General features: G+C 63.1%; 97 protein-coding genes and 6 pseudogenes (1 of these 103 running past the window's edge). 72 read left to right on the forward strand and 31 right to left on the reverse strand.

Annotated features, from left to right (window positions below; all coding sequences use genetic code 11):
• The 9 genes and pseudogenes from DFR24_RS19555 to DFR24_RS19595 all read left to right on the forward strand — a co-directional run.
• Positions 1 to 240: pseudogene (locus DFR24_RS19555) on the forward strand (DUF1329 domain-containing protein); the annotation flags it as partial.
• A gap of 200 nt (positions 241 to 440) precedes the next feature.
• On the forward strand, positions 441 to 1,943 hold the full coding sequence (locus tag DFR24_RS19560) for an aromatic/alkene/methane monooxygenase hydroxylase/oxygenase subunit alpha (protein ID WP_133883142.1): 1,503 nt from the start codon (positions 441 to 443) through the stop codon (positions 1,941 to 1,943).
• 102 nt (positions 1,944 to 2,045) lie between these two features.
• Complete coding sequence (locus DFR24_RS19565; protein ID WP_133883143.1) at positions 2,046 to 2,330, forward strand: toluene-4-monooxygenase system B family protein; 285 nt, start codon at positions 2,046 to 2,048, stop codon at positions 2,328 to 2,330.
• Positions 2,331 to 2,342: 12 nt separating this feature from the next.
• Positions 2,343 to 2,675: a Rieske 2Fe-2S domain-containing protein gene (locus DFR24_RS19570; RefSeq protein WP_133883144.1), complete on the forward strand. Its 333-nt coding sequence runs from the start codon at positions 2,343 to 2,345 to the stop codon at positions 2,673 to 2,675.
• A gap of 22 nt (positions 2,676 to 2,697) precedes the next feature.
• On the forward strand, positions 2,698 to 3,021 hold the full coding sequence (locus tag DFR24_RS19575) for an MmoB/DmpM family protein (RefSeq protein ID WP_133883145.1): 324 nt from the start codon (positions 2,698 to 2,700) through the stop codon (positions 3,019 to 3,021).
• Between the two features lie 16 nt (positions 3,022 to 3,037).
• Positions 3,038 to 4,033 carry an aromatic/alkene monooxygenase hydroxylase subunit beta gene (locus DFR24_RS19580; protein WP_133883146.1) on the forward strand — a complete coding sequence of 332 codons (996 nt, stop codon included), beginning with the start codon at positions 3,038 to 3,040 and terminating at the stop codon, positions 4,031 to 4,033.
• Positions 4,034 to 4,634: 601 nt separating this feature from the next.
• Positions 4,635 to 5,552, forward strand: coding sequence for a LysR family transcriptional regulator (locus DFR24_RS19585; protein ID WP_133883147.1), 918 nt, complete (start codon positions 4,635 to 4,637; stop codon positions 5,550 to 5,552).
• 36 nt (positions 5,553 to 5,588) lie between these two features.
• Positions 5,589 to 6,572: a 2Fe-2S iron-sulfur cluster binding domain-containing protein gene (locus DFR24_RS19590; protein WP_133883148.1), complete on the forward strand. Its 984-nt coding sequence runs from the start codon at positions 5,589 to 5,591 to the stop codon at positions 6,570 to 6,572.
• Positions 6,573 to 7,073: 501 nt separating this feature from the next.
• A complete protein-coding gene (locus tag DFR24_RS19595; RefSeq protein WP_162851327.1) occupies positions 7,074 to 9,317 on the forward strand; it encodes a PAS domain S-box protein in 2,244 nt (747 codons plus the stop codon).
• A 156-nt stretch (positions 9,318 to 9,473) separates the two neighbouring features.
• On the opposite strand, the gene DFR24_RS19600 is transcribed toward DFR24_RS19595, so the two are convergent.
• From DFR24_RS19600 to DFR24_RS19610, 3 genes are all read right to left on the reverse strand, one after another.
• Positions 9,474 to 9,920, reverse strand: coding sequence for an Hsp20 family protein (locus DFR24_RS19600; protein WP_133883150.1), 447 nt, complete (start codon positions 9,918 to 9,920; stop codon positions 9,474 to 9,476).
• 315 nt (positions 9,921 to 10,235) lie between these two features.
• Positions 10,236 to 10,814, reverse strand: coding sequence for a hemerythrin domain-containing protein (locus tag DFR24_RS19605; RefSeq protein ID WP_133883151.1), 579 nt, complete (start codon positions 10,812 to 10,814; stop codon positions 10,236 to 10,238).
• Between the two features lie 475 nt (positions 10,815 to 11,289).
• Positions 11,290 to 12,849 carry an alkaline phosphatase gene (locus DFR24_RS19610; RefSeq protein ID WP_133883152.1) on the reverse strand — a complete coding sequence of 520 codons (1,560 nt, stop codon included), beginning with the start codon at positions 12,847 to 12,849 and terminating at the stop codon, positions 11,290 to 11,292.
• 183 nt (positions 12,850 to 13,032) lie between these two features.
• Here DFR24_RS19610 and DFR24_RS19615 point away from each other — a divergent pair, with 183 nt between their 5' ends.
• The 8 genes from DFR24_RS19615 (at position 13,033) to DFR24_RS19655 (ending at position 21,363) form a co-directional block, all read left to right on the forward strand.
• The gene (locus DFR24_RS19615; RefSeq protein WP_133883153.1) at positions 13,033 to 13,434 is read left to right on the forward strand and encodes a YceK/YidQ family lipoprotein; all 402 of its coding nucleotides are present in this window, start codon (positions 13,033 to 13,035) and stop codon (positions 13,432 to 13,434) included.
• Positions 13,431 to 13,730, forward strand: coding sequence for a YceK/YidQ family lipoprotein (locus DFR24_RS19620; RefSeq protein WP_210772406.1), 300 nt, complete (start codon positions 13,431 to 13,433; stop codon positions 13,728 to 13,730). Before DFR24_RS19615 ends, DFR24_RS19620 begins: the two co-directional genes overlap by 4 nt.
• Positions 13,731 to 14,429: 699 nt before the next feature.
• Positions 14,430 to 14,687: a hypothetical protein gene (locus DFR24_RS19625; protein WP_133883154.1), complete on the forward strand. Its 258-nt coding sequence runs from the start codon at positions 14,430 to 14,432 to the stop codon at positions 14,685 to 14,687.
• A gap of 476 nt (positions 14,688 to 15,163) precedes the next feature.
• Entirely contained in the window at positions 15,164 to 15,796 is a 633-nt protein-coding gene (locus tag DFR24_RS19630; RefSeq protein ID WP_133883155.1) for an MEDS domain-containing protein, read from the forward strand.
• On the forward strand, positions 15,783 to 17,339 hold the full coding sequence (locus DFR24_RS19635; protein WP_210772405.1) for a sigma-54 interaction domain-containing protein: 1,557 nt from the start codon (positions 15,783 to 15,785) through the stop codon (positions 17,337 to 17,339). The genes DFR24_RS19630 and DFR24_RS19635 overlap by 14 nt, the downstream gene beginning before the upstream one ends.
• 467 nt (positions 17,340 to 17,806) lie before the next feature.
• Positions 17,807 to 18,109, forward strand: coding sequence for a putative quinol monooxygenase (locus tag DFR24_RS19645; RefSeq protein WP_133883156.1), 303 nt, complete (start codon positions 17,807 to 17,809; stop codon positions 18,107 to 18,109).
• A gap of 32 nt (positions 18,110 to 18,141) precedes the next feature.
• Positions 18,142 to 18,561, forward strand: coding sequence for a GlcG/HbpS family heme-binding protein (locus tag DFR24_RS19650; protein WP_133883157.1), 420 nt, complete (start codon positions 18,142 to 18,144; stop codon positions 18,559 to 18,561).
• 120 nt (positions 18,562 to 18,681) lie between these two features.
• Positions 18,682 to 21,363, forward strand: a complete 2,682-nt coding sequence (locus tag DFR24_RS19655; RefSeq protein WP_133883158.1) for an excinuclease ABC subunit UvrA — start codon at positions 18,682 to 18,684, stop codon at positions 21,361 to 21,363.
• Positions 21,364 to 22,078: 715 nt separating this feature from the next.
• Here DFR24_RS19655 and DFR24_RS19665 read toward each other — a convergent pair.
• From DFR24_RS19665 to DFR24_RS24525, 4 genes are all read right to left on the reverse strand, one after another.
• Positions 22,079 to 23,470, reverse strand: coding sequence for a DUF1329 domain-containing protein (locus DFR24_RS19665; RefSeq protein ID WP_133883159.1), 1,392 nt, complete (start codon positions 23,468 to 23,470; stop codon positions 22,079 to 22,081).
• A 337-nt stretch (positions 23,471 to 23,807) separates the two neighbouring features.
• A complete protein-coding gene (locus DFR24_RS19670) occupies positions 23,808 to 26,513 on the reverse strand; it encodes a LuxR C-terminal-related transcriptional regulator (protein WP_162851328.1) in 2,706 nt (901 codons plus the stop codon).
• Positions 26,514 to 27,109: 596 nt separating this feature from the next.
• Entirely contained in the window at positions 27,110 to 29,236 is a 2,127-nt protein-coding gene (locus tag DFR24_RS19675) for a DUF1302 family protein (RefSeq protein WP_133883161.1), read from the reverse strand.
• A 508-nt stretch (positions 29,237 to 29,744) separates the two neighbouring features.
• Complete coding sequence (locus DFR24_RS24525) at positions 29,745 to 30,035, reverse strand: DUF1330 domain-containing protein (protein WP_162851329.1); 291 nt, start codon at positions 30,033 to 30,035, stop codon at positions 29,745 to 29,747.
• A 127-nt stretch (positions 30,036 to 30,162) separates the two neighbouring features.
• Between DFR24_RS24525 and DFR24_RS19685 the strand changes: the two genes are divergently transcribed.
• Positions 30,163 to 31,056, forward strand: coding sequence for a LysR family transcriptional regulator (locus tag DFR24_RS19685; protein ID WP_162851330.1), 894 nt, complete (start codon positions 30,163 to 30,165; stop codon positions 31,054 to 31,056).
• Positions 31,057 to 31,114: 58 nt separating this feature from the next.
• Here DFR24_RS19685 and DFR24_RS19690 read toward each other — a convergent pair whose 3' ends face one another.
• Positions 31,115 to 32,455, reverse strand: coding sequence for an OmpP1/FadL family transporter (locus DFR24_RS19690; RefSeq protein WP_133883164.1), 1,341 nt, complete (start codon positions 32,453 to 32,455; stop codon positions 31,115 to 31,117).
• 103 nt (positions 32,456 to 32,558) lie between these two features.
• On the opposite strand from DFR24_RS19690, the pseudogene DFR24_RS25395 reads away from it, so the two are divergent.
• Positions 32,559 to 32,984 (forward strand): annotated as a pseudogene (locus DFR24_RS25395) (winged helix-turn-helix transcriptional regulator); the annotation flags it as partial.
• 126 nt (positions 32,985 to 33,110) lie between these two features.
• Here DFR24_RS25395 and DFR24_RS19700 read toward each other — a convergent pair.
• Entirely contained in the window at positions 33,111 to 34,895 is a 1,785-nt protein-coding gene (locus tag DFR24_RS19700; RefSeq protein WP_133883165.1) for a sigma-54-dependent Fis family transcriptional regulator, read from the reverse strand.
• A gap of 240 nt (positions 34,896 to 35,135) precedes the next feature.
• On the opposite strand from DFR24_RS19700, the gene DFR24_RS19705 reads away from it, so the two are divergent.
• The 7 genes from DFR24_RS19705 to hcaB are packed head-to-tail and all read left to right on the forward strand — an operon-like array spanning position 35,136 to position 41,153.
• Positions 35,136 to 36,044 (forward strand): VOC family protein, encoded by a 909-nt coding sequence (locus DFR24_RS19705; RefSeq protein WP_133883166.1) that lies wholly within the window; start codon positions 35,136 to 35,138, stop codon positions 36,042 to 36,044.
• A 31-nt stretch (positions 36,045 to 36,075) separates the two neighbouring features.
• Positions 36,076 to 37,248, forward strand: a complete 1,173-nt coding sequence (locus tag DFR24_RS19710; protein ID WP_162851331.1) for a Rieske 2Fe-2S domain-containing protein — start codon at positions 36,076 to 36,078, stop codon at positions 37,246 to 37,248.
• 12 nt (positions 37,249 to 37,260) lie between these two features.
• Complete coding sequence (locus DFR24_RS19715) at positions 37,261 to 38,604, forward strand: aromatic ring-hydroxylating oxygenase subunit alpha (RefSeq protein WP_133883168.1); 1,344 nt, start codon at positions 37,261 to 37,263, stop codon at positions 38,602 to 38,604.
• Complete coding sequence (locus tag DFR24_RS19720) at positions 38,601 to 39,125, forward strand: aromatic-ring-hydroxylating dioxygenase subunit beta (RefSeq protein WP_133883169.1); 525 nt, start codon at positions 38,601 to 38,603, stop codon at positions 39,123 to 39,125. The genes DFR24_RS19715 and DFR24_RS19720 overlap by 4 nt, the downstream gene beginning before the upstream one ends.
• A complete protein-coding gene (locus tag DFR24_RS19725; protein WP_133883170.1) occupies positions 39,125 to 39,436 on the forward strand; it encodes a non-heme iron oxygenase ferredoxin subunit in 312 nt (103 codons plus the stop codon). The genes DFR24_RS19720 and DFR24_RS19725 overlap by 1 nt, the downstream gene beginning before the upstream one ends.
• Before the next feature lie 20 nt (positions 39,437 to 39,456).
• On the forward strand, positions 39,457 to 40,302 hold the full coding sequence (locus tag DFR24_RS19730; protein ID WP_133883171.1) for an alpha/beta fold hydrolase: 846 nt from the start codon (positions 39,457 to 39,459) through the stop codon (positions 40,300 to 40,302).
• Positions 40,303 to 40,337: 35 nt separating this feature from the next.
• On the forward strand, positions 40,338 to 41,153 hold the full coding sequence (gene hcaB, locus DFR24_RS19735; protein ID WP_133883172.1) for a 3-(cis-5,6-dihydroxycyclohexa-1,3-dien-1-yl)propanoate dehydrogenase: 816 nt from the start codon (positions 40,338 to 40,340) through the stop codon (positions 41,151 to 41,153).
• 267 nt (positions 41,154 to 41,420) lie between these two features.
• On the opposite strand, the gene DFR24_RS19740 is transcribed toward hcaB, so the two are convergent.
• A complete protein-coding gene (locus DFR24_RS19740) occupies positions 41,421 to 42,176 on the reverse strand; it encodes a FadR/GntR family transcriptional regulator (RefSeq protein WP_133883173.1) in 756 nt (251 codons plus the stop codon).
• Between the two features lie 173 nt (positions 42,177 to 42,349).
• On the opposite strand from DFR24_RS19740, the gene DFR24_RS19745 reads away from it, so the two are divergent.
• Genes DFR24_RS19745 through DFR24_RS19755 form a run of 3 tightly spaced genes read left to right on the forward strand, consistent with a single transcriptional unit; the run spans position 42,350 to position 44,954 of the window.
• On the forward strand, positions 42,350 to 42,751 hold the full coding sequence (locus tag DFR24_RS19745; RefSeq protein WP_133883174.1) for a hypothetical protein: 402 nt from the start codon (positions 42,350 to 42,352) through the stop codon (positions 42,749 to 42,751).
• 3 nt (positions 42,752 to 42,754) lie between these two features.
• Positions 42,755 to 43,621, forward strand: a complete 867-nt coding sequence (locus DFR24_RS19750; RefSeq protein WP_133883175.1) for an alpha/beta fold hydrolase — start codon at positions 42,755 to 42,757, stop codon at positions 43,619 to 43,621.
• A gap of 52 nt (positions 43,622 to 43,673) precedes the next feature.
• Positions 43,674 to 44,954 (forward strand): NADH:flavin oxidoreductase/NADH oxidase family protein, encoded by a 1,281-nt coding sequence (locus DFR24_RS19755; RefSeq protein WP_210772404.1) that lies wholly within the window; start codon positions 43,674 to 43,676, stop codon positions 44,952 to 44,954.
• A gap of 272 nt (positions 44,955 to 45,226) precedes the next feature.
• On the opposite strand, the gene DFR24_RS19760 is transcribed toward DFR24_RS19755, so the two are convergent.
• Entirely contained in the window at positions 45,227 to 45,667 is a 441-nt protein-coding gene (locus DFR24_RS19760) for an Hsp20 family protein (RefSeq protein ID WP_133883176.1), read from the reverse strand.
• A gap of 449 nt (positions 45,668 to 46,116) precedes the next feature.
• Between DFR24_RS19760 and DFR24_RS19765 the strand changes: the two genes are divergently transcribed.
• Positions 46,117 to 46,839, forward strand: coding sequence for an energy transducer TonB (locus tag DFR24_RS19765; protein WP_133883177.1), 723 nt, complete (start codon positions 46,117 to 46,119; stop codon positions 46,837 to 46,839).
• 223 nt (positions 46,840 to 47,062) lie between these two features.
• On the opposite strand, the gene DFR24_RS19770 is transcribed toward DFR24_RS19765, so the two are convergent.
• The 3 genes from DFR24_RS19770 to DFR24_RS19780 all read right to left on the reverse strand — a co-directional run bounded on the left by DFR24_RS19770 (position 47,063) and on the right by DFR24_RS19780 (position 49,707).
• Positions 47,063 to 47,497, reverse strand: coding sequence for a DUF5681 domain-containing protein (locus DFR24_RS19770; protein ID WP_133883178.1), 435 nt, complete (start codon positions 47,495 to 47,497; stop codon positions 47,063 to 47,065).
• The gene (locus DFR24_RS19775; protein WP_133883179.1) at positions 47,490 to 48,905 is read right to left on the reverse strand and encodes a DNA modification methylase; all 1,416 of its coding nucleotides are present in this window, start codon (positions 48,903 to 48,905) and stop codon (positions 47,490 to 47,492) included. The genes DFR24_RS19770 and DFR24_RS19775 overlap by 8 nt, the downstream gene beginning before the upstream one ends.
• Positions 48,906 to 49,230: 325 nt before the next feature.
• Positions 49,231 to 49,707, reverse strand: coding sequence for a hypothetical protein (locus DFR24_RS19780; protein WP_133883180.1), 477 nt, complete (start codon positions 49,705 to 49,707; stop codon positions 49,231 to 49,233).
• On the opposite strand from DFR24_RS19780, the gene DFR24_RS19785 reads away from it, so the two are divergent.
• Positions 49,688 to 50,764: a hypothetical protein gene (locus tag DFR24_RS19785; RefSeq protein WP_133883181.1), complete on the forward strand. Its 1,077-nt coding sequence runs from the start codon at positions 49,688 to 49,690 to the stop codon at positions 50,762 to 50,764. The genes DFR24_RS19780 and DFR24_RS19785 overlap by 20 nt on opposite strands.
• 517 nt (positions 50,765 to 51,281) lie before the next feature.
• Here DFR24_RS19785 and DFR24_RS19790 read toward each other — a convergent pair.
• A complete protein-coding gene (locus tag DFR24_RS19790) occupies positions 51,282 to 51,476 on the reverse strand; it encodes a hypothetical protein (protein ID WP_133883182.1) in 195 nt (64 codons plus the stop codon).
• A 175-nt stretch (positions 51,477 to 51,651) separates the two neighbouring features.
• The gene (locus tag DFR24_RS25400) at positions 51,652 to 52,071 is read right to left on the reverse strand and encodes a LysR substrate-binding domain-containing protein (protein ID WP_133883183.1); all 420 of its coding nucleotides are present in this window, start codon (positions 52,069 to 52,071) and stop codon (positions 51,652 to 51,654) included.
• On the opposite strand from DFR24_RS25400, the pseudogene DFR24_RS25505 reads away from it, so the two are divergent.
• The 7 genes and pseudogenes from DFR24_RS25505 to DFR24_RS19830 all read left to right on the forward strand — a co-directional run.
• Positions 52,045 to 52,329, forward strand: a pseudogene (locus tag DFR24_RS25505) (peroxiredoxin-like family protein); the annotation flags it as partial. The gene DFR24_RS25400 and the pseudogene DFR24_RS25505 sit on opposite strands and share 27 nt — an antisense overlap.
• Before the next feature lie 86 nt (positions 52,330 to 52,415).
• Positions 52,416 to 52,946, forward strand: coding sequence for a peroxiredoxin-like family protein (locus DFR24_RS19805; RefSeq protein WP_133883185.1), 531 nt, complete (start codon positions 52,416 to 52,418; stop codon positions 52,944 to 52,946).
• A 405-nt stretch (positions 52,947 to 53,351) separates the two neighbouring features.
• Positions 53,352 to 54,632 (forward strand): OmpP1/FadL family transporter, encoded by a 1,281-nt coding sequence (locus DFR24_RS19810; RefSeq protein ID WP_162851332.1) that lies wholly within the window; start codon positions 53,352 to 53,354, stop codon positions 54,630 to 54,632.
• 76 nt (positions 54,633 to 54,708) lie between these two features.
• Positions 54,709 to 55,290 carry a TetR/AcrR family transcriptional regulator gene (locus DFR24_RS19815; RefSeq protein WP_133883187.1) on the forward strand — a complete coding sequence of 194 codons (582 nt, stop codon included), beginning with the start codon at positions 54,709 to 54,711 and terminating at the stop codon, positions 55,288 to 55,290.
• Between the two features lie 101 nt (positions 55,291 to 55,391).
• Positions 55,392 to 56,108: an SDR family NAD(P)-dependent oxidoreductase gene (locus tag DFR24_RS19820; protein ID WP_133883188.1), complete on the forward strand. Its 717-nt coding sequence runs from the start codon at positions 55,392 to 55,394 to the stop codon at positions 56,106 to 56,108.
• An 11-nt stretch (positions 56,109 to 56,119) separates the two neighbouring features.
• Complete coding sequence (locus tag DFR24_RS19825; protein WP_133883189.1) at positions 56,120 to 56,758, forward strand: glutathione S-transferase family protein; 639 nt, start codon at positions 56,120 to 56,122, stop codon at positions 56,756 to 56,758.
• A 46-nt stretch (positions 56,759 to 56,804) separates the two neighbouring features.
• Complete coding sequence (locus tag DFR24_RS19830; protein WP_133883190.1) at positions 56,805 to 57,437, forward strand: glutathione S-transferase family protein; 633 nt, start codon at positions 56,805 to 56,807, stop codon at positions 57,435 to 57,437.
• Between the two features lie 151 nt (positions 57,438 to 57,588).
• Here DFR24_RS19830 and DFR24_RS19835 read toward each other — a convergent pair whose 3' ends face one another.
• The 4 genes from DFR24_RS19835 to DFR24_RS19850 all read right to left on the reverse strand — a co-directional run bounded on the left by DFR24_RS19835 (position 57,589) and on the right by DFR24_RS19850 (position 61,760).
• Positions 57,589 to 59,739: a hybrid sensor histidine kinase/response regulator gene (locus DFR24_RS19835; protein ID WP_133883191.1), complete on the reverse strand. Its 2,151-nt coding sequence runs from the start codon at positions 59,737 to 59,739 to the stop codon at positions 57,589 to 57,591.
• A gap of 227 nt (positions 59,740 to 59,966) precedes the next feature.
• Positions 59,967 to 60,758 carry a trehalose-6-phosphate synthase gene (locus DFR24_RS19840; protein WP_133883192.1) on the reverse strand — a complete coding sequence of 264 codons (792 nt, stop codon included), beginning with the start codon at positions 60,756 to 60,758 and terminating at the stop codon, positions 59,967 to 59,969.
• 2 nt (positions 60,759 to 60,760) lie between these two features.
• Positions 60,761 to 61,075 carry a hypothetical protein gene (locus DFR24_RS19845; RefSeq protein WP_136249369.1) on the reverse strand — a complete coding sequence of 105 codons (315 nt, stop codon included), beginning with the start codon at positions 61,073 to 61,075 and terminating at the stop codon, positions 60,761 to 60,763.
• Positions 61,062 to 61,760: a pentapeptide repeat-containing protein gene (locus DFR24_RS19850; protein ID WP_211346637.1), complete on the reverse strand. Its 699-nt coding sequence runs from the start codon at positions 61,758 to 61,760 to the stop codon at positions 61,062 to 61,064. Before DFR24_RS19850 ends, DFR24_RS19845 begins: the two co-directional genes overlap by 14 nt.
• A 208-nt stretch (positions 61,761 to 61,968) precedes the next feature.
• On the opposite strand from DFR24_RS19850, the gene DFR24_RS19855 reads away from it, so the two are divergent.
• The 4 genes from DFR24_RS19855 to DFR24_RS19870 all read left to right on the forward strand — a co-directional run bounded on the left by DFR24_RS19855 (position 61,969) and on the right by DFR24_RS19870 (position 66,257).
• Entirely contained in the window at positions 61,969 to 63,540 is a 1,572-nt protein-coding gene (locus DFR24_RS19855) for an ATP-binding protein (RefSeq protein ID WP_162851333.1), read from the forward strand.
• Positions 63,537 to 64,151, forward strand: coding sequence for a response regulator transcription factor (locus tag DFR24_RS19860; RefSeq protein ID WP_133883196.1), 615 nt, complete (start codon positions 63,537 to 63,539; stop codon positions 64,149 to 64,151). Before DFR24_RS19855 ends, DFR24_RS19860 begins: the two co-directional genes overlap by 4 nt.
• 30 nt (positions 64,152 to 64,181) lie before the next feature.
• Positions 64,182 to 65,120 carry a glucokinase gene (locus DFR24_RS19865; protein ID WP_133883197.1) on the forward strand — a complete coding sequence of 313 codons (939 nt, stop codon included), beginning with the start codon at positions 64,182 to 64,184 and terminating at the stop codon, positions 65,118 to 65,120.
• Between the two features lie 117 nt (positions 65,121 to 65,237).
• Positions 65,238 to 66,257 carry a potassium channel family protein gene (locus DFR24_RS19870; protein ID WP_246051728.1) on the forward strand — a complete coding sequence of 340 codons (1,020 nt, stop codon included), beginning with the start codon at positions 65,238 to 65,240 and terminating at the stop codon, positions 66,255 to 66,257.
• Between the two features lie 101 nt (positions 66,258 to 66,358).
• On the opposite strand, the gene DFR24_RS19875 is transcribed toward DFR24_RS19870, so the two are convergent.
• Positions 66,359 to 67,312, reverse strand: coding sequence for a mechanosensitive ion channel family protein (locus DFR24_RS19875; protein WP_133883199.1), 954 nt, complete (start codon positions 67,310 to 67,312; stop codon positions 66,359 to 66,361).
• Positions 67,313 to 67,408: 96 nt separating this feature from the next.
• A complete protein-coding gene (locus DFR24_RS19880) occupies positions 67,409 to 68,710 on the reverse strand; it encodes a penicillin-binding protein activator (protein ID WP_133883200.1) in 1,302 nt (433 codons plus the stop codon).
• A gap of 509 nt (positions 68,711 to 69,219) precedes the next feature.
• Between DFR24_RS19880 and DFR24_RS19885 the strand changes: the two genes are divergently transcribed.
• The 8 genes and pseudogenes from DFR24_RS19885 (at position 69,220) to DFR24_RS25410 (ending at position 81,193) form a co-directional block, all read left to right on the forward strand.
• Entirely contained in the window at positions 69,220 to 71,478 is a 2,259-nt protein-coding gene (locus DFR24_RS19885) for an alpha,alpha-trehalose-phosphate synthase (UDP-forming) (RefSeq protein ID WP_133883201.1), read from the forward strand.
• 130 nt (positions 71,479 to 71,608) lie between these two features.
• On the forward strand, positions 71,609 to 72,868 hold the full coding sequence (locus DFR24_RS19890) for a putative Na+/H+ antiporter (RefSeq protein ID WP_133883202.1): 1,260 nt from the start codon (positions 71,609 to 71,611) through the stop codon (positions 72,866 to 72,868).
• Positions 72,865 to 73,647, forward strand: coding sequence for a trehalose-phosphatase (gene otsB / locus DFR24_RS19895; protein ID WP_133883203.1), 783 nt, complete (start codon positions 72,865 to 72,867; stop codon positions 73,645 to 73,647). The genes DFR24_RS19890 and otsB overlap by 4 nt, the downstream gene beginning before the upstream one ends.
• Positions 73,625 to 75,421: a glycoside hydrolase family 15 protein gene (locus DFR24_RS19900; RefSeq protein WP_133883204.1), complete on the forward strand. Its 1,797-nt coding sequence runs from the start codon at positions 73,625 to 73,627 to the stop codon at positions 75,419 to 75,421. The genes otsB and DFR24_RS19900 overlap by 23 nt, the downstream gene beginning before the upstream one ends.
• A gap of 117 nt (positions 75,422 to 75,538) precedes the next feature.
• A complete protein-coding gene (locus DFR24_RS19905) occupies positions 75,539 to 77,032 on the forward strand; it encodes a TrkH family potassium uptake protein (RefSeq protein WP_133883205.1) in 1,494 nt (497 codons plus the stop codon).
• A gap of 497 nt (positions 77,033 to 77,529) precedes the next feature.
• On the forward strand, positions 77,530 to 78,609 hold the full coding sequence (locus DFR24_RS19910; protein WP_133883206.1) for a glucose 1-dehydrogenase: 1,080 nt from the start codon (positions 77,530 to 77,532) through the stop codon (positions 78,607 to 78,609).
• Positions 78,606 to 80,414 carry a glycoside hydrolase family 15 protein gene (locus DFR24_RS19915; protein WP_133883207.1) on the forward strand — a complete coding sequence of 603 codons (1,809 nt, stop codon included), beginning with the start codon at positions 78,606 to 78,608 and terminating at the stop codon, positions 80,412 to 80,414. Before DFR24_RS19910 ends, DFR24_RS19915 begins: the two co-directional genes overlap by 4 nt.
• 46 nt (positions 80,415 to 80,460) lie before the next feature.
• A pseudogene (locus DFR24_RS25410) lies at positions 80,461 to 81,193 on the forward strand (MauE/DoxX family redox-associated membrane protein).
• A gap of 114 nt (positions 81,194 to 81,307) precedes the next feature.
• On the opposite strand, the gene DFR24_RS19925 reads toward DFR24_RS25410, so the two are convergent.
• Positions 81,308 to 81,829: a hypothetical protein gene (locus tag DFR24_RS19925; protein ID WP_133883208.1), complete on the reverse strand. Its 522-nt coding sequence runs from the start codon at positions 81,827 to 81,829 to the stop codon at positions 81,308 to 81,310.
• A gap of 475 nt (positions 81,830 to 82,304) precedes the next feature.
• Here DFR24_RS19925 and DFR24_RS25020 point away from each other — a divergent pair, with 475 nt between their 5' ends.
• Positions 82,305 to 82,469 carry a hypothetical protein gene (locus DFR24_RS25020; RefSeq protein ID WP_246051730.1) on the forward strand — a complete coding sequence of 55 codons (165 nt, stop codon included), beginning with the start codon at positions 82,305 to 82,307 and terminating at the stop codon, positions 82,467 to 82,469.
• A 6-nt stretch (positions 82,470 to 82,475) separates the two neighbouring features.
• Here the strand turns inward: DFR24_RS25020 and DFR24_RS25415 are convergent.
• Positions 82,476 to 82,667: pseudogene (locus DFR24_RS25415) on the reverse strand (hypothetical protein); the annotation flags it as partial.
• 133 nt (positions 82,668 to 82,800) lie between these two features.
• On the opposite strand from DFR24_RS25415, the gene DFR24_RS19935 reads away from it, so the two are divergent.
• Together DFR24_RS19935 and DFR24_RS19940 are read left to right on the forward strand one after the other, a co-directional pair.
• Positions 82,801 to 83,478 carry a type 1 glutamine amidotransferase domain-containing protein gene (locus DFR24_RS19935; RefSeq protein WP_133883210.1) on the forward strand — a complete coding sequence of 226 codons (678 nt, stop codon included), beginning with the start codon at positions 82,801 to 82,803 and terminating at the stop codon, positions 83,476 to 83,478.
• Positions 83,479 to 83,537: 59 nt separating this feature from the next.
• Positions 83,538 to 84,296, forward strand: a complete 759-nt coding sequence (locus DFR24_RS19940) for an SDR family oxidoreductase (RefSeq protein WP_133883211.1) — start codon at positions 83,538 to 83,540, stop codon at positions 84,294 to 84,296.
• A 242-nt stretch (positions 84,297 to 84,538) separates the two neighbouring features.
• Here DFR24_RS19940 and DFR24_RS19945 read toward each other — a convergent pair whose 3' ends face one another.
• The 3 genes from DFR24_RS19945 to DFR24_RS19955 form a co-directional block, all read right to left on the reverse strand.
• Positions 84,539 to 84,943, reverse strand: a complete 405-nt coding sequence (locus DFR24_RS19945) for an MAPEG family protein (RefSeq protein WP_133883212.1) — start codon at positions 84,941 to 84,943, stop codon at positions 84,539 to 84,541.
• A 621-nt stretch (positions 84,944 to 85,564) separates the two neighbouring features.
• Positions 85,565 to 86,011, reverse strand: a complete 447-nt coding sequence (locus tag DFR24_RS19950) for an Hsp20 family protein (RefSeq protein ID WP_133883213.1) — start codon at positions 86,009 to 86,011, stop codon at positions 85,565 to 85,567.
• A gap of 911 nt (positions 86,012 to 86,922) precedes the next feature.
• Positions 86,923 to 87,531, reverse strand: a complete 609-nt coding sequence (locus DFR24_RS19955; RefSeq protein ID WP_133883214.1) for a hypothetical protein — start codon at positions 87,529 to 87,531, stop codon at positions 86,923 to 86,925.
• A 541-nt stretch (positions 87,532 to 88,072) separates the two neighbouring features.
• Between DFR24_RS19955 and DFR24_RS19960 the strand changes: the two genes are divergently transcribed.
• From DFR24_RS19960 to DFR24_RS19995, 9 genes are all read left to right on the forward strand, one after another.
• A complete protein-coding gene (locus DFR24_RS19960; RefSeq protein ID WP_133883215.1) occupies positions 88,073 to 89,725 on the forward strand; it encodes a flavin-containing monooxygenase in 1,653 nt (550 codons plus the stop codon).
• Positions 89,726 to 89,867: 142 nt separating this feature from the next.
• Positions 89,868 to 90,716, forward strand: a complete 849-nt coding sequence (locus DFR24_RS19965; protein WP_133883216.1) for a TetR/AcrR family transcriptional regulator — start codon at positions 89,868 to 89,870, stop codon at positions 90,714 to 90,716.
• 353 nt (positions 90,717 to 91,069) lie between these two features.
• Entirely contained in the window at positions 91,070 to 92,647 is a 1,578-nt protein-coding gene (locus DFR24_RS19970; RefSeq protein ID WP_133883217.1) for a linalool dehydratase/isomerase domain-containing protein, read from the forward strand.
• A gap of 22 nt (positions 92,648 to 92,669) precedes the next feature.
• Entirely contained in the window at positions 92,670 to 93,188 is a 519-nt protein-coding gene (locus tag DFR24_RS19975) for a hypothetical protein (protein ID WP_133883218.1), read from the forward strand.
• Positions 93,185 to 93,694, forward strand: a complete 510-nt coding sequence (locus tag DFR24_RS19980) for an SCO family protein (RefSeq protein ID WP_133883219.1) — start codon at positions 93,185 to 93,187, stop codon at positions 93,692 to 93,694. Before DFR24_RS19975 ends, DFR24_RS19980 begins: the two co-directional genes overlap by 4 nt.
• Positions 93,695 to 93,755: 61 nt before the next feature.
• Positions 93,756 to 95,177 (forward strand): aldehyde dehydrogenase family protein, encoded by a 1,422-nt coding sequence (locus tag DFR24_RS19985; RefSeq protein ID WP_133883220.1) that lies wholly within the window; start codon positions 93,756 to 93,758, stop codon positions 95,175 to 95,177.
• A gap of 76 nt (positions 95,178 to 95,253) precedes the next feature.
• Complete coding sequence (locus DFR24_RS19990) at positions 95,254 to 96,357, forward strand: NAD(P)-dependent alcohol dehydrogenase (RefSeq protein WP_133883221.1); 1,104 nt, start codon at positions 95,254 to 95,256, stop codon at positions 96,355 to 96,357.
• Between the two features lie 85 nt (positions 96,358 to 96,442).
• Positions 96,443 to 97,438, forward strand: a complete 996-nt coding sequence (locus DFR24_RS24530) for a DUF7064 domain-containing protein (protein ID WP_162851335.1) — start codon at positions 96,443 to 96,445, stop codon at positions 97,436 to 97,438.
• Positions 97,435 to 98,550, forward strand: coding sequence for a phosphotransferase family protein (locus tag DFR24_RS19995; RefSeq protein ID WP_162851336.1), 1,116 nt, complete (start codon positions 97,435 to 97,437; stop codon positions 98,548 to 98,550). The genes DFR24_RS24530 and DFR24_RS19995 overlap by 4 nt, the downstream gene beginning before the upstream one ends.
• A 19-nt stretch (positions 98,551 to 98,569) precedes the next feature.
• Here the strand turns inward: DFR24_RS19995 and DFR24_RS20000 are convergent, their stop codons facing one another.
• Positions 98,570 to 99,244, reverse strand: a complete 675-nt coding sequence (locus DFR24_RS20000; protein WP_133883223.1) for a VOC family protein — start codon at positions 99,242 to 99,244, stop codon at positions 98,570 to 98,572.
• A gap of 199 nt (positions 99,245 to 99,443) precedes the next feature.
• On the opposite strand from DFR24_RS20000, the gene DFR24_RS20005 reads away from it, so the two are divergent.
• From DFR24_RS20005 to DFR24_RS20015, 3 genes are all read left to right on the forward strand, one after another.
• The gene (locus DFR24_RS20005) at positions 99,444 to 100,970 is read left to right on the forward strand and encodes a class I adenylate-forming enzyme family protein (protein WP_133883224.1); all 1,527 of its coding nucleotides are present in this window, start codon (positions 99,444 to 99,446) and stop codon (positions 100,968 to 100,970) included.
• 139 nt (positions 100,971 to 101,109) lie between these two features.
• Positions 101,110 to 101,940, forward strand: coding sequence for a glucose 1-dehydrogenase (locus DFR24_RS20010; RefSeq protein ID WP_133883225.1), 831 nt, complete (start codon positions 101,110 to 101,112; stop codon positions 101,938 to 101,940).
• Between the two features lie 95 nt (positions 101,941 to 102,035).
• Positions 102,036 to 104,183, forward strand: coding sequence for a PQQ-dependent dehydrogenase, methanol/ethanol family (locus DFR24_RS20015; RefSeq protein WP_133883226.1), 2,148 nt, complete (start codon positions 102,036 to 102,038; stop codon positions 104,181 to 104,183).
• Between the two features lie 424 nt (positions 104,184 to 104,607).
• Here the strand turns inward: DFR24_RS20015 and DFR24_RS20025 are convergent, their stop codons facing one another.
• Both DFR24_RS20025 and DFR24_RS20030 read right to left on the reverse strand, forming a co-directional pair.
• Positions 104,608 to 106,809, reverse strand: a complete 2,202-nt coding sequence (locus DFR24_RS20025; RefSeq protein ID WP_210772401.1) for a TonB-dependent siderophore receptor — start codon at positions 106,807 to 106,809, stop codon at positions 104,608 to 104,610.
• 369 nt (positions 106,810 to 107,178) lie between these two features.
• Positions 107,179 to 108,159: a SphA family protein gene (locus tag DFR24_RS20030; RefSeq protein ID WP_133883228.1), complete on the reverse strand. Its 981-nt coding sequence runs from the start codon at positions 108,157 to 108,159 to the stop codon at positions 107,179 to 107,181.
• Between the two features lie 267 nt (positions 108,160 to 108,426).
• Here DFR24_RS20030 and DFR24_RS25200 point away from each other — a divergent pair.
• From DFR24_RS25200 to DFR24_RS20050, 5 genes and pseudogenes are all read left to right on the forward strand, one after another.
• A pseudogene (locus DFR24_RS25200) lies at positions 108,427 to 108,498 on the forward strand (hypothetical protein); the annotation flags it as partial.
• Between the two features lie 63 nt (positions 108,499 to 108,561).
• Positions 108,562 to 109,008 carry a GNAT family N-acetyltransferase gene (locus tag DFR24_RS20035; protein WP_133883515.1) on the forward strand — a complete coding sequence of 149 codons (447 nt, stop codon included), beginning with the start codon at positions 108,562 to 108,564 and terminating at the stop codon, positions 109,006 to 109,008.
• Between the two features lie 702 nt (positions 109,009 to 109,710).
• Positions 109,711 to 110,223: a sigma-70 family RNA polymerase sigma factor gene (locus DFR24_RS20040; RefSeq protein WP_133883229.1), complete on the forward strand. Its 513-nt coding sequence runs from the start codon at positions 109,711 to 109,713 to the stop codon at positions 110,221 to 110,223.
• A 25-nt stretch (positions 110,224 to 110,248) separates the two neighbouring features.
• Entirely contained in the window at positions 110,249 to 111,238 is a 990-nt protein-coding gene (locus tag DFR24_RS20045) for a FecR domain-containing protein (protein WP_133883230.1), read from the forward strand.
• 120 nt (positions 111,239 to 111,358) lie between these two features.
• Positions 111,359 to 113,806 carry a TonB-dependent siderophore receptor gene (locus DFR24_RS20050; protein ID WP_133883231.1) on the forward strand — a complete coding sequence of 816 codons (2,448 nt, stop codon included), beginning with the start codon at positions 111,359 to 111,361 and terminating at the stop codon, positions 113,804 to 113,806.
• A 121-nt stretch (positions 113,807 to 113,927) separates the two neighbouring features.
• Here the strand turns inward: DFR24_RS20050 and DFR24_RS20055 are convergent, their stop codons facing one another.
• Positions 113,928 to 114,152 carry a hypothetical protein gene (locus DFR24_RS20055; RefSeq protein WP_133883232.1) on the reverse strand — a complete coding sequence of 75 codons (225 nt, stop codon included), beginning with the start codon at positions 114,150 to 114,152 and terminating at the stop codon, positions 113,928 to 113,930.
• A 302-nt stretch (positions 114,153 to 114,454) separates the two neighbouring features.
• Between DFR24_RS20055 and DFR24_RS25420 the strand changes: the two genes are divergently transcribed.
• Complete coding sequence (locus DFR24_RS25420; protein ID WP_133883233.1) at positions 114,455 to 114,979, forward strand: DUF411 domain-containing protein; 525 nt, start codon at positions 114,455 to 114,457, stop codon at positions 114,977 to 114,979.
• Between the two features lie 130 nt (positions 114,980 to 115,109).
• Positions 115,110 to 115,343: the 5' end (the start) of a GTP-binding protein gene (locus tag DFR24_RS20065; RefSeq protein ID WP_133883234.1), read on the forward strand. It continues 966 nt past the right edge of the window; the window shows 234 of its 1,200 coding nt (coding positions 1-234); it begins with the start codon at positions 115,110 to 115,112; its stop codon lies beyond the right edge, outside the window.

The raw sequence follows: 115,343 nt of genomic DNA on the forward strand, positions 1-115,343 counted from the left end.
TACCGTTCCTTCGACGGCGCGTATTCGCTGTACGAGAACGGCGACAAGCGCATCATGGACGGCAAGCATCCGTACTGGAGCTGGTGCCACGTCACCGCCGCAAACATCCAGACCGGATCGGTGACGCGGCTCGAACAGGTCCGCCAGGTCGAGAACCAGTACTTCAGCGGCGCCAACGATCCGAAGCTGTACGACAGTTATCTCACGCAAGGCGCGCTGATGAAGCTCGGGGCAAGCTGAGCGCGCGGACCGACATTCAGGACGCGAATGGAAACTATACGCCGCGGCTTATACGCGGGCCGCGGATGGTCGGCGAAGATTCTTTCCACCACCGTGCCCGACATGGGACGGACGAGGGGACCACAAGGTCGACAGCGCTGAGCTGGCTAACGTAGCGAAGAGTTTCAGATACTTCGCCAGAACTATTCGGAGGATTTCGCATGGCAAATTTGGGTCGGCTGGACTGGTACGACATCGCGCGTGACACCAACTGGACGCCGCGATACGTGGCCGAATCCGAACTTTTCCCGGAGGAACTGAGCAGCGCCTTCGGCCTGCCGGTCGAAGCTTTCGAGGAATACGACGAGCCGTACAAGACCACGTACACCGAGTACGTGAAGGTCCAGCGCGAGAAGGATGCCGGGGCCTACTCCGTGAAGGCCGCCCTGGAACGCAGCAAGATGTTCGAGAACGCCGCCCCGGGCTGGCTCTCGGTGCTCAAGATGCATTTCGGCGCGATCGCGCGCGGCGAGTACTCGGCGTCGGGTGCCGAAGCGCGCATGGTGCGCTTCGGTCGCGCGCCCGGCATGCGCAACATGGCCACGTTCGGGATGATGGACGAGATCCGGCACAGCCAGCTGCAGCTGTTCTTCCCGCACCAGTACGTGTCCAAGGATCGCCAGTTCGACTGGGCGTTCAAGGCCTACGACACCAACGAGTGGGCGATCATCGCTGCGCGCCACTTCTTCGACGACATGATGGTCACGCGCGGCGCCACCGGCGTGGCCCTGATGCTGACGTTCGCGTTCGAGACGGGTTTCACCAACATGCAGTTCCTGGGCCTCGCGGCCGACGCCGCGGAAGCCGGCGACTGGACCTTCTCCAGCCTGATCTCGAGCATCCAGACCGACGAGTCGCGCCATGCGCAGATCGGCGGACCGCTGGTGACGATCCTGGTCAAGAACGGCCGCAAGGCCGAGGCGCAGAAGCTGATCGACATCTCGATCTGGCGCGCCTGGAAGCTGTTCTCGATTCTCACCGGGCCGGTGATGGACTACTACACGCCGCTCGAACACCGCAAGCAGTCGTTCAAGGAGTTCATGCAGGAGTGGATCGTCACGCAGTTCGAGCGATCCCTGCTCGAGCTGGGTCTCGACAAGCCCTGGTTCTGGGACGACATGATCCACGAGATCGACCACCAGCATCACGGCATGCACATGGGCGTCTGGTTCTGGCGTCCGACCGTGTGGTGGAACCCCGCCGCCGGCGTCTCCACCGAAGAGCGTGCCTGGCTCGAGGAGAAGTACCCGGGCTGGAACGACACCTGGGGCCATTGCTGGGATGTCATCACGGAGAGCGCGCTCGAAGGCAAGATGGACCAGACGCTGCCGGTCACGCTGCCAGTGGTCTGCAACATGTGCCAGCTGCCGATCAATTTCACGCCAGGGCCGGCGTGGAAGGTGCGCGACTTCCCGCTGACGCATGAAGGCCGCGACTACCACTTCTGCTCGAAGGGCTGCCAGTGGGTGTTCGAGCAGGAGCCGGATCGCTACAAGGGTCACCTGTCGCTGGTCGATCGTTTCCTGGCCGGCCAGATCCAGCCGCCGGACCTCGGCGGCGCGCTCAAGTACATGGGCCTCTCGCCTGGCGAGACCGGCGAGGATGCGCTGCAATTCTCGTGGGTGGAAGGCATTCGCGCGGAACGTCTGCGCAAGGCCGGCTGAGCACGCTGTCTTCGTGACACTCCACATCCCAACCCTGGTCCCGAGCGTCGCGCGGGGTCCAGGGAGGGGCAAGAACAGAATCAGACTCCGAGGAGCAGTGAAATGGCACTTTTTCCCCTGACGTCGAACTTCCAGGAGGACTTCGTCCTCCAGGTCGTCGCGGTCGACACCGACAACAGCATGGACGAACTCGCCGCCGTCGCGGCCGTCCACTCGGTCGGTCGCCGCGTCAAGGCCCGTCCCGGCGTCCTGCGTGTTCGCCGGCAAGGGGCGAGCGAACCGTTCCCGCGCGATCTCAAGGTCGGCGAGGCCGGTTTGCGGCCGATGGAATGCGTGGAGATCTTCTGGGAAGGCTCCCCGGGCAGCGTCCGCGCGCCGGTGCATTGAAGGAGCGCGACCATGACATTCAAGGCGGTGTGCAAGCTCGAGGACCTCTGGGAAGGCGAGATGGAGGCCTTCGAAGTCGACGGCGAAGAGGTGCTGATGGTCTGGCCGGAAGGCGGCGAGCCCTGTGCGTTCCAGGGCCTGTGCCCTCATCAGGACATTCCGCTGGTCGAGGGGAAGTTCGACGGCAAGGTCGTCACCTGCCGCGCTCACCAGTGGACCTTCGACGCCTGCAGCGGCAAGGGTCTCAACCCCGCGGGCGCCCAGCTCTCGCGCTACCCGATCAAGATCGAGAATGGCGAGGTGCTGGTCCAGGTCGAAGGGATCAAGCCCTCGACATTCGCCTGACCCACCGGAAACCTGCCAGACCATGACCACGACACCTCCCGGCCACATCGCCTCGGCACACCTCAACAATCGCGTCGGGCCGGTGCTGCGCCAAGGCGAGCTCGCCAAGGCGGTCGCCGAGGCCGCCGAGATCGACAACCCGGGCAAGGTCATCACGCTCGACGACAAGGTGGCCTACCTGCGCGTCTCCACCGAGGGCGAAATGATCCTTCGCCGCGAGACCATCGAAGAGATGCTGGGCAAGCCGTTCCGGATGAGCGAGCTGGAAGTCGAACTCAGTTCGTTCTCCGGAAGGATCGAGAACAACGCGGAACAAGTGCGGTTCTATTTCGAGAAGAAGCTGTAGCCACAGAGAGATTCCGATGAACGAAACCCAAGTGCTGAAGCCGCTGAAGACCTGGAGCCATCTCGCCGCGCGACGGCGCAAGCCCAGCGAATACGAGGTGGTGTCCGTGAACCTCCACTACAGCACGCGACCGGACTCGGTCGCGCCGTACGAGCTCGATCCCGAGCTGTTCATGAATCGCTGGTACCTGAAGAACCGGGAAGGCAGCCCGCTCAAGCACGACGACTGGAACGCGTTCCGTGACCCGGACGAACTGATCTACCGCACCTACTGCCTCCTGCAGGACGGACAGGAAACCTATGTGCAAGGCCTGTTCAGCCAGTTCAACGAGCGCGAGCACGACAAGGCGCTGAGTCCGCAGTGGGCCGGCAGCCTCGCGCGGCTGCACACGCCGGCGCGCTTCCTGTTTCACACGGTGCAGATGGCCTCGGCCTACCTCGCGCAGATGTCGCCGGCCAGCACGATCTCCATCGCGGCCGCGTTCCAGGGCATGGATGCGTTCCGTTGGCTCAGCCATTCCGCCTACCGGGCCAAGGAGCTCTCCGCCACGTTCCCGGACAAGGGTTTCGGCACGGCCGAACGCGGGTACTGGGAAGATGACGCTGCATGGCAGGGCTTCCGCGAGCTCATGGAGAAGGTGCTGGTCGCCTATGACTGGGCCGAGTGCTTCGTCGCCCTCAATCTCGTCGCCAAGCCCGCGATCGAGGAGGCGGTACTGCGTCGCCTCGGCGATGCGGCGCGCCACCACCAGGACACCTTGCTGGGCATGCTGACCGACGCGCAGACGATCGACGCTACGCGCCATCGGCGCTGGTCGGCCGCGCTGGTGCGCATGGTTTGCGAGAAGGAAGGGAACGCCGAGGTGATCCGCAACTGGATCGCGAAGTGGGAGCCGCTCGCGGAGAAGGCCATCGAGACTTTCTGCGCGGCGCTTCCCGACGTTCCGAACGCCGCCTCGGCCGCACAGCAGGCGACGCGCGACTTCCGGCGTTCGCTGGGCGAAGGGTTCTGAATGGGAACGTCGCGCGGTCGGCGGCGTGCCGGATCGTCTGAGGCGGGGCCGGGGTCATTGAAGGTCGGCTTTCCTGTCAAGCGCTTTGCATAGTGCGGTACGAGCTGATCCTTTCGTACAAAACCGCGATGTCCGTTTTGAGATCGAGCGATGTTGGATGGGACGCCTGCCTCGATGCGGAAGAAGGCGGTCCTCGGATCGTCCTCTGGCGCCGGCTCGCGCGTCCCGGTGCGGCATCGGACGGGGTTTTTCGCGGCGAGCGAGCCCGTCTCGCCGGCGCCATTGCCGATCCCGAGCATCACGGGTAGCACGGCGCCAGCGGACCCCCTCGATCGCGCCAGGCACGCCGTGGGCCGCAGCCCGCGTGGATCGAGCCGCGGCTCGGCTTGATTCGTGGGTCGCGCGCGCTGTCTTTGGATGGAGACCGACGGCGCGGCGGGATGGAACCGGTTCCCCGTAGCGCCGCTCCGGCATGCTCGGCGGCGATGCTCGTCCTCGCCCTGGAATCGCCACGAGCGGCGGTGGCGATATCGGCGATAATGGTCCGAATCGCAATAGGGTGAATGCAACACCAGACTGACCGTTCCGCTATGGAGATGCCGTGAACTCCGATGATTTCGACCTGAACCTGCTGCCCTACTTCAACCAGTTGATGCGGGAGCGCAAGGTTTCGAAGGTCGCCGAGTCATTGGGTGTCTCGCAGCCTGCGGTCAGCAACGCGCTCAAGCGATTGCGCAGCGCGCTCGGAGACGAGCTGTTCCTGCGCACCACGCATGGCATGGAGCCGACTTCCCGCGCGCGTCAGCTCGCCGAGCCGATCGCCTACGCCATCGACACGATCAAGTCGGCGATGAGCCAGCAGGTGGCGTTCGATCCGTCCGTTGCTCAGCGAAACTTCCTCCTCGGACTCAGCGATCTGGGGGAGATGTATTTTTTGCCGCCGCTGCTTTCGCGCGTGGGTCAGCAGGCTCCAGGTGTCCTCATTACCGCCGTCCGCAACAATCCGCTGTTGCTGAAGGACGATATGGAGACGGGCCGGATCGAGGTCTCGATCGGGATTTCGCCTCAGCTGCAGGGAAGTTTCTTCAGACAGCGCCTGTATCGAGAACATCACGTCTGCGCCTTTCGCAAAGGGCATCCGTTTGAAGCGTGTGCCATGTCGGTGGCGGACTATCTGGCTTGCGAGCATGTCGTCGTATCGGCGGGCAATGATCTGGGCGAAGTCGACCGCCTGATGGAGCGGAAGGGGCTCGAGCGCAGGATCAGGGCGATTGTTCCGCACGCAAGCGCGATCGGTCAGATCCTGCAGGCCACGAACATGGTGGCGACGCTGCCGTCGCGCATGTACCAGATCATGGCCGATCCTTTGGGTCTTTCCTGCATCCCGCATCCCGTCGCGCTGCCGGATACGTCGATTGGAATGTTCTGGCATGCGGCTCTGCACCGGGATCCGGCCAATCAATGGTTCCGCCGTACCATATTCGACCTGTTCTCGGAATCACCTCCCATCAACGCCTAGGCGTGCCTGGCCTGAAGCGCACTGAGACTTGGACCATTGGAACTGCTGATCCGCAACAACGGACGCACGTTGAGCCTGGAGCCGGGCGACACGCTCCTGGGGGCGATCCGCGGGTGCGGCATCTCCTACAGCTGCGAGGACGGCCGTTGCGGGATGTGTCGCTGCCATCTGGTGCGCGGCCGTGTCCGCGAGCAGGCTCGTCCGCCGCGGCAGCTTTTCGGGTGCCGCGAACGCTACATCCTCGCCTGCCAGACCTCGTTGCTGGAGGACACTACGATCAACATTCCAGATATCGAGGAACCAGTCGCGCACCCCGGTGGACGATATCGGGGCCGGGTAGTGAGCGTCGAAGCGCTGTCGGACACCGTCCGCGAGCTGCGAGTAGAGATCGATGTGCCGTTCTCATTCTCACCGGGTCAATGTGCAGAGGTGGAGCTGTCTCGCGGACTCTCGCGTTTGTATTCGATGGCGGGCACTCCGGGCGACACTGAACTACGCTTCCACGTGCGGATGCATCCGCACGGTCGTGCATCGCAAGTCATCGGAGAAGATCTGAAAGCGGGGGATCCTCTGAAGATTCGTGGACCGTACGGAACGTCCTACCTGCGAGCCAATCATTCCGATCCGATTCTGTGCATATCCGCAGGGACAGGTCTCGCGCCGTTGTTGTCGGTTCTGCGTGGAATCGCAGCGCGCCAGATGATGAATCCTGTTTTCATCTACGTCGGATTCATGGCGCGAGAAGATGTGTACGGGCTCGAAGAATTGAATGCGCTTTTACCGCGCATCCTTTCGGCTCGCGCTCGCCACGTCCTGGTTTCAGCGGGTCCGACCGAGCGAGGACTGCGACGCGGGCTGCTGACGGAGGCGATTGAAGCCGACTTCGATCACCTCACGGGCTTTCGGGTGCACGGATTTGGCTCGCCGTTCGCGATCGATGCAGTCGTCCAGCTCCTGCGTCGAAAAGGGGTTGCGGAAGAGCACCTGCACCTGGATGCATACCACTCGGTGGTCACTTGAGAGCTGCCGCTCGAATCATCCGAAATTCCGCGAGACCGATGACGGTCCGCTGCGATCGAACCCAAGCAGCTTCGCTGCCCGATAGCGATGGTCTGGCGTGGAACGTACCGTTCGTCCGTGCTCGCGTCGAAAACATTGCAATCTGAGCAGTAGGGTCGCGGCATCGCTGCAACCGCGGGGCGAGGCAGCAGGAACTTATGGGACAGAGGGCGCAGGGCGGATGTAGAGCCCCCTGTGACGCCCGCCCCGACAAGAGCAACCCGATCGCTGAGCGAGTGCAACAGCGACAAGACGACTGGATGGCTACGGGCGATACCTCGGGTGCTGCCACAAGGGAACGCGGTCAACAAACGAACCGCCGACAACGATACTGCCGACGGCCGCACTCCAAGAGTGTCGCCAGCAAGCCGCGGTGGCGCGTAACGATCGCTTTCGGAGTGTTAGAGCCCATACTGCGAATGGACGCCGTCTTCTTTCAGCGTCGAATGCGGGGGAGGCTTCGTGAGGCAGTCGATGGGCGACATGGTGGATGACCCGCAGACTTGGCGTGCAGCGCTGGCGTCGATGGACCTGCCCGCGTGCGCCAGCGATGGGGAAGGTCGCCTCGTGTTCTTCAACGCAGCAGCCGTCCGTTTGTGGGGATGCGCGCCGGCGAAGGATGCCCGCTGGTGTGATGGACTCAATATGTATCGGCGCGGACAACCGGTTGACGCCGCGACCTGCATTCTGGCCCAGTGCATTCGCGAAGGGCGGAACGTCGAAGAATCCGACATCGAGGTGGTCGCCGCCGATGGCACACGCAAGCGCGTGACCCTGCAGGCCGTTCCTGTCATGAGAAACGGAAGCGCCGTCGGAGCGTTTGCTTTTGCGTATGAGAGCGTATCGCGTCGGGATCTGGAGCTCGTCCGCGGACGCCTCACCGCGATTGTGCAGTCGTCCGACGATGCGATCGTCAGCACGGATCTCGACGGTGTGATCACCAGCTGGAACGCTGGCGCAAGCCGGCTTTACGGATATTCCGCCGAGGAAGTGATCGGCCAGCCGGTGTCCATTCTGATTCCTGAATGCCAGGGCGACGAAGAGCCGGAAGTGCTGGCTCGCGTGCGCCGGGGCGTCGTCGTTGATCATTACGAGACCTACCGCCGGCGCAAGGACGGCAGCCAGGTCGCGGTGTCCTTGAGCGTCTCGCCGATGGTCGATGAAAGTGGCGTGATCGTCGGCGCGTCCAAGATCGCGCGCGATGTGTCGGAAAGCTACGCGGCGGATATGGTCCGCAGCCAGTTGGCGGCGATCGTCGAGTCCTCCAGCGACGCCATCGTGAGCAAGGACCTCACGGGACGCATCGTGACCTGGAACCGCGGCGCGGAACGGGTTTTCGGGTATGCCGCCAGCGAGGTGATCGGCAAACCGATCACGATCCTGATTCCGTTCGAGCGGCTCGACGAAGAGCCCGAGGTGCTGCGACGGATCGCGCGCGGAGAATCGATCGAACACTTTGAGACGGTGCGGCGCCACAAGAACGGCAGCCTTCTCGACATTTCGCTGACCGTATCGCCCATTCGAGATCGCCAAGGCAAGATCGTCGGGGCGTCAAAGATTGCGCGCGACATCTCGGACCGGAAATACGTGGAGCGGCAACTGGCGCTCGCCGATCAGCGGAAGGACGAGTTCCTGGCCACTTTGAGCCATGAACTTCGGAACCCGCTGGCGCCGCTGCGCACCAGCATCGATTTTCTATCAGCCAATCCGGAAACGTCGTCCTCCAGCCAGCGATCGCTCGAAGTGATGAGACGGCAGGTTGATCACCTCGTGCACCTGGTCGACGACCTCCTGGAAATCTCGCGGATCTCGCGAGGGACCATCACACTCAAGACCGAGCTGCTGGCGCTCGGCACGATCCTTCAGGATGCAATCGACATCAGCCGTCCGCTGATCGACAGCCGTAACCATCATCTCGACGTGAGCATCCACGAGAAGGACTTGATGGTCAGCGGCGATCGCGTGCGTCTCGTACAAGTCTTCTCGAACCTGCTGAACAACGCTGCCAAGTTTACCGAGCCCGGCGGGGCCATCTCGGTAAGCCTGCAGAGCGATTCCGAGAGCGCGTTGGTTCGAATTCAGGACACCGGCATTGGACTTCCGGCAGGCGAGCTCAGCAGCATCTTCGAGATGTTTACGCGTTTGAAGTCCGAATCAAGCGGTCTGGGCGTGGGGCTTTCGTTGGTCAAAAGCATCGTGGAGATGCACGGAGGAACGGTAGCGGTTCGCAGCGAGGGGGTTGGGCAAGGCTCGACGTTCACCGTCCGCCTTCCGGTCCAGGTGTCGCCCCTGGAGCATGTGCGCGCTGCCGGAGTCCCGGCCGTCGACCCGCCGCCGACCCGCCGGTTGCTGGTGGTCGACGACAATCGAGATGCCGCCGAAGCCTTGAGTGCGCTGCTCACCTTGCTGGGCCACGATGTGAGCGTGGCCTATGACGGGATGCAGGCCCTGGCGGCGTGCGAGCAGAGCGTTCCGGAAATCGCGCTGTTGGATATTGGCTTGCCGGGGATGAGCGGCTACGACTTGGCGCAGGCCATGCGCGACCGACCGTGGGGAGAAGGCATCACGCTCGTGGCGCTGACAGGCTGGGGTCAGGCAGGCGATCAACAGCGAGCGCAAGAAGCGGGCTTTGATCACCACTTGGTGAAGCCGGTCCATGTCCAGCGCTTGCTGCAACTTTTGCAGGAACCTCGACGGATTCGTTGATGCGGCACGCAGAGTCATGCGCGAACCCGCAACGCCAAGAGTTCGGAACAACGCGCAGACCGCGCTCAGGCTCTCTCACCTGAGACGGCAGGCAATCCGCCGGTAAAACAGCGTACGGAGGGCGCCTCGCGGCGGCCCTCCGTACGTACGACGCTCTTACGCGGCCTTGGCGATCGGCGTCACGTTCGAGCCGTTGACCGCGATGCGGCGCGGCTTGGCAGATTCAGGGATCCGCCGCACCAGCTCCACGCTCAACAGGCCGTTGCTCAGCACGGCGTTCTGCACTTCGATGTAGTCGGCGAGACGGAAGCTCAGCTTGAACGCGCGCTGCGCAATCCCGCGGTGCAGATACTGTGTTTCGTTCTGGGCTTCGCGCCTGGCCGATGCGATGGTCAGTACGTCCTTCTCGACAGAGATCTCCAGCTCCTGTTCGGTCATGCCGGCGGCGGCGATCTCGATGCGGTACTCGTCGTCGCCCTTCTTCACGACGTTGTACGGCGGGTAGGCGACGGCATCGGCGGACATGGCCGTTTCGAACAGATCGTTGAAACGGTCGAAGCCGATCGAGCTGCGGAAGAGCGGGGCGAGGGAAAACGTGTTCATCGTGAAACCTCCTGATCGTCAGCGAAGTGAATGTCTGCCGGGACCCGAACCTCGGCGCCCCGACGCAACGAAACTAGGAGCTCCATCTGGATGTTCAAGAGGGGAAGTTTCAAACAATAAATGTTGGCCTATCAGGCATTTCCATTTTTTGTCCGTTCCGCGGTTCCCGAAGAGAATGCGAAAGAAGCTGGAGGATGCCGCTGCCTGTCGCGCGGGTCTGCCTTCTGAAAACGTGAAGCGCGCACCGTCGATAGCGGCCGCAGGTGCAAGTGGTCGCAGGTCACCGGAGCGGCACGATTTCCCGGCGCCGCCGCGTCAGTTGAGGTTGGCCTTGGTGGCCTTGATGACGCTGGCAGCGGTGTCGCGGCCGACGTAGCGCGTGAACTCCTCATCGAAGCGCGTCGTCAGCCGCGCCATGGTTTCCGGCGACGCCTTGTCCTGCAGCTTGGGAAACCAGGTGTCTTCCTCCTCATACATGTGGTGCTGCACGGCGCCGCGGATGTGGCGCAGCTTGTCGAGGTAGTCCTGGCTCAGGGGATCGAGCTCTTCCAGTGCGGCTGTTTCTCCCTTTGCGGCGCTCTGCTCCTGGTACGCCAGTTCCGTTCGCGCCTTCTCGCCGTGCGAGGCCATGGCGGGATAAAGCGTGACCTCTTCGGCGATGGCATGGCCGGTGAGCAGGATCGCGAGCCATTTTTGGGTGGCGCGCCGGTGCCGGTCGGTTTTGGCGTTCTCAACCGCGTCGAACGCGGCTTCGATCTGCTGATGATGGTCCAGTGCCATCGCGAACCAGGACCCGGGCTCGGCAAGGCTCAGGGCGTGTTCGCGTGCCTTGGCGCGGGCACGGGGGCTTTCCGGCGGGGTGACGGCGGCGATAACTTTGTCGACGAAAGACATGTTGGCTTCCTCGGTAGGTGGCGGTGGGTGTGAACAGGCGCAAGTCCCGCGCCTGGGCATCCACCGGGTACACGGCCTGCCGTAGCCCGTGACGACATCATGATCGCCGCCCCTCCAACGCCCTCGTTTCGAGAACACCCCGTAAGCGGGTGAGCCCATGGTGTTGCCGCTCGTCTGGATTTGACCAATACACGGCGCGTCTGCTCGACAAGGTTCGATCAGCCCTGAATGCCGGGTTGCCCATTGCCGTCGGGATTCTCTTTCTGTCCGGTCAGGCGGTCGGCGAGCAGGCGGGTCCATTCCGGATGCGCAGCAACAGGCGCGCCGCAGCCGGCAATCGAGGAACACGATCAGCGCGGCCAAGTCCATCGGGAGAATCGCAAGGGGCTCCTGATGCTCGCGGCGGCAGGCGCGGCGGACAACCTTGGGCTTCCGAATGATCAGGCCTCGGCTTGATCCAAGCGAGCCGACCCCGTCACTTCCAGCCGTACGCCGCGTACATCACGTGGAAGATCGTGTGCTGTTCCATGACGCCGCGGAACCATTCGCTTCCCGGTCCGCGTGCATAGATGGCAACGTCTTCGCCGCCATGCGTTTCACTGGGCAGGGAGACGGTCGACTCCTGCAGATAGTCCTCGTCCTCGGTGTCGACATCGCTCAGATTCGGGCGCAAGGCCGTGCCCTTGTAGGGCGCGCGGGCCTTGGGATCTTCCTTCTCGGAGTAGGTGCGCCGCTGCTGGCCGCCGGTCCAGCCGGGCCCGTTGGCGTACGACAGCGTGGTGTACGGGAGCCCCAGCGCGTCGAGGATCGGGACGCCGTTGATGGCGGCGAGACCCAGGATCGGATTGCCTCGCGAGGGATACCCGCCGATGCTCATCGTGTGGCTGTGATCCGCCGTGACGATGATCAGCGTGTCGTCACCGACCAGCGACTGCGCGCGCTTCACGGCATTCGAAAGCGCGATGGTCTCGGTGAGCGCGCGATACGCGTTGCCGGCGTGATGGCCGTGATCGATCCGGCCGGCCTCCACCATCAGGTAGAAGCCCTTTTTATTTCTCTGCAGCAGCCGGATGGCTTTCTCCGTCATCTCGCTCAGCGACGGCTCGCCTCCGGCATCGGACGCGCGCTCGACCTCGTAGCGCATGTGGGAGGGTTCGAACAGGCCGAGCACCGGCCCCGCCTTCGCGACATCGATGGCCTCGAACTGGGCACGGTTCCAGATGTAGCGCGCACTGGAAGAACGGGCCGTCCATTCGCGCGCCAGATCCCGTCCATCCTTGCGGACACCGCTGCGCTCCGGGTATTCCGGATCCTTCTGCGATGCCGGTAGGAAATTCCTGCGGCCGCCGCCGAATACCACGTCGACACCGTCGCCAATCGAGAACTCGATCAACTGGCGCGCGATGTCCGGCACCGTCGCGCCGGCCGGAAGGTCGGCATCGGCTTCCCAATCGCGATCCGCGATGTGCGCGTAGTTCACGGCCGGCGTGGCATGCGTGACGCGGGCCGTGGTCACGATGCCGGTCGCCAGGCCCCTGGCCTCCGCGCGCTCGAGAATGGTCTTCGCACTGAGCGCCCGCGTCTTGTCCGCGCCCGCTTCGGTACGGCTGATCGCCGGATCGACCGAGATCGCCCCATCGTTGGCCTTGATCCCGCAGACCATCGCCGTCGCGGTCGGTGCGGAGTCGGATGTCTGCTGGTTGGCCGATGCGGTGACGGACAACGCCAGTTGCGGGAATTGTTCGAAGCTCAGCCGGTTGCTCTCGCCGTCGCGACCTTGCTGCTGACCTTCCAGGATCCGGGCCGCGGTGACCGTCGAGATTCCCATGCCGTCGCCGATGAACAGGATGACGTTGCGCGCCGGTCGCGATTTCGCGACCTTGCCGCGATTCATCTCGACCGCGCGCGCGCCGGACGCAAACCATTCGGCGCCGGTCATGGCGGGACGCGCCGGGGCCGTGCTGCCGGCATCCAGGGCGCTGGCCGTGGTCGGGCTGGCCATCGCCAGGAGGCTCGTGATCAGCAGACGTTTCATCGGCTCATTTCCGGCGGAATGTTCAGCGCAGAGGGTGAGTTTGCTCTGTTGCAGGATGGCGGTGGTTCTTGGGGCGCCCGCGGAACGGAATGAATCGTGTCTGGTCCGAGCCGCACAACCCGGGGTCGTGCGCCTCTGGAATCGAAGGCGTATCGTGTTCCGCGTATTCATGAAGGGGGCGCCATGAAGGCGTTGATCTGTGCGTTGCTGGCGGTTGCGGCGGTGTCCGTCAGCGGATGCGCGAGCACCCGGGCAGAAGGACGCACCGCTTATGGCGTGCCGACCGTGTACGCCGGGACCCGTCTCAATATGGCGGCACTCAACGAGGACTACGGAAAGCTCGCGGTCTACAGGAGCTATGGCGGTATCGAGCCGCCCGAGAATCCGATCATCGACGCGCCGATCAGCTTCGTCGTCGACACGGTCGTGCTGCCGATGGATGCCTGGTACTGGGCATCGGACAAGGTCGGCCTCGGTCGGCCGTCATTCGTGGACATGCTGGCGTTCGACTTGCGTGATCGAGCGAGGAGTCCGTCCAAGGCCGGGCCTTTGCGAGAGATCGCCCAGGAACGGGAGCGGCAGTGACTCCCAGGTTCGCAGCCTCCCTTGCCGCGATGCTTTGTATCGGCCTTTCCGGCTGTGCCACCGTGCGGACGGCAGACAACGCGCACGTCGGCAGCCCGAAGATTTATGGCGGGACCCGCGTCAATGTCGCCGCGCTTTCGGACGACGAAACTTCGCTGAGCCGATACCGGCAGTACGGCATCGAAGCGCCGGCGTATCCCGCTGCTGATCTGGCGGTCAGCTTCATCGGCGACACGCTGTTTCTGCCCTTCTCGGCGTGGTACGTGGTGACCGAACCCCTGGTCGGCAGGCGGTAGGGATGGTTGCCGACCGGACCGACGGCCGCTGACGGAGGGGCGAGGCCCAGAAGGCCCGCGAGGCAGCCGTGCGGCCAAGAAAGGTCCGGGGTCGCCGTGCTGCGCGACTCTCAGGGGCGGAAACTCATTGGACAAACCATCTGTGCAATGGGACGGACGGGATGTCGCCCTGCACGGCGCTCATGAAAAATGGCGGTGTGCACAGTCTCACGCGAACGAGGCTCAGCCGTTATCAGGGAAAATAACAGGGAAATTCGCTAAAAAACGCGATCGACGGGCTCGCGAAGTCGCGTTCCCCGGGGCATTCAGAGGGTTCTACGCGGTTTTTCCCTAGCGAGGCGAACAGGGAAGTCGAAACCGGATAGCAGGGTACTGATCCGCGAGATCGTCTGTAGCGACAAAAGATACCCGAGGCGTCGCCGCCGATTTGAATTGGACCCGAGGCCGAACTGACGTCGTCTGCGAGGAGTTCGAGGTCCTTAAATCGGATAGCGCATGAAGGCTGCCCAACCGCGCCCTGTAGGGGGGCCCGGCTGACCTTCTCCCAGGTATCGTTAGGGCGGAATGAACGAGAGCCCGTCAGAGGATCGGTACGTAATGCTGGTTTCGCCGGTCTCGTCGGTTTCCGTGAGGAGTTGTACTCAGTCCGGAGGAATGAGTCACTAGATACCGACGCTTTCTGTTCGTGAGGCGGACGCAATGGCTTGCTTTCAACCCGGGCACGGCGTCACCAAACTGGATTCCAATGTATGGCTGCCCTATTGCTGCTTGCGCACCAATACATCCGCCGGGGACTTCGCCACGTTGGCACACGAGATCGTCCACGCGACCGGTGACGCGAGGCACATCATTGGTGGCGCCCAGCGGACCAACCTCATGTCCGAAGTCACTGGACAACGAGCCGACATCTACAAGGCACACATCGATCGTCTGGCAAAAGCCTACTTCGCGAAATGAAAGGCTTTAGGCCTTAGGGTATTTGCTATTCCGCCAAAATATTCTCGGCAAACTAAAATTCACCAGCCGCCGTTAGTTGCTCTTCATTGACGTTCGACCTGTCATGTCGGCTATCCGCTTCTAGAAGAGCGGGCAGGCGGCGACAATCCCCCCGTATCGAGGTAGGGGTGGCGGTTCACAGCCCGAAGCGGGCATTCGATCTCGGAGGCTGTTTACTCCAGAGAAGACAGTCGAGGTTGCTCCTCGTTTCGCGAGGCCAGCCAGATAGGAATTGGCGCCCGCAAGGCCGCGGCCGATTCGCTCGATCCGGACCCGCGCACTAGATGCGCCTACGACAATAATCGCTGGATGCAGCGCTAGACGTCGCCGGCGGCAGTCGCACTTCACAAGGCGATTTCGGGCCCGGCCGGGCGATCACGGACGCGTCGGGACATCGGGCGTATAGTCTCCGCTTTAGCGACGCAGGAAATGCTTCCATGCAGGCAAACAGCATACGCATTGCCGGCACCGCGCTCGGCGAGCACCGTCACATCTGCGCGCTCTTCAACAGCCGGGACGAGTCGTATCGCGTGCTGATGCCGTTCGTCAAGGACGGCTTCGAGTGCGGCGATCGGGCGTTTCACGTGGTCGATCCCGCGCTGCGCGACGACCACCTGCACCGCCTGGAAGACGCTGCCATCCCGACAGAGTCGTCGCAGCGCACGGGCCAGTTCCGCCTCGGCGACTGGAACGAGGTCTACTTCCCCGACGGCGGTTTCGATCAGGACCGGATGCTCGCAATGCTCGCCGCTGCGCTCAACAGCGCGTCGGAGCAACCGCTGCTGCGCCTGGTCTGCGACATGCGGTGGGCGCTGGAGGACCATCCCGGCACCGACGCGCTGCTCGAGTACGAAAGCCGCTTCAACACCGTGCTGCAGCCGGGCGGGGACGTGGTGGTGTGCTGCTACGACCTGGCGAAGTTCAAAGCCGGCGTAATCATGGACGTGCTGCGCACGCACCCGATGGTGATCCTGGGCGGCGTGCTTCAGGTCAATCCGTTCTTCGTGCCGCCGGAGGAGTTCCTGCGCGAACTGCGCGCGCAGCGGCAGCACGAACGTGAGCGGACCTGACGAAGAGCTGCTGCGCCTGCGCAACACGCTGCGCGATCTGCTGGCGCTCGGCGCGGTACCGCTGATCTGGGCCGGAGCGTCGCCGTCGACGGTGCTCGGCAGCTTCCTCGATCTGATCGTCTCCGCGTTGCGGCTCGACCTCGCGTTCGCATCGATCGTCGATCCGCACGACGGCACGGCGCTGCAGTCAGCGCGCGCGCCGGAGCACGCCGACGCCGCGAACCATGCGGGAGAAATCGGCAGCGCGTTCGCGTCGATTCTGAACGCGCCGGGCCGGGTGTGCGCGGTCAGTCCGCTGGACGGGCGCCCGCTGAACCTGCGCGTGGTCCCGCTGAGCATCGATGAACATAGCGTGGTGCTCGCGGCCTCGCAGCGCGCGGATTTTCCCGGCGACACCGACAATCTCCTGCTCGCCGCCGCCTGCACGCAGCTCGCCATCTGGCTGCGCGGCGAGCGCCTGCACCTCGAACGCGAGCGCGCGATCGCGGCGTTGGCGGAGCGCGAGCGCCAGAAGCGCGAACTGGAAGACGAGAACATCTACCTGCGCGAAGAAATCCAGTCCGCGATTTCGCAGAGCGGCACGATCGGCCGTTCCGCGGCGCTCAGGAACGTGCTGGGGCAGATCGCGCAGGTGGCGCGCACCGAGGCCACGGTGCTGATCTTCGGCGAGTCCGGCACCGGCAAGGAACTGCTCGCGCGAGAAATCGACGAACGCAGCGCGCGTGCCGGCCGCGCGCTGATCAAGGTAAATTGCAGCGCGATTCCCAAGGACATGTTCGAGAGCGAGTTCTTCGGTCACGTGCGCGGCGCGTTCACCGGGGCGCTGCGCGACCGACCCGGCCGCTTCCAGGCCGCGCACGGCGGCACGATCTTTCTCGATGAAGTCGGCGATCTGCCGCTGGAGCTGCAACCCAAGCTGCTGCGGGTGCTCCAGGAAGGGCAGTACGAGCGCGTGGGCGATGACGTGACGCGCGAAGTCAATGTGCGCGTGATCGCCGCGACCAACCGCGATCTTCCCGCCGCAATCGCAGCCGGACTGTTTCGCGAGGACCTGTACTACCGGCTCAACGTCTTTCCCGTCGTCATCCCGCCGCTGCGCGAGCGCAGCGAGGACATCCCGCTGCTCGCGGCGCATTTCGCGGCACAGGCCGCGCGGCGCCTGGGGCTGCCGGAACCCAGGCTCGGCGCCGCGCAGTGCGCGGCGCTCCAGTGCTACCACTGGCCGGGCAACATCCGCGAACTCGGCAATCTGGTCGAACGCGCCGTGATTCTCAGCGGGCCGGGCCCGCTGCGGCTGGATCAGGTACTGCCGGATGCGCGCGCGGCGCCCGCGGACATCCCGCGCGCACGGCCCGAGGTGGACGACGAGACCATCGTGCCGGAAGCCGAATGGCGCGACCGCGAGCGCGCCAACATTAGCGCCGCGCTCAAGCGCGCCAAGGGCCGCATTCACGGTCCGGACGGCGCCGCGGAATTGCTCGGGCTCAAACCGTCCACGCTCACCTCGCGCGTTAAGGCGCTGAATCTCCGTCTCGACCCCTGAGCCGCGCTTGGTTCCACGGGCAGCGCGACGAGGTTTCGCGAGGCCCGCGACATTTCGCAGCGGCCCGACAGCGCAAGCGTCTGAAACTTTTTGATTCGGCGCGAGACGGCCAATCGAACGATCTCAATCGGCTCGGCGTCTACCTCGGCGCGGCCGCGCAATCCAACGTCGATGAAAGACCGGACCTTGCTCCGCCGCCCGGCGATCTGGAAACCGCGCGCCTCTATGGTCGGCGCATTGCCGAGATCACGCTGCGCCTGCGCGGCGCGTCTTCGCCGAATCTCATGGCGAACGGCAACGAGATATCGCCGGTTCGCGAGATCCCGTCGCTGGCCGAACGCACAAGTGCCTGATTGCATTCAAACGCTCGCATGGCACGTCCGCTGCAATTACCTCACTGCCGACGACGCGCTCGCGGCGCAATTCAAAAAACGTTTCATCCCCTTTCTCGCAACAGGAGTTCGAACATGGTCACGACCGCACTGTGGGTTCGCATGGAAGCCAAGCCCGGCAAGGAAAAGGAAGTCGAGGAGTTTCTGCTCGCGGGCCGTCCGCTCGTGATGGAAGAGCCGGCGACCATCGCCTGGTTCGGCGTCAAGCTCGGACCTTCGAGCTACGCCATCTTCGACGTCTTTCCCAACGACGCCGGCCGACAGGCGCATCTGTCCGGAAAAGTCGCCGCGGCGCTGATGGCCAAGGCGCCCGATTTGTTCTCGCAGCCGCCGAGCATCGAGAAGATCGACGTGCTCGCATCCAAGCTTCCCGGCTGAATCCCACCACGACAACACGAAAGGCTCATCACATGGAAATCTCTCTGGTCACGTTGAAGGACGCCAGGAACATCTTTGCCGCCGCCGAAAAGCGCGCCGCGGAAATCGGCCAGCCGATGAACATCGCCGTCGTCGATTCCGGCGGCAATCTGGTCGCACACGAGCGCATGGACGGCGCGTGGATCGGCAGCGTCGATATCTCGATCAACAAGGCGTTCACCGCGCGCGCCTTCAACATCGCGACCAAGGATCTGGCGGACAACTCGCAGCCGGGCCAGCAGTTCTTCGGCATTCACGGTTCGAATCACGGCCGCATCATGATCTTCGCCGGCGGCATTCCGCTGAAGAAGAACGGCCACGTGGTCGGCGCCGTCGGCGTCAGCGGCGGCTCGGGCGAGCAGGATCAGACCGTCGCACAGGCTGGCGCGGCGGCGTTCTCGGTGGATGCGTAGCCGGGATCCTCGGCCGATGTCCGCAGCGGCGCCGGAGCATCTCGCATCGGCGCCGCGTTACCCACGGGGTCGCAAGCCGCGTTCAGCGTGCTCGCAGCACGCTCCATGCAGGATCGGCACATGACTTCTCGCACTGACCCAGGACCGAACGGCACCGACGGCACCGACGGCACCGATCGCCTCGTGCGCGTTCGCGGCGCGCGCGAGCACAACCTGCGCGATGTCGACGTGGACATCCCGCGCGAAGCGCTCGTGGTCTTCTCCGGCGTCTCGGGTTCGGGAAAATCCTCGCTGGCCTTCTCGACGATCTACGCGGAGGCTCAACGCCGCTACTTCGACTCGGTATCGCCCTACGCGCGTCGCCTGATCCACCAGGTCGGCGTGCCGGACGTCGATTCGATCACGGGGCTTCCGCCCGCGGTTGCGCTGCAGCAGCAGCGCGGCACGCCCAACGTGCGCTCGTCGGTGGGCAGCGTGACGACCCTGTCGAGCCTGATCCGCATGCTCTATTCACGCGCCGGGACGTACCCGCCGCGCCAGCCGATGCTTTACGCGGAAGACTTCTCGCCCAACACGCCCCAGGGCGCGTGCCCGGCGTGCCACGGCCTGGGCCACGTCTACGAGACCACCGAGGACCTGTTGGTCCCGGACCCGGCGCGCTCGATCGCGGAAGGCGCGGTCGCCGCGTGGCCGCCCGGCTGGCACGGCGGGAATCTGCGCGACATCCTCACCTCGCGGGGCGTCGACATCGAGATTCCCTGGCATCGCCTGCCGAAGAAGACCCGCGACTGGATCCTGTACACCGACGAGCAGCCGACCGTGCCGGTGTGGGCGGGATTCACGCTCGCCGAGGTCCGCGCCGCGCGCCGCCACAAGACAGAGCCCAGCTACCAGGGAACGTTCACCGGCGCGCGTGCCTATGTGCTCCACACCTTCGCGACCACGCAGAGTGCGCTCATGAAGCGGCGTGCCGCCCGCTTCCTTCGCGGCACGCGCTGCGCGTCCTGCGAGGGCAAGCGTCTCAAGCCCGAGGCGCTGTCCGTCACGTTCGCGGGCCTCGACATCGGGGAACTGAGCCAGCGCTCGCTGCACGAGATCGCGACACTCTTGGCGCCCGCGGCCGAGGGCCGCTTCGAGGACGCCGCGCGCGGCCGTCGCTCCCAGGTCGATCGCGCCGCCACCCACCGGGATCGCGACCGTCGCGCGGCCGGCGGGCACGCCGCGCACGCCCAGGCCTTCGATTCGAATCGCACGCCCACCTTGTCCGAGGAGAAGCGGGTCGCGGCGCAGCGCCTCGCGCGCAACGTCGTCGACCGCGTTGCGGTGCTCGAGCGCCTTGGACTCGGATATCTCTCGATGGACCGGGCGACGCCCAGCCTTTCCGCCGGGGAACTGCAGCGCCTGCGCCTGGCGACGCAGATCCAGTCGCAGCTGTTCGGCGTCGTGTACGTGCTCGACGAGCCTTCCGCCGGCTTGCATCCTGCCGACGGGGAGGCGCTCATCCAGGCGCTGCAGCAACTGCGGGAACGGGGCAACTCCGTCTTCGTGGTGGAGCACGATCTCGAGACGATGCGCCGCGCGGACTGGATCGTCGACGTCGGACCCGGCGCCGGCGAGCACGGCGGCCGCGTGCTGTACAGCGGGCCGCCCGCGGGACTGCGAGCCGTTGCCGACTCGCAGACCGCGCGCGTGCTCTTCGATGCGCAACCGGCCGTGGCGGGCCAGCGGCGTCGCGCGACCCATCACCTCGGACTGCACGGCGTGTCCCTCCACAACCTGCGCGAGGTCGACGTGCAGTTGCCGCTCGGCGTCTTCACCGTGGTCACCGGCCTGTCGGGGTCCGGCAAGTCGAGCCTGATCAGCCGGGCGCTGGTGGACCTGGTGCGCGATCACCTGGGTCACGAGGACGTGCCGGCGGACGAGGCGCTGGACCAGGGTCCCGCGACGGCGGTGCAGCGGACGCGCGGACGCCTGGACGGCGATGTCGATCGGATCCGTCGGCTCGTCGTGGTCGACCAGAAGCCGATCGGCCGCACCCCGCGGTCGAACCTGGCGACGTATACCGGCCTGCTCGACCCGGTGCGGCGCCTGTTCGCGGCCACCCCTGCGGCGCGCGCCAGGCGCTTCGACGCCGGACGTTTCTCGTTCAACGTCGGCAAGGGACGTTGCGCAACCTGCGAGGGCGAGGGCTTCGTGAGCGTGGAGATGATGTTCATGCCCAGCGTCTTTGCGCCCTGTCCCACCTGCAAGGGCGCGCGCTACAACGAGGCCACGCTGGCGGTGCGATGGCGCGATCGCTCCATCGCCGACGTGCTGCGCCTGACCGTCGACGAAGCGCTTTCCGTGTTCGCCGACGAGCCGGCCGTATGCAAGCCGCTGGCGGTCCTGCGCGATCTGGGACTGGGTTACCTGCGCCTCGGGCAGCCGGCCACGGAGTTCTCGGGCGGCGAGGCGCAGCGCATCAAGCTCGCCACCGAGCTGCAGCGAGCGCAGCGTGGCGACGCGCTCTACGTGCTCGACGAACCCACCACCGGCCTGCATCCGGTCGACGCCGACCGGCTCTTCGCCCAGCTCGACGCGCTTGTCGAGACTGGCAACACCGTCGTCGTCGTCGAGCACGACCTGCGCGTCATCGCGCGCGCCGACTGGGTCATTGATGTCGGGCCGGGTGCTGGTGAGGCGGGCGGCACCATCGTCGCGACGGGCCCCCCCGAGCAGGTTGCGCAGTCGGACAACAGCCGCACCGCGGTTTACCTTCGGCGTCATCTCGAAGATCGAGTGAGTGCTGCTGCCAGAATCTGACCTGACGTGGCCTCGACGTTGATGATGATTTTGGTGCGCAATCGCGGCTGCGGCGGGATTGCTTGGTTGGGGTCTCGGCAAACCTCGCGGCCACGCTGAAGCTATGCGCGCGTCAAGTGTTCGTTGCAGCGCTGGCGATCGCTAGCACGCCGAGACGCGTTTGCAGCCGTTGCGGTTGTCGTTGTCGATCGCGGTGCCGTGGATCGCGCAGGAGGATTTCGCCGGCGGCCGCGCGACTTATCGGTGGCGCGAGAAGTGGCAGTTCTCCGGGATGAGGTACGCCCCACCCATGGGCTCGGTGGGGGAACGCGTGTCCATTCCCGGCCGCGTTCGGGGGGAGGCGACGTCGAGCCGGAAAACTATCCTTCAATGGGACGTAAGAATTCACCCATCGTGCTGAGCGGGCTTCTGCGTCGAGGCATCAGCGCAGCAATCGTTGTAACGACAGGAGTCCGGTCCTGGTCAAAGTCGTGTTGTTCGTTCGCCTCGACCGAAACCAGGAGAAGAGAGCGAGGTAGAGAGCTTCGTGAAGAGCGGGCTCCCTGTCGTCATAGAGGAGTCCGCGACGACTGCCTGGTTTGGGATTCACCTTGGGGCTACGACCTTCGGAATTTTTGATTCTTTCCCCGACGATGCCGGCTGCTTCCTACTGCAGTCGCGAATCGGGCCTCAAAAAAAGCCCGGCCGAAGCCGGGCAAAGGGTGGAGGAAGATGTTTACGTGCCCAGGCGCGCCATCGCCGACGGCGTGAGGAACTTGTTGTAGACGTCCTCGCCCTCCGTGGCGTATTTGCTCTTGTAGCCCGAGGGAATGCTCTTTTCCTGTCGGAAGCGCGTCATGCGGCCCGACTGGATGTCATGCGTGTGGCAGTACAGCCAGGTCCAATCCGGCTTTCCGTCGGCCCCCAGGACATCGGCCTTGTCGTTCTTGAGCTGGCCGGAGCCGGCCTCGAATTGCTTCCAGATCTGGCCGCGACGGTCGTAGGTGACCTGCGACGGGAACATCATGTTGCGCACGTCGACGTAAACCTCCTTCTTGCCCACCGGCGCGCGCGGGTAGCCCGAGGGTTCGGCCGAGAACACGATCGCTTCGGGAATCAGCTCCATCCAGGTGTCGTAGAAGGTCTTGCCCTTCTTGCCGCCGTGCGTGGCCTGATCCCACGTCGGGTGCTTGCCGCCGGTCCAGTTGTGGTGACCCGAGATCGCGCCCAGCATCGGCCCGCGCTTGACGATCTTGTAATTGCCCCAAGTCAGGGTCGGATCGCCGGCCGCCCAAGCGTCGGACAGGAAGAACGTCACGCCCGGCACCAGTGGCTCGAAGCGCTGATTGGTCGGGAACTGGCGCACGCGCTTGAACGCCGGGAAGTAGCCATACAGGTCCGGGAACTTGCGCTGGTCGTAGTACCAGATCGACAGGAACGACGAGCCCTTGGTGTCGTTGGGTGCGGTGAAGAACACCGACTGGAAGCGGAGCTTGTCGGTGTGTCCCTGGAACACCGTGTTGTCCGTGCGCGCGGTGGTATTGAGTTCGCACCACACGATCTCGTGCCGGTAGCCGACTTCGCCATCAGGACTCAGCGAGTAGAACGGCGCGGTGTACTGCGAGTAATCGTGGCGTCCCCAGTTCAAGGTCAGGTTCGCCTGCGTCTGGAACCCGTCGGTAGCATCGGGAAATGGCAGGCCGCCGATCCAGGGCTTGGTCTTGTCGCCGTCGGTCCACACGTTGCCGTCGTCGCCCACCTTCGCGCGACCCTTGTTCTCGAGCGTCTTCTTCAGGTACGTCGCGTTGAACATCTTGGTGACGTCCCGATTGGACGCCACGATGTTGAGGCGGCGGCCGTGATTCTTGACCTGCTCGAACATGAGCGGCTCGAGCAGGTCCTTCACCGTGTCGACGTTGGCGGCGGTGATGACGTCGCCGGGCTTGATCTTGCCCTTGGTGTACATCTCGATGGAGAGCAACTCGTCGGGGTAGGACTTGCTGATGTCGTCCGCCGAGTTGGCGATGGTGGACCAAAGCGGCGCGAGCACACCGGCGCCTGCACCGGTGGCGACCTTCTCGATGAAGCTGCGGCGGCTGTAATTGAAATCATACTTTCGGATACGCATGGTGCTGTCGTTCTCCTCCTGCTACGAATGCAACCGGTGTGTTCCGGGGGCTGCTTCCCGTCCGCGCTCTGCTGTCGATGTGGCTTCGTCGGCACAGGGCCGCCCAACCAGGCACGGCCGAAAGCGTTCAAAGATCCACCGTGTGGCAGGGCGGTCCTGACACAACTTACGAAGCGAAGGGATTTGAAAAACTACCCGTTCGGGTTGCGAACGTCGGCCGTCGCAAGTCGCGTCGAAAAGGCGCATTCCGCGCCTCTGCAGCGCCGATGCGCATACCGGGGACGTCGGCGCGGCGGTGTGCACGGCGCCTAGAAAAAACCTACCCCTTCGGGTCGGATCAGTCGCGCGCCAACTCGAGGTCCCGAGCGGCGCGTACCGCCTGCATACGCGTGCGCACACCCAGCTTGGCGTAGATGTTCTTCAGATGGAATTTGAGACCGTCGGTCGACAGGTGCATGGCTTGCGCCATTTCCGTTGTCGAGACCATGGCCGCAAGCAGCTTGAGCAAGGTCTGCTCGCGCCGCGTGAAACGCTCCACCGAGCGCACGCTCGACACCCGCCGCACCTCCCCCAATCCCGCGCCCATGCCAGGGCTCTCGCCACTTTTCTTGAGGCGATGAACGATTTGGGACAGGAATGCATCCTGGGGCGTACGCGATTGCGGTGATTCCCCGGAAAGGCTGCGGACGCCGATCAGGTTGTCCTGCATCGCGCGCTCGAACAACGGTCCTTCCTCCAGGAACGCGCGTAGATAACCGCCGGCGGCAGCCAGGCGAAGCGCCTCGTCTAGATACTGTTGCGAGCGCGACGCCGAGTCCCGCCGGTGATGCGCTACCGCCGCAAATTGCAGCAGCTTGATCTGCCGGTGCACGCGGCCCTTGCGTCTCGCGGCGCCGAGTGCGGTGGTGATCATTCGCAGCGCCTCAGTGGGATCGCGAAGCATCGCGTGCAGACGCAGCCGCCCGATCGTCAGGCCGTGGACATCCTCCGAGAACTGTACGCCGCTGCCGGTGCTGAAATCTCCCAGGCGCTCGACGCGCTCGGCTAGCGCCGTTGCGCGGTCGAACTCGCCGCGCACGAGTTCGCGGCGCACGCGTTCCCAGCCGACGATGGTCCCTAACCGCGGCCAGCGTTGTGCATAGGCGATCGCCTCGGCTTCATCGAGGCACTCCAAGGCCTTGCCAGGTTCGCCGCCGGCATCGTGCACGCGCGACATCGCGATGAAAGCCACCACCAGGTAGTCGGGCAGCGCGGTGCTGGCGATGACATCGCCGAAACGCTGGAATTGCGTGCGTGCCTCCTCGAGCTGATCGGCCTCGTAGAGAGCGGTGACGTAGGCGGCGACGACCGAAGCCTGCGGGATCGACTCGTCCTCGACCATCCGGTGATCGAGCATGCTCGACCGCAGTAGTGACAGGGCTTCGTGCAATTGGCCCTGCTGGATGAGCGCAAACGAATTGAGGCTGACGCAATAGGCCCAGGTGAAACTGGTACCCGACGGGCCGCAGAAGTGCCTCGCACGCGCGAAGAACTGATGGGCGGCCGGGAAGTCGCCCGAGGCCATCGCGGTGTAGCCGCGCACGTTGCATACCGCGCCCAGTTCAAACGCACGGAAGGACCCAGCCTCGGCATCCTGCGAGACGTCTACGCGACTCAGAAGACTGTCGCCGGTTTGCAGGTTGTCTTCGAGGAAAGCGGCCATCGTCAGCAGCAGGCGCGGATCGGCGTGGTGGTCGGTACGAGCGAGTGCCGGCAGCCTCCGCAAAGTCTCGAGCAACGGCGCCAGGCGCGACTGCCGACGCAGGAAGCCCAGCGCCCACGCGATCTGCACCAAAAGCCCCGGGCGGCGTTCGATCTCTGCCAGAGACAGACGCTCGGACCAGCGTTCCACTGTCATCAGCTGTCCCAGGGGGATCAGCCGGTCGGACCAGCGCTCGAGCGCGTCTGCCGCCGCACCTTGGTCGCCGGCGGCGAGGTAGTGCTCAAGGGCGTCTTCGATGCGATCGTGCGCCGCGAACCAGTCGGCTGCTCGCCGGCGCAGCTCCACGATCTGCCCGTTGCCACGCTTGCGCAGTTGGTCGACCAGAAAGCTCGCGAACAGCGGGTGGTAAGTGAACCACTGGGGTTCACGATCAAGGCGACGCAGAAACAAGCCTGCCGATTCGAGCTGTGCGAGTTGCGATGCGGAATCTTCGCGACACAGCACCGCGTCACACAGGTCGCCGCTTACACGACTGATGGTGGCACTAAGCAGCAGAAACTCGCGCGTGCTCACGTTCTGCTGATGCAACACGTGTTCCGCCAAGTAGCTGGCGAGCTCTTCCGGAGGGCATTCGCCGAAGCGTTGCAGGTCGCGACGCAGCAACGGATGACGAAGCGCCAGGCGGAACAGCTGCAGCGCGGCGGGCCAGCCATCGGTCTGAAGATAGATCTGATCGAGCTCGGGCTCGGAGAGTTCGAGATCGGCTATCGAGGCGAAGTAGCGGGCCGTCTCGTCACGTGTGAAGCACAGTTCCTGGGCACGGATGATCTGGGCTTGGCCGGCAACGGTCAGGCGGGCGAGCCCGATGTCGGGCAGCGTGCGCCCGGCGATGAAGATCTGGACGTGCTGGGGCAATCGACTGACGATTTGCTCCAACAGGGTAAGGGTCGGTCGGGCGCCGACCAGGTGCGCATCGTCGAGGAACAGGCTCGCCGGACGGCCGATTGAGCGCAGCTGGGACAGCAGCCAGTCCGAGCGGAATTCGCTTTCGTCGGCGGAGCGCGTCGCCCGATCGGCGGCGTGTTCGCCCTGCGCCTTCATTGCGACGATCAAATCTTTGAGGTGTCCGTAAAAGCGGCGAATGTCGTTGTCGCCCTCACCGAGATCGAGCCAGCCGGTGACATCCCCGCGCTGCTCGCATTCGACCCGAAGCTGCTCCAGCAGCGTGCTCTTACCGTGCCCGGCCGGCGCTTGCACCACCACTACGCGCGTCCCGCTTTGATGCAGCGCGCGCGAGATCAGCGCGTGTCGGCGAATGCCACGACGCTCGGCGCCCGTCATGGGCCGGGTCGTGGGAAAGTCAATCACCCGCGAAGACCCGCCGCCGGACCCGGCGGGCGCTTCGTCCTGCTGCAGTGCCAATCCCGGGGCCCTCGAACGACTGGCTACGGAACTCTCGAATCCGTCGGCGCTCATGTTTTGCACACTGTTCCTATCGAGCTCCTCATCGTCGGCCCCCCCCACGCTCCGCAGCCGTATAGCCCTACTTCTACCTGCTCGATTTCATGGGCACTTGCCCCGACGTCCGATGCAGGCATACCTGCTACATGCGAGCTGTTGGTACGCGGACCCGGCCTCACGGTTTGGTTCCGGAACAAATCTTGGGGCGTGGCGCGTTCGCGCAAGGGCTCGGCGCAAGGGCGCGATGTCCGACTACAGCAGCGTCTTGCACCGAGCGGCCAGTGGATCCGGAGAGCCTCGTGCTGCGCGATGAGACCCGGTTCTCCGAGATCGCTCCAATGCATTCGGTATCGTGCCGAGGGGGCGCCGTCAAACGAAAAGGCCCTGGGGGTGTGCCCCGGGGCCAGTACCGCTACATATCTGTCGCCGCCTTTCGCTCCGACCACAGTGGCGAGACTCCTCCGACCGGTGCGGCGTCAGAACTGATACGCCGCGCGAATCGTGAAATCGTCGGCAAAGTCGATCGCCTGGAGCGCGTTCGTGTTTTCGTCGCCGTACAGATTTCCGTCGACGTAGTTGTAGATGAAGTCGAAGGTCAGGTCATTGCCCGGGCTCCATCGGAAGCCACCCTGGAGGAACAGGCCGCCCTCGACATCCAGCAGCGCCGCGCCCGTCAGGCGATAGATGTAGTTCGGGAAGGGCTGCATCAACGCGATGACGACGTTGTTGCTGCCGCCCTTCTTGTTGTCGCCGCACTGTTTCGTCTTGCGGTTGAACTCGCCCGCCACGGTGCCCGGATCGCCGCCCGTGCCGCCCTGGCAACCCAGGTGCTGACCGAACAGGTCGGAGTCCGACTGGTGCAAAGCCTGGAACACCATGTAGGTGGCCGGAAATTCCTGGAACCAGCGGTGGTACTTCTCCATCACCAGCGCTGTGACACTTTCATCCGACTCGATGAAGTCGCGCGAAAGCGACTTCTCCGTGAACGTACGCTCCGGCGTGTAATGCGACTCGACGTTGATGATCAGCTGGTCGAACAGTGAGCCCGGTTCGGCTTCCACCACGTAGCTGATGCCGGCGCCGTACACCTCTTCCTTGTGGTACTCGTGGATGAGGTGGCCGCGCAGACCGCCACCGTTGAGGTTGCCCGCGGCCAGTCCTCCTCCAATGGAGAAGAACAGGTCGAGTTCACGCGCAGCGGCTTCCTTGCTGCCACCTATTTCCGAACCCGCCAGTAGTCCGGTGAAAGGCTGGAACTCGCGCACCAGCGTGTTGAGCCCTTCGACGCCATCCAGGCGCGCGCTACCGGCGAACGTGAACCACTCGTTCGCGGACCACACGCCCGTGGGATCGGCTTCGAGCGGCGTTCCAGCCATGATGGCGCCGGTTCCGGGCAGACCCGGGAGGTCCTTCACGGCGCCCGACTCAATCCAGCGGAACGTACCTTCATGCCGGTAGCGCTGCGTCGCGATGAACTGCAGTCCCCAATTTCCGAAGTTGCCGCGCAGGCGCAGACCATAGTTGAAGTCTTCGCCGCGATGCTTCTCGGTCCACGTCTCGTGCACCGTGAACTGCGACGGGATCACGTTGTACGGCGTGTTCGCGTTCGGGTAGATCGACGGCGTGAACATCTGCGCGTAGGCGTCGGCTTCCCACTGGTCCGTTGCCTGCCACGTCACGCGAACGCCGGGCGCCGAGATGCGCTCGTCAGCATATTCCTCGAGTGCGTCGTCGAGAATGAGGTGCCGACGAAGATCGAGTCCGTTGGGAACGTCGAAGACACGGAAGAACAGCGCCTGACCCCACGCGATCTGCTGCTGACCCATACGGATCAGGAGCGGACCGGCGGTGACGTCCAGGTACAGGGCCGTGAAGTCGGCCATGTAGTTGTCGCCGCAGCGCTCGAGATAGTTGACGCAGCTCCCGCCGCCGTCCTGGTAATCGGCGTACTCGAAGTAGCGCGACTTGCGCTGGTTGAAGCCCGCCGGGGCGGACGGATTTCCGAACGTGTCACGGGAATCTCCGCGCTCGAATTCGTCGTAGGTTCCAAAGTCGTAGACGGTGCGAAGGCTCGAGTAGATCGAAACGTTCGAGCCGAGCGTCAATGTGACGTCGAACTTGCCGCGTAGCTGGTTGAGGTTCCAGTCGTTGTGGCCCGGATTCGTGCTGCGAGGCGCGATGCTTGGAATACCCGGCGCCGCGGCGAGCAGATTGCCAATCGTCGTGTCGAGACCGCTTCCGAGCAGGCGCCCGATGTCCGCGCCGGCAACGCCCGGGAAGAGCGATTCCTGCAGATTCGCGACCGAGCCCAGACCGGCCGACGGGAATGCGCTGCGGCCCGTGTTCTTGCGATTGAAGGGGTTGGTGCGCTGATTGTTCGGATTCTCGTCGGAGTCGGTGTGGAATGCCGAATCAAAGCGAACGAATCCGCTGAAGGAAAATCCAATATCCCTGAAGAGACCGCCGTCATCTACGCCCGTCGAAACGTCGGTGTCCGCGCCTGCGTCCTGCGCGATGACGGGCGGTGCGGCCATGCTGAATGCGCTTGCGACGGCCAGCGCGAAGAGTTTCGAACGCAGCGCGGTTCCCTTCACGTGATGCATACCGCTATCTCCTGTTTTGTTTTCAATTTGCACGCGCCTTTGCCGCATCCCTCGCGCATGCGCTTTTTCCAGCGCTGTTCCGGTCGTGGAGAACATGGTGGTTTTCTGGTGGTGGTGATCGATTCCGCGCGGGCCGGCGAATCGAATGTGGAGCTCGAGCCGTTCGAAACGCGCCGCCTGATATCCCACGACGGAGCGGGAAATAAGCGACACGAACGGGTAGGTTTCAGGCGGCGCGCTGACTTCGCGCGAGTGCTGCCGCGAACCCACAGAGAAGTGGCGTGCACGAACAAGAGCCGGCGCGAAGGCTTCGCGCGGGAAAAGATTCAGTCGTCGGTTGGTTCAGGCCCGCAGAGATATGCGGACGGTCCGACCTTCCGCGCCTGGCAAGCACTCATCACTCGTCGGTGTCGCTGATCAGCTGCGCAATGCCCAGGACCGCGCGCGGCCCTTCCTGCGTCTGGCTGCAGGCTTTTTGGTTCGCAGCTTCGAGGGTCGCCGGATGCCCTCAGCTCGGCTCGTCGATCAGCAGGAAAGTGGAGTCGATCGCCGCATCGCGCAGCGGCACCAGCGCCTGGTAAGCGGGCGAGTGGTACCAGGCGCGGGCTGCGTCGATCGACGCGAATTTCACGATGAGGCAGGAGCTGGCATCGAAGCGGCCCGCCAGCACGTCGGCAAGCTTGCCGCGTCCAACGAGGGTGCCTCCAGCCGGCCCGAGGGTAGGCCCCGCCTTCGACGAGTACTCCTGCGCCTTGGCGGCATCTTTGACCTTCGCGAATCCGATGAAGTAGGCAGCCATGAAGCAGTCTCCTGACAGGCGAGCGTGTGTTGCCATCTGCGAGGATGGGGATGGAAGGATGCGCCCAAACGCCGACATCATCGCGGTGCGATAATTCCGGACACTCGCAACCACTTGGTTTGGAATCGTGAACCTTCTCGCCGAGATGGAAATGTTCATCCGCGTGGTCGAATGTGGCAGCTTCGCCGCGGCGGCCGACGCCTCCGGGGTGTCGGCCACGATGGTGGCCAAACGCATCCGCAACATCGAGCAGCGATTGGGGGCTCGGCTCATCCATCGGACGACGCGCCGGCAGCAGTTGTCGGAGGCTGGGCAGCTCTACTACGAGCGAAGCCGGCAGGTGCTGAAGGAAGCTGCCGTCGCTGAAAGTTCCGTTTCAGAATTGCAGGCCGTGCCCAGCGGCCTCTTGCGGATCGCTGCCCCGGTGAGTTTTGGAAGCGCCAGTGTGGTGCCGGCGTTGGCGGAGTTCATGGCGAAACATCCGGCTGTCCGCGTCGACCTGACCCTGGACAACGCGCCGCCGAAATTTTCCAAGGGCAATTACGAGCTGGTGATCCACATCGGCGCCGTCGACGAACCCGGCATCGTCGTGCGTCCGCTCGAGCCCTACCGCCGGAAGCTCGTCGCCGCTCCGCGCTACCTGGCGCGGCGCGGGACGCCCAAGCGGCCCGAGGAACTCGCCCTGCACGACTGCCTCGGGCTGACCTACTGGCAGCGGCGTGACCGATGGCGGCTCGTTGGGCCCCGCGGCGCGAACTGTGACGTCCCGGTGCGAGGCGCATTCACTGCCAATCACGGCGAGGCCGTCAGGGTTGCCGCCATCGAGGGGCTCGGAATCGCCCTCTTGCCGGAGGCGACCCTGACCCACGATCTTGCGGCGGGCCGCCTGGTGCCGGTGCTCCCAGCGTGGTCACTGGCGCCGTCGCCGATGTATCTCGCCTACACCCAGGATCGTCGACCGACCGCCAAACTTCGCAGCGCGATCGATTTCCTGCTCCATCGATTCGGAGCTCGGCGATGACGGCCCATTGCTGGTCCGCCTTCGTCACTCGGCCTGCGTCGAACGCATGGCCTCGCGATCACCGTCCAATGTGACGGGTGTATCCCAACAGGAACGTGTTCACGTGCGGGTCGATGGATTCCTTGCCGCCGATGCCCAGCGCGTCGGTGGCCGAATCTCCGTCGATATCGCTGACCATGTACCGGCCATAGGCGGCGTGCAGCTCGCTCGACTTCGTCAGCGCCCAACTTCCGCCCAATGTTCCCTGCCACGTCGCGTTAGGCGCAAAAAGATTGAGGCTGGTCGAGTTGGCGTCGTTTCCGTTGGTGGGGTGATGCCCGTATGCACCGCCGATGCGCAGCGTGAGCCGCTCGGTCGAGTTCCAAGCCAGCGCCAGACGGTAGGTCGTGACGTTGTTCCAGTGAAAGCCGGTGCCGTTGCGGGAACCGAAAGGATCGTTGGGCGGATTGCTCACCGAGTTGGACACGCCATTGGCGAGCGCCGGGATGCTGTTGAAGAAGATGCGTTGAATATCGCCGCCGATGGTCACGCCATGGGCCGGCCTGATGCCAAAGCCAACGCTGAAGTTCGCTGGAATGTCGAAGGAGCCTTCGTCCGCGATCAGGCCGCGATAGTCGTCGAAGTCCTGGAAGTAGACCTTGCTCGAATACGCGGCGCCCACGTCGAGCCACGGGGTGACCCGCCCGAACAGTCCCACACGAACGCCTCCTCCGAATGATCTTTCGTAGCCCTGGTTGGTCACGTGGTCCGGGCTGGCGGAGATTCCCTGGAACGCCTGCAGGCCGTACGCCTTGAACTGCTGGAACGCCAGCAGCGGCGAGATGCCGACGCTGTAACCGTCGGCGATCTTCCAGGCCAGGGTCGGCGCGAGGATGATCTGCGACAGATCGAAGCCGAGCTTTCCGCAGCCGCCGAAGAAATTGCCGGGCCGGTCGCCGCATACGGCCGGGTTGCGGTTGCTGCCCGCCACACCGGTGTCGCCGTGGTACTCGGTGTTCAGACCGCCGTTGCCGTAGAGCGAGACGCCCCAGCTGAAGCGGTCGTTGATCCGATGCGCGTAGCCGACTTCCGGAAGAACGAAGAGGGAGTTCTTGCTGGTGGTCGTGAAGTTGTAATCGGGGTCCGCGGATCCCGAGCGCGAGATGCGGCGATACGGGTTGAAGAGAATGACGTCCAGATCGAGCCGATCGTCCGTCATCGTCAGCTTCGCCGGATTGCTCGCGCCCGCGAAGCCGTCGAAGCCGATGGCCGCCGATGTGCCGGCCGACTGGCCCGCCAGCGGCCCATACCCCAGGATGAAGTAGCCGCCGCCTGCATGAGCGGGCCGCGAGATCGCGACGGCGACCAGCAGTGATCCGGCGGCGAAGATGCGGCCAAGGAGTCGTGCCTTGCTGCTCATGTGCGATGCGAGAGAGATGGAGGGGAGTAGGGTCGGGCACCACCGGATTGCACCGGCGGGGCGCGGAATCTACGATCCGCACGCACTTTCCGGAAGTACGTACATGAAAGTAAGTACTCAAACCAAAGCCGTCTCGAACGCGGCTTCTCCTTATCTCGCGCGCAAACAATCCCGGCGCGGGGCGGTTCTATCCGCGCAGCGCGGGCACATCCTGTCGGAAGAATGTCCCTCGCAGCAGGTGCTCAAAAACGTGACGAGCCGATGGGGCGTGCTCGTGCTCATCGTCCTGCAAGGCGGGACGCACCGGTTCAGCGAACTGCGTCGTTCGGTCGGAGGCGTGAGCGAGCGGATGTTGACGCAGACCTTGCAGCGGCTCGAGTCCGACGGCCTGGTCCATCGCGTCGCGCTCAACGTCGTGCCGCCGCACGTCGAGTACAGCCTGACCGAGCTCGGTGCGGAGGCCGCGGCAAAGGTCCGATCGCTGGCGGATTGGATCGAGATCAACCTGCACCGGGTACTGGCGAACCGGCAGACGGGTCGCGGGAATGGAACTCGACCGACGGCCGTCCCCGTGCGGCAGGTGAAAGCCGCTCGGTCCGGCAACGGATCGTCGCGCTAGAGACGCGCGTCCGCGTTTGCGGGTCAGCGGCTACGATCAACGAGGTTGACGCGCGCGAATCTTCTTGACCCGGTATTCGAGCTGCGCCCGCGTCAACCCGAGCTGGCGCGCGGCCAGCGACACGTTGCCTTTCGCCCGCGCCAATGCCGCCAGTGCCAGGCGGTCCTGCGTCGCCGGCAGATCGAGTGCCTCTTCCTTGCCGTGCAACCACGCGCCGACCGCCTGGAGCGCGTCTGCGGCGGCGGCATCGGGACGGGTTTCCCGGTTCGGTGCGACCAGTTCCCCTGCGTGCCCCAATTCCAGCGTCCGGTGATTAAATTCACCGGTGGCGGCGAACAGGTGGGAGCGATCCAGCGGCTGGCCTTCTTCGGCCAGGATGACGCCGCGCTCGAGCACGTTCTCGAGTTCGCGCACGTTGCCCGGCCAGTCGTGGTCGAGCAGGGCGGCCAGCGCGCGAGGCGTCATCCCGGGCAGGCGTCGCGCGTGCAGGCGCGAGAAGCGGGCCAGGTAGTGCCCGATCAGCAGGGGGATGTCGTCCCTTCGTTCGCGTAGCGGCGGGATGAGGATGGGAAACACGTTGAGGCGATAGAACAGATCCTGGCGGAAGGCTCCCTCACGGATCGACTTCGCGAGATCTGCATTGGTTGCGGCAATGACGCGCACATCGGCCTTGCGCGTGCGCGTGCTGCCGAGGCGCTCGAACTCGCCGGTTTGCAGGACACGCAGGAGCTTGCCCTGGGCGGTGAGGCTGAGCGTGGCGACCTCGTCGAGGAACAGCGTGCCGCCGTCGGCCAGTTCGAAACGCCCGCCGCGCGAAACGTGCGCCCCGGTGAAAGCGCCGCGGTCCGCGCCGAACAGCTCGGACTCCAGCAGGTCGTTGGGAATCGCCGCGCAGTTCACCGCGACGAAGTCCCGATTCTTGCGGGGACTGCGATCATGCAGTTCGCGCGCGAACAGGCTTTTGCCGACGCCGCTCTCGCCCAGCAGCAGCACGGTGGCGCGTGTCGGCGCGACGCGATTGATCTGGTGCAGGATCGTGCTGAACGCCATGGACCCGCCGATCGGGGCGTTCATATCGGAGGGCGATGCGTTGCGGGAAAGCCGTGCCAGGCGGCGCTGCGACTCGCGTGCAGCCGGGGCCGTGGGGGCTTTTTCGACGAACGGATGCAGGTCATCCAGGTCGCGATCCGCGTCCGGCCAATCCTCCACTGGTCGGGCCACGGCGCGGCACTGGAGTGCCCCGCAAGCGCGGCACTCGACCTCTCGCACCAGGATGCTCTTGCCCATGAACGCGCTGGCGTACCCAGAGGCGTAGCCCGCGAGCATCCAGCACGCGCCCTGGTGGGACATCAGGGTTTTGCCGACGGGCTGATCCACTTCGAAGGAATCGTGGAACACGAACTCGCTGGAGATCTGGCCGGTGCTCACCTCCATGCGGAACTGCTGGAGCCGGATTTCGGCCATCCCCTTGAGCGCGTGAAGCTGAGGCCCCACGGCGAAGGCTTCGAAGGCGCTCGCGTCACCGCGAAGGCGCTTGGCGAATTCCGCGTCGCGACAGCCAGCGCCATAGCCCATGCGGGTGATCACGCCGCGCGCGGCGTCCAGACCGAACCGGGCGACGAGTTCGCTGCGCATGCCGTAGAACGACTCGGCGTGCAGCAACACCATTCGCTGATCCTCCAGCCAGATCCGCCCGTGCTCGGGATTGAAATGAAGATGCTCGGCGACGTCGCGAACCTCCGGGAAGTGGAGATCCGCGGGAACGGGATCGCGCTTGACCTTGCCGGTGATCTTCACGGGCGCCTTGGCGGTGCGGGCCATTCCTCCGTCTCCCTTCGTGGATTGATGTTCATCAAAACATGAACCCGAGCGCCTGTCATCGATGAATTTGATGAAGCATCCAGAGAGCTGCAATCCGGCCGCGAAGGCGACACCGTCGGGAATGGGCGGTGAATCAGCAACCTGCAGGTTCGCCGCGAAGGTGGCATAGCCATTGCGCTCCCAGATCATCAGCCGGAGCGACAGACCCCGGCGCAAAGCGAGCGAGGAGTGACATCGGCGATGGCGGACATCTCGTCCCTGGGTTACCTATGCGTGGCATCCCGGCACCTTGCACAGTGGGAGCGCTTTGCAGTCGACATCCTGGGCATGTCGGCGGGCCAGCGTGACGGCGGCGGGGCCCTCGCGCTGCGGATGGATGAATGGGAACTGCGGCTGCGTATCGAGCCCGGCCCGGACGATGACCTCGTCGCCGCCGGTTGGCAATTCGAAACGGCCGAAGCACTGAGGGCCTACATCCTGGACCTCGCGATGCGGGGCGTCCACGTGACGTCCGGCGGCGACGCGTTGACGGCGTCACGTTGCGTCGAGCAGCTCTTCTTCTGCTCGGATCCTGACGGGATCCGACACGAGTTCTTCTACGGGCCCGCCCACGCACCACAGGTCTTCCGTTCGAACGTCCTGCGGGGCGGTTTCGTCACGGGCGCACTGGGAATCGGGCACTACGTTTCCGCCGCGAAGGATTACGACAAGACGCTCGCGTTTCATCGCGACGGACTGGGACTGAAGGTGAGCGATCGCATCCAGGCGCCGCTGACGACGCCGCACGGCGAAATCCCGTTCGACGCCACGTTCTTCCATACCGTGACCGGGCGGCATCACTCGTTCGCGACCGCCGCGCTGCCGTTCCCGAAGCGCATCCACCACATCATGGTGGAAGTGAGCGACTTCAACGACGTGGGACTGGCCTACGACCGCTGCCTGGCGGCGGGTGTGCCGATCATGATGGGACTGGGTCATCACCCCAACGACGGCATGTTCTCGTTCTACGCGATTACCCCGTCCGGATTCGCGATTGAATTCGGCCACGGCGGATGCTTGGTGGATGACCAGACCTGGCGCGTGCGCACGTATTCGCAGCTCAGCGACTGGGGTCATGCGCCGCCGGCGGCCGCGATCGCACACCGATAACACAGCACGACAACCCAGGAGGAGAATCGACATGGACGGCGACCGACCGCAGGGGCAGATCAATCCCGGCCGTTACGAGGATGCAGTGCTGGGGTTCCGCAATCACTGGTACCCCGCGATGCTCTCCACGGACATCGGCGAGGAGCAGCTCGTGCCGATCACGCTGCTGGGCGAGAACCTGCTGTTCAAGCGCATCGACGGCGTCGTCTACGCCATCGCCGACCAGTGCTTGCACCGCGGTTTCAAGTTCTCGGCCCGTCCCGAGTGCTACACGAAGAACACCATCACCTGCTGGCTGCACGCCTTCACGTACAACTTCAAGAATGGCGAGCTGATCGCCATTCCCAGCGCGCCGGACAGCCGACTCATCGGCAATCGTCGCCTGCACAGCTATCCGGTGCAGGAGGTCAACGGCATGGTGTTCGCGTTCGTGGGCGATCTCGTGCCGGTGCCTCCGCTGAGCGACGACGTTCCGCCGGGCTTTCTCGACGCGGACTGGTGCGTCGTGCCTGCCGTCAACGTCAGCAGCGCCTGCAATTGGCGGCTGGCGGCGGATTCGGGCTTCGACCCGAACCACATCTTCATCCACAAGGACGACCATTTTCTGAAGGCGCTGGACCGGCCGTTCCCGATCGCCAACCGTCTGGTCGGCGGCGACACGTTCCACGAAATCACCGAAATCACCGGACCCGGGCCGAAGGGTTTGGTCGACGCGCTGGGCAAGTCCGAGCCGGTGTTCGAGTTCGAGTTCGAATGCGAGGGTGAGCGCGGTCGCATGGCCTCGCGCATCCCGCCCAATGAAATGGCCTACATGGCTTACGGGTCGATCCAGGGATCGATCTGGCTGCCCGGCGTGCTCAAGGTCGATCCGTGGCCGATTCTCGGCATGGTGCACTACGAGTGGTACGTGCCCACCGACGAGAAGAGCCATCGTTATTTCATCGCCTGGGGACGTAAGACCGTGGATCCCGTCGAGCGCGCGGCATTCCGCGACGAGGTGATGACCAAGTGGAAGCACCTCGGGTTCGATGAGTTCAACAAGACTGACCTCGAGGCGAATCTCGCGGTAGAGGTCGGGACGGACGGGCTGCCCTACAAGTCGGCGGAAAACCTGTTTGAAGGCGACGGCTACACGCTGGTGTGGCGACGCCTGGCCAGCAAGTTCAATCGCGGCGTGCAGGTCCGCGGCGGCGCCAAGGCCTAGGGCAAGGACGTCATGGTCGCCAACACCGCCGAGACTGGCTGGACCCCGCACAACATCCGCGCGCTGGTCGATGTGCAGACCGGCACGCTCGATCCGCGCATCTATTGCGATGAGGAGCTGTACCGCATCGAGCTGGAGCAGGTCTTCGCGCGGAGCTGGCTGTTCCTCGCGCACCGCAGCCAGATTCCGAAGGCGGGCGACTTCTTCACCACGTACATGGGCGAGGATCCGGTCATCGTGTCGCGGCAGAAGGACGGCAGCGTGGCCGCCTTCCTCAATCAGTGCCGTCATCGCGGCATGCGTCTGTCACGGCTGGATCACGGCAACGCGAAGTTCTTCACCTGCTCCTATCACGGCTGGAGCTACGACTCCGCCGGCAAGCTGGTGAACGTGCCGATGGAGAAGAACGGCTATTGCAGCAAGCTCAACAAGGCCGAATGGGGCGCGGTGAGAGTGCCGCGCATCGCCGAATACAAAGGGCTGATCTTCGGCTGCTGGGACGCAGCAGCCCCGGAACTCGGTGCATATCTGGGCGACGCCAAGTTCTACATCGACGTGATGTTCGACCGCAGCGAGGCCGGCACCGAGGTCTGGGGTGGCGTCCACAAGTGGGTGATCCCATGCAACTGGAAGTTCGCCGCGGAGCAGTTCTGCAGCGACATGTATCACGCGCCGCTGTCGCACATGTCCGCGATCCTGGCGGTGCTGCCGGAAGGGGTTCCGCCCGAGGCGGCGCAGTGGCCGACCGAAGGCCTGCAGTGGCGCTCGCCCAACGCAGGACATGGCACCGGCTTCCATACGCCCGACGACCAGGGGCAACTGCTCGCGGCCATCGTCGGCCCGTCGGTGGCGCAGTACCTGATGGAATCGCGTCCGCGGGTCGCGGCGCGCCTGGGCAACGCGAGGACGACGGCGGTCAACGGCGCGCACATGACCATCTTCCCGACCTGCTCGTTCCTGCCCGGCATCAACACGCTGCGCGTGTGGCATCCGCGCGGGCCGAACGAGATCGAGGTGTGGGCGATGGCGATCGTCGACGCGGATGCGCCGCAGGACGTCAAGGATACCTGGGGGCAGGGCATCACCCGCAGCTTCAGTCCGGCGGGGATGTTCGAGCAGGACGACGGCGAGAACTGGATCGAGGTGCAGCGCGTGCTGCGCGGCGCCCGCGCCAGGCGCCAGCCCTTCAACTTGCAGATGGGCCTGGGCAACGAGAAGTCGGACGAGCGGTTTCCGGGGCCGCTCAGCTACGTGTTCTCCGAGGCGGCGGCTCGCGGGCTGTACACGCGCTGGGCGCGGATGATGGCCGGCGAGTCGCACGCGCAACTGGCGCGTCCGCACGAGGACCTGTCATGACGCCGCGCGTCACGCCCGAGCTGCAGCTCGAGGTTGAACGTTTCCTGTTCGAGGAAGCCGCCTTGCTCGACCGTCACGAGTATCGGGACTGGCTGTCGCTGTTCACCGAAGACCTCGTGTACCGGATGCCGGTGACGACGAACTACCACGAGCAGGCCGTCGGTGCGCCCCCGTCGGCGGGGCCGCAGGCCTACTACTTCCACGACGACCTGCGCACGCTCACGCAGCGCGTCAAGCGTCTTGAAACCGGCAAGGGCTGGGCGGAGATGCCGCCCTCGCGCACGCGCCGCACCATCGGCAACGTGATGCTGACGCCGGCGGAAGTCGCCGGCGAGTGGAACGTGGCCTGCAACTTCCTGCTGTACCGCTCGCGTCTTGAACGCCAAGTTGATCTGTTCGTCGGCTGTCGCGTGGATCGCCTGCGACCACATCCGGACGGGTCGCGCTGGAAGATCGCGCGCCGCGATCTGACGCTCGACCAGGGCACCTTGCTCGCCAACAACCTGAGCATCTTTTTCTGATGGGCCAGCGCATCCATGCCTGCAACGTGCAGGAGCTTGCCGACGGCGAAAAGCGCGTGGTGGCGAATGCGCCGCTTGCGCTTGCCGTCTGCCGAGTCAAGGACGAGTGGTTCGCGTTCGAGAACAACTGCACCCACGAAGATTTTCCGCTCACCGAGGGCGCAGTGGATGGCACCGAGATCGAGTGTGCGCTGCACGGCGCTCGATTCTGCCTGCGAACGGGCGAGATTCGTGCGGTCCCGGCGAGTTGCCCCATCCGCGTGTTCCCCGTGCACGTGAACGGCGATGCCGTCTACGTGGAACTGCCCTGAAGTCCCGACGAGAAACCCATATGTCCGACCTCACCGAATCCAGCACCAGCCGCTACGTTGACGCCGACGGCCAGCGTCTGCACTACCACGACGCCGGTCGCGGTCCGGTCGTGATCATGCTGCACGGCGGCGGCCCGGGGGCAGGCGGCTGGAGCAATTTCAACCGCAACATCGGTCCCTTCGTGGATGCCGGGTATCGCACGATCCTGCTCGATTGCCCCGGCTTCAACAAATCCTCTCCGATCGTCTCCGCCGATCCACGCGGCCTGATCAACGCGCGCGCGGTTCGCGCCCTGATCGATGCGCTGGACATTCGGAAGGCACACCTGATCGGCAACTCGATGGGGGGCTTAAGCGCGCTGACCTTCGCGCTCGAATTCCCGGACCGTCTCGACCGCATGATCCTGATGGGCAGCGCCGGACTGGGCCAGAGCCTGTTCCAGCCGACGCCGCAGGAAGGCATCAAGCTGCTAATGAAGCTGTACAAGCAACCGACGCTGGATAACCTGCAGGCGATGCTGCAGGTGTTCGTCTACGACACGTCGGTCCTGACCGGCGAGCTGGTGCTGCAGCGCTGGCAGGCCATGCAGCGCTCGCAGGAGCACCTGGCGAACTTCGTGAAGAGCAACGAGATGAATCCGCGGGCGCTGTTCGTGGACCTCACGCCGCGCCTGGGCGAGATCAAGGCAAAGACGCTCGTCGTCTGGGGCCGCGACGACCGGTTCGTGCCTTTGGACAACGGCATCAAGGCGGTCTGGGCCCTTCCGGACGCCGATCTGCAGATCTTCGGCCGCTGCGGGCATTGGGCGCAATGGGAACACGCAGAGAAGTTCAATCGGCTTGCGTTGGGTTTCCTCGGTGCGTGACGCGCCTCGTACCCGTTCTTGAGCCGGAATCGACGATGAACGGACTGAAGGATGCGGTGGTGCTGATCACCGGCGGTGGATCCGGCCTCGGCCGCGCGCTGGTCGAACGCTTCCTGTGCGAAGGGGCCCGCGTCGCGGTACTGGAATCCAGCGCCGCACGCGCATCGAGCTTGCGCACCGACTTCGGCGAGGAGGTCGAGGCGATCATCGGCGACGTCACGGTCTACGCCGACAACGCGCGCGCGGTCGAGCGCACAGTCGCCCGCTTCGGACGACTCGATACCTTCATCGCCAATGCCGGCGTCTTCGATTTCTTCCAGGCGCTGCCGCAGTACGAGGGCGACAAGCTCGCCGCGGCGTTCGACGAGTTGTTCGCGGTCAACGTCAAGGGCGGCCTGCTCGGCGCGCGAGCAGCGCTGTCGGAACTGGTGAAGGCCCGAGGCAGCATCATCTTCACGATTTCCAACGCCGGTTTTTATCCCGGGGGCGGCGGTCCGCTCTACACCGCGTCGAAGCACGCGCTGGTGGGCCTCGTGAAGCAGCTTGCGCACGAACTGGCACCCAAGGTGCGGGTGAATGGTGTCGCGCCGGGCGGCATGAGCACGAACCTGAGTGGACTGCGGGCGACCGGCACGGCAGCGCAATCGCTCGCAGACGTAGAAGGCCTCGACAGGATGCTTCGCGACGTCACGCCGCTGCAGGTCTCGCCGAAGCCCAAGGACTACTGCGGGCCCTACGTGCTGCTCGCTTCCGCGACGGATGCAGGGCCCATTACGGGCGCGATCATCAACACCGATGGCGGCCTTGGTGTGCGTGGAATCGTCAACATCCGCGGCGGCGAGGCGCTTTGATAATCCCTCTACGGTTGCCGGACCCATGTCACTGCCGAATCGCTTGAGCCAACCTCGCTGGGGGTTCGTTCTCCCTGCTCCGTGCGACTGGCGTAATCACATAGAGAGGGAGCAGAACAAGAACGGGCAGGGGGAATCACCCGATACAGAACGTCGGCCTTCTGAAAGCAGACTAACGCGACCTTTCGCTTCTGGCACCAAGCGACCTCAATCGACGACGGCTATCAGCTTGAGCCTACGCCCGTTGTCAGCGCGCTCGATGTGGTGTCACGCGGTCCGTTCGAGCCGGGGGACGGGAAGATTGATGTCGAGCCCCGCACGCTCGTATCCGCGGCGGAAGTCTACGCAGTGCCGTTCCATCCAGCGACGGGCCTTTTCGGGGTCACGCTCCTTCAGGGCGGCGAGGATGTGCTGGTGTGCGACAAAGAGGCGTTCGCCTGCCGGGGCTCTCCGCAAGACCGGCAGGAAAGCCCGGTACAGCAGGTCGCTGATGGCCGAACGACACAAGACGAGTGCGCGGTTTCCCGAGGCCTCGGCGATGCCGTTCATGAAAGCCAGATCGAGTTCCAGCAGTTTCGACGGATTGCGTAGGGCCTTGGCGGTCAGCCGCTGGTTCTCCTCGAGAGACGCGAGCTGATTGGGCGTCGCGTGGCGAGCGGCCGCCTCGGCGGCGGCCGGCTCGATCGCCATCATCGTTTCCCACAGTTCGAGGAAGGTGACCTGCTGCAGGATGATCGCCGCGGTCATGCGTGACGAGACATGCACCCCAGTGGGGGCGTTGACGATCAGTTGTTTCGTACCCCGTGGCCGGACCAAAAGACCTTCCTGCTCGAGGACGCGGATGGCTTCGCGCACCGTCGAGCGGGTGACGCCAAACGCTTCGGCCAAGGCCCATTCCCCTGGAAGCGATGCGCCCACCGCCCACTCACCGCTCATGACCTTCCGGCTGATGCTGCTGGCGACCGCCTGGTAGGCGCGCGGGAGCTCGATCACTTCAACTTCTACTGACGATGGACGCTTCACCACACTCTCCAGTCGATCGCGCCGAGTCTGAAGGAACAGGACGTCCTCGTCCGTTCCGTGTCCTTGACAGCGGCAACAGCGGGTGGACAAGATTGTACTACAGTAGTACAAGAATCCTGTCCGTCGGAACTCCCGTCGGAACAAGACATCGATGTCCACGACCGGAGCGAGAAATGTTCAGCGACGCGTTGATCAGCAATCTGACCCGTGCAGTGCACGAGGATCCCGAAACCCGGTTGGCCACACGGCACGCGACGTTTTCGTCGCTGCTGGAGTTCGGTCCGCACACCTTGCTGATGAAGGCGCGCGAGGGCGACGTGAAATTCATCTCGTCTCCGACCACGGATGAGCCCTGGGACTTCAGCGTACGGGGATCGGAGGAGGCGCTCCGGCATTTGCGCGAGGCCGCCACGCCGCTGACGAACCATCCGATCGGAATGGCGACGCAGGGAGTGATGGCGGTGGGAGGTGGCACGCCTACTCATCTGCGCTTCGAAGGCAACTACCAGAAGCTCTACGCGAACCTTGCCGCGGTGTGCGCCGTGCTCGCGCAGCTTCGCCACGTCGAGGGATAAGCCATGGCCAATTCCAACATCGAGTCCATCGTCGGTCGTTACGTCCACGTCGAACTCGACGGGCGCGACTACCGAACCTATTTCGAAGAGAACGCGAACGCCAAGGGCAGGCCGATCGTGTGCCTGCACACCGCCGGTGCTGACAGCATCGAATTCCGGCACCTGCTGGCGGATCGCGAGATCGCCGAGCGCTTCCGCGTGATCGCCTTCGACATGCCCTGGCACGGCCGCTCGCTCCCGCCGGATGGCTGGTGGAAAGAGGAGTACAAGCTTTCGCGGCGCTTCTACGTCGCGTTCGTCGTGGCGTTCTGCGAGGCGATGGGACTGGACAAGCCCATCCTCATGGGATGCTCGATGGGCGGCTACGTGATGTTCGACATCGCGCACGATCACCCGGAGCGGTTCTCCGCGTTCATCTCGTTGCAGGGCCGTGACCAGGAGAAGGCCTGGGATGGCCTGTCGAAATGGTTCGTCCACCCGGAGGTGAATGCGAACACCCTGATTCGACCGCTGATCGCGAGCCTCATCCCGGCCTCGGCGCCAGAGGCGCGACGCTACGAAATCGAGTGGATCTACGCTCGCTGCGGCCCGGGCGTCCTGCCGGGCGATTTCCATTTCGCCAGCGTGGATCACGACAGCCGGGAGTATGGGCCGCAGCTCAGCCGTATCGGCGAGAAGATGTACTTGATCGCCGGCGACTGGGACTGGAGCTGCTTCAAGGAACACACCGACCGGATCCAGCAGGCGATCAAGGGCATCACCGTCGTTCGCTCGCCCGATCTGGGCCACTTCCCCATGTCGGAGAACCCGGTCGCGTTCCGAAAAGCGCTGGACCCGGTTCTCAAGAAGATCGAGCAGCGCGCGAGCTAGACCGCGCGATGCCTGCCCCCACGCGACATTCGCCACGACCGAGACCCGTCCTGTGACCGATCTGCTGAGCCAACCCCTCACACTCCCTTGCGGGGCCGTCCTGTCCAACCGCTTCGGAAAAGCCCCGCTGACGGAGGGTCTGGCCGACGAACACAATCGCGCCAACGAAAGACTCGTGCGGCTCTACCGGCGCTGGTCGGAAGGCGGAGCCGGCTTGCTGGTGTCCGGCAACGTGCACATCGACCGCCGCTATCTCGAGCGGCCGGGCAACGTGGCCATCGATGGCAATGGCGGCCTCGAATGGATCAAGGCCTATGCCGAGGCCGGGACCAGCGCGGGCAATCATTTCTGGATGCAGATCAATCATCCGGGTCGCCAGGGGGCGGTGACGCGCGACGGAACCTTTCCAGGGCCATCGGCGATTCCGCTCAAGGTTCCGGGACGTCCACCGTTCGAGACGCGTGCGCTCAGCGAAGAGGAGATCCTCGAGATCATTCGCCGCTTCGCGTTCGTCGCGACCACCGCAAGGGAATGCGGATTCACCGGCGTGCAGATCCACAGCGCACACGGATATCTGCTGTCGTCTTTTCTCAGCGGTCTGTCCAACACCCGCACCGACGCGTGGGGCGGCAGCCTGCCCAATCGCGCTCGAGCGTTGCTGGAAACGGTGCGCGCGGTTCGCAAGGCCGTGGGACCGGATTTCCCGGTGAGCGTGAAGCTGAATTCCTCCGACTTCCAGAAAGGCGGTTTCACCAACGAGGAAAGCGTGGAGGTCGTGCGCTGGCTCGGTGAGGAGAAGATCGACCTCCTCGAGATCACCGGCGGCAACTACGAGGAGTTGCCGTGGCTGGAGGACGTCAAGCCCAGCACCAAGCGCCGCGAGGGCTATTTTCTCGACTACGCCAAGCGGATGCAGGCGGTCGCCACGATGCCGTTGATGATCACCGGCGGCATGCGGACGCGAGCGGGTATGGAAGACGCGCTGCGCTCGGGCGGCATGGACGTGATCGGGCTGGGCCGTCCGATGTGCGTGGACACCGACATCTGCAAGCAGCTGCTGTCGCGGGAGAGCAACAGCGCCATCAGTTACGAGAGCGCGCTGCCGGTCGATCCGTTGGTCATCGCGGCGGGCGCGACACCCGCCGAGGCCAAGGCGCTCGAGATGTGGACCAACCTGGTGTGGTTTTTCGTGCAGATCTGGAGGCTCGGCGACGGCCTCGAGCCACAGCGGGACATGACGGCGCTCGAGGCGTACCGGATCTACCGAGAAACCGAGGATCGCCAGACGGCGGCGCTGGCGCCGCTGGATCCTCCGCTCCGGGTCGCGACTTGATCAAGTGCAGATTGCCACTCCGGCGAACCGCCTCCAGTAAGCGTGTCGCGATTTGAGTGCTTGCCCGCCCAGTAGCGGTCACTGATGGCCGTCAGCAACTGGCACAAAGCGGAAGTAGCGAGACGGGCAATGGGAACGGCTGCGTTACTCGTCGGTGATCGCGGAAGGACCACCACGGCACGCGCCGGGACGTACCGTCATCACCGCGAGACCTCGCGCGCAGGGAGAACGCAGCGAAAAGATCCGGCGCGAAAGCGCCGGATCGGTACTGCTTACGCCGCCTTGGCGATCGGTGTCACGTTTGAGCCATTCACCGCGATGCGGCGAGGCTTGGAGGACTCCGGCACACGCCGCACCAGCTCGACGCTGAGCAACCCATTCTTCAGACTCGCGCCGTGGACTTCGATGTGGTCCGCCAGTCGGAAGCTGAGCTTGAACGCGCGCTGCGCGATGCCGCGGTACAGATAGGTCGTCTCGGTCTTGGTCTCGCGCTTGGCTGAGCCGATCGTGAGCACGTCCTTCTCGACCTGGATTTCAAGGTCCTCCTCGGCCATGCCGGCGGCGGCGACCACGATGCGGTATTCGTCATCGCCCTTCTTCTCGACATCGTAGGGCGGGTAAGGCGCAGGTTCGGCTCGTACGAGCGAATTGAACAGATCATCGAAGCGATCGAAGCCGATGGTGGAGCGATAGAGGGGAGCGAAACTGGTCATGTGAACCTCCTGGATTCAGCGAAGTGGATGTCTGCCGGGCCCCGAACCTCGGCGTCTCGACATCGCCGATCTAGGAGCGGCCTCGACGGTTTCAAGAGGGTCGAATCGGCAAAATTGACGGCTGTTCGCGACCGCCCGACAAGTGCCCACGGGCCGGGCGCAGGGATGAGAATGCCGGCGGGCGCCCGTTGCGGGAGGCGCTCGTTAAGGCAGGTTCGGGCGAGCTGCTGCGAACACACTTGGCGGAGGCAGGAGAGGACGGCTAACCGATCACTCCGCCGCTGGCGCCATTCGGCGGGCCAGGGCACATCGCACAGATTGACGGTGCGGATCCGTAGATCGGCGGTGATCTGGCCGAGATGTCCGGCAGTACGATCGGCGCCAATGTCGCCCCAGCTTTGAGATGCGGCGGCCTCGCCTAAACACCGTATCCATCGCATTGCACGCAAATGATGTCGAAGAATCGACGTAGTGGATGGCTTCCGATCGCAATCGTAGTGCTGTTCGCTACGCATACCGCGCGCGCGGAAGTCGATTGGCTTCCCAGCGCGCAAGATCTTTCCAATCCTAAAACGCAATGGCTTTTCAAAGGGACCGAGCGGTTTGGAAAAGCCCTCGAAGAAATGATGGGCGTGCCCGACGCGTCAGCGATGGGAACGGTATGGATGGGGGTTTCAATTGCAAAGAGCGGCGAAACCACATGCCAAGTGCAAATGAGCGACGGCAACCGGACGTTGGAGCGCAATGCACTTAGCGCATGTCGAGGAACACGTTACAACGCGTTTCCGAGCGAGCTACCGACTGACGCAGTCGCAGTGCGTTTCACGATGCCGATCCGTCTCAGGTCCTATAGGGGGATGGACTACGACATACCCCGTATCAGGTTTGGATGTGAAGGCCCACTAAAACCGGCTACCTCGATGGCGCTGAGCGAGCATGCGGTGGTGAAGCTGCGGTTGGCCGTCACCGCTCTAGGCGAGGTGTCATCTCATCGGATCGTCAGTTCCAGCGGACGTGCTGATCTCGACGGGGCGACGGTTGAGGGATACAGCCTGTGCAGCTATGCCGCTGCAGTCAAACACGGAAAGCCTGTTGCTGGAGAAATCTACCTCGAGCACCACTGGTTGCCCGATTCAGCCCTCAACGGAGTACCGCTAGCTCCCCTGATGTGATCAGCCATATCGCCTAGGTCGGCCGAACCGCCGCGGGGCTCACCCATGTCGAGCATGTGCGTTTGATCACCCTGCATCGTCGACACAGCGCCGCCCTCTCTACGACGATCTGCACGTTGCCGGTTCCGAACGCCCAGCGGCAACGTATGCCGCTGGGCGAACCTCTGGAAGAACGCCGCAGGTTATCGCGATGTTGCGCTGTAATGTTCAGGCGGCAGTTACGCTACTTATCGTCATCATCTTCGCCCTTAGGATCATCGTCATCGTCGAAAGTGGCGTCTGGATTCAGCTTCACTTGGCTCTTGAAATCGAAGGTCCATTTGATCGTTTCGGGCGGTGCATCGTGGAGATCAACGGTTCGCAGATTGTTCGTCGCGCCTAGGAGCATGGATAGCGCTCGTGTATTTCCTTTCATTGCGCCGTTAATCCACTGCTTGACGATAACCTCGCGAACCGATTTTCTTACCTTGCGCCCATTGATGTTGACGAATACCGGCTTGTTTAGCTCTTTGAAAAGCTCCTCCTCAATCGAAGCACGCTTCTTCGCTCCTTTCGGGCGTCCGTTCGGGTTTCCGGATTTGCCGGGCCTGAATCGCGTCCCTCGTGGCGGACGTCCGTAGCCCACCCCGGAAGGAGGTTTTTTCGGAGGCTTAGCCATGGCTGCGGCTCTCCGATTGGATATTGTCGAAGGAGCGTCCACTTTCGGCATGCACAGCTTTCTGGCCGGTGAGCTTCTGAAGTCGGCGAATCGCGATATCGACGTACGCCGGATCGAGTTCAATGCCGTAGCAGACACGGCCAGTTCGATCTGCCGCGATGAGCGTCGTTCCACTGCCGAGGAACGGATCCAAGACGATGTTGCCGCGGTCCGTGGAGTCGAGCAGCGCGTCAGCCACCATCGCAACCGGCTTCACGGTCGGGTGCATTGCGAGCAGGCTGCCTTCTTCGGTCTTGCGACCGAACACCCCGACGTTCGGGTACTTCCAGACGTTGCTGCGGTTTCGTCCGTGCTTGCCCAGCTGGATGTTGTTGCGGTGGGAACCTACGCCGCTCTTGAAGACGAATACCAACTCATGCTGGCTCCGATAGAACGAGCCCATGCCGGCAGTGTCCTTCGCCCACACACAGATATTTTTGAGCTCGGTGTAGGCATCGCGTGAAGCGGCAAGGACCTCAGCGAGATGCCGCCAATCGATGCAAATGTAGTGTATCGATCCCGGCTTACTGTGCTTGGCCAGCAGCGAGAAGATTACCGCGAGGAAGGCGGTGAACTGGTCTTTGGTCATTTCACCGGAAGCCATCGCAAACTCCCGGTGACGGATCGATCCATTGCCGCCCACGTTCTTGTCGATCGGCACGTTGTAGGGCGGATCGGTGAAGACGGCGGACGCAGGTTTCTTGTCCGTCAGCCTGTCGAGGGTCGAGGTGTCGAGGCTGTTGCCGCAGAGAACCCGGTGCTTGCCAATCATCCAGAGATCGCCCACGCGGGTTACCGCAGGACCAGGATCCAGAATTTCATCGCCAGGATCCGGCGCAGAGTCTCGATCATGGTCTGTCAACATGATCCGGTCGACCTCCGCAGGCTCGAATCCGAGTCCATCGAAGTCGAATGTGTCATCGATCTTCAGAAATTCAGCGAAGTCTTCGGACAAGACCGCGAAATCCCAGCTGCCGAGCTCCTGCGTTCTGTTCAGCGCGATGGTGAGCTGTCGAAGCTCTTCCTTTGAGAGGTGATCGATCCGGATCACAGGCACGTGGCTCAACTTCATTTGGCAAGCAACGGTCCCCAGCGCATCGCCGTCGACAATGACGCCATCTCGATCTACGAGGATTGGACGCATGTGGCGGTACTTCACTAACGACTTTTTGATGGCACGAAGCTGCTTGGGCGGATGTCGCCTGAGCGCGCGGGGGCTGTGCTTGAGATCCTGCGGCGGCACGTGTTCCAGCGTGTAGCGGGCGAGCAACGCACGCAGTGCGTCGGTTGGAGGTGTAGAAGAGAGAACGTCGAGAGATTCCGACGCGGGCGACTTGAAGGAACGTAAGCTTGTATTAGGAAGGCTCATGACCAACTCCAATGCGTACGTGTGCCCTGGAGCTCAGGGCTCCAGACAGCAGCGTCCGCAAAAAGGGGATAGGAGAGCTTGTACGTCGTCTTCGTTTTGGCATCCCGCCGCCACGAATAGATTTCCAGGCCGCGAGCAAAGAGCTCGCTATTGGTTAAGAGGTGGAAGGACTCCCTCCTTCCGTTCGCCCTTTTGGCATCCCGCCGCCAGCACGTCGTTTCTATTAGCGAAACGAACCCAGATCCCCCGGGTTACTCTTCAAGCCGAAGATAGCAAGAAAGAATTGCACCATAAAAGCGATTTTTCACGGTCCCTGAAAATATTTTTAGGCGCCGCGATATCTCGTTGAAAGTTCTGCTGTCAGTCGTCGTCCCGCCTCCGGATTCATCGACACCGACGTCGAAATCGGATGATGAATTCCGTACGTCTTGCGGATCGCATCCGCCGGCATGCTCTCGTCGAGCGTCTTGGCCGCCGCCTTCCACTGCACCTGCAGGCGATGGAGACCGTTGCCGTTGAGGACATCACCCGGATCGCCTTTTCGCAGCAGCCGGTAGGTGCTGGGATTCTCGACGACGCCCCAGCCCACTGCCCCGAATCCCTTTGCATAGGCCACGATCACGTCACCCGCGATGTAACGCCGAAGAATCTTCTCTCCGGCGTCGCCGGGCTCATTTTCAAATGACGTCGCGATCTCGTTGTGCTTGACCAGATACGTCCACCACGCGGGGTCGGTGGCCGCAGCCCAGGCTTGGGGGTGTTTGGAACAACTGCGAAAACGCTTGAGCGCCCGGCGGCTCATCGGAACGGTGGGGAATCACGACGTCGACTCCAGAAGATCTGTCGAAGCTGTAGCCGCTGAACAGGCGCTAAAAAGCCTGCTGCCCCGGTTCCCTTTGGCGGATAAAAAATTGGCTTCTAGATTTTGGGCAGAAGACTACGTAATCCTAGAGGACTCAAGAGCAGACGCGACGATCGTAGTGGTGATCGAAGAGCGTCGAGTATCGTCTAACGTCACCAAGACATTCGTCTTTGCTTCCGACCATGTGCTGTCATACGACAGAAACATGGCGGCTATGAAAGCTGCCCAATCTGAAATCGTTGTAGATCCAATTCGGTACTGCCGTGTCGATTTGGCTGGCGAAATCCGGGCCCTGAGCGAGCGCACTGGGCGAAAAATTCGTGTCGGAATTGATATATCGTCCATGAATAGAACGATGGCGGCGTCGCTGCTGCTCTCCGTTCTCTCTAAGGCGAGTTGCTGCGAAGCAATAACTCTTTTTTATGTCCCTGCAAGATTCGCGTCGCCTAGCCTCACCGTCTCGCCAATTGAACAAGTTGGACCGGTGCTGCCAGAGTTATCGGGCTTCAAATGTGAACCTGGTCGCCCCGTCGCTGTGGTGATGGGGCTGGGGTACGAGTATGGGACGGCGGTGGGACTCATCAATCAGCTTGAACCGCAGCTGACGATCTGTCTTAAGGCTTCCGGAGGGGATCCTATGTATGACGCCGCCGTTTCGGACGCCAACTTAGGGTTCGATTTTGGTCCCTACAACGTTGAAGTTTCCGACTATGACCTTCGCGACATCGGCGCGGCATTTAGGCATATCGAAACGCTCGTACATGGCTTGGTGCCGACCTATCGTGTCGTTCTCGTTCCGATGGGCCCAAAGATCCTCTCGGCGATTCTCGTTCTGATCGCCCTGAAATATTTCGGACGTGCGGCTCTGTGGAGAGTAGCTCGATCGTCGCCGCCCGCGGATGTACAGGCCGACTCCTTTTATGTGAGTGCGGATGTCGACCTGGACGATGTTGCAATCGAGAAGCTGAACGCAGCCATGGGTCCTTTTCGGCGTTAACAAATGCAGCAGCTTCGGGGGCGGTCCGAGCTATGTTCGTTTCGAAGGACGCTCTCACGGGCGCGTGTCCAGTCGGTGTTGGATACGGCTGGAGGGCAAAACCCGTCCTCAAATGCGGTTCAACGATTAGATGTACGGGGTAGCTGGCAAATGACCCCGGTCAATTCGCTAAGGTGAGGGCGGTCTCTGGACGCTCGAAGTGGCCATGCGAACAGGGATAATCAGGAACGGAGTCTAGCGAACCGTCCGATCGACAAATGGAGATATCGGCTACGAGAGGGGGTCGCCGCAGCCTTGACAGCGCGCTCCGTGGTTCGTCTTGAAGGCGAGACAGCTCCATTTTTGCGGTCTTTAGCTGAGAGACGCTGCCGTTATGGCTGTCGCCCAGAAAAAGTGGCGGTGTGCACAGTCTCACGCGAACGGGGCTCGACCGGTATCAGGGAAAATAACAGGGAAATCCGATAAAAAACGCGTTCTACGGGCTCACGAAATCGCGATTCCCAGGGCTTTCACGGTTCTACGCGGTTTTTCCCTGGCGAGGCGAACAGGGAAATCGAAAACAAATAGCAGGGAGCAGGTCCGCGAGATCGTCCTTAGCTTCCACGAAGATGATCGAGAAGCCGCAGCCGATCGGCGCCGTCAGCGCGCGAAGGAATAGCAAAGTGATCCCCGAAAAGGTTACGGAGCCGTACAGCTTGATCGTCGGTTCCATTTCGTTTGGTTCTAGGTCGTGTCGACGTGGGGTCCGATCAAGGACTACCAGGTGATCGGACAGCGCCAATTGCACTAGGGCGTTTTCTCGCAGCGTTCCCCTTCAGTTGCGGTGATTGTCATGGCGAGCGCGCAAATGCCTGCATGCCAGCAACCTGATCGAATGAACTGCTCGTCTATCGGGCTAGTCCATGCGCCAAGTGGTCAACGAAGGCGCGCGCCGATGGCTTGGCGGCGCGCCCGGCCGGAAATACGGCGTGGACCTCGGCAGCATCCATCGTCCAGTCGGCGAGAACGCGTACCAATGTGCCGCTCTCCAACTCGGGCCGGCACCCCAAACTTCTGGTCGACAAAATCCCGATACCAGACAGCGCGGCCGCAGTTGCTCCCTCGTCGACTGAAGCAAGAACTCGCGCTTCCGCGCGCAGCGACATCGTGCGTCCGTCATTCTTGAATGACCAGGCGTCGGACGTCGACCCCCGGGGCCTCTGATGATCGAGTGCTTCGCGAGCTCTCCAGGTTACCGGGGGACACCCGCAAGTGCGAGATAAGCCGGCGACGCCACCAATCTGAGCTTCCCCATCCTGAGCGATCACGTCGGTGAAGTCGCAGCAGCGTTTGGTCTGCGCTTCGTCGTGCCCGAGTACCTGCGCGACGTATCCCGAGGGTTCTCCACCGATCTCGCAGTGATCAACGGGGAGCCGAGTTGGACACTGCCCATGCCGGCCCGCTATGTCATCGGTGTTGACGGCGTGATCGCCTACGCCGAAGTCAATCCCGATTACACCCGCCGACCCGATCCGAGCGAGTTGTTGCCGACGCTGGAGCGCCTGCATCGAGCTTTGGCCGTCTGAGCGGCGTTGGGTATCGATGCCGGCGCCGGTAACGGAATCTGATTCCTGCGCCTCAATTTTTGTAGTAGCGACAGATGGAGAAAGCCATGAAAGTACAAGTCGGCCAGAGCATTCCAAGCTTCGCCGTGCAGACGCTTCAGGGAGACCCTTTGGCGGTGCCCGACGCACCTTCAAAATTCACACATCTCCAGTTCAGGCGCTTCGCAGGGTGCCCGATCTGCAACCTTCATCTACATACGTTCTTCAAGAGTTCCGACCAGATCAGGGCCGCCGGAATACGTGAAGTCATCTTCTTTCACTCGTCAGCATCGGAGATGGAGAAATACCAGAAAGGCATCGCTTTTGCCGCAGTGGCTGACCCCCCAAAAGTCTTCTACGCCAAGTTCGGTGTTGGACGGTCCATTTTGGCCAGCCTGCATCCCCGTGCGTTGTGGGCAGCGATCAAGGGAATGCTCCTGGGGAAAATGGGCCTGAAAATGGAAAATGGCCCGGTCGGACTGCCGGCGGACATTCTGATTGATCAGAAGGGCACCGTCGTTGCCGTGAAATACGGAACCCATGCCTACGATCAATGGGAAGTACCCGAGTTGCTCCGGATTGCGAAGGACGTCAGTTAGCGCCTTAGGAGGCGCGCAGCGGCCGAGCGCTGTTGATCTGCGAACCAGAGAGTTCGGTTAAAACCGCTTGTTTCGATCCGGTTGCCCGCCAGTTTCAGAGTCGCGTCCATCCCAGCCGAGTGCCTTCCGATCTTGGCGTACGACACTACGGCGCAGGGGAGAGGGGGGACGGCCATCTGGGCCACACGCGCACGTTGAACGGCCGCTCACTCGTAATAGGCTGCATCAGCTTTCCGCCTTGGCCCCGTTCTGGACGTCTAGTGCCCGAGGAAGCAGAGAGGGGGGAAGCCCTTAATTGATCTTTGATCACGTATCGGCGATTTTGGACTGACTGGTCCAATAAGAGACCGAGTCAGGTGAGGGGAGCGGGTGCCAAATCACAAGGTCGATGGACCGATTGGAAGGGTGCTCTGCGCACTCCTTCTTGTTCTTTGTTTCTACGCAGGGGATGCATTCCCTGCAGGCGGCTACTTCGTGCTCGGGTATGGGCCCTACGCCCATCAGTCTGCTGGCACGTCTACCGCAGTAGGCTTCGATGCGTTTGCCGGGGCATCCAACCCCGCCAAGCTCTCCGAGGTCGGGACGCGTCTGGACTTGGGCGTGCTGGCGTTCATGCCATACCGGCGAATCACGCGGACGGGATCGGACTCTGCTTTCGATATCCAGTCGAAAAGCCGAAATGATTTCTTCCTGGTGCCGGACGGCGCTTATGCGCGTCGAATCGATGACGTCTGGGCGTGGGGTGTTACGCTCTACGGGAACGGCGGACTCAACACCGAATACCACGAAAACACTGGTGTTCCGGGCAGCAATGGGAATCCAGATCGCTGTGGTGATCGCCCCGGGAATTTCTTTCGCGGCTGCGGCGAAGTCGGATTTGATCTGCTCCAGCTAGTCGTCGCGCCCACGTTGTCGGTTCGGCTCTGGACACGGCACTCGTTCGGTATATCGCCGCTACTCGCCTTCCAGCAGATCCGCGCATATGGCCTGCAAGCGTTCGAGCCGTTATCTCGCGACGCCGATCACGTGACTAATCAAGGGTACGACGGTGCGTTCGGCGCCGGAGTGCGCGTGGGATGGCTCGGCAAGATCCAGCCGTGGCTGGATCTGGGCGCAACGTACGCCACCAAGGTCTACATGGAGGAGTTCAACGAATACCGCGGCTTGCTGGCGGACGGCAGTTTCGACATCCCGGACAATTTCAGCGTCGGTTTCGCATTGAAGGACCAGAACCTCACGCTCGCCGGCGATATCCACCGGATCTTCTTCGGGCACGTGCCGGCACTGGGCAATGGCGTGCTGAATACGCTGACGGATCCGGAAAAGCCTTTGGGAGATCGGCAAGGAAGTGGGTTCAACTGGAATCATCAGACCAACTACCGCCTATCGCTGACTTGGCATACGACGCCGAACCTCGACCTGCGGGCCGGTTTCGCGTACGGCCGCGTGCCGCAAGCCGATAGCTCCACGAACACAGCGAGCTTCACGATGCTCGCACCCAATCCCGCACTCAATCTGACGGCGGGATTTTCGTATCGCCCCGCTCACGATACCGAGTTCCATTTCGCTTACGGTGCCTATCGGCGCGGTGAGTACGAAGGCGATTCCGCTCTTTTTCCTGGCGCCAAGGAAAGAGCGGAGCCGAGAGTCGACACGATCTATCTGGCTTGGAGCAGAACATGGTGAGCCCGCAGGATGGAAACGCCGGCTTGAGCGCGGTGCGCGGCTACCCCAGGCTGACCGCGCCGGACCGGAGACGTCGATGACGCGCCCCAAATTGTTTGACGAAGAAGCGTCTGTGGACGGCGCAATGCGGCTGTTCTGGAGGCAGGGATTCGATGGCGCACCGCTGCCGGAGCTTCTGGACGCCATGGGTCTTTCTCGTGGCAGTTTCTACAACGCATTCGGCGGCAAGGAGAAAATTCTGCTCGACGCCATCCGCCGGTACATGGACGTTGGAATGGATGGCGTGCTGCTGCCGTTGTTCGAGCCGGACGCGGCGCGCGAGGAAATTGAAGAGACCTTCACGAGGATGATCGCTCACACGGCGAGCCCCGAGGGTCGGTATGGGTGCCTGGTCAACAACTGCATGACCGAGCTCGCAACCCGCGTTCCGGTCGCGCGGCGCGCGTTGCTCGCCGCCCGCGCGATGGTCGAGGATGGATTCACCCGCGCCGTCGAGCGAGGTCAGGCAGAGGGGACCATTGCCAAGCGCGACAGTCCGCGCTCCATCGGTCGGTTTCTGCTGAATAACTTCTCCGGACTCAACGTTGCGTCCAAAGGGAGACCCGGACGCGCCGTCCTCGCCGACATTGCGCGAGTCACCCTGAAGATCCTGGATTGAAATATTCGCCGTGACCACCGTGTCACCCACTCCCGCGCCATTTGTGACGAAGGTCTGCGCTCAATGGCCATGCAGCACTCACTGAAGTCGAGGACGAATCGATGAAACCAACCAGATCACGATGTGCAATCGTCGGCGCCGGCGAGGGCCTTGGGGTTGCATTGGCCAAGGCGTTCGCACAGGACGGACACGATCTCCTGCTGGTGGGGCGAACCGCCGACGGCCAGGCACGGGCAAAAGAGGCAGCGATCGCAGCGGGAGCCCAGGTCCAAGTGGTTGAGGCGGACGCCCGCGATCCGAACGCTCTAGCGCGCGCCTTCGAGGGTGCCGAGGTCGAGGTTCTGATCTACAACCCTCGTGGTCCGTTGACCTTCAAGCCACCCATCGACGTCACAACGGAAGAGCTGCAGGACGTCCTGTCGCTGGAAGTCGTCGGCGCGTTCGCGGCCGCGAAGGCCGTACTGCCGGCGATGATCGCACGCGGCCAGGGCACCATCATCTTCAGCAGCGCCACCGCGGCGTTGCGCGGCTCAGGACGAAACCTGCTCTACGCAGCCGGCAAGTTCGGTTTACGCGGAATGTCGCAGTCTCTGGCGAAGGCTTACGCGGTAAAGGGTGTGCATGTGGTGCATGTCCGACTCGACTGCGCGCTCGACGTGCCGATCGTGAAATCGATGATGGGATCAAAGTACGACAAGACACGTACGGCCAACCCAGACGACGTCGCCCGAAACTACGTCTGGGTTCATCGCCAACCGCGCTCGGCGTGGAGCAACGAAATCGAGTTGCGCCCGTATACCGAAGACTGGACCTATTGAGGATATCGCCGATGAAGCTCTACAACTGGCAGTTTGCGCCCAACTGCCGACGCGTCCGGATGTTCGTGCTGGAGAAGAAACTCGACCTTCCTGCAATCGAAGAGGTGATCGGGAGCGGACTGAGACTGAAGCCCGAATACTTCGAGACGTGGCCACACGCGATGGTCCCGATGCTGGAAACCGACGAAGGACAACAAATCGGCGAAGCGATGGCCATCTGCCGATATTTTGAGGAGCGATTTCCCGAGCCTAACTTGATGGGACGGACCGCCGTCGAGAAGGGCACGATTGAAATGTGGGAGCGCCGCGCTTACGACGAGTGTCTGATCGGGACGGCGGAGGTATTCCGCAATTCTCATCCCGATTTCGTCGACCGCGGGCTGCCTGGGACGACCGCTAAGGTGCCGCAGATTCCGGCTCTCATCGAACGCGGGAAAGGACGGGTCGCGCGCTACTACCAGAAGATCGAGGCGCAGCTGGCCGAGCAAGAATGGGTCGCTGGGTCGCGGTTTTCGGTCGCGGACATCACGACGTTGTGCGCGATGGATTTCGCTATCGCGGTCGGCATGCCGATTCCACCGGAATGCCCGTCGACCGCGCGCTGGCATGATCAAGTCAACGCAAGGCCGACCGCCAAACTGAGCGTCTAGCCGAATCGAAGGCCCGCCGTTCTCAATGCTAAGGAGGAGAGAGAAGATGAAACTCTACGATTGCACCGTCGCTCCGAGTCCCCGCCGTGTTCGCATATTCGCAGCGGAGAAGGGTCTAGATCTGCAGAAAGTGGAAGTCGATCTGATCGGTGGCGAGAACCTGCAGCCTGAGTTTCTAAAGATCAACCCGCGCGGTGTCGTTCCGACGCTCGAGCTCGACAACGGTACCCGCATCGATGAGGTGGTCGCCATCTGTCGTTACCTTGAGGCGCTCCAACCGGTGCCTGCGTTGATGGGCACCGACCCCCTGACGCAGGCGGTGATTGAGTCGCGCACCCGACACATGGAGTTGGACGGGTTCCTATCGGTCGCCAATGTATTTAGAAATTCATCGCCCGACTTCGCTAAGCGCGGACTGCCGGGCATCGCTGAAGAAGTTCCGGCCATCCCGGCCCTGGTTGATCGCGGCGTGGCTGGAATCGGGCGCTTTTTCCGGATGTTGGAGGAATATCTCTCGAAGACAACATTCGTGGCGGGGAATGACTACTCGATTGCCGACATCACGGCGTTGACCGTCGTCGATTTCGCCGGATGGGTTCAGCAACCGATTCCGTCCGCCAATGCGGCCACGCGCAAGTGGTACGAGATCGTATCGGCGCGCTCCAGCGCGAAGGCGTAGCGGGGACTTCGTGCGGTCCGGCCTTCCCGACGCGCACGAGGTCGAAGGGAAGGCCTGAATCGGAATCTGATCGCGACGATACGTGGATGCTTTGGGTTGCGGACACGGCTTGGCGCGTGGCCGAATGTCATGACCGTCGACGCGGCGCGAGCTAGGTTGACTCGATCGCGCTCGTCGTAGGCGGCAGCCGTCTGGCCGTCAGCGACGCAGCAAGTCCGTCACGGGTGGCCGGCTTGACCAAGTGCGCATCGAAGCCGGCCTCTGCCGTAGCTCGGCGATCGTCTTCCTGACCCCAGCCGGTCAACGCGATCAGAAGAATCGTATTTCCCCATTCTTTTGCGCGGATCATGCGCGCCACGTCGTAGCCACTGAGACGCGGCATTCCGATGTCCAGGAAGACGACTTCGGGCCGCCAGGATTCGATCGTCAATAACGCCGTCTCTCCGTCGGCGGCGGTGCGAGTTTCGTGTCCTTCGAGTTCGAGGAGGATCGCCAAGGATGATGCCGCATCCCGATTGTCATCGACGACCAGGATCCGTCGCGGAACAGGCACGGAGTCTGCGCTTGCTATCCCTTGGGAAACTGCGACGGTAGCAGCGTGGTGCCGGGGTAGTCTTACGGTGAACTCGCTGCCTTTTCCGAGCCCGCTGCTTTGGGCGGTCACGGCGCCCCCATGCAGGTCGACGAGGTTCTTCACGAGCGCCAATCCCAGGCCGATTCCGCTGCCCGAGCGCTGCAGCGAGCAGTCGTCTTGCATGTACAGGTCGAAAACGTAAGGAAGCTGGCGCTCGCTGATGCCAATCCCTGAGTCGCTGACCCGGATGACGACCCACGCTGAATCCGCCTCCACGGTCAACAGGACGCGTCCGCGCCGATCGGTGAACTTGGCAGCATTGTTGAGCAGGTTGCCGACGATCTGCGCCAGCCTCGCGGCGTCGCCAAGGACCATGACCGGCTCAGAGGGAAGCTTGACCGCCAAGTCATGGTCCATCCCGTCCAGCAATGGCGTGACCGCCTCCACGGCGAGCTGCAGCACTGCCACGAGGTCGGTAGGTTCCAATCTGAGATCGATCTTTCCGCGACTGATCCGGCTCAGGTCCACCAAATCGTCGATCAACCGCACCAGCTGACCAATTTGACGCTCCATCATGGCAATGACGGGCTGAAGGGCTGGCGCCTCGGCGATGCGGTGGCGCAGGATCTGCAGCGCGTTCTGAACAGGCGCGATGGGATTGCGTAGCTCGTGCGACAGCATCGCGAGGAATTCGCTCTTCCTGCGATCGATTTGTGCGACGTCAGCGAGGTGACGGCGCAATTCGCTTTCGAGGCGATAACGTTCCGTGTTGTCGCGGCAAATCATGACGGCGCCGACCGTGTGGCCGTCCTTGTCGTGAATCGGAGCGCTCCTGTCGTCGACCGGAAACTCGCGGCCTGACCGGTCGACCAGGAAACGGGAGGGAGTGTTCTCGATTCCGGTCGCCTCCGTTGACGGCTGATCGGCGCCGTCGAAGACCTTGACGACTGAACTTAGCGGCTGCCCCTCGGCTTCATGACGTGTCCACCCTGTAAGTGATTCGGCCACGCGATTGATATAGGTCACGCGGTCCATCGTGTCACTCGCGATCACGCCGTCGCCGATGCTGTTGAGCGTCACATCCAGAAGCTCACGGTGATCCCACAAACGCCTTTCCGCGCGAACAATTGCGGATGCGATGAAAAGGCTCGTCGACAAGGCGATGATCGTGCCGCCAACCAGCAGCGCCCATGCGACATGAATGATGGTTTGAACATCGCGAAGAGCGTCGTCCTTGCGCTTGTTGTAGACCGAGAGGGCCTCGGCCTGCAGACCGCCGGCCAGCAGATCTTGCAGTTCAAAGCGCAGGTTCAGCAGCTGCTGGGAGCGTGCCAACGTAGGCGCACCTGGAGGCAGGGCGACCAGTGTTTGCCCGAGAGCCTCGAGTTCCTGCCACGCTGGCAGAAACTTCGGCGTGATCGCGTAGCGTCCGTCTCCGTGCGCCAGGCGCTGATACTCCGATAGGTGATGGTCTCCGGCGTGCGCCGCCAATTCCATCTCCATGAGCGAGCGCGTATCTCCCGTCTGTAGGTAGGCCCTGACATTCAGCGCATACCGCAGCGCGTCACTCTCCAGCTGAGTCGCGGCAGCGCTCAGGTTTCGTGCATCCGCCATCTCCCGAACGGCGCTGTCCATGGTGCGGACACGTTGAGCGATCACCGAGCTCGACAGAAACAGAAGCGCGACCAGGGTGCCGAAGCCGATCCACAGATACCGGGCGGTTGTCATCGGCTTTTTCCTTCCCTGCTTTTCATGCCCTAGAGAGCTTATCCGCCTCTGTGGGGATATCTCGCCCACAGCATCGACTACGTCTAACCGATACGATCAGATTCCATTTTTTGCATCTCTGGCAAGCAAACGCCAGCCCATCGAGATGAGCGCGCTGAATGAATATTATGAGAGAGACAGGAGGCTGATAACGACGTCGATGTCGCCCGGCTGCTTTCATCCAATGGCTAGATCGCCGAAGCGCTCCGTCCCGATTCCCGTTTTCTGGATGCCGCCGTTGCGCCTTCGGTGAGCATGCGCAGGAGTGCGTCCACTTCAGCCTGCTCGCGAAGACAGAAACCCTGCGATCGCAAGTCGTTGCCGACGCGGATGGGGAGAATGCGAGGGGAGGCCAGCAGCCGAAGCCGGTCTTCTTGGTTGCCGGTTCCGTGAACGAACAGGGTCGAACCCCTTGTTGCCTGCTCAGCTAGGCGTCCAAGCGAAGGGGCGTGGTCGGAGCCAGCCAACTGGATCTCGAGGACGCCGTTGGTGCCGCTGAGGCGCGCGTGTTCTAGTTGCGACGCCACTCTGCGGACAGCACGTTCCGCGAGTCGGGGCGAATGCGTCGAGCGGAAATCGACCACGATTGAGAAAAGCCGATCCCTCACCAGGATGCTTGAGAATCCTTCGAGGCGCTCCTCGAGCTCTTTCTTCCAATCGCCGATCGTCTGCAGCGCACGAATCGGGTCCATTGGTTCGGGTCGCATGCGATCGTTATCGATGACATCAACCGATCGCAGGCTGTCGAGCCTCCGCTGGACGTCTCGTCGCTCCGCTCCAGCCAGGATCGTCACGCGGTAATGCGTCGCCACGCGCTGCAGAAGATCCAGTGTCTTTGACGAGAGTGACGGGAGGGCCGAACCGAGTTGCGGATCGTACGCGGGGACCAACGCACCGCGATACTCCAGCAAGAGCCTCGTCCCTTCGAAGAAAAACGGCGCTAGGGCAGCTCGATGGGCCGCGTGCAGAATCCAGTCCACCTTCAGCCTCGGTTGTCGATCGCGCGGGATTCAGGAGTAGCGCTTGCTGCCGCGACCGACATGGTCGTCTGGGGGACACCCGTCCTTCCAAGTGGAATCAGGAGGTTCTCGACGATCGAAACGCCCGCGACCGCAGCGACAGCGTTCAGCGACGCGGTATCGTCCTCCGCGATCTCGATCTGATGCATCAGCACGGTTCGAAGGACATCCGCATCGTTTGCGGCGTCGACCGGATCACGCCTCAGTGCGGCGTTCAGCGCGGTTCTGAGCCATTCCGACGTCAGCGGGTTCTGAAGCACGTCGTCAACGGTCATCATCTGTTCCGGTATCCGTCATCGAGCGATAGGAGATTGCGTGCGGCGCTAAAACGCCGGCCACCCGCAAGTTGGATTGGAGGAACATCCCAGCGCCCGGAGAGCCGTCCGGCGCTGACCGGCACATTCCAATCGACCCATCCAGGCACTTGCTGCCATCGAACCAGGTGGCGCCCGCAAGACTCAAACCCTCCAGTCGGGCGTTCGAGAGCGCAGCGCCTCGAAAATTCGCGCCTTGGGCCTTGGCTCCATACAACCGCGCGCTTGTGAGGCGCGCACGTTCCAGATCGGTGTGATCGAGCACCGCATTCTGAAGATCGGCCCCAGACAGATCGGCATCGGCGAGTCGCGCCGAATCCAGATAAGCACCCGAAAAGTTCGATTCGGATGCACGGATCGCGGCCAGATTCGCCCCCTGTATCAGCGCCCGCGAGAGCGTCGCCCGGCGCAGACTCGCGGCGGAGAGATCAGCCCCACGCAGATCCGCCTCTTCGAAGTTGGTGTGATTTAGCTGAGCTTGTTGCAGTCGCGCACCGCGCAGATTGGCGCCTCGCAGGGACGTGTTACGCAGATCGCTGCCGCGCAGATCGGCACCCTCGAGATCTGCATATTCGAGATTGAGCCCCGAGAGATTTCCAGGCTTAGTGCCCGTGCGATCGCAGGCGCTCAGTCCGAAGAGGACGATCATTGCCAGCCCGGATCGAACAAGGATCATGGCGGGACTCTAGGTGAGGAAATCCACGTCACCAATTCGCCGGTCCCCGTACGGGCATGCCCGTACTGAGGCGATCCCGCCTCGCCAGGGACCGCGTCGTGTAAGACTTCCGCACGCTCACCCAATGCGACGATGCCTAAAGAGAGTCGTGATAAATCCACGGGATGCCGCCATCTTCAGCATGTATGTCGCCGGGTATCTGGCGCTGGACGCCAGCAGCTACATCTACCCGGTGGTTCCACTCGGCATCACGCCGTGGAATCCTTCGGCTGGGCTCAGCCTCTTTTTGCTGTTGACCTGTGGCCGACGATTCTGGCCCGCAGTGCTGATCGCGGCCGTCGCGGCCGACGTCGTCGTGCGTAATGCGACGGTGAATGCGCCGATGCTTACCACTGCGGCATTCATCACGGGATGTTATGTGGTCGCGGCGACTTTCCTTCAACGCTCGTGGAAGGTCAGTGCGCCGCTCGAGTCGACCCGCGACTTGGTGATTTTCTTTGTGGTGGCGTCGGCCGCGAGCGGCACCGTTGCGGTGATGTTCGTGGGTCTCTACGCGGCGATCGGCATGGTGAGCATGCGCGACATGCCGCTGGACGTCCTTCGATACTGGGTCGGAGACCTGAACGGAATTCTCGTACTTACGCCGGCGCTCTTCAGTATCCGCAAGATCGGCAACATAGGCTTCGCCATTCGCAAGCTCGTAAGCCCGGAAATCATTCTGCAGCTCCTCTCCATCGGGGCCGCACTCGGCCTGATTCTCGCTTTCGCGGGGGACTATCCCTACCGGTCCTTCTACGCGCTGTTCCTCCCGCTGATCTGGATCTCGGCGCGCTGGGGCTTGCCCGGCGCCGCTGTTGCGCAGGTGATAATCCAGCTTGGCCTCATCACGTGTGTGCAGCTTGCCGACTACCACGCCGCCACGTTCGTGCAGCTCCAATGGCTGATGACGGGACTGTGCGTAACCGGACTGACGATCGGTGCCATGTCGTCCCATCGCGCGCGTCTGGAGCTGGCATTGCTCGATCGGCAGGCGGCGCTCAACCGCGCCCAACAATTTGCATCAGCCGGCGAAATGACCTCTGCGCTCGCGCACCAGCTCAACCAGCCGATGACCGCGCTCAATAGTTACGTCGGGGCGTGTCAGATCATGGTGGGCCAACCGATTCTCGATGCGGCCAGACTCCGGGATCTCATGGCAAAGATTGAAGGTGAGGTACGCAGATCCAGCGAGGTGGTGGCGCGGCTACGCGACTTTTATCGACGTGGGGCGACGAACCTTTGTCCGATCGAGGCCGGTCGTCTGGTAGACAATGTCATCCAGGTACTGCATCGCAATGCACAATCCGCGGATGTCGAAATCGTGAGTCGCCCGGGTGAATGGTCGCGCCGCCTGCTGGTGGACACCGTGCAGACTGAGAACGCGATCCAGAATCTGCTCCTAAACGCGATCGAGGCCATGGAAATGGCCGGCTCGAAGACGCGTCGAATCGAGACGTCGATTTCAGTGACGCAAACAAGCGTGGAGATCCGGATCCACGATAGCGGCCCCGGCGTTTCAGCAGAGATGATGGCAGAGCTGTTCGAGCCGTTCCACACGTCCAAAGCGGATGGGATGGGTATGGGCTTGGCTATCGCCAGGTCGCTGGTGCGTGCCAGCGGCGGCGATTTGTGGATCGAACCGGCGGCAGCGGGCGGTGCCTGTTTCGTGATGCGTCTGCCCGCTCCGACGTCGTCCGACGTGCTGCGCGCATGAACAGCGATCACCGTGTACACCTGGTCGACGACGACGCCTCCGTCCGGGATGCCGTCAGCACGCTGCTGGACGTCAGCGGCATCGCCGTCACGACCTATGCCTCCGGCGAATCATTCCTCGATCTCGTCGAGCCCAGCTGGACAGGCTGCGTGCTGCTCGACCTCAAGATGGGCGGGATGGACGGTCTGCAGGTGCAGCAGGAACTGCTGCGACGTTCCATCGGTCTGCCGGTGGTGATCATGACGGCGTACGGTGACGTTGCGACGGTCCGCGCCGCTCTGAAGGTCGGAGCGCATGATTTCCTAGAGAAGCCGGTGGACAATACGGTCCTGGTCGAAGTCATCAAGGGCGTGCTCGATCGCGAGCAGCAGCGCCGGCGCCAGCTCGAAGAACGCGAAGAGATCGATCAGAGATTTGCGCGGCTGACCATGCGCGAGCGCGAAGTCATGGAGTTGCTGGTCGCAGGGCGACAGCACCGCGAAATTGCACAGACGTTGGGCATCAGCCCCCGCACGGTCGAAGTGTACAAGGCGCGCATGATGGAGAAGATCAACGCCCGCAGCCTAGCCGACGTGATTCACATGGGCGCCGAGATCCGTCAACCGAAATGAGCCGACGCATGCATAGGAGAAAGCGGTTCGATGGATGAGCGCGTGCTGGTAGCGGATATCGGGAGTCTTCATTGCCGGCTGGCGCTCGCGCGGCATGATGCGCCCAGACCTTACCTGGAAGAGAACCGGTTGTACGCGGTACCCCGCGCGGACCTGTTCGAGGTGCTGCGCGAATTTCTGTTGGATGCACGGTGCAAGCAGCCAGCCGCGATTGCGGTCTCGGCCGCCGGGCGGGTGCGCCGGCTGCCCGGCAGAACCTGGGTGTCGGTGACCAACACTTCACTGACACTTGAAAGGGAATCCCTTGTTAATTTGATCGGTGGCCCCTGCTGGATCGTCAACGAGCGCGCGGCCATCGCGGCGGCGTTGCCTTTGCTCAGTGCGGATGAGCGCTGGCCTTTCGGACCTTCGCGGGCCGCCGTCGAGGGTCTGCGCTTGGTGATCAGCGTCGGATCCGGTTTTGGTGCCGCGGCCCTGACCGCCGACGGTACCGTGATCGAAACCGAGGCAGGACACTCCGATCTTGCGGCGGTGAGCGCCGAAGAGCGTCAATGGCTCAATCGGCTCGCGCCCCTCGGACGTCTCACGGCGGACGCGCTGCTGTCCGAGTCCGGCCTGCTGCGCCTCTACGAGGTGATCTCGGGGTCGTCGTGCCAGACGGTGGACGAGCTGTTGATGCGGCAGCGCAGGCACGAGAACGCCGCTCTCAAATCCCTCACGGCGTTTTCCACGTGGCTGGGTCGCAGCATCCGCAACCTCGTGCTGGGCCTCGGTGCGTGGGGCGGGGTGCATCTCACCGGCAGCCTGGTCAGCGACTTGGGAGATTCACTGGATCTGCATGCCTTCCGCCGGGGCTTCGAGGACAAGGCCCCTTTCTCCGCGGATCTTGCGGCCGTTCCGGTCCATCGCATCGCGCATGCGCAGCCGGCACTGCTGGGCATGGCGCGAATCGCATTCGAGCACCGATGAGACATCGTTCAGATGCACGGCGTGCGGGGTACGAGTGACCGCGTCGGCCCAAGAACGCATGGACATTGGCGGGTCGCTGCCGACGGCAACGTCGATGACGGCGGCGGGTGGTCGTCGGTGAAGACTGCGCTCCCGACAATCATTCGCCGCCGCCTGTTCGTGCAGGCGACGCGATCGCCCGAGCGCGTGCTGTTGACCCGAGTTCTCCTGTTGATCGTACTGGTGCTCGCGGTGCTCGCCATCTTCTGGGCCGATCGCGATGGACTGAAAGATCATGTCGACGGCCATGTGAGCTTCGGCGACGTGGCCTACTTCACTGCCGTGACCATCACCACGGTCGGCTACGGCGACATTGTCCCGGTATCGCAGCGGGCCAGGTTGGTGGACACGGTACTGGTCACGCCGCTTCGGCTGGTGATCTGGCTGGTATTTCTCGGCACCGCCTACGAATTGGTGCTGCAACGCTGGATGGAGGCTCGCAGGATGATGCGAATTCAGAACACCCTGAGCGGGCACCTCGTCGTCTGCGGATTCGGCCACAGCGGGCGCAGCTCGGCTCAGGAGGCGGTGGCGCGCGGGACGCCGGCGGCGCAGATCATGGTGCTGGACAAGGACGCGAAGGTTCTTGAGCAGGCCGCGGCACTCGGATACATCGGCCTTCTCGGCGACGCCACGCGCGAACAGGATCTGCTCGACGCCGGCGTACCGCGTGCGCAGGCCGTGCTGATCTGCCTGGGCCGCGACGATGCCACCGTACTGACGGTGCTTACCGTTCGCCAACTCGCGCCCTCCGTTCGCGTGATCTGCTCAGTCGCTGAGGAGGAGAACATCAAGCTGGTCCGCCAGGCTGGCGCCAACGCCATCGTGGCGCCCTCCATCGTCGGGGGCTACCTCATGGCGGACTCGGTGCGGTCCTCACACGTGGCGGATTACATCAGCGACCTCATGTGTTCGGACGGGCGCGTCCGTTTGGTCGAACGGATCGCGCTGCCCGAAGAGGTGGGCAAGGCGATTCGCGACATCTCGCCCGGACTAGTTGTCCGCATTCTGCGGGGCAACAGCCGGATAGGCTTCTGGGAGGGGCCTGAAGCTGTGGTCAGGACGGGTGACACCCTGCTAGAGATCGAGCATTCCTGATCACGCCTCGCTCCCGACTCGTTGGCTGCTGTCAGGTCGCGCCAGATCGAGAGGGAGTCCGCTGAGGCAGCCAGCACTCGCATTGCTGACCATTCGCCGACTCAGTCCCCGCCTGTATCTTCCTTGGCCTGCGGTGCCGTCTTCGCCGCGGCGGGCGGGACGGCCCGCAACAGCGTCTCTTCCCGCGCATCGGTTGCGCCGGAAGAAGCGAACACCAGAGTTCGATGGGGGAACGGGATCTCGATGCCTGCTTCGTCGAGCGCGAGTTTCACGCGCTTGAGAAACTCACGGCCAACCTCCCATTGCTTGATCGGCAAGGTCTTGATTCGGCCCTTGATGACGACGGCCGACTCATCAAGCTTGTCCACGCCGAAGATCTCCGGTTTTTCAATGATCTTGTCCGCGAACGAGGGGTCACTCTGCATGCCTTCGGCCGTGGCCCGGATCACGGCGATGGCGGCACTGGGATCCTCTTTGTAGGCGACACCGATATCGAACACGTAGGCGGACCATCCTCGCGTCATGTTGCTCAACGTATCGACGGAGCCATTGGGGAACACGTGCACGGTTCCGGCCTGATCGCGGATCACCAGCGTACGCAACGTCATGGCTTCGACCAGACCGCCGGTTCCATTGATGACGGCAACGTCCCCCACGCGGACCTGGTTTTCCATCACGAAGAAGAAGCCCGTGATGATGTCGCGCACCAGGCTCTGAGCGCCGAAGCCGACTGCGATGCCGACAACTCCCGCGCTGGCTAGGATAGGCCCCACGGCGATACCGAGTTGCATGAGCATCACCAGAGCGAGCGTGACGAACAAAAATACCGTCACGATCTGCCGAAGCAGGCGCATCAGCGTATCGACGCGCTTACGGTCCTCCATCGACAGCGGCTGATCGGCCGCGACGTCGCGCAACAGGCGGGACTCCACGCGGCCCAGGAGTACGCGTACGACGCGACTGAGCACCCACCAAACGATCAGCACAATCGCCACGCGGATCGAGGCCTGCGTCAATTCCGCGAGTTGCACCTGGGTGACTGCATCGAGATTCATATTCGAGTGTGTGTCGGTTGATTGTGATCGGTTCGACCCTGATCCGAACGCAGAATTGGGAATTGGTTGCGACCGACGATATCCGCGTCGATGACTTCAACGCGTTTGGCGAGCGCCATCGTCGAGTCTGTCTTCAAGTGCAGTGAGAGTGGGCTGTCGGTACGCAGTCGCAGTCGCCGAATTGTCGAGTGCCTGAAGGTGACCGTCCGAGACTTCCGAGCAAGACAGACGCCTGAGAATCCTTCCGTCGTCCTGCACCAACAATGCTCCGGTCCTGCCATCGATCGTCGTGCCGACCACGAACTCCTTCAGACGGATCGCACGGGCGATTCGGTATGCGTCGAAGCCTAAGCTTTGAAGGCGAGTACGACCGACCGATTGGGCAGACGACGTGCCGTACGGATCCGCTCCTATCGATGCCGAGGCGAGGACCACGGGCATACCGCAGAAGCGCAATCCTTCGCGATCGGTCGCGCTCAGCGAGCGATCGTAAGACGCCGCGACGCCGTAGACGACAAGATCATTCGGACGGTGCCAATAGAAGCGCAGTTCCGGAATGATGAGCCTGGCTTGGGCAGCGCCTGTGGCGATGAACACCGTCTCGATATCCTCGTCAGCGGAACCGTTGATCGTCCTACGGTCCAGCAACCCGCGAATCGTCTCGCTCGAATCGTCCCCAACGGCCGAGAACCGCCGTGTGCGCAGGACGGTCCCGCCCAAGGCCTCGAAGTGATCTCTGAACGAAGATGCAGTCCGGGTTCCCCAATCGCTCTCCTCCGCGAGAATGACGGCAGATCTCAAGTTGCTGTCGATGGCCGATGCGGCGGCTTCCCGGGCTTCGTCCTCCGGAGACAGGCCGAATTGATAAAGCAGGGGCGGTGGCGCAATCGCGTCATCCAAATAGTTCAGAGAAAGGACAGGCCGGACAAACTGACGTTGGTTTGCAAGCGCGTCGAGTTGCTCGCGCAGCAGCGGTCCTACGACGATATCCGGCGATCGCTCTATCGCCGTGTCGTAAGCAGTGAGGGCGCTTTCACCTGTTTCGCCGCTGTCGTAGACGTGAATCAGAGGCCGCGGATAACGCGAGGCCAGGTGCGCGGCAAAGAAGCCGTCGCGAAGCGCGGACGCAGGATTCTCGAAACGGCCCGAGATCGGCAGCAGCAGCGCGATCGAGCGCACGCCCGAGTCGGTAAGTAGCGGCTTCGGTGGATCAGCAGCGCGCACGGGCATCGGCTGCGTGTGAATCGTTGATGCGCGCGCGACGCGGGTTACTTGTGCAGTGGGCGATGGGGCAAACCCCGCGCAGCCCGAAAGAGCGAGCGGAACGAGGATCGCGATGATCGTGTTTGTGCAGATCCGGTCGACACGCAGGGATCGATCGATGATGTCAGCTGGCAAAGGAACATCCTTTCAAAAGAGTGGCGTCGCGTTCTGACGGTCCCCCGTCGCGGTTTGCGGCGTAGGTGCAGCGCGGCGCATTTGAGTGCCGCACGCATTCCAAGCCATACGCATGCCAACCCTTGCGCAGACGCAGCCAAGTCGAAGGCGCACGCGGCAACGCGGTGATGCGCGTACGGGCTTGCCCTCTTCTCTGCCCGTCACCCCGCCGTGCTGGTTGAAAGAGCCGAACTGAAGTTGAGGAGAAATGCACGGCCGGGCAAATCCGCGCAGAGCAACATGTAGAATTCAGGGCGGCCATGAGATCACAGCGTCCATTCGTGACGCGCCTTCTGGCCCACTGGCGTCGATGGACGATGCCTCCAGAGTTCGGGCCGTACTTGCACCGGACAGCATGCGCGGGCTTAGGGACGCTTTTGCAACAGCGCGAGAAATCATTTCTCGAAAGGAAGCCTCAGACAAATGGGAAGTGCGGTCGAGCGTCTCGCAATGCAAGGACTGAACGGCGAATGAGGGGCAACTTCCGCTTTCTCGTGGCCTGGCTTGCAGCGCTGACAATCCTTGTCCTCGCAGCCTGGTTGGTCGTGACCAAAACAACTCGCGGGTGGTTCGAGAAGGATGTCGCGCTCAGGGCAGAATTGGCATTGAGCGGTGCGCGCCGCGCGCTGGTGGCGGACCTGCGCCGAGCGGACATGCGCAGCGTGCAGGACCTGCTGACCGACCTTGCGCGTGACGAGCGAATTCTCGCTGCTGCAATGTGTGGCTCTACGGAGTCTCCGGTGGCCGTGACGTCCGGGTATCCGTCGTCGGCGCTCTCCTGCGACGAGATGGCTCGCCGGATTCGTCCGTCCGCGACGTCTCCTGCGCATTCGTGGCGCACGTGGCGAGATACGGTCGCACTCGCAGGTGGCGACGTCCATGTCAGTGCCATTCCTCTGATAGAAGGCGACCAGGCTCTGGGCTTCGTCATTCTGGTCCACGACCTGAGCTTCGCTGCGCGGCGCGAACAGAGCACGCAACGCTTCCTCTTCGCCGTCTTCGCGATCCTCGCTGTGCTCGCCGCCGTCATCACCCTGTTCACCGTGCGAATGCTGTGGCGCGGCTGGAGCCATACGCTGCACCAGCTGTCGCTGGGGCATGGTGATTCACGGCCTGAGTTCCAACCTCTTCTCAAGGATCTGCGTGACCTGCTCGATCGGCTTGCGAAAGAAGAGAGCGCAGAGTTGAACGGGGGGCTATGGAGTCCTCAACGTCTCAAGTTGACCCTGCAGCGGCATCTTCACGGCGAGCGCATGATTGTCGTCGCCAATCGCGAACCGTATCTCCACAACCGCCGGCCAGACGGATCGATCGAAGTGGTGCATCCGGCCAGTGGGCTGGTCAGCGCGCTCGAACCGGTGATGCGCGCCTGTTCGGGCGTGTGGTTCGCGCACGGTGCTGGTAGCGCCGACCGCGAGACCGCCGACGCACAGGGCCGCATCCGCGTGCCGCCCGGCGAAGAGTCCTACTGGATCCGGCGGGTATGGCTGACGCCAGAGCAGGAGCACGGCTACTACTACGGCTTCTCGAACGAAGGGCTGTGGCCACTGTGTCACGTGGCTCACAACCGTCCCCTGTTTCGCGCGGAGGATTGGCGCCACTACCAAGACGTCAACCTCAAATTTGCGGATGCGGTCTGCCAGGAAGTCGATTCCGATGATCCGGTGATCCTGGTTCAGGACTATCACTTCGCGCTCGCTCCGAGGCTTCTCAGGGAACGCCTGCCTCGCGCCACGATCCTGACGTTCTGGCACATCCCCTGGCCGAACGCGGAACAGATCAGCATCTGTCCCTGGCACAAGGAACTGCTGGACGGTCTTCTAGGAAGCAGCATCGTCGGATTCCACACCCGGCTCCATTGCAACAATTTCATGGAAGCGGCCGACCGCTTCCTTGAAGCACGTCTCGACCGAGAAGGCCTCGCGATCTCGCGCAACGAACGCAGCACACTGGTGCGGGCCTATCCGATCTCCATCGAATGGCCCAATCGCTGGGTCGAGAGCGCGCCGGCGTCCGACGCTTGCCGCGCGAGCGTCTTCGCCGAGCTGGGCTTGAAGGAGGACGCGAAGCTCGGCATGGGTGTGGACCGGCTCGATTACACCAAGGGTATCGAGGAACGCCTGCGTGCGGTGGAGCGACTGTTTGAGCGTGAGCCGGCTCTGGTGGGTCGATTCACCTTCCTGCAGCTGGCCTCTCCGAGCCGTACTCTGATCGACCGCTACCAGCGACTGAACGACGACGTGGAACAGCTCGCCGCACGAATCAATGCGCGGTTCGGTGCGGATCTATGGCGTCCCATCGTGCTCAAGCGTGAGCACACCGAGCCGGCGGATGTGTTTCGGTATTACCGGGCGGCCGACCTCTGCTACGTCAGTAGCCTGCACGATGGAATGAACCTGGTAGCCAAGGAATATGTCGCGGCGCGGGATGACGAACAGGGGGTTCTAATCCTGTCGAAATTCACCGGCGCGGCACAGGAGTTAACCGAAGCGCTGCAGGTCAACCCCTACGACATCGAAGAATCCAGCGCCGCGCTGTCCGCGGCGCTGCACATGCCGCGCGATGAGCAGCGTGCCCGCATGCGGGTGATGCGCGCGCTCGTCGCGGAATTTAATGTCTATCGCTGGGCGGGACGAATGTTGATCGACGCGAGCCGACTACGGCAGCGTGAACAACTGGCCGGTCTGCTTTCAAAGACTCGGCTCTCCGCAATGGGAGGGCGGGGATGAAATGCGCCCCGTCACATCGTGAATCGCGCAGTGCGATCCGACGAACAAGTGGGTCGCGACCGCAGCCCGAAGAAGTCGCTCTAGCCCGCGCCACGATCACCCGACTCACGCAAGGAGCGACAATTCGATCATGACAGCGACTCTGGTTCAGTGGTTGGCTGCAGCGCTGTTCGCCATCGCGCTGATCCATACGTTCTCCACGAAGATCTTCGAGCGGCTGGCGCACCGCCATCCGCAGCACGAAGGCATCTTCCACTTGCTGGGTGAAGTGGAGGTGGTCTTCGGATTCTGGGCGATGGTGTTGGTGATCGCACTGTTCGCGATCGAAGGCAAACAGAGCGCGCTCGGCTACGTGGACTCGCGAAACTTCACGGAGCCGCTGTTCGTGTTCGCGATCATGATCGTCGCTGGGAGCCGCCCGATCCTCGAACTGGCGAGCTTGCTGGTGCGGGGAGTCTCCCGTCTGCTACCGATGACGCCGAGCTTGGCCGCGTATTTCACCATTTTGTCGCTGGTGCCCTTACTGGGGTCGTTCATAACCGAGCCGGCCGCTATGACGCTGGGCGCGCTGATGCTGCGAGACCGCTTCCTCCACGAGGAGGGGTTGAGCGCCCGCTTCAAGTACGCCACGCTCGGCGTGCTGTTCGTCAACATCTCCATCGGCGGTGTGTTGACGCCATTTGCTGCGCCACCCGTGCTGATGGTTGCCGGGAAATGGGGCTGGGACATCGTGTTCATGATGACCCAGTTCGGCTGGAAGGCCGCGATCGCGGTGGCAGTGAACGCCTTGGCTGTAACGCTGCTCTTCCGGAAAGTGCTGGGCGGAATCAGCGCCATCGACGAGTCCCGCCGGGCGCCGGTACCGGCTTCGATGATGATCGTGAACTCGGCGGTGCTTCTCGGAATCGTCGTATTCGCGCATCACCCGGCGTTGTTTCTCGGCCTGCTGCTGTTCTTCATGGGATTCGCCAGCGCCTACCAGCGGCACCAGGGAAGGCTGATCGTGCGTGAAGCGCTGCTGGTCGCTTTCTTCTTGGCGGGGCTCGTCGTGCTCGGAGGTCTGCAGCAGTGGTGGCTGCAGCCGCTGCTGCTGTCGATGAGTCCTGATGCGGTGTATTTCGGCGCCACCGGCCTGACCGCACTGACGGACAACGCGGCGCTGACCTACCTGGGATCGCTCGTCGAGGGCCTCACTGACGAATTCAAATACATGCTGGTAGCAGGAGCGGTTACCGGTGGCGGGCTCACAGTGATCGCCAACGCGCCCAACCCGGCAGGCTTCTCGATCCTGAAGGTCCGCTTCGAGGACGAGACGATCAGTCCGCTCGGACTGCTGCTCGCCGCACTGCCGCCGACAGCAGTGGCCATCGTGGCCATGCGCTACCTGTGACTCCGCATCCGCCCGACACAGGGCCGCCGCCGCCGCTGCTGACGCGCCGCAATGCCCTGTTTCTCGACCTGGACGGGACGCTCCTGGAACTTGCGTCCACACCGGACGCCGTCGTGGTGCCCCAGGATCTGAGCGCACTGCTCGCCTCGCTCGCATCAGCGCTGGGGGGTGCCCTCGCAATCGTTACCGGCCGCGCACTCGAAACCGTCGATGCGCTCTTGCGGCCATGGACGGTCATCGGTGCGGGCTTGCACGGCGCGGAGTACCGCTTGCCCGGCATGCGCACGATCGATCGTCTGCCACTGCTGCCCGTGCGAAACATTGTCGAGCAATTGCGCTCACGTTTTGCATCCGTGCCGGGGGTTCTTGTCGAGGACAAAGAACACTCGGTGGCCTTGCACTACCGGCTGGCGCCTGAAAGACGTGAGGAATGCGAGTCGGCAATGCTCGCGGTCACCTGCCAACGCACGGACCTGCGATTGATGCACGGGCACTGCGTCATCGAAGCGCTTCCGGCCGCCGCGGACAAGGGCAGCGCGATCCTGAGGCTCCTGCAGCGCGCGCCGTTCGAATTCCGCGTACCCGTGTTTCTGGGTGACGATGTTACCGACGAGGAGGCGTTTCCTGTGGTATCGGGTTGCGGGGGCATGAGCGTGCGCGTAGGCGCGAGCTCCCCCCGGGCTACCCACATCTTGTCATCGCCATCCGACGTGCTGCGTTGGTTGCGCGCCAGTCTCACCGCGCTGGAGGCCGCGTATGGCAAAGCTTCAGAACCTTGAGTTGGGCGTCATCGGCAACTGCGGTATAGCGGCCCTGATCGACCGGGAAGCGAGCGTGCAGTGGTGCTGCCTTCCGAGATTCGACGGAGACCCGGTGTTCTGCGCGCTGGTGGACGGCGCGGATCCGGGACGGGTCGACGGGCAATGGAGCATCGTGCTCGAAGGAAGCGAGCGCGGGGAGCAGGTCTACGAGCACAACACGGCCGTCCTGGTCACGCGCCTGTTCGCGTCCGATGGGAGCGCCATCGAGATCGTCGATTTTTGTCCGCGCTTTGAGGCGCGTGGGCGGATGTTCCGACCGCAGATGCTGGTGCGACGGGTTCGCCGCCTCGCAGGACGTCCGCGCATCCGAGTGCGTCTGCGCCCGCGTTTTGGATACGGCGCGGTGGGGCCTGTCATCACGCACGGGTCCAATCACGTGCGCTATCAGGGGCCGGCCTTCACCTTGCGCCTGACCACGGATGCGCCGGTAACGTACGTGCTTGACGAAACTGCGTTCCTGGTCGACGAGCCGCTGAATTTCTTGCTCGGCCCTGATGAAACGATCGAGGAGGGGTTGGATCACCTCGCGCGGCATTTCCACGAATCGACGGCGCGCTACTGGCAGCAGTGGACGCGGCGCCTGGCCTTGCCACTCGAATGGCAGCAGGCGGTGATCCGCGCGGCGATCACACTCAAGCTGTCCACCTACGAGGACACGGGCGCCATCGTCGCGGCAATGACCACGAGCATCCCCGAAGCACCCGGAACCCAGCGCAACTGGGATTACCGCTACTGCTGGTTGCGCGACGCGTTCTTCGTGGTACGTGCACTCAACTCCCTGTCCGCGGTCGAAGCGATGGAGCTGTATCTGCGTTACTTCGAGAATCTGGTCGTGGACGCACCCGACGGGCACCTGCAGCCGGTCTACGGCATCGGCTTGGAGCGCGCGCTCACGGAGCGTCACGCCGAGTGTCTTGGCGGATACCGTGGCATGGGTCCGGTGCGGATCGGCAATCAGGCTTACGAGCATTTCCAGCATGACGTCTATGGCAACGTGATCCTGGCTGCTACGCAGTCCTTCTTCGACGAGCGCCTGATGCGCACCGCCGGACACGAGGAGTTCGCTCGCCTCGAATCGGTGGGGGATCAGGCGTTCCGCGTGCATGCCCTCTCGGATGCGGGCATGTGGGAGTTGCGCACGCGTGCGCGCGTCCACACGTCTTCGACGCTCATGTGTTGGGCTGCCTGCGATCGCCTTGGCAAGATCGCGCTGCACTTGGGGCTGACGGAGCGGGCGGTGCACTGGCAGCAGCGCGCAGAGATCATTCGTGCCGCGATCGACACCCACGCCTGGAACGCCGAAGCCAACTCGTACGTGGAGAGCTTCGGCGGAGCCGATGTCGAGGCCGGCCTGCTGCTGATGGTGGAGGTGGGATTCGTCGCGGCGCAGGACCCCCGGTTCCTGGGCACGCTCGCGGCCGTCGAAAACCGCCTGCGTCGCGGCCCCTACCTGTTCCGGTACGCGCAGGCCGATGACTTCGGCATGCCGGAGACGGCGTTCAACATCTGCACGTTCTGGTATCTGGATGCGCTCGCGAAGGTCGGCCGCCGGGACGAGGCGCGGGAGCTTTTCGAGAATATGCTGGCCCGACGCAATCACCTCGGATTGTTGTCGGAAGATGTGCATCCCCAGACCGGCGAACTCTGGGGCAACTATCCGCAAACCTATTCGCTGGTAGGCATCATCAACGCGGCGACTCGGCTGTCTCGGGACTGGGAGGACGCAGTCTGAGCGAAGTTCGGGATCGTTGCCCCATGAATGTCGAGCAGTGAGCCAGCTTTCATCGCCTGTCAGGCGACGACGAGTGTCGGCGATTAATCGATCCACAGCATCGCGCGAACTCCCTCAATGACCTCCTGGACCGCACACCCGAGCACTCGCCTTCATCGCTTCGTAGCGGTGCAACGCATTACGGGCTTTCTGCTGATGATCTTCAGCTTCACCATGGTTCCGCCCATCGTCGTGGATCAGCTTTACGAGGGCACCACGACGGGCCCATTTCTGACAGCTCTGTGGATCACGTTCGTGACGGGGGCCGTCATCTGGTGGCCCGCCCGCAAGGAGCGTGCTGAACTTAAGACGCGTGACGGCTTTTTGATCACCGTTCTTTTCTGGGCGGTTCTCGGAATCTTTGGCGCGATTCCGTTGATCCTCACCCATGCGGCTTGGCACTCCTATACCGATGCCATATTCGAGTCCGTATCCGGACTGACAACTACGGGAGCCACCACGGTCGCAAGGGGGTTGGATGATCTCCCGCACGCGCTCAACTTCTACCGGGCGCAGCTGCATTGGCTCGGCGGCATGGGAATCATCGTGCTTGCGGTTGCCGTCCTTCCGATGCTGGGGGTCGGCGGCATGCAGCTATATAGGGCCGAGACTCCAGGGCCGATGAAAAATGCCAAGCTGACCCCGCGCATCACCGAGACTGCGCGGGTCCTTTGGTTGGTTTACGTGACCCTCACGGCCGTGTGCGGCTTGGTCTATTACGCACTGGGCATGACAGCGTTCGACGCGGTTATACACGCGTTATCGACCTTGGCAACTGGAGGGTTTTCTAGCCACGACGCCAGTATTGGATTTTTCCAAAATCCCATACTCGAGTGGGCTGTAATGTTGTTCATGCTGTTGGGAACGATCAATTTCGCGACTCATTTTGCAGTTTGGCGCAGTCGCAGCGTGCGCTCCTATTGGAGAGACAGCGAATTCCGCACCAGTCTGTCCGTGATCCTGTTGTTTTCAGCTCTCGTCGCGCTGCCGCTGATCCTGACTGCTACGTTCAGCGATCCGCTCGTGTCGGTGCGAAAGAGCGTGTTTCATGTCATTTCTTACGGAACGACGACGGGATTTACCACGTCGGATTCGAGCGTCTGGCCCAGCTATGCCCCTCTAATGCTGATACTCGCCGGCTTTATGGTGGGATGCGCCGGATCGACATCGGGCGGCGTGAAGATGGTTCGTCTAATGCTGTTTGTGAAGCAGGCGATGCGAGAAGTGAAACGACTGGTCCATCCGTCAGCCCAGCTCCCCATTAAGCTAGAAGGAAAGGTGGTGGACGATGCGGTTGTTTACGCAGTGGGCGGCTTCTTCTCCGTGTATATCGGCTTCACGATCGTACTCACGTTCGCCATGATCTCAACGGGTCTGGACCCGGTGGTCGCATTTTCGGCCGTCTCAGCCTGCATTAACAACATGGGACCAGGCCTGGGCCCACTCGCCGGCTCGATGGCTGGGGTAAGCGAAGCCGGAAAATGGATTCTGATATTCACGATGCTGCTGGGCAGACTTGAAATCTTTACTCTGCTGATCGTGCTGAATCCCGGCTTTTGGAGACGTTGGTAATGAGCTGTCGTCGAGCGAACGTTCTCGTCGACGGTTGATCGCTCCATTGTCGATCGGGTTCTTCCTGTGAGACGTATTTTTGACTGGGGTGCAGAAAAGCGCTGCGTCTCTTCCGCAACCTGATTCTGTAGGGAGTCCGTTTTTCCCTTTGGCTTCGAGGTCGCAGACACCACCTAGCTTCTTGAGACCGGATGTCGGCGAAGTGCTGCTCTTGGCACGACTGAGCCGACCTGTGGGGAGGCGTGGGACAGCCTGAGCCGACTTCGCACCCTCGATCCGTTTGATCTCAAGCAGAGAGATCGCTCTGCGACTCAGAACGCCGCTGCATACGGCTTGGCGGCAACGCGTCCTCGCTGTAGCCCTTCGTCGGTCCTCTGCTATCTACGCCTCGCTTTGGGGGTTACAACGCACGCGCAGGTCGCGAGCGCGCCGCACACCCCGGGTGCGCGTGGTGTCTCCAGTGGCGACCCGGGACTGCTTCATGCGACCGGTTTGGCATGGACATCTCCCTTTTCCCCACGAGCCGCGCTCTCACGGTGGTCCCCGGCCGACGGAACTCGGCGAAGCTCGAAGTGCTCGCGGGCCCGACGGGCAACGGCGTGATTGTCGCCAGGACTTTGGCGATTGGCATTTGTGGGACTGATTTCGAAATCCTCTCGGGCACCTACGGATGGGCACCGCCTGACGTGGAGCGACTCGTCATCGGACACGAGTCGATCGCTCGCGTGGTCGAGGCACCGGCGTCATCGGGTCTCACGGCGGGGGATCTGATCGTCGGCATCGTGCGTCGGCCAGATCCCGTGCCGTGTCCCTGCTGTGCCGCCGGCGAGTGGGATATGTGCAGGAACGGGCAATACACCGAGCGCGGCATCAAGGAACTCGACGGGTTCGCGGCCGAGTGGATCCGGGTCGAGCCGGCGTTCGCGGTCAAGGTAGATGCGACGCTCGGGTTCCTCGGGGTACTGCTCGAACCGGCGAGCGTAGTGGCAAAGGCGTGGGACCACGTAGAACGCATCGGCGGACGCGCACGCTGCTGGAATCCGCGAACCGTTCTCGTCACCGGCGCAGGCCCGATCGGCCTGCTCGCCGCGCTGCTGGGTAAGCAACGAGGCCTCGATGTCCATGTGTTCGATCGCGCCGAGGACGGCGTCAAGCCCGCCCTCGTCCGGGACCTGGGCGGCCACTATCACTCTGGCAACATCCGCGCTCTGCGCTCTCTGGAGCCTGACATCGTGATCGAATGCACCGGGGCCGCACCGATCGTGATGGACGCACTCGAGCACACCGCGCGTGCGGGCATCGTGTGTCTGGCGGGCGTTTCCTCCGGTGGACATCGACTCAGCCTGGACATGGGGGTGCTCAACCGGCAGATCGTTCTGGAGAACGATGTCGTATTCGGATCCGTCAATGCCAACCGCAGCCACTACGAGATGGCCGCGAGCGCGCTGGCGAGCGCGGATCGAGGCTGGCTCAACCGGATCATCACGCGGCGTGTAGCCCTCGAACAGTGGCGTGACGCGTTCGAGCGGCGGCCGGGCGACGTCAAGGTGGTCCTCGAGTTCGAGGCTGAAACGTGAGTTCGCGGATCGAGGACTACGCGCTGATCGGAGATTGCCAGACGGCCGCGCTGGTCGGACGCGACGGGTCCATCGACTGGCTGTGCTGGCCGCGGTTCGATTCCGACGCGTGCTTCGCGGCGCTGCTGGGGACCCCGGAGCACGGCCGATGGCGAATCGCGCCGGCCGCCACCGACGTCGCAACCCATCGCAGCTACCGGGGCGACACGCTGATTCTCGAGACCACTCACCGCACTCCGGAAGGCGAGGTGACGGTCATCGACTTCATGCCGCCGCGCGGATCGGCCTCGGACGTCGTGCGCCTGGTCCGGGGCGACCGTGGACGTGTGGCGATGTGTATGGAGCTGGTCGTGCGTTTCGGATACGGAGCACAGGTTCCCTGGGTCACGCGCGCAGCCGACGGCTCGCTGCGGGCGGTGTGCGGCGCAGAGCGGGTCGTGCTGCGAACGCCGGTTGGCCTGCGCGGCGAAGGCGCGTCCACCGTCGCGGCGTTCGAGATCGGCGTCGGGCAGGTCGTTCCCTTCGTCCTGACCCACGGTTCGTCGTGGGGCGAGCCGCCGGGGCCGATTGACCCGCACGACGCACTGTCCTCGACCGAAGCGTTCTGGAACGACTGGATGAGCCGCTGTAGTCCGGAAGCTCCGCCAGCGGTGCGCCGCTCGCTGGTGACGCTCAAGGCTCTGACGTACGCCCCGTCCGGCGGGATCGTGGCCGCACCGACGACCTCGCTGCCCGAACAGATCGGCGGCCGGCGGAACTGGGACTACCGGTTCTGCTGGGTGCGCGATGCGACCCTTTCCCTGCTGGCGCTGATGAATGCCGGCTACTACGAGGAAGCACACGACTGGCGCGACTGGCTCCTGCGTGCGGTTGCGGGCAACCCTAAGCGGATGCAGATCATGTATGGCGTCGGCGGAGAGTCGCGTCTGCCGGAGTGGGTGGCGGAATGGCTGCCCGGCTACGAGCAATCGGCGCCCGTCCGAATTGGCAATGCTGCCCACTCGCAGCTGCAGCTCGACGTGTATGGCGAGCTGATGGACGCGCTGCATCATTCCCGCCGCGGCGGGTTGACGGGCAGCGAGCCAGCATGGGCGCTGCAACGCGCGCTGATGAATTCGCTGGAGCAGATCTGGGAGCGACCCGACGCCGGCATTTGGGAGGTCCGCAACGAACCGATGCACTTCACCTATTCAAAGGTGATGGCCTGGGTGGCGCTGGATCGTGCGGTCAAGGGCGTCCAAGACTTCGGACTGTCGGGGCCGGTGGCGCGGTGGACCGCGCTGCGCGACCACATCCATCGCGACGTCTGCGCGCGCGGCTACGATGCCTCGCGTAACACGTTCGTCCGCTCGTACGGAAGTTCGGACCTGGACGCCAGCCTTCTGCTGCTCCCGCAACTCGGCTTTCTGCCCTGTGACGACGCGCGCATTCTCGGCACCATCGCGGCGATCGAACGCGAATTGCTCGTCGACGGCTTTGTGCTGCGGTACCGGACGGATAATGTCGACGATGGCCTGCCGCCCGGCGAAGGGGCGTTTCTCGCGTGTACGTTCTGGCTTGTCGACGCCTGGGTCCTCACCGGCCGGCGTGAGGAGGCGCAGCGCCTTTTCGAGCGGCTGTGCGGTTTGGCCAATGACGTCGGTCTTCTTGCAGAGGAATACGACGTCGAGCGGCGCCGGCTCGTGGGGAATTTTCCGCAGGCCTTCTCGCACATCGCCCTGATCAACAGCGCCTTCAACCTCGCCCGCACTTCGAAGCCGGCCGAGCAGCGCGCAGGACACGAGCGCGAATTTTCGCCCACTTGAGCGGCGCCCGAATGTCCCGCCGCGCCTGATCATAAGAACCCTGGCCATGACCCGGACCCAATCCCGCCATGCCGTCCTGTTCCGTATGGTGATGGAAAAACGTCTGTCCCTTCGGCTTGAAGTCGCTCGACCTGCTGCAACGGCGGGGATTCAGCGCGGAGGATCACCCTCTCCAGACGCGCGAAGAAACGACGCGTTCATAGGCGACAACGGGGTCGAGACAACGCCGCAGACCTTCATCGATGGCAGGCGAGTCAGAGGATACGACGACCTGCGGCGATTCTTCGAGGAGAAGGTCCTCGCATCTGACGCCACCAGCTACCGCCCCGTCATCGTCGTCTTCGCCATGGCTCCCGTGATGGCTGCGCGAGTACCTGGTACGCGAGCCGCGGGCTGCCGACGATGGTGCTGATCGAGCATTTCGCGTCGATTGACGTGTGCATTCTGGCGATCCAGAAGCTGCAGGATCTCGAAGGCTTTTCGACGATGTTCGTCTGCTATGACCTGCTCGCGCGCCGCCGGTGCAATACGCCTACCTGTATCCCTTCGCCGAAGCCCTGTCTGGCCTGCTCATGCTCGCCGGCGCGGTGCCCTGGATATCCGCGCCGCTCGCGCTCGTCATCAGTGGGGTCAGCGCCGCCTCCGTGGCCTATGCCGTCTAGGACCAGAAACGCCAACTGAAGTGCGCGTGCGTTGGCGGCGGATCAGAGGTGCCGCTCGGCTTCGTGTCCCTCAGCGAGAACCTTTTGATGATTGGCATGGGCCTGTGGACGCTCTAAGGAATGGTGCACCGCACGTCCTGAAGCGAACCGGCAAAGCCTGACCGTACCCCCATCGCTCACGCGACCCATCGCGAAAGAGCATCGAAGGGGTGTGGACCTCGCCCTTGCCTGTCAGGCCGACGGACCCGTGATCGTCTCGCACTTCACTTCGACACCGGCGAGGCGCGGATGCGTCAGATCGCGATCGCTCTTCTGAGTAAATTTCCGGACGGTGACGCCGCTCAGGTGATAGGTGCCCGGCTCTAGGTCTTTGCGGGCCGCCGGCACTCTAAGGGTTGCGTCGGGTCGCGTTGCGAGAGCCGCTCCTGCGCTGTTGGAGCCTACCCACTTGAGGAGCGCCGGGGGGTTGCTGCGGGACCCGCCCGCAAGCGTGACGCACAGGTGACCTGCACCCTTCTGCGATTGGGCTGGCGCTTCGGCAAGCACCGCCTCATCGAACGTTCCCTTGCCGACGCCCTCAATGGCGAACTCGAGTGCGTCCGGATCGCGAGAAGCCTCGTCGCTGGACGTGGCCGCCGGTGCCATCAGGAGAGAGAGCGCGGCGCAGCCGGCGGCGGTCAGCTGCAGGTGAAGCCGACGCGAGGGAGGACGGGTGGCGCGGAGGAACTGCATGGAGCGAAGCGAAAAGTACATCGGGATCTCCGTCGAAGGCGGATTCGCCGAGCTTGTCGCGCGATCCGCGTGGGCTTGGAGGTTGGACCGCGATTCGTCTGCTAAGTGCGGTCCGATCCCGTCATCAAAAGGGAGGTGAGGAGGCTCACGTACGTGGCACCTCGCTCGATCGCACGCACCAAGCCGTCGTTGAATGTCGGCACGAGATGTCAGCATCGGCCGCCAAGATGAATCGAGCCGGACTCGCTTGGGGCTCGAAATCGGCAACGGGGCGGCTACACCCACGAAGTACTCCATCTCACCCCTTTAGTCTGCGTCGTGCTCTTTGAGATCGACGCAGGACGCGGCCGTCTCCGGCCGCCCTTGAGGCACTCACCGGTTCCTTGTCGCGAGTACCGGAGACGGCTGTGCCAGACGCACCAGCGGCTCTCCGCGCTCGGCCGGCCGCGCTCGCTCCGCCGGAGGGAAGCCAGGGAGCGGATGCCCTCGAACGCCGATGCAATTCCTGCTCTCTGTGCGCATTGATGATCGCGGTCACCAAGGGGTCGAACCGCTCTTTAACGACGTCTTCGCGCAGAACGTTGTGCATCTCCTTACCGACGCGCGTGCTGTGGATCAGGCCAGCTTCGCGAAGGATGCCGAAGTGCTTCGACAGCGTTGATTTCGGAACCCGACGGTCGCTGACCTCCAGGAAGCTTTTGCAAGTGTGTGCACACTTGGAAACCGCGATCTCCGCAAAGATCTGCGCGCGAACGGGGTCTGCCAGGGCGTAAAGGATTCCTTCGGGGGTAAGGTCGTCGAGTGCGGGATGAACGAGAGGACGCATGCTTCGATGAAAGGAGGGTGACGCTGTGAACATATCACCCGGTTGACATTCAGTGCCTCAGTTCCTATGTTCGGAACTGAGGGCGCTATTTCGCGTGCCGGGATTGCCGGCCCCCGGAAGACGATCTCTGCCGGCGCGGTCACCAAGAATGAAAGGAGATGCCGTGATGAAAAAGGTGCTGATGGTCGTCACGTCGCACGATCGACTCGGCGACACGGGTCGTCCCACGGGCTTCTGGCTGGAGGAGTTCGCCTCTCCCTATTACGTCTTTCGAGATGCGCGCTTCGAGGTTGTTGTCGCCTCTCCTAAGGGCGGACGGCCGCCGTTGGATCCTAAGAGCGCCGAAGCCGGCTTCCAGACGGATGCAACCCGCCGATTCGAGGCCGATACCGAGGCGGGGCAGGTCCTGGCGTCGTCTCAGTTGCTGTCCGCGCAGGATCCTGCCGGGTTCGACGCTGTGTTCTACCCCGGCGGCCATGGCCCGCTCTGGGATTTGGTATCCAATCCCGATTCTCTGCGCCTGATCCGCACGATGCATGCAGCCGGGAAGATCGTGGCTGCGGTTTGTCACGGCCCGGCCGCCCTGTTGAACGTGTCCATCGACGGTATTCCGATAGTCCGGGGCCGCAAGGTGACCGGATTCACCAATACCGAAGAGGAAGCCGTGGGCCTCACTCAGGTGGTGCCGCTGCTCGTGGAAGACGAGATGCGCCGCCTCGGCGGCCTGTATGCAAAGGGTGACGACTGGGCTCCGTTCGTCGTCGTCGACGGCAATCTCGTTACCGGCCAGAACCCGGCATCGTCGGGGCCCGCCGCCCGCGCCGTGGTCGAAAAGCTCAGCTGATTCTCGGCAGTCGGTCGCCCCTGCCCATCTGTCCGTAGCAACCGAAGGAGGAGATCACAATGTCAGCATCGAAGAATGCGATCGTCACAAACGTCCAGCAGCTAGCAGGTACCGCGGCGGCACGCGCACTGACGCGGGACGGAATGAAGGTCCTGTGCCACGACCTGGCGTTCGTGGACGAGCCCGCTCGCAAGGCATTCGAGAAGGACACCGGGCTCGTCGCGACGAAGGAGCAGGATCCGGGAAGGCTCGTCTCAGAAGCTATCGAGCGATTCGGTCACGTCGACGTCCTGTTCTCCAATGACGTCCATCCTGCGGGTTTCCTTCCGATCGAGCAGATCACGCTCGATGCCTTCCGGGCGACGCTCGAAGCGCTGCTCGTGATGCCCTTCGCGTTGATCCGCGCCGTCGCGCCGCACATGAAAGAGCGGCGTACCGGCCATATCATCTTGCTCTCCTCTGCGACGCCGTTAGCGCCATATCCGTTCTCCTCTGGCTACTGCGCGGCGCGGGCGGGCGCTTCGAACCTGCCGAAGTCGCTCTCGCTCGAGCTGGCGGAGCACAACGTCCAGATCAACGCCATTCTTTCGCAGTTCCTCCATAGCGAGCTTTACTATCCGCGCGCACTCTTCGAGGAGAACGCCGAGGTCAAGGCATATCTCCACGCGCATGTACCTGCCAAGCGGCTCGGCGAGCAAGAAGAGCAGGCCGAGCTCGTCGCATTTCTCGCGTCAGACAAATGTAACTTCATCAACGGCCAGACCATCCCATTCACGGGTGCTTGGCCAGGCATGCCGAAATGGCCGGTGCAGTTGTAGGGGGATCGTTTGTTCGCGGACGACCGAATGCTTGACCGCGTGACCAACCGCAGCAGGTTGAATGACGGCTGCCACTGACATGAAATCGATGTCCTCCTGCCTTGCTGGTCAGCAGCCCGCGGAAGGTCGCTGACCAGCCCGAAGCAGTCCTGGCCGCGAACGCAGCAAGCAGTCAAAAGCGGACACTTCAAGATTGAGATCTCACCCCGACGGGCGCGCACGCCTTCGAGCCAATGGCTTGATCAGGCGATGAGTCGGTAGCAAACCCAGAAAATCATGCCTACCTGAGCGAGGAAGAAGGTCGCACGTAGCAGTACGAACGCGGGGGCGGTGCTGATGAGGTGCGACACGCCCTGACCCACACGCGCGGCCAGGATGAAGCCCGCGACGCCATCCACAACGGGGCTCTTGCTCATAAGTGCGGCGATCACCACGACGGCAGCGAAGAGCGGAAAGTTTTCCACGCAGTTGAGGTGCGCGCCCTTGGCGCGGACCATCAAGGGTGGGTCGCGATTGACCTCGGCGCGCTCCCAGTCCGCGAACTTGCGACCGCCGAACAGCGCCATCGGCACGCGCGGGAACGCGTAGGACAGCGTCAGCAATTGCATCCATGCCACGTACAGCAGCACGGCAATGAACCCCGTCATGGGTATTCCCTGAAAGTTGAATTGAGAGACGCCTTACGTACTCATCCCGCCAACAGATGCAAAGATCGTCGCCCTCGATGTCCATCGGCACCGCGTTTCTGCACGTCGTGCGGACGATTCTTGCGGTTATTTCGCCGCACCGGTATCACCGACGTGCTGCTCGGAATTTCCGGAATGGCGAGCGAAGTTCTTGGACTCGTCTCGCAAGCCCGCAGGTGGGGTGAATCGCTGATCCTGGCGTGTGAAAGTGGGTTCAGTCGTACTTTGGCCTGCGTCCGGTTGCATGCGACATCATTGCTGCCGCTTCTCGGCGCCAACGCTTCATCAAGCGTGGCGGCGGGCCACTCGATAGCGGTCAGTGTCGACGGTCTGCTCCTGGCACCTCTGCGACGGCCGCTGATCAGCCCTTTACTGACGGTTGCTCCGCCATTTGACTGACCGCAAAGCGGACGTTCGAATATCTATCGCGACGTGGGAATGGTTCGGAGCCGCCGAGTGCCGAGGATCTTGAGCGGCGAAAACGCATCAGAAAACTCGACCCGTCGCCATCGGGGAGTGCAATTGCCGCAATCCGCAATAAAGCCCGGCACCCCGAGTGGTGCCGGGCCGTTCCGAGACGACTTACGCGGCCTTCTCGACGACCGAGAGCGTCGGCGCGGTCCCGTTGACCGCGATGCGGCGCGGCTTGGCGGACTCAGGAATGCGGCGGACCAAGTCCACGCTGAGCAGGCCATTCTTCAAGCTCGCGCCGTGCACCTCGATGTAGTCGGCGAGGCGGAAGCTGAGCTTGAACGCACGCTGCGCGATGCCGCGGTGGAGGTAGTACGTTTCGTCAGTGGTCTCGCGCTTGGCGGAGCCGATGGTGAGGACGTCCTTCTCGACTTGCAGCTCGAGATCCTCCTCGGCCATGCCGGCGGCGGCCACGACGATGCGGTACTCGTCCTCGCCCTTCTTCTCGACGTTGTAGGGCGGATAGGACGCCGGCTCGGCGCGCGTGAGGGATTCGAACAGGTCGTTGAAGCGATCGAAGCCGATGGTGGAGCGATACAGCGGTGAGAACGTGGTCATGGTGACAACCTCCTGGTGTTCAGCGAAGTGGATTTGAGAGTCGGAGCCCGGACTTCGGCGCCCCGACACTTCGGGAAGTATGAGCAGGGTCACAAAGTTTCAAGACGGGGGGCGTGAACAAAATTCTTCGCGGTGACGGGTATTTGCACCGGCCAGCCCCTCTGTCAGGCGTCGGCCCGACAGAGGGCCGCATGTTGTCAGCCGTCGCCGCAGAAGAAGTTGAGCTTGTTGCTGTCGAGATCGCGGAAGTAGCCGATGTGGAACGCGGGGCCGCGGGTGCCCGGTGCGCCCTTGTTCTTAGCCCCAAGCTTCAAGGCAAGCGCGTGAAGGCGACTCGACCGATTCGTTGTGGCGGGAAGCCGGATGTCGCTTCCGCAGCGCCTCCGCTGCCGACGCTCCGAGAAGCCAGGGCTCAGCCAATCGCTCGCGAGTCGATGTAGAAGATCGTGTGGCAGAGCGTGATCGCGCCGAGTGGCGCAAGAGTCGGATGCGCGAATCACCTCACATAATGTCCGGCGGACCCATCGGAAATGCAGTTCCACCCACTTAGCCAGCGACGGACCTTGGTCGGCACCGCCGTTGGCGCCATCGACGGTCGCTGATCAGTCCATGGCCGCCGGTCGAGGTGGCTCATTAGCCGATCCAGGAGCGGACGTTCGCAGCAACGCGCTTCGTCGGTTGCGACTCATGCGGGACACGACATCTGGTCAGTCTGAACGCCGGACGGATCTTTGAGATTCTGGGAATACGTCCGAGCGATTTTGAACCGTAACGACAAGGCGAATGCTGTAGGTCGCTGCGGCAAGTGCGGTGTCTGTACGGACGCGTGCGACTCCCAAACGGAGAAAGCGCCTGAGCATCAGCCCAGGCGCCTCAGATCCAGGTCTTGGCCGGCATTACCGGTGTGCCGGTTACGGCTTGTCGATCGCGATCACGACAGTGCCGAGCTTCGGGTTTGCGAGACCATCCAGGCTCGGGCCGTTCGGGTCCGCGCACTCCGCTGTGGTCTTCGTGCAGGTCCGGATAGACGGCGCCTGAGAGACGGCATCGGCGAAACCGTCGAGGCTGGGGCCGTTCAAGTCGTGGCAGCCGTTCTGGATGACGCCAGCCGGGACCGCGAAGCCGTCGAGGCCCAGGCCGTTCCTGTCGTTGTAGCAGACGCCCGGCTTGGCGCCAGCCGGGGCCGGGACCACGAAGCCATCTAGGCTGGGGCCGTTCTGATCAGGAATCTCGCAGTTGCCCTTGCTGGGGCAGGTCTTCAGTTGCTTGGGGGTGGCGAAACCATCCAAGCTCGGGCCGTTCATGTCGTTCTTGCCGTGCTGCTTGACGCCAGCCGGGGCCGGGACCACGAAGCCGTCGAGGCTCGGACCATTCTGGTCCGGAAGGTCGCAGTTGCCCTTGCTGGGGCAGGTCTTGATCGAGGGCGCATCCGCGGTCGCAGCAAACGACGGGGCAGATACGAAGGACAGCGCGATGGCGGAAACGGCGGCAGCGAACTTGAGCGTGTTGATGAGGTTCATGGGAAATCTCCGGTGAGGTGTTTGGCCGAAGAGATCGTCCCTTCGATGGACGCTACTTTGATCGCCGCCGCTCCGAACATCCTTCCGACGGATAAACAAGATTCACACTTCGCTTACACCTCCCGCAGGTAGCGCTCGCTGGCGCGCTATCTTCTTGCGCCAATGCGACTGTCGCAGTTCAGCCCGAAGCCGACTGTCGAGCCGCTCACTTGATCGACCGAAAGCGGACAGCCGTGGGCTACCGACTCTGCCAGTAGCGCGTCTGTCGCTGTTCAGTCCGAAGCAGACGTTGTGCAGCGTGAGCTCCACGAAGACTTTTCTGCGGTCTGGGATTGGAGCGCCTCAAGCGACGCTGCGATGTGGCACGCGCAATCCAAGTTGACAAAAAACGAACACTTTGGATACGCTCTAGTACCGCTGATGCAAGGCGGATTGGACCGCGCCACAGTGCAATGAAGACGCACCGTGTCCGCTGTAAAACGATCTCAGACCCGTCCGCACCGCCCTGGCGCGCGAGATGGGCAACCGCGAGGACCCCATCATGAAACCCAAGAATCAATCAGCTGGCCAAGCCGAGTGGATCGATGTCCTGATCATCGGGGCCGGTTTCGGCGGCCTTCGGATGCTGCAGGAGTGCAGGGAACTCGGACTGGAGGCCATCATCCTCGACGCTGCAACCGATCTCGGCGGCACCTGGTACTGGAATCGTTATCCAGGCGCTCGCACCGACACCGAGAGCTGGGCGTACTGCTTCTACTTTTCCGAGAAGCTCAACGAGCAGTACAGCTTCAAGGAACGCTATGCGACCTGGGACAGCTCGCTCGACTACCTCAACTACGCCGCCGACGCGTTGGACATGCGCCGCCACATGCGCTTCGAGCGCCGCGTGACCACGGCCCGATACATCAACTCGGAGAACGTTTGGGAAGTGCAGACGGACACGGGTGAGACGTATCGGTGCCGTTACCTGGTCAGTGCCAGTGGCGTGCTGTCGGTCGCGTACAAGCCGCCCTTCAAGAACTCCGAGGCTTTCAACGGCAAGGTCTACCTGACGGCGAACTGGCCCAAGGAGCATGTCGATTTCGCGGGCAAGCGCGTGGCGGTCATCGGCACCGGCGCGAGCGGCGTGCAGGTGATTCCGATCATTGCGCACGAAGCGGCCCACGTAACGGTTTTCCAGCGCACGCCGAACTACGTGCTGCCGGCACGCAATGCGCCGGTGACGGACGCGCAGCAGCGCGCGATTCGCCGCGATTTCCACCAGATGGTCGCGCAGTGCCGCAAGCAGGTCTTCGCGTTCCCGATGACCGATTCGAAAGTCGCTCTGAAGAGCGTCTCGCCCGAGGAGCAGCAGCGCGTGCTCGAGCGGGGCTGGGAGATCGGCGGGTTCCAGTTTGCTTTCGAGACGTTCAACGACATCCTGACCGATCGCGAGTCGAACGCCGTCGTGGCGGAATTTGTGCGTAAGAAGATCCGGGCGATCGTCAAGGATCCAAAGACGGCGGAAATGCTCTGCCCAGACTACGCGCTGTTCGCCAAGCGTCCGCCTCTCGGTCACTTCTACTTCGAGACCTTCAATCGGCCGAACGTGAATCTGGTGGATGTGAGTGACGACCCGATCGAAGCCATGACGGCTACGGGCCTGAAGACTCGCACTCGTGAGTTCGGAGACTTCGACGCCGTGGTGTACGCAACCGGGTTCGACGGCGGGACGGGAGCCCTGGTGAAAATCGACGTTCGCGGCACCAACAACCAGTCGATCGCGGAGACGTGGCGCAAGTCCCTGCAGACCCAGTTCGGCATCTGCATGAACGGGTTCCCCAACTTCTTCATGATTTCTGGCCCGCAGGCACCATTCGCCAACACGCCGATGATCGTGGACCGGGCGGTGACCTGGATCGGCGATTGCATCCGTCATGTCCAGGCCTCGGGCGACACAGTGGTGGAGGCGCGCGCGGAAGCTTGCGAGAACTGGACGAAATTCGTGCAGACCACGATGGACATGACCGTGCTGGCCGATGGCGCAGGCGTGAACTCCTGGTTCCTGGGCAAGAACATTCCTGGAAAGCTGCAAGCACCACTGTTCTTCTTCGGCGGTGCGAACAACTACTTCATCGAGCTCGAAAAGGAGTCCGGTGGAGGCTTCAAGGGAATGCAGTTCCGGCGCCCCACGATCGACGCGGCCGCCGCGTAGCGGGAAGTAGTAAGTAGCGTGCCTGGTGCGGCGCGCTACCCGTGAGACGAGGCGCTGTGCACGAAGGGGGTACGAGTTCATGAGTGGTCCGGCAATGAGGCTCACCATCCGGTGCGCGGAGTGATCCGTTGTCGCATCGACAATGCGTCGCCATAATCGCGGCACGCTCGCGCAGGGAAGCGAGCGCGACCACAGCGAGATCCTGCTGATGCCTGTCGGGGAGGCCGGGGTTTCCGCTCCAGATCAATCGCGCTCGAGCGTCCCTGCGACTCCTGTCGTGAAGCATGCACCCATCGTGACCAAGGTCAGTGCCAATCTGCTGCGCCGCAAAGAGATCGGCCAGGAGCGCCGCGAGCGTACGCGGGCCAAGCTGTTAGCAGCAGCGGCCCAGGTGCTGGCCGAATACGGCGAGCAGAAGGCGACGATCGATGACTTCATCCAGGCCGCCGGTGTCGCGCGGGGTACGTTCTACAACTACTACCAGACGCGCGGACAGATCCTCGATGACCTCTGGGCCGAGATCGGCCGCGATCCGTTCGTCGGCATCCAGAAGGCCTGTGCCTCGATCAAGGATCCCGCCGAACGACTGGTCACCAAGACCCGATTGATCCTGAAAACGGCCCAAGACAACACCACCTGGGGCTGGGTGGTTTTCGCGCTGTCGCTGGACATCACGACGGTCAATGCGGATCTTCTGGCGTTCCCGCGACCGGACCTCGAGGAAGGCCTGCGGAAAGGTCGTTTCAAGTTCGACGAGATCCATGCCGCAAAGGACCTGGTGGTGGGCGCATGCAGAACAGCGCTCCACGCCTTGCTGATCGAGGAGCGTTCTGAAGGATATCCGCCGGCAATTGCTGCCCTGATGCTGCGTTCCCTCGGGGTGTCTGCAACCGAAGCACAGTCCTTGGTGAAGCGGCCGCTGCCCACAATGCGCTCGCACCTTTCGCCTGCCGCGAACGGCGCGCGGCTCGGCAACCTGAGTCCTGCGTAGAGCGCAGGCATTCGCGGCGAACTCCAGCGTTCGCGCGAATCTCCGTCAGGACTGCTCGAGTGAACTCTCTCAACGCGCACGTTGCCCACCGCGCCCGCACGGCCGTAATTCCGCTCGACCTCGCGGACCGTGTCGGTTCAGACCGTAGCAACGCACCAATGACGAGGAACGTGCGGGTGGTTCCGAATTGACAGTTTTCGCTCAATTCCGATAGGGTCACGTCACTCCCGGCGGACCGTGGTCCGAACGCTGGTGGACGAGAACGACGCGACTGATCGTGTCGTTGCGATACCTGCGCACCAGAGGAGTGGGACAGCCCTCGGCTGATCTTCCATGCGAGCGAGAGAGAAGCCATGAATCTTCCCCTGACCCCCCCTTCCGGCAGTGCACGCCATCGCACTCCGGCTTCGAAGCTCGACGCCAAGCAGGTCGGCAGCATCCGCCAGATCGAGAACATCGCCGGCCAGCTCGACGGCGAGTGGACGATGATGGGAGGGCGCTGCGGACTGCAGGAGGATTTCGGTGCGTTCCGCTACCAGATGGCGTATGCCGGCTTGGCGCTGGCGCTGACCCATTTCCACCGGCTGCCCAATGCGCCGGGCGTGTTCAAGCCGATCTTCGAGAACCTGATCCGGAAGATGATGCATCCGGGCGTCTGGATGTACTGGCACTTCGTCAGCCAGGGCGGCGCGCTGACCAACGGACATCTCTGGGGGAAGTTGAAGGGCAAGTGGGACCCGGTCAAGGAAGACAACATCATGTTCAGCGCGTACCTGACGCTGCTGCCCATGCTCTACAACTACCTATTCGATGATGATCGCTACGCTCAGCCGGGTGCGCTGAAGATGTCGATCAACCCGCTCACCTTCGGTGACCGGATGGTGTTCGAGTATGACCAGCACAAGCTGAGCGACATCATTTACTGGCAGATGGTGCAGAACGGGTACCTGGGCGTGGCCTGCGAGCCAAGCTGCGTGTTCCAGATCTGCAACCAGCCCAGCATCCTGTCGTTCCGGATCGAGGACTTCATCAAGGGCACTTCTCGCGCGCAGGAAGTCACCGAGGGATACGTCAAGGCTTGGAAGGAATTTGGGTCGGTCGACGCGGGTGGCCACTTCATGGTCCACGTGGTCACCGACATCAAGATGCCCATCCCCAACGCGTTGCCGTGGTTGTGGTCGGACGCGTGGCTGGCGGCATTGATGCACTCCTGGAATCCCGAGTTCGTGCACGAGCATTACCCGGCGATGCTGCAGAAGTTCCTGATCCCGGGTCCGGACGACACCTGCGCGGTGCGGCTGTGGGAACCGTTCGAGATCCGCGGGGTCACGACCGGCGCCGATACTGCCGACTTCGGTTGGGCCGCGGTGGCGGCGGCGGAATTGGGCGACGACAAGACACTGCGCGGCCTGCTCGCTCATGCCGATCGCTTCATGAATCCAACGTGGCGCGACGGCGGTCTGCATTATCCGCGCAACGACGTGCGCTACGACGAGAATGGCATCGTCCGGCTGGTGGAGCCGATCACGTCGAACACGTTGCTGCCGTTCGCAAGACTCAACGTGCCCAACGGCCTGAACACCTTCTACAACCAGCCGTGGACGCGGGCCCACTACGCCGAGCCGCTGCTCACCGAGATCTCGAACAACGTCGACGTCGTCGAGGCGCGGTTCGATCCGTCCGCATCGGAACTGCGCTTCACGCTGAACGCACGGCAGGACCGGTCGGGTGACGCCGCCATCTCGATCTCGAACGTGTTCGAGAAGGGGCGCGGATCCTGGAAGCTGTACCGGGACGGCGTCGAGACTGCGAGCGGCGACGATGAGCGGGTCAGCCGCGCCGCGGACTTGAAGATCGAGCGACACGCGGATGTGATGGAACTCGTGGCTGCGCGCGAAGCAGCGTCCGCCTACAGCCTAGTCTGGGCCTGATTCAGTGCGAGAAGAAGGGGCGATGAACGCGCGGCGACCCCGCGAGTTAGAGGCTGTACTCGCCAATCATCAAGTGATGGGCGTCTACGGGATGCTGGTAGGGTTGATGGCCACTGCGCAGCCTGCGCTGCTCGCCTTGTGTGCAACGCGTCCGACACCTGGCAGCCTCCTTTCGCTGGCCTACATTCACCTGCGCGAGCACCTGGCAATGTTCGTCGGGATGGCCATCGCAAACTTGGTGAGCATCGCTGTGGCGTCGCGCGTCCATCGCGGGGAGCAAGGCTGGCGATATGAGACTTGGCGCGGCGCGAGATGCTTCGCGCTCATGGCGGTCGGCATGGTGGCCGGCTCGATGTTGATGGGCGGGTCGGGAATCGCAGTATTTGACGCGCCGGGGATCCCACAGGTTTCGCTGGCCATGCTCGCAGGCATCGGTATCGGCGCCCTGGCCGAGCGCCTCTGCGAACAGGGATCGCAGCGGACGGCGGCAAGGGCTCGGCAGAGGTTCGCGCGATCCGCCTTCGGAGCGCTCGCGCGATGACCTTCGTCACCGCGAAGTTCGACCTGGTCGACCACGACGGCCGACCAGTGACCGAGGCGTCTTATCGGGGGCGGTGGTTGCTGGTGTATTTCGGATTCACGCACTGTCGCGTGGTCTGCCCGCGGTCGCTGACCCGGCTATCGAACGTTCTCGGCGCACTCGCGCCCGACCTCGCGCACGTCATCCAGCCGCTCTACGTCACCGTCGACCCCAAGCGCGACACGCCCGAGGTGATGCGCGACTACCTGACGGCGCGATATCCGCTTTTCGTTGGCCTGACGGGCACCGAGGATCAGGTGGCTGCGGCGAAGGACGCGTTCAAGGTGTTCTCGCGACCCAAGCCGGATCCCGAAAATCCAGCCAACTACGATGTGCCCCACACCGCCATCACGTACTTGATCGATCCGGCAGGGGCTTACGCGACGCATTGGCCCGAGACCAGCAGCGCAGGCGACGTCGTCTCGGATCTGCAGGCTCGACTCATGATCACGGCCTCGCAGTCCTGAATCACCCGCTATGAAGTGCGCGCCCGTTCCCGCGCGTCCACATCCAGATGAGGAAAGAACGATGAAAGAAATGCCCTACGCAATGACCATCGGCGGAAAGCGGGTCTTCACCGACGCTTCCGACGCGGCGATCAACCCGGCCACGGAGAAACCGATCTGCAATTTCCCGTTGGCGACAAGAGCACATCTCGACGAGGCCGTCGAAGCGGCGCGTGTCGCGTTTCCGCAGTGGCGGGACCGTCCGCTCGCCGAGCGCCAGGCGCTCGTGACCCGTCTCGGGGACTTGGTCGAAGAGAACAAGGAAGCCTTCATCCGGCTCCTCATCACCGAGCAGGGCAAGGGCCGGGCGGGCGCTGAATGGGAGATCGGCGGCTCGATCTATTGGCTGCGCGAAGTCGCCAAGCAGTCGCTGCCGGCGGAAGTCGTCGTGGACAAGGGCGACGAGCAGATCGTGACGCGGCACACGCCGATCGGCGTCGTGGCGGGGATCACGCCCTGGAACTTCCCCTTGCTGCTGGCGGTGTGGAAGATTGCCCCGGCGCTGGTCGCGGGCAACACGATGGTATTGAAGCCGTCGCCGTTCACGCCGCTGTGCACGCTGTGGTTCGGCGAGCTGGCGCAGAGCGTGCTGCCGCCGGGCGTTCTCAACATCCTCTCGGGCGGAAACGAGCTGGGACAGTGGATGACCGAGCATCCTCACATCGGCAAGGTCGCGTTCACCGGCTCCACGGCCACCGGGCGCAAGGTGATGGCCAGCGCCGCGGCAAACCTCAAGCGTCTGACCTTGGAGCTCGGTGGAAACGATCCGGCCATCGTGCTGCCCGATGTCGATCCCAAGAAAATCGCAAAGGATCTGTTCTGGGCGTCGTTCTCGAACAGCGCGCAGTTCTGCGTCGCGTGCAAGCGCCTGTACATCCATGAGGACATCTACGACGCGGTAGCCAAGGAACTGGTCGAGTACGCCAAAACCGTGAAGGTCGGCAACGGCCTCACCGAGGGCGTCGAGCTCGGCCCGATCCAGAACCGCATGCAGTTCGAAAAGGTCAGCAACCTGCTGAAGGACTGCAAGGATCGCGGGCAGCGGTTCCTGCTCGGTGGGGATATCGCGGATGCGCCGGGTTACTTCATCCCGGTATCGCTGGTGGACAACCCGCCGGAGGACTCGCGGGTGGTGGTCGAAGAGGCGTTTGGACCCGTTCTGCCGCTGCTGAAATTCAAGGACATCGACGACGTCGTGAAGCGCGCCAACAACACGCCCTATGGCCTGGCGGCATCGGTCTGGAGCAAGGACGTTCAGAAGGCCGAGGCCATCGCGTCGCGACTGGAAACGGGCACCGTCTGGATCAACCAAGTGCACGTCTTCTCGCCTGACATCGCATTCGGCGGGCATAAGCAGTCCGGCGTCGGCATCGAGAACTCACTCCACGGGCTCGCCGAGTACTGCAACACGCAGACCTTGATGCGAAAGCCGCTGGCGGCCTGATCTTCCGCTGCATTGCTTCCGGGCGGCCGATGGCGCGCCTGGTGGGAACCCTTTTGCGCGCTTTCGGAGAAAACTGGTGCTGAACATCAAGGCGGCAGTCGTCCGTGATAAGTCGGCGGCCTTCCAGATCGAGAACCTGCGGCTCGAGTCGGCCCGTGGAGACGAGGTGCTGGTCAAGATCCACGGCGTTGGGGTGTGCCATACCGACCTGGTGGTACGCGATCAGCACCTGCCCACGCCCCTGCCGGCGGTGCTCGGCCACGAAGGATCGGGGGTGGTGGTGGCGGTCGGCGACAAGGTGAAGAAGGTTGCGCCGGGCGACCACGTGGTTCTCAGCTATGCCAGCTGCGGCACCTGTGCCAACTGCCTGAAAGGGCTGAACGGCTACTGCCCGGACCTCTACGGGCGCAACTTCTCCGGTTCACGGCCCGATGGTTCGTCGCCCTGTTGCGATGCGCATGGTAATCGCGTCAGCGCGTATTTCTTCGCGCAGTCCTCTTTTGCCGACCACGCCATCGCGTCCGAGCGCAACACGGTCAAGATCCGCAAGGACGTGCCGCTGGAATTGATGGGTCCGCTGGGTTGTGGAATTCAGACCGGCGCGGGCGCCGTGATGAATGCGCTGAAACCATCGGCGGGGAGCAGCATCGCCGTATTCGGCGCGGGCTCGGTTGGATTGTCGGCCGTCATGGCGGCGCGAGTGGTGGGCTGCACCACCATCATCGCTGTCGACCTCAACGCGGAGCGACTCGCGCTGGCCAGTGAGCTCGGTGCTACTCACGTCGTCAACGCGGCGTCCGAGAATGTGCACGAGCGGATCACCGCACTCACTGGCGGCGAGGGCGTGCAGTTCTCGCTCGAATGCACCGGCGTGCCCAAGGTCGTGCGCCAGGCGGTCGACGTGCTTCGCCTGACCGGCGTATGCGGCGTCATCGGGGTGGCGCCGCTGGGCACCGAGATCACACTGGACATGAACGCGATCCTGTTCGGACGCTCGGTCCGCGGAATCATCGAGGGCGACAGCATTCCCGACGTGTTCATTCCGCAGCTGGTCGATCTCTGGCAGCAGGGGCGATTTCCGTTCGACAAGCTGGTGCGTTTCTTCCCGCTGGCGCAGATCAACGAGGCCGTGCACGCCTCGGAGAGCGGCCAAGTGCTCAAAGCCATCCTGCGACCCTGACCGCCCTGGCGCTAATCCTTCGCTGCGATCGGCTCTCGCCGACGCTGTGCCAGATGGCGTCACTTGACTTCGAGGAGCCTGCAGCATGATCACTGCGAGAGACATCGACTATCACCACTGTAACGAGGTCGATCACGAGTGGGCCGAGACGAACTTCTTCGGGTTCTACATCCCGGAGGAACGCCTGCTCGGCAGCATCTACACGGTGGCGCGCGCGGGCACCGGTGCTTGCGCCTCCGAGTTCATCGTCTATCGCGGGCTATCGCAAGATCGAATGAACGTCGTGCACTACGACGTTCAAGAGCACCTGCCGCTGCCGAAGAGTCTGGCGGACTACCGGCTGCCAAACGGGATGCAGGTGCGCGCGGTGAACGCGCCGCGGGACTATCGCATTGAGTACACGGGCCGCGAGGGGACGGAACTCAAGCTCGACTACACCGGCTTAATGGAACCCTTTGACATCCACGATGCAAGCCAGAACGCGCGCGCCGCCAAGACCGATTCCGCGCGCGCTGCCGGCTCGAGCTTCGGCGAAGCCTACAAGGGTCACTTTGACCAGACCTCGCACGCGACCGGATCGCTGAAGCTCGGCGGCCGTACGTTCGCGATCGACTGCATCGACACGATGGACCACAGCTGGGGCCCGCGTCCCGAATACGGGATGAAATCCCAATGCTGGTTGCACGGACACTTCGGCCCTGACCTGGTGGTGCACCTGATTCTTTCGTTCAAGCCCTGGGCCGCGCGCGAGCAGCAGTACGAACTTGCACACGGATACGTGCTGCGCGACGGAGCCGTGCATGCCGTCACGCGGGCGACTGTCGTGGCCGACCGGGTGAATTTGCAGGGCATCGCCATGTCGGTGGACGTCACCGACTGCACCGGGCGTTCGGTCTCGATGCGGGGAGGCGCAATCGCTGGCGGCGCCTGGCCGGCCTACCTGACGCTGCACACCCACAACACCCTGCACCAGTGGACGACCGACTCCGGCCAGCTTGGCTACGGCGTGGTGCAGGAGAACTGGCCGATGGACAAGATCGCGGCGCGAAACCTCGCAGCGATGCTCGGCACGCCGGCGTGAGCAGCGCAAGCCGTGTGACGCTGCGCAGTGACCCCGCGGGCGGGCACCCGCTGGTCGATCGGGAAGCTGACTTGACGCCGACATGGCTGACAGCAGTGCTGCGGGGGATCGGCGCCTTGCCCAAAGGCGAAGTGACCGCGGTACGCAGCGAGCCGGTCGGCCATGGGCTGGTAGCCACCACGCGACGGCTGCACCTGTCCTATGACACGCAAACTCTGGCCCCGTCGACGCTCGTGGCAAAGATGACGTCGGTCGACGAGGCCAGCCGCAAGGCCGGGGCGGCCCTGGGCGTATACGAAAAAGAGGTCCGCTTCTACCAGGACATCGCACCACGCATCGGCGCAGCCGTAGCTCCGGCGCTGTTCGCCGACGTGGATCACTTGGGCGAGCGCTTCCTGCTACTGATGGACGACCTGTTCCCGGCCCGATCGGGCGAGCAAATCGCCGGCTGTAACCTGGAGGATGCAGCGGCTGTGCTGGATGCCGCCGCCGCCATCCACGCCCCTTTCTGGGGCCGAACACAGATCGACGAGTTGCCGTGGATCGATCGTGCGCGCGACGTCGCCCTCTACGTGCAGGGCTACCGCGCCGCCATCGACCCGGTGCTGCAGCGCTTTGAACATTCACTACGTCCCGAGGTTCCGAATGTGATCTGCCGGCTTGGCGAGGGCCTTGACCGGTATTACGCCGCACAACCGCGTCCGTGGACCGTCACCCATCAGGACTTCCGCCTCGACAACCTGCTGTTCGATGCCAAGAACGGTGCAATGCCCGTCGCCGTGCTCGATTGGCAGACCGTGCGCATCGGCCCCGGCGTGAGCGATGTGGCTTATTTCATCGGCGCAGGACTTCCGCTGGAAACACGTCGGACCCACGAGCGCGATCTGCTCGAGCGCTATCGGGAGAGTCTTCGGGCCCTGGGTGTCGACAGCCTTCCCTCGGCCGAGGTGTGGCAGCAATACAGGCGCTTCGCGGCCGAAGGCTTGATCACCGCCTTGTTGGGCGCGTCGATGGTCACGCCCACCGAACGAGGAGATCGTCTCTTCACAACGATGATCGAGCGCCATGCCCAGCACATGATCGACCTGGATACCCTTTCGCTGATGGGTTGATCGGCCCCGCTGGCGCCGATCAAACCGGTTTTATCCCCGTCAGCGATGCGCGCGCGGAAATCTCGATCCAATTGCCGTCGGGGTCTTTCACGAGCCCATAGCGGGCAACGTCCCTGAAACTCACGGCCTGGCGGGCGACGCGGCCGCCTCGCGCTGCGATCTCGCGCAGGGCCTGGTCCGCATCGAAGATCTGCACGGTGAGGTATCGATACCCCGGTCCGATGAAATCCTCCGTGTCGCTGCCACCCGGACCCCGCTCGACGAAAATGAGGGTGTCGCCAGCGCGCACGGTTCGCTCGTCGACGCGATCGAATTCCAACACGTCGCAATAGAAGGCCGTCAGTCGGTCGGGGTCGGGCGAGCGTACCGTGATGCCGATCCGCACCAGCCCATGGGTTCCCCGCGCGACCGTCCTTACGGCATTGCCGTCGGCGTCTCGCGCACTCAGCGGTGGGCCGTCAGTGACGATGCTCAATCCCACGTATCCCGACGGTGGAAGCACAGGCAGTCGCTCGCTGCGGTGATTGACCTTGATCACCGAGCCCCAAGCATCGAAGCGATGCTGGACCCACCCGGGGCCCATCTCCAACTCGTGGTCGAGTCGCAGACCGACCGTGTCGGTCCAGAAAGCGCGCTGCTCCTGAATGCCATTGGTGAACAGGCCGAGGTCTAGATGCGGTTTCGCCAGTCTCATGTCAGCTGCCGCTGCGCCCTCCAACAGGGCGGGACCGTCACGATCTCAGAAATACATCATCAATCCAAGTTGACACGAAACGTACAACTGCATACCGTGACGCATATGACGGGATGAGTGCCCCGAATACTCGGGAGCACTCGGATTACGCGCTCGAACCGATGAGAGACGCGCATTCACGAACGAGGAGAAACGTCGGATGAACAGCTCTGTCGGCGAACTGATCCGCTCCGCCGCATCCGCTTATCGAAACAAGGTCGCGCTGGTATTCGAGGACGAGCGTTGGACGTTCGCCGAGCTGGACCGGGCATCGTCCCAGCTGGCGGGTCGGCTTGCTCATTTGGGCGTGGTCCAGGGCGAGGTGGTATCGCTCTACTCTCCCAACTGTCCGGAATGGATCATCGGCTACTACGCGGTGATGAAACTCGGGGCGGTGGTGAACCCGCTGAACCTCATGCTGACGCCCGACGAAGCCGCCTTCGCGATGAGCGACTGCAGTGCGGTGGCGGTGATTGGGTCAGCCGATAAGCTCGACGCGCTGCTTCCTGTGCTGGCAAAAACGAAGCTGCGTCACCGCATTTCCTACCGCGGCAAGGCCCTGAACGGGACGCTCGATTTCGACGAGCTTCTCCAGGGCGACACGGTGCAGGCGGCCCATGCACTGATCCAGGCGGACAGTGCCTCGACCATCGCCTACACATCGGGAACGACGGGGCATCCCAAGGGCGCCGTACTGACGCACCGCGGCATCATGTTGAACACCGCGATGACGGCGACCCTTCACCTGCGCACGTCGTCGGATGTGGTGGTCAGCGCTCTGCCGTGCTCACACGTGTACGGCAACATCGTGATGAACGCTGCGATTGCGTACGGCATGACCTTGGTCCTGCACGCCAGCTTCGATGCCGGCCGGATCCTCGAGAGTATCCAAACCCATCGGGCCACGATCTTCGAAGGCGTCCCCACGATGTACATGTACCTGCTCGAGGCCCCGAAGCTTCAGACCGCGGACCTATCTTCCTTGCGCTGCTGCACGGTGGGCGGCCAGACGATGCCGGAAGCCAAGATGCGGCAGGTGATCGAGCGGTTCCGGTGCCCCCTCATCGAACTGTGGGGAATGACCGAACTGGGTGGACTGGGTACGACGCATTCGGCGTACGGTCCACAGGTCCTGGGCAGCATCGGCGTGGCGCTGCCGCACCTCGAAGCGCGGGTCAGCGACCCGGAGGCGCCGGACCAAGTGGTCGCGCTCGGCGAGGTCGGCGAGCTGCAGATCCGCGGCCCAATGGTCATGCGCGAGTACCTCAATCGACCGGACGCCACGGCGCAAACGCTAACGCCCGATGGCTGGCTGCGTACCGGTGACCTGGCGCGCATGGAGCGCGATGGCTATCTCTACGTCGTCGACCGCCTAAAGGACATGATCATCACCGCCGGCTTCAATATCTACCCGGCGGAACTCGAACGCGTCATCGCAGCCCATCCCGATGTTGCGCTGGTCGCGGTGGGGAGCATCGCGGACGACCACAAGGGCGAACTAGCGAAGGCGTACGTGGTCCGCCGTCAGGGCTCCACCGTCGACGCAGATACGCTCGAGAAGCATTGCCGCGAGCGACTGGCGTCCTACAAGGTCCCTCGGGCCTGGCAGTTCGTCAGCGACGTGCCCAAGACCAGCAGCGGAAAAATCATGCGGCGGATGCTGCACACGATCCCCGCACAGGTCTGATGACTTTCAACGGGAGTGTCCCGCCGTCCCACTGCAGCGAAGCGCAGGGGCACGAGCGGCGACCGTCCACCCCAAGGCGAGTGATTATCCCGGACCTCGCACTGTGGACTTCGCATCGGGATCAAGAGGAGAGAGCGTGATGACGAACGATCAGGTCGACTACGACAAGATTTTCCGCCTGGACGGCAAGGTTGCCCTGGTCACTGGCGGTGCACGAGGCATCGGTGCCGAAGTGTGCCGGGCTCTGGTCGCCGCTGGCGCGAAGGTTATGGCGACGGATCTGCTCGAAGAGCGAGGCCGGGCGATGGTCGAGGCTCTCAAGCAGACAGGCGCGCATGCTGCATTCCGCAAACAGGATGTTCGCGACGAGGCGCAGTGGGAGGCCACGGTGGCCGCGACGCTGGAACTCTTCGGCGGGCTGGATATCCTGGTCAACAACGCCGGCGTCGAAGACCTGACATTCCTCACCGACACGAAAGTCGCTGACTTTCAGAATGTCATCGCCGTCAACGTCACCGGTGTATTCCTGGGTTGCAAGCACGCGGTGCGGGTCATGCGGCCGGGTGGTGAAGCCGGTCGGGGCGGATCGATCATCAATGTGTCCTCCGCGGCCGGGCTGGTCGGCTTCCCGGCGCTCCACGGCTATACGGCGTCCAAGGGCGCAGTGCGGCTGATGTCGAAGTCGGTTGCCGTGGAATGCGGAAGACTAAAACAAGGGGTGCGCTGCAATTCTCTCCACCCGGGCCTGATCAAGACCGAGTTGACCGATGTCTGGCTCGCCAAGTTCGTCGATCTGGGTCTGGTGGAGTCCGCGGAAGCTTCGCGCGCAGCGTTCGTTGCGGGCATTCCCATGGGCCATGGCGGCGTCACGTCGGACATCGCAGCCGGCGTGCTCTACCTCGCCAGCGATGCTGCGCGTTACGTGACTGGCACCGAGCTGATCATCGACGGCGGGTACACCGCGACCTGAGTCGCAGCGCCGGTGCTGCCCGTCGATCTGAGAGCTTCACGGCGGTCTCGAATCGCGATGCGGGCGTTCATTTCAGTTAGAGACCTGAGATCTCGATGAATCTATCCAAGCAGCTGGCGGCAGTCGCTTTGGCCGTCGCAGCGCCGCTGGTGTCGGCGCAGACCGTGGTCGACGACAAGGCGCTCGCCGACGAATCGCAGGGCGCCAACTGGTTGAGCTACGGCCGTACCTACAGCGAGCAGCGCTTCAGCCCGCTGACGCAGATCGACACGAAGAATGTGGGCAAGCTCGCACTCGAGTGGCAACTGCCGCTGCCCAATGACACGTCGCTGCTGGCCACACCGCTCGTCGTCGACGGCGTGATGTACTTCACTGGCACCTGGAACGTCACCCGTGCAGTGGACGCGCGTAGCGGCAAGCTGCTGTGGGAATACGACCCGAAGGTCATCGAACACTCCGGCGACCGGCTGCGCATCTACTGGGGCACGAGCCGCGGGCTCGGTTACTGGAAGGGCAGTGTCGTCATTGCCACCACCGATGGGCGCGTGATCGCACTCGATGCGAAGGACGGCAAGGCGAAGTGGTCGGCGCAGAGCACCGATGTGAATTCGCACTTCTACATCTCCGGCTATCCGAAGATATTCCACGGCAAGGTGCTGGTCGGAAACGGGGGAACCGAGCACGGCGCCGCACGCGGCTACGTCACGGCCTACGACATCGAGACCGGCAAGCAGGCGTGGCGCTTCTACATCGTGCCCGGCAATCCGGCGGACGGCTTCGAGGACGCGGCTCAGGAGATGGCGGCCAAGACCTGGACCGGCGAGTGGTGGAAGCACGGCGGCGGCGGCAACACTTGGAATGGTTTTACGTACGACGCCGAGTTCAACCAGATCCTGATCGGCACCGGCAACGGCTCGCCGTGGAACCGCAAGGTGCGCAGCCCAGGCGGTGGCGACAACCTGTTTCTCTGCTCGATCGTCGCGCTCGACGCCGACACCGGAAAGTACAAGTGGCACTACCAGACCACGCCCGGCGAGACCTGGGACTACAACTCGAGCATGGACATCGTGCTCGCGGACCTGAAGGTCAAGGGCAAGACGGTCAAGGCGCTGATGCACGCGCCGAAGAACGGCTTCTTCTACGTGATCGATCGCAACAACGGGAAGCTGATCTCTGCAGACAAGATCGCGAAGGTCACGTGGGCCAGCCACATCGATCTGAAGACCGGACGGCCGGTCGAAATGGAAGGGCAGCGCTACGAGAAGGGTTCCGCCGTGGTATGGCCGAGCGCTTTTGGCGCGCACAACTGGCACGCCATGTCGTTCAACCCGAAACTGGGCCTGATGTTCGTGCCCAAGGTCGAGATGCCGGGCAAGTACGACGACTCGAAGAACCAGTTGATCGACTGGCAATCGCCGAAGACGAGCTTCGACCCCGCCGTCGACGCGGGTTTCGGTAGCGACATTCCCAAGGGCTCGGGCATCAGCGCGCTGATCGCGTTCGACCCGCTCAAGGGCAAAAAGGTATGGGAAGTTCCGCTCGACGGATTCTGGAACCCGGGCACGATGGCCACTGCTGGCGATCTCGTCTTCCAGGGCCGCGCGAATGGCACCTTCGCCGCGTACGACGCCAAGACGGGGAAGGAGCTTTGGAGCCGATTCCTGGGGCTGGGCATCTCGGCACCGCCGATCACTTACTCGGTGGATGGCAAGCAGTACGTATCGATCCTCGTCGGCTGGGGCGGAGCCGCCATCAGTATCGCTGGTGGCTCGGCGAATGCGCAGTATGGGTGGGCCTATCGGGCCCAGACGCGCCGGCTGTACACGTTCTCGCTCGATGGCAAGGATGCAATGCCGGTGTTCGAGCCCCAGGTCTTTCCCAAGCCCATCATTCCGACCGACTTCACCTTGGAGCCCGAGCGGGTTGCGAAAGGCAAAGCGGTGTATGTGTCGCATTGCCTGATGTGCCACGGCGCGGGCGTGGTCTCGGGCGGCGGCGCGCCGGATCTGCGCGCCTCTCCCATCCCATTAGCGCACGACTCGTTGAAGGCCGTTGTCGTGAAGGGAGCGTTGCGGTCGAGAGGCATGCCGCAGTTCGCCGAGATCACGGACGACGAACTGGACTCGTTGCAGCATTTCATCCGCAGTCAGGCCATCGCGACAGCGAACGGGCTAAAGGATGGTGAGGAGCCGAAAAGCGGCGTCGCGCCGACGGCGTCGCCAGCGAAGGGGGCCGAGGGATGAGGCGGCAGCTTCGCCAGGAATGCGGTTTCTCGTCGACGCGCCCTGAGGTCGGGGCAGAGGCCGGTGATGGGCTCGCCGACCGCGTCCGAGACCCTGCAAAACTTTCCGACCTCGATCTTCGAGAAGGCGACATCGGATGGATTCTCTTTTCAGATGCACTCCAGTCCCTGGTGTCCGGCGATCGCGGCATCACCAAGGCGATGCAGCCAGAGCCGGTAGATCATAGGGCCACGTTCGACATCAGCTGGGCGTTCTACCGGCACAACATCGGGGAAACGTTTGTACTGCGCCCGCGGAGGTATGGGTCGATTTGAGAGGCCGCGCTTTTGGGTAGCTCGAAGCGGACGTTCGCCACAGTCTGCAGATGGCACAGAAGCGACGGTTGGTGATCAACACAAAGCGGCCGACCGTTAGGCCCTATTGGTCAGAACGTGCGGGACACCGACACGCGCCAGTTTCGCGGCTCGCCGGGTGTCACGCGATCGACGCAGCAGGCGTCCGGGAAGTAGCGCTCGTCGAACACATTGCCCACGTTGAGCCTCGCTTTCCAGGCTTGCCAGCGATAGGAAAGTCCAGCATCCACAATCGTGTAGCTGGGAAGCTTGAACAAAGAGAGATCGTCGGATTCGCCATCGCCGTCCAGATCTTCTGGAAACAGTGTGGCGCTCTTGCGGTCGTTGTAGAGCAGGGCGGCGTCGATGCCCAGATTGACGAGCAGCCCGGAGGGCACAACGTACTCGCCGAACAGGTTTACGCCGTTGCGCGGTACGTTGGGAAGCAAAGTGCCTTCCTCGAAAAAGTTGTCCTTCGTGATCTCGGCGTCGAGATAGGCATAGGCGACCGATAGCGTCGTGGACGAGTAAGGACGCCACGTGCCTTCGATCTCGAACCCGCGGCTGCGTTGCTCGCCGCTGACCACGGAAAAAACGCCGGGAAAGTCGGGATCATCGGTCGCTACGTTCTGACGGGTGAGTTCGAACACCGACACCATCCCGTTGAGCGTTCCATCGGCGCGGGTGACCTTGAGCCCGCCCTCGATGTTGCGGCCCGTTTCCGGCGGCAACGGTGATTCGCCGACGACCTCGCCTTGTTCATCGCGTACGGCTGAGAACAGACCAATCTGCGGCGTGAACGACTTCGACCAGGTGGCGTAGAGCGCCGCGCCCGGGACCACGGTAAACGTTGCGCCGAGGCGAGGACTGGTCTTGTAGTCGGTGACATCATCGGACACCGCCTTGTCGCGGCGAAGTCCGGCGGTGAAGGTGATGCGCTCGCCGATCTCGATGTGATCCTGCAGGTAATACCCGACCTGGCGCGACGCGCCCGAGCCGGAATAGGCGGACGCCGGGTCGTGGACCAGTGGCGCGGAGTAATCCGGATCAAACAAGTCCAACGGATTGGCCGCCGAGTCGAAGTTGCCGCCTTCGTCCGCGAAGCTGTTCTTGTTACGGCGGCTGTCGACGCCGACCAGCACGTTATGACGTACGGTACCGGTAGCGAATTTGAAGCCCAATCGGTTGTCGAATGCGAAGTCGTTGTCCTTCTGGCGGAAAGGTCCATAGACGTAGCGGCCCAAGGTCGTGCCCTGCTGCACACCATCGACCACTTGGTTGTCGACGAATCCTCCGACGAACACCCAGTCGTTCCAGTACACCTTGGATTGCGCGCGGCGCAGCGTTTGGTGGAAGGAGACCGCGTCGTTGAACGCGTGATCGAACACGTATCCGAAGTACTTGCGATCCTGGTTGATGACGGCGCGTTGGTCGTCCGCATCGTTGACGGAGAAGTCTCTCGGGGTCTTGCCGTTGGCGTGGGGCAGGACCGTGCCCCATGCCGACACGGGAGACCAGGGATTGTCGCGGTCCCGTTGGTAGCGTCCCAGGAAAGTGAACTGCGTCCCGGGCTGAATCACCCAGGTCAGCGAAGGTGCGACGAAAACGCGCTCCTCCCGGGAGTAGTCCACGAAATCGTCGGTATCTCGGTAGAGCAGGTTGACGCGACCCAGCAGGTTGCCGGAGGCGGTGAGCGGCGCATTGGCATCGAGCGTCGATTCGAACCGTCCGTAGGAGCCGGTCGCAACGCCCACGTCGACGAACCGGTCGTTGCGCGGGCGCTTGCTGACGAGGTTGACGATGCCGCCCAAAGGCGCTGCCCCGAACAGCATCGACGCGGGTCCCTTGACCACTTCCACTTGCTCGAGTCCGGCGAGTTCGTTGTTGGTACCGGCGACGTTGCTGGTCAGCAAGCCATCGAGGTACACGCTTCCATAGGCGGCGTCGAAGCCACGGATCTGATACGAGTCGAAAAAGCCGTAGGTACTGCCCTGCGAGACGCCCGCCACCGAGCGCAGCGCGTCGCCGAGCCGCGTAATGCCGCGCGCTTCGATCGTGTCGGCAGTGATCACCGAAATCGCCTGCGGTGTTTCGATCAGCGGGATGTCGGACTTGGCGGCTCCGGCTACGACGGTGGGCGACGGGCCGTTCTTCTCTCCCGTGACCACGATGGTCTCGGGCTCCGGGTCGGACCCGTCGTTCTGCGCCAAGATCTCTGGTCCCTCAGGGTCCTGCGCCATCGCGCACGCGGCCATCACTGCGCATGCCGCCGCCCCGATCCTGATCAAACGCATGTCTTCCCCGGTAATGTCGTGCGGGCCCGCGCAAGAGGCAGGCATCGATCACTGAACGCTGGGGTGGCGGGCGCTGGTGGCGCCGGGCTGCCGGAGTGCCGTGTAGAACGGCGACTCCTGAGCTCAGATGAGAAATATTCTCACCAAGAACGGGCCATTCGGCAAGCCATCTCGTTCGGAAAGACCCTCATCAGTTGGGGAACTAGCATCCCAGGGAGCAGACACTTGCTACAGATCGCTTCTGGCACCAATGCGACGGTCGCTGACCAGCCCCAAGCGATCACAAGGCTAGGACTGCTGGCCTTCCCGAAAGCGGTCGCTCGTGGCCTGCGGCGGCAGATCTGCTGCTACTAGGAGAACGAATCGCAGCTAATCAAAGATTGGAAACGCACACTCCAGCCAAAGCAGGTTGTTGTCCGATCCGTTGCGAACGCTCGATTCCTGGTGGTATTGCACGACGATCGCGGCAGCCGGACTCATCCAGAAAACAAGTTTCGGACCGATCGCGAACTTGCGGGTGCGTCCGCCGCCAGGAACGCGTTCACCGTCGATCTTGTCGTCTTGGAGCCCATCGGTGAAATATCCGCTGACCCCGAGGTCCCAGCGCTTGTCGGCGAATGGGCGGTATCCCAATCCGTAGGTGAGGCTCGCTTGGTCACCGGACTGATAGTCGGTCGTCTTGTTCTTGCCCTTGAACTCGACGGTGCCGTTCAGCGAAAAGTCCACGTTGGGGGTCGGAGTCCAGGTGCTGTTGAGCTCGTAGGCGATGGACCGGTGATTCTGAGTGGTGTTGTCGAGCGCTCCGGCTTCATAGGGTCCGAGGGGAAAGTAGAACAGCGGGCCGGCTAGGAAGCGCCACTTGCCGAACGAGCGACTGAGATGGAGCGGTTCGATGGCCAGCAGGGTGCCGCCGGTATTCTTGAAGCTGTCGTCCCCTGCGTCGACCTTGAGGGCGACCCCCTGGACAACGCCGCCAGTGCTGAGGTCGAAGCCTGCCCATTGGGTCGACCAGGTATGTACGACTCGTGGAGCGACCGCCAAGGCCTCCACGCTCAAGCCGGGAATCCGATCTCCGTCATCGTCCCGCACGCTGTTTGCATCGACGTACAGGGCGTATCCGTAGAACGACGTCTTTCCGGGCGCCGGAAGGTAGGCGGCGTAGGTGGTCTGGGCACCGTAGGGAAAATTTGAAAGACCGTTCTCCGCAGCCATCGACGGCACGGCGACAAGACTCAGGAACCACAACGCGAGTGCGGCGCGATGACGCGGAGCTGGGATCGAAATCAACACGTGGATCAACTCCCGGACAGAATCAGTGGGTGATGCGTGGTAGCGCCCGATATAGGGCATCTAACGCCCCTCCTTACTACCCATGCGGGTAATTCAGCAATAGGCGACGTTCCCCGCCATCGGTAGCGCACGGCATGGGCACCGCGCCACGTGCGCTACGACAACGGTTAGCAGCTCGAATCGAGCGCCATCCTCGAACGGATCGTCGGAGTCGGCAGCCAGACCGCGCACGTCGATCAGGGGGATTCTTCGCAGAATCGCACCGACAATACTTGCAACGGCAAGCTGCGCGACGAGCGATTGTCGTCAGAATAATTCCGATCACGATCTGAAGCACGAGTCCTAATTGAGAGTTGGCGCCGGCATTGCAACGCCGTGCGTCTCCATTCGATCCTGGGCTACCTGACACCGCACGTGTTCAAATCGACACTGAATCATTACGACAAGGCAGGGGAAAGCGGCATGACCGTCATTCGTCGAGCCACCGTGGACGACGTCGAGGTGCTGGCTCCGTTGTTCGACTCGTATCGACAGTTCTACGGTCAGGAGCCCGACCTGCCGCGTGCGAGGGCGTTCCTGGCGGACCGCTTCACGCACAGTGAGTCCATTATCTTCATCGCCTCCAACGGCGGCGGAGAATACGTCGGTTTCGTCCAGCTCTATCCCAGCTTCTCATCGGTGCGTGCCGCACGCACCTTCATCCTTAACGATCTGTTCGTGTGCCCATCGGGTCGTCGGGCAGGGGTCGCTGGGGAGCTGTTGCTCGAGGCCGCCCGGTTCGCTCATGCCGTGGGCGCCATCAGGCTGACCTTGTCGACAGCCCATACCAATGAGCCCGCACAGAAGCTCTATGAGTCCCTTGGCTGGAAGCTGGATCAAGACTTCCGCTCGTATGTGCTGACGATTTGAGACCACAGGCGGCGGAGAGTTGTCGTCCAACCAACGGTTCGAGGAGACGTAAACGCTTCGCGGGTTCGCCCCTCAACCTGTTCGTTGGCGCTCCCAGAAGCGGACATTCGTGAGCGGCTTCAATTGGCACTAAGCGTCGGTCTCCGATCCGCCCGCTGCGGTCATTCGACTTACTAATATGTGGGCCCGACAGCGGACGCTCGCATCGTTCCTACCTACCCGTGCACACAAAGCCGCGCCGCTCTTAAAAAAAGAGAGACGGCTTATGTAAATGATCTATGCCATTCAACTACTCCACACCGCCGGTCACCTTTCGAAACAAGAACGGAAGAGATCGAGCGAGATGATTCTCGGTTTGGTGTCGGTTACGTCGGGCTCGATCTTCTTTCCGGCGCGGTAGGCGCGCTCTTGGCGCTCGGCATCGATCGCAACCTTGAGATGCGCGACGATTGAGCGTCGAGTGGTGAGCGGGGCTTGGCCTCCCGGAAGCGGACGACAGTCCCGCAAGCTCTCCTGGCAGGCACCTATTAGCGCTTGGGAGGGGATGGGGCGACTGCACTCGCCACAGGTTGCTTCCGCGACAAGCTCACGCCGACGCCGACGAACATTTCGTCACGTGACCTGTGCCATTTCACGCCACCGACAAACGCGATCAATTCTCGTTTACACTTCAAGTGCTGCCGGGCAACCCATGGGAGTGTCGTGTCCGTCGTCGAGCAGGAACTTCACTATCAGATCCACACGTTGTACGCGGACCACCACGGCTGGCTGCGGACGTGGCTTAAGGGTCGTCTGGGCTGTCCGGAGCAAGCGGCCGATATCGCACATGACACCTATCTGCGTGTGCTCAAGCTGGAGCAGCTTCCGTCCTCCGAGCCGCGGGGGTATCTCTCGCGGATCGCCAAGGGCCTTGCGATTGACGCTTGGCGGCGCCGGCAGATTGAGGCGGCGTATATCGAGTTGATCGCGTCGTCGGATGTCGAAGTTCCTTCCGAGGAGCAGCGTGCTTTGATTGTCGAGGCGCTGGTTGAGCTCGATCGAATCCTCGATGCGCTGCCTCCCAAGGTAAAGCGGGCCTTCCTTCTGCGAAAGCTCGAGGGGCTGCGCTACGCCGAGATTGCCGCACAGCTGGGCGTCACGTCGTCGTCCGTGGAGAAGTACGTGGCCACAGCCGTGTTGTGCTGCGCGCAGGCGCAGATCGTCCCCGAAGCCTGACTGCGCGCAACCCGGATCACGTGCGATGAGCGGGCGCGGCAGCGCGATGGTGGATCCCGACGTCCTGGCAAAAGCCAGCGTGTGGACCGCCCGTCTGTGGGCTGACGATGTCACCGAACAAGATCGTGCCGCGTGTCGAGCGTGGTGTGAAGCGCATCCAGACCATGCCCGCGCGTGGTCGATCGTGCACGACGTGGGTCAACAAATCTCCGCGCTCTCGAAGGCGGGTGCGCGGGCCACGTTGTTGGATCGGCGTGTATCCGACCCAGTCCGCCGGCGCGCCTTGAAGGCTCTCGGCGCACTGTTGACGGTGGGGCTTGGCGGGCACGCGGTGAGCCGGACCGGCCCGTGGCAGCGTCGTGTTGCCGACCATGCCACGCGGATCGGCGAAATCCGAGCGCTGTCGTTGCCTGACGGAGGGCGCGTGGTTCTGGACTCGGCCACGGCTCTCGACATCGTCTACACCGGCGACGAGCGCCGCCTGCGCCTTCGCACCGGCAGGATTTCCGTCGTCACGGCGCCCGATCCCATGGCGCCGGCGCGAGCGTTCTGTGTGGAGACCGTACACGGAACGGCGCTGGCGCTCGGTACCGAGTTCAGCGTCCACCACCTCGACAACAGCACCGAGGTGGTGGTGCAGCACGGAAAAGTAGAACTTCGGCCTCAGCACGCCGTTTCCGCGGCGGTGCGCCTGATAGCGGGGCAACGCGCTGGGTTTACCCAGGAGCATGTCGACGACATTCGGACCGCCGCGCCGGGCGCTGAGGTCTGGACCCGGGGTCTGTTGGTGGCCAATGACCTGCGCCTGTCGGAATTCGTGACGACCGTGAGCCGCTACCGGGTGGGGGTCCTGCGATGTGACGAGCGCGTCGAAGAACTGCGCGTGACCGGCGTATTCCCGCTGCAGGACACCGATCGTGCCCTTGCCAACCTGACGCTCGGAATCCCGGTGGACATCGCCTACCGCAGCTCGTGGTGGGTGACGGTGGTGCCACGCCCCTCTGCCGGGACCTGATGCTGCGCGCGGTCGCCTCGCCAGCGTGAGGGTGAAATATTTTGCTCCGATGATTGAGGGTTTGTGGATTTCGTTCGGTACACCTTGTGACAACTACAGAATCACAGGGAGCTTCACCGCATGAAACGCACCCCCTGGGCTGGCAGCGGCCCCCGGTCCTCGAATCGCGCCCGGCACCCCATCGGAATCCAGCGTCGCCTGATGGTGCTCACGGCTGCGGCCATCTTTAGTGGCACCGTCACGCCTGCTTGGGCTCAGGACCTAAACGGCGTAGCTGCAGCCAATGCCGCATCGAGCGCTGTGCGGTCTTTCAAAGTACCGGGGGGCGCGTTGGCGGATTCGCTCAACGCCTTCGCTGTCGCCGCGAGCGTAGAGCTGTCGGTCGACTCAGCGCTCACGCGCGGTAAGACCAGCGATGGCTTGCAGGGTGCCTTTACGATCGAGCAGGGCTTCGCCGCACTCCTGGCGCCGCACGCGCTCCAGGTCGTGCGCGGCGAAAACGGAGCCTACTCGCTGCGACCCGCACCGCCGAAGGTCGAGGGCGCCACGGTTCTGCCGGTGGTGATCGTCACGGCCAACCAGCAGGCGGAGCCGCACCAATATCGTGTGGAGTCCTCTTCGGTTGCGCTGTTCTCCGAAACCCCGCTGCTCGAGGTCCCGTTCAGCGTCGGCATTTACAACGAGACGCTTATCGAGGATCAGCGCGCTTTTACCCTCCGGGAAGTCCTGCAGAACGACCCCAGCGTTGCGATCCAGATGCCCGGCGGTTTCTACGGCACCCAGAATTTCAGCTCGCGCGGTTTTCGGGTGGACAACTTCAACGGCTACCGGCTCGACGGGTTGCCAGTGATCCACACGGTCGAGTCCTCCATCGACGACAAGTCGCGGGTGGAACTGCTCAAGGGGCCGGCTGCACTGCGCTTCGGGTTCATGGCTCCCGGTGGCGCCATCAATCTCGTGCGCAAACGGCCGACACCGGAATTCTCGACGTCCCTGCAATTCGACGCCGACACCTTCAGCAACCTGTACTCGCAGATCGACGTCAGCGACACCGTGCTGGATGAAACGTTGGGCTACCGCCTGGTGCTCGCCGGCGACGACTTCGACAGCTTCTACGACCACGCTGGCGGCGATCGCATGACGGGCTCGCTCTACACCGAGTGGAAGCCGAGCGAGCGGGTGATGCTCTGGACCTCGGTCGGCGCCCAGGATCTCGAACGCAGCGGCTACTACGGCCCGATGATCACGGCCAACGGGCAGATCCTCGATACCGGCGTTAAGACCAACATCATGCAGGGATGGGCGCGCAACCGGCACGAGACGCTCGATGCGGCGATCGGCAGCGACGTTGTTATCAACCAGGACTGGAAGCTGCGCGCCTCATTCAATCACCAGGACGCGGACCGCGAGTCCCGGCTGTCCTATCCCTACTCCGTCGAGGACAATGGCGACTACACCGAGGGCGCGTTGATCACCAACGGGCCGTTCAAATGGGAAACCCAGGGGGGGCACCTGCACCTCGAGGGCGGGTTCGCCACCGGCAGCCTGCGGCACGATGTGGTGGTCGGCGCCCAGTACTCCGCCTACGAATCTTCCGGCCAGCGCAGTTTTCCTGACGTGGGCCCGAACAACGCCTATGAGCTGAATCCCCTGCCCCGCCCCGATGGAGGCCCGTGGGGGACGCCGCCGGGCAAATTCGAGTACGAGGAAACCGGCTTCTTCGCGACCGATACTGTCGCCTTTAACGAGAAGATCTCCGTTCTGCTGGGAGTCCGCTACGGCGAGTACGAGAACACCTACGCCGACGACCCTGCATCCAATGACCGCGTCCACGCCTGGTCACCGGCGCTGGCCCTGATGTACGCGCCCGTGGGAAACGTTCGCAGCTATGTGACCTACACCCGGGGAATGCAGGACGGTGGATTCGCGAAACGACTGGCGGTAAACGCCTTCGAGCCGCTCGGCGTCCAGAAATCGGAGCAATGGGAAGCCGGCGTCAAAGGCGAATGGATCGATGGTCGGGTGACCGGAGAGGCGGCCGTCTTCCAGATCGAGCAGGATCTCGCCACGTTGGATGCCGACGGCGTGGACCGCTTCGACGGTCTGCAACGGCATCGTGGACTCGAATTCGCTTTGCGTGGCCTCGTTACCGCCCAGTTGCAGGCAGGAGTCGCCGCAATGCTTCTCGACGCCGAGCAGGTTGATACCAGCGACCCCGCCCTGGATGGCAAACGCCCGCAGTACGTCCCGGCATATCAGGCCAACGTGTGGGGCGAGCTCGCGATTCCGCGGATTTCGGGTCTGTCCATGATCGCCAATGCGCGCTTCGTCGACGGGCAATATCTCGACCAGGCCGAGCAGTTCGACATCGACAATTACTGGGTTCTCGACCTCGGCGGTCGCTATCGGTTCAAAGCGAATGCCACTGAATGGACACTGAGGCTGAACGTCGAGAATGTCCTCGACAAGCGTTACTACGAATCGGGCGAGTTCTATGCGGGCGACGCCGGCTATCTGGGTTACGGCGCCCCGATATCGGCGACTTTCTCGGTCGCGCTGAGCTTCTAAGTTCGTAGGTGCAGCTTCAGGACTCTGCCTGAGACCATGTGCGGTGAAGCCCGGCGGCGATGGTCGGGTTTCACTGCATTCATGGTGTTGTTTCCGGCGGTGGCTCCTCCACCACCGTCCACTATCGCGAACGTTGCCGCACCTGGATCGGCAGCAGTTTCTCGAGATCGCGTAGCAGGCCGTCCGGATCGTCGAGATGGTAGAGGCCGTACACCGGTAGATGCGCAGCGACCTGATCGCAGCGCAGATCGCCCGGCCGGTAGCGCGAGAGTTCGGCGAGGAAGTTGCGTAGCGGCTCTACTACACCGGACCGTAAGCCGAACTCGCTGTGGGCGACCGCGGGCAAATTCGGAATCTTCGTCGACGAACAAACCGCGGGGGATCATTTACGCCCGAAGTTCAGTAGGCAGTGGGGCTGACGTATTCAGTTAGTGGTTCAGCGATCTGCGCGTCGGCGGGGCTTTCGGCGCTCCTTACAAGGTTCTGCTCTGCGTGACCTGCATCGTCATCGCCATCCTGTCGGTGACCGGCGTCGTCATCTGTTGGCGAAAGCGCAGGGTCCGGTCTTGACCAACCACTTCTAGAAATAAGAAGGTAATGATATAACAATACAAAAGTATCGTATCTTTCTCCGAATCGGACACGGAAATGAGGAGCCGAACTGTCAGAGATCCGGCGTATGTGTCTCGCAGAGTTTTGGTCGCAATCGGCGCAGCAAGCCTTCTGTGCGGTGGTACGGCCGGATTAGCCATTCGTGCCTCGCACGAACCAGGCGCCGAGCGCATTCCTATCGTGGTCTATCGGTCAGTTACGTGTCGCTGCTGCATCGCATGGAACGAATACCTTGAGCGCAATGGTTTCGACGTTGACGGCCGGGTGACGCGAGACATCCACCAAGTGCGCCGACTCTTTGGCGTGCCGAAACAGCTTCGTGCTTGCCACACAGCGATCGTCGATGGATACGTCATTGAGGGCCACGTGCCTGCGGCTGACATCAAGCGCCTCATCAAGAGTCGAGAGCCCGTTCGTGGCCTAGTGGTCCCCGGGATGCCGGGGGCAAGTCCAGGGATGCGCGAGTTCAGCCCCCGCCGCGCCGATTACGACGTGCTGGCCTTTCAGCCGAATGGAGAGACATACGTCTACACACGACACGACGGTAGTGTCGAGCCTTGAAGGTGCGGGTGGTTTGAGAAAAAGGCAATCGAAAGGTGTGAATGCTCGATGAGGAAGCACTTTACATGTCAATATCATTAACGTTATAACATCACATAACAATCCTTGAACCTCTATGGCGCAACACTAAATGCCATTGCTACCAGTAACTGTGCTTTCCGGATTCCTTGGTTCAGGGAAGACCACGCTGCTGAACCACGTTCTCGCCAATCGGGAGGGACGGCGCGTTGCCGTCATCGTCAACGATATGAGCGAGGTCAACGTCGACGCAGCGATCGTCGATGGTCAGGCAAATTTGTCTCGCACCGAAGAGAAGCTAGTCGAGTTCAGCAACGGTTGTATCTGCTGCACCCTACGCGATGAT

Source organism: Panacagrimonas perspica (assembly GCF_004364935.1).
In the GTDB taxonomy this organism is placed as follows: Bacteria; Pseudomonadota; Gammaproteobacteria; order Nevskiales; family Nevskiaceae; genus Panacagrimonas; species Panacagrimonas perspica.

Bases quoted from the DNA above. Each gene is read 5' to 3' on its own strand.
- DFR24_RS19815 (WP_133883187.1), top strand. From the start codon at position 54,709: ATGACGCGCCCCAAATTGTTTGACGAAGAAGCGTCTGTGGACGGCGCA.
- DFR24_RS19745 (WP_133883174.1), top strand. From the start codon at position 42,350: ATGTTCAGCGACGCGTTGATCAGCAATCTGACCCGTGCAGTGCACGAG.
- DFR24_RS19645 (WP_133883156.1), top strand. From the start codon at position 17,807: ATGGTCACGACCGCACTGTGGGTTCGCATGGAAGCCAAGCCCGGCAAG.
- DFR24_RS19610 (WP_133883152.1), bottom strand. From the start codon at position 12,849: ATGAAACGTCTGCTGATCACGAGCCTCCTGGCGATGGCCAGCCCGACC.
- DFR24_RS19615 (WP_133883153.1), top strand. From the start codon at position 13,033: ATGAAGGCGTTGATCTGTGCGTTGCTGGCGGTTGCGGCGGTGTCCGTC.
- DFR24_RS20000 (WP_133883223.1), bottom strand. From the start codon at position 99,244: ATGAGACTGGCGAAACCGCATCTAGACCTCGGCCTGTTCACCAATGGC.
- DFR24_RS20050 (WP_133883231.1), top strand. From the start codon at position 111,359: ATGAAACGCACCCCCTGGGCTGGCAGCGGCCCCCGGTCCTCGAATCGC.
- DFR24_RS19765 (WP_133883177.1), top strand. From the start codon at position 46,117: ATGATGTCGAAGAATCGACGTAGTGGATGGCTTCCGATCGCAATCGTA.
- DFR24_RS19725 (WP_133883170.1), top strand. From the start codon at position 39,125: ATGGGCCAGCGCATCCATGCCTGCAACGTGCAGGAGCTTGCCGACGGC.
- DFR24_RS19805 (WP_133883185.1), top strand. From the start codon at position 52,416: ATGAAAGTACAAGTCGGCCAGAGCATTCCAAGCTTCGCCGTGCAGACG.
- DFR24_RS19980 (WP_133883219.1), top strand. From the start codon at position 93,185: ATGACCTTCGTCACCGCGAAGTTCGACCTGGTCGACCACGACGGCCGA.
- DFR24_RS19715 (WP_133883168.1), top strand. From the start codon at position 37,261: ATGGTCGCCAACACCGCCGAGACTGGCTGGACCCCGCACAACATCCGC.
- DFR24_RS19700 (WP_133883165.1), bottom strand. From the start codon at position 34,895: ATGGCCCGCACCGCCAAGGCGCCCGTGAAGATCACCGGCAAGGTCAAG.
- DFR24_RS19985 (WP_133883220.1), top strand. From the start codon at position 93,756: ATGAAAGAAATGCCCTACGCAATGACCATCGGCGGAAAGCGGGTCTTC.
- DFR24_RS19885 (WP_133883201.1), top strand. From the start codon at position 69,220: ATGAGGGGCAACTTCCGCTTTCTCGTGGCCTGGCTTGCAGCGCTGACA.
- DFR24_RS19890 (WP_133883202.1), top strand. From the start codon at position 71,609: ATGACAGCGACTCTGGTTCAGTGGTTGGCTGCAGCGCTGTTCGCCATC.
- DFR24_RS19670 (WP_162851328.1), bottom strand. From the start codon at position 26,513: ATGACGGGCGCCGAGCGTCGTGGCATTCGCCGACACGCGCTGATCTCG.
- DFR24_RS19575 (WP_133883145.1), top strand. From the start codon at position 2,698: ATGACCACGACACCTCCCGGCCACATCGCCTCGGCACACCTCAACAAT.
- DFR24_RS19560 (WP_133883142.1), top strand. From the start codon at position 441: ATGGCAAATTTGGGTCGGCTGGACTGGTACGACATCGCGCGTGACACC.
- DFR24_RS19570 (WP_133883144.1), top strand. From the start codon at position 2,343: ATGACATTCAAGGCGGTGTGCAAGCTCGAGGACCTCTGGGAAGGCGAG.
- DFR24_RS24530 (WP_162851335.1), top strand. From the start codon at position 96,443: ATGATCACTGCGAGAGACATCGACTATCACCACTGTAACGAGGTCGAT.
- DFR24_RS19925 (WP_133883208.1), bottom strand. From the start codon at position 81,829: ATGTACTTTTCGCTTCGCTCCATGCAGTTCCTCCGCGCCACCCGTCCT.
- DFR24_RS19600 (WP_133883150.1), bottom strand. From the start codon at position 9,920: ATGAACACGTTTTCCCTCGCCCCGCTCTTCCGCAGCTCGATCGGCTTC.
- DFR24_RS19935 (WP_133883210.1), top strand. From the start codon at position 82,801: ATGAAAAAGGTGCTGATGGTCGTCACGTCGCACGATCGACTCGGCGAC.
- DFR24_RS19650 (WP_133883157.1), top strand. From the start codon at position 18,142: ATGGAAATCTCTCTGGTCACGTTGAAGGACGCCAGGAACATCTTTGCC.
- DFR24_RS19940 (WP_133883211.1), top strand. From the start codon at position 83,538: ATGTCAGCATCGAAGAATGCGATCGTCACAAACGTCCAGCAGCTAGCA.
- DFR24_RS19605 (WP_133883151.1), bottom strand. From the start codon at position 10,814: ATGTCTTTCGTCGACAAAGTTATCGCCGCCGTCACCCCGCCGGAAAGC.
- DFR24_RS19625 (WP_133883154.1), top strand. From the start codon at position 14,430: ATGGCTTGCTTTCAACCCGGGCACGGCGTCACCAAACTGGATTCCAAT.
- DFR24_RS19690 (WP_133883164.1), bottom strand. From the start codon at position 32,455: ATGAGCAGCAAGGCACGACTCCTTGGCCGCATCTTCGCCGCCGGATCA.
- DFR24_RS20025 (WP_210772401.1), bottom strand. From the start codon at position 106,809: ATGCGTTTGATCAGGATCGGGGCGGCGGCATGCGCAGTGATGGCCGCG.
- DFR24_RS19710 (WP_162851331.1), top strand. From the start codon at position 36,076: ATGGACGGCGACCGACCGCAGGGGCAGATCAATCCCGGCCGTTACGAG.
- DFR24_RS20010 (WP_133883225.1), top strand. From the start codon at position 101,110: ATGACGAACGATCAGGTCGACTACGACAAGATTTTCCGCCTGGACGGC.
- DFR24_RS19875 (WP_133883199.1), bottom strand. From the start codon at position 67,312: ATGAATCTCGATGCAGTCACCCAGGTGCAACTCGCGGAATTGACGCAG.
- DFR24_RS19845 (WP_136249369.1), bottom strand. From the start codon at position 61,075: ATGATGACCGTTGACGACGTGCTTCAGAACCCGCTGACGTCGGAATGG.
- DFR24_RS19865 (WP_133883197.1), top strand. From the start codon at position 64,182: ATGGATGAGCGCGTGCTGGTAGCGGATATCGGGAGTCTTCATTGCCGG.
- DFR24_RS19855 (WP_162851333.1), top strand. From the start codon at position 61,969: ATGTATGTCGCCGGGTATCTGGCGCTGGACGCCAGCAGCTACATCTAC.
- DFR24_RS20005 (WP_133883224.1), top strand. From the start codon at position 99,444: ATGAACAGCTCTGTCGGCGAACTGATCCGCTCCGCCGCATCCGCTTAT.
- DFR24_RS19655 (WP_133883158.1), top strand. From the start codon at position 18,682: ATGACTTCTCGCACTGACCCAGGACCGAACGGCACCGACGGCACCGAC.
- DFR24_RS24525 (WP_162851329.1), bottom strand. From the start codon at position 30,035: ATGGCTGCCTACTTCATCGGATTCGCGAAGGTCAAAGATGCCGCCAAG.
- DFR24_RS19630 (WP_133883155.1), top strand. From the start codon at position 15,164: ATGCAGGCAAACAGCATACGCATTGCCGGCACCGCGCTCGGCGAGCAC.
- DFR24_RS20015 (WP_133883226.1), top strand. From the start codon at position 102,036: ATGAATCTATCCAAGCAGCTGGCGGCAGTCGCTTTGGCCGTCGCAGCG.
- DFR24_RS19825 (WP_133883189.1), top strand. From the start codon at position 56,120: ATGAAGCTCTACAACTGGCAGTTTGCGCCCAACTGCCGACGCGTCCGG.
- DFR24_RS19705 (WP_133883166.1), top strand. From the start codon at position 35,136: ATGGCGGACATCTCGTCCCTGGGTTACCTATGCGTGGCATCCCGGCAC.
- DFR24_RS19750 (WP_133883175.1), top strand. From the start codon at position 42,755: ATGGCCAATTCCAACATCGAGTCCATCGTCGGTCGTTACGTCCACGTC.
- DFR24_RS19950 (WP_133883213.1), bottom strand. From the start codon at position 86,011: ATGACCACGTTCTCACCGCTGTATCGCTCCACCATCGGCTTCGATCGC.
- DFR24_RS19900 (WP_133883204.1), top strand. From the start codon at position 73,625: ATGGCAAAGCTTCAGAACCTTGAGTTGGGCGTCATCGGCAACTGCGGT.
- DFR24_RS19860 (WP_133883196.1), top strand. From the start codon at position 63,537: ATGAACAGCGATCACCGTGTACACCTGGTCGACGACGACGCCTCCGTC.
- DFR24_RS19820 (WP_133883188.1), top strand. From the start codon at position 55,392: ATGAAACCAACCAGATCACGATGTGCAATCGTCGGCGCCGGCGAGGGC.
- hcaB (WP_133883172.1), top strand. From the start codon at position 40,338: ATGAACGGACTGAAGGATGCGGTGGTGCTGATCACCGGCGGTGGATCC.
- DFR24_RS19960 (WP_133883215.1), top strand. From the start codon at position 88,073: ATGAAACCCAAGAATCAATCAGCTGGCCAAGCCGAGTGGATCGATGTC.
- DFR24_RS19780 (WP_133883180.1), bottom strand. From the start codon at position 49,707: ATGAGCCGCCGGGCGCTCAAGCGTTTTCGCAGTTGTTCCAAACACCCC.
- DFR24_RS19760 (WP_133883176.1), bottom strand. From the start codon at position 45,667: ATGACCAGTTTCGCTCCCCTCTATCGCTCCACCATCGGCTTCGATCGC.
- DFR24_RS19790 (WP_133883182.1), bottom strand. From the start codon at position 51,476: ATGGAACCGACGATCAAGCTGTACGGCTCCGTAACCTTTTCGGGGATC.
- DFR24_RS19965 (WP_133883216.1), top strand. From the start codon at position 89,868: ATGCGTCGCCATAATCGCGGCACGCTCGCGCAGGGAAGCGAGCGCGAC.
- DFR24_RS19955 (WP_133883214.1), bottom strand. From the start codon at position 87,531: ATGAACCTCATCAACACGCTCAAGTTCGCTGCCGCCGTTTCCGCCATC.
- DFR24_RS20030 (WP_133883228.1), bottom strand. From the start codon at position 108,159: ATGCCCTATATCGGGCGCTACCACGCATCACCCACTGATTCTGTCCGG.
- DFR24_RS20035 (WP_133883515.1), top strand. From the start codon at position 108,562: ATGACCGTCATTCGTCGAGCCACCGTGGACGACGTCGAGGTGCTGGCT.
- DFR24_RS19770 (WP_133883178.1), bottom strand. From the start codon at position 47,497: ATGGCTAAGCCTCCGAAAAAACCTCCTTCCGGGGTGGGCTACGGACGT.
- DFR24_RS19720 (WP_133883169.1), top strand. From the start codon at position 38,601: ATGACGCCGCGCGTCACGCCCGAGCTGCAGCTCGAGGTTGAACGTTTC.
- DFR24_RS25420 (WP_133883233.1), top strand. From the start codon at position 114,455: ATGAGGAGCCGAACTGTCAGAGATCCGGCGTATGTGTCTCGCAGAGTT.
- DFR24_RS19665 (WP_133883159.1), bottom strand. From the start codon at position 23,470: ATGCGTATCCGAAAGTATGATTTCAATTACAGCCGCCGCAGCTTCATC.
- DFR24_RS19945 (WP_133883212.1), bottom strand. From the start codon at position 84,943: ATGACGGGGTTCATTGCCGTGCTGCTGTACGTGGCATGGATGCAATTG.
- DFR24_RS19835 (WP_133883191.1), bottom strand. From the start codon at position 59,739: ATGACAACCGCCCGGTATCTGTGGATCGGCTTCGGCACCCTGGTCGCG.
- DFR24_RS20045 (WP_133883230.1), top strand. From the start codon at position 110,249: ATGAGCGGGCGCGGCAGCGCGATGGTGGATCCCGACGTCCTGGCAAAA.
- DFR24_RS19830 (WP_133883190.1), top strand. From the start codon at position 56,805: ATGAAACTCTACGATTGCACCGTCGCTCCGAGTCCCCGCCGTGTTCGC.
- DFR24_RS19850 (WP_211346637.1), bottom strand. From the start codon at position 61,760: ATGATCGTCCTCTTCGGACTGAGCGCCTGCGATCGCACGGGCACTAAG.
- DFR24_RS19905 (WP_133883205.1), top strand. From the start codon at position 75,539: ATGACCTCCTGGACCGCACACCCGAGCACTCGCCTTCATCGCTTCGTA.
- DFR24_RS19970 (WP_133883217.1), top strand. From the start codon at position 91,070: ATGAATCTTCCCCTGACCCCCCCTTCCGGCAGTGCACGCCATCGCACT.
- DFR24_RS19910 (WP_133883206.1), top strand. From the start codon at position 77,530: ATGGACATCTCCCTTTTCCCCACGAGCCGCGCTCTCACGGTGGTCCCC.
- DFR24_RS19580 (WP_133883146.1), top strand. From the start codon at position 3,038: ATGAACGAAACCCAAGTGCTGAAGCCGCTGAAGACCTGGAGCCATCTC.
- DFR24_RS19975 (WP_133883218.1), top strand. From the start codon at position 92,670: ATGAACGCGCGGCGACCCCGCGAGTTAGAGGCTGTACTCGCCAATCAT.
- DFR24_RS25020 (WP_246051730.1), top strand. From the start codon at position 82,305: ATGCAATTCCTGCTCTCTGTGCGCATTGATGATCGCGGTCACCAAGGG.
- DFR24_RS19730 (WP_133883171.1), top strand. From the start codon at position 39,457: ATGTCCGACCTCACCGAATCCAGCACCAGCCGCTACGTTGACGCCGAC.
- DFR24_RS19775 (WP_133883179.1), bottom strand. From the start codon at position 48,905: ATGAGCCTTCCTAATACAAGCTTACGTTCCTTCAAGTCGCCCGCGTCG.
- DFR24_RS19565 (WP_133883143.1), top strand. From the start codon at position 2,046: ATGGCACTTTTTCCCCTGACGTCGAACTTCCAGGAGGACTTCGTCCTC.
- DFR24_RS19675 (WP_133883161.1), bottom strand. From the start codon at position 29,236: ATGCATCACGTGAAGGGAACCGCGCTGCGTTCGAAACTCTTCGCGCTG.